We start from the raw sequence: 101,228 nt of genomic DNA, 5'->3' as shown, positions 1-101,228 counted from the left end.
GGCGGGGGCCTCGCTAGCCTGGGCTCATGACCTCCGCCACACCCGCTCGCCCCGCGCCCGCTGCCAGCCCGACGACGTCGCCCCGGGACGGTGCGCGACCGCGGCTGGTCGTGGGGCTCGCGCTGCTCGACGATGTGGCCGCGCCGACCCGCCTGCTGGCGGCCCGTCGCAGCGCGCCTGCCCCGCTGCGGGGGCTCTGGGAGTTCCCCGGGGGCAAGGTCGAGCCGGGGGAGGGCGTCCAGGAGGCGCTGCTGCGGGAGTGCCGGGAGGAGCTCGGGGTCGCCGTGCGGCTCGGCCCCGAGGTGGCGGCGCCGGAGCCGGACGGGTGGGAGCTGGCCAACGGCGCCCGGATGCGGGTGTTCTGGGGCGTCCTGGCGGAGGAGGGGACGACACCCCGAGCCCTCCAGGACCACGACCTGCTGGCGTGGCTGCCGCTCACCGGGCCGGGCGTGCGGCACCTGGACTGGATCCCGGCGGACCGGCCGATCGTGGCCGAGGTGCTCCGTGGCGCCGCCACGGCGTTCTCCGCGGGGCGCTGAGTCGACACGCGGCCGGCCGCGCCCCGCGGACCGGTCAGAACAGCGCGGGCTGCGCCGCCGGAGCGGAGGGCCGGGACGCCGGCCGGCGCCGGGCCGGGGGACCGTCCTCGCGCCGGATGCCGTGGGCGCCGCCGCGGGCCAGGCCGTGCCGTGCGGCGGCCTCCCCGGCCATCCGGGTGAGCATGCGGCGGTACGACTCGGGCGCGTAGGCGGACCGGGCGTACATCTGCTCGTAGCCGGCCAGCAGATCCGGGTGCTCGCGGCGGATCCAGTCCAGGTACCACTCCTTCGCGCCCGGCCGCAGGTGCAGGGCGCCCGGCATGACGCGCGCGGCTCCGGCGTCCGCCAGCGCGCGCATGAGGGCGTCGATCTCGCGGTCCCCGTCCGTGAGCCACGGCAGCAGGGGCATGGCCATGACGGTGACGTCCGCACCCGCGGCGGCGAGCCGCTCGATCAGGCGCAGGCGTGCGGTCGGCGACGGCGTGCCCGGCTCGACCGCGGCGGCGATGGCGGGGTCGAGCATCGCCAGGGACAGCGAGACCTGCACCGGCACCTGGCGCGAGGCCGCCTGCAGCAGGGGCACATCCCGCGCGAGCAGGGTCCCCTTGGTCAGCACGGAGAACGGGGTGCCGGAATCGGCCAGGGCCCGGATGATCCCGGGCATCAGCGCGTAGCGGCCCTCGGCCCGCTGATACGGGTCCGTGTTCGTCCCCAACGCCACCGCCTCGCGGCCCCACGTGGGGCGGGCGAGTTCGGCGCGCAGCACCTCGGCGACGTTGACCTTCACGACGATCTGCCGGTCGAAGTCGGCCCCGGCGTCGAGCTCGAGGAAGGTGTGGGTGCTGCGGGCGTAGCAGTACCGGCAGGCGTGGGTGCAGCCGCGGTACGGGTTCACGGTCCAGCGGAACGGCATGGCCGAGGCGGACGGCACCGAGTTCAGTGCGGTCTTGGCGAGCACCTCATGGAAGGTGACCCCCGCGAACTCCGGGGTGGTGACACTCCGCTGCAGGTCCGAGAGCGGCAGCAGGGCGGCGGAGCCGGCCGGTGTGCCGGCCGTCGCCCGCTGGGCTCCGCCCTCGGACCGCAGGGTCTGCGCTTCCCATCGCATGGCCAGAAGTAGAACACATGTTCGAATCGACCCGCAAGCGTGTTCGAGTCCGGGCGTGGCGCGGGCGCCGAGACGCGCCTACCGTGGTCGCCATGACCTCCCGTGCACCCGCCCCGGCCGCCCGCGTCCTGCTCACGGGCTTCGAGCCCTTCGGCGGCGATGTCCACAACCCGTCGATCGCCGCCGCGCGGGACGCCGTGGGCATCCTGGCGGACCGGGGTGTGACGGCCGAGGCGGTCGAGCTGCCGTGCGCGTTCGGCGCGGCCGGGCCGGCCCTGACCGCGGCCCTCGACCGGGTCCGGCCGGAGGTGGCGATCGCCGTCGGGCTGGCCGGCGGCACGGCGACGGTCCGGGTCGAACGGGTGGCCGTGAACCTGCAGGACGCCCGGATCCCGGACAACGCGGGGGAGCAGCCCGTGGACCGGCCCGTGCGCGCCGACGGTCCCGCGGCCCTGTTCGCCACCCTGCCCGCCAAGCGTGCCGTCGCCGCGATCCGGGAGGCCGGCGTCGCCGCGGAGCCGTCCCTGTCCGCGGGCGCGTTCGTGTGCAACCACGTCATGTACGCCCTCCTCGACGCCCCCGGCACCGCCCGGGCCGCCGGCTTCATCCACGTGCCGTGGGACACCGAGCACCGCCCGACGCCGGACACCCCGGCCCTGCCCGCGGCCGACCTGGCGCGCGCGGTGGCCGAGGCCGCCCTGACGGCGATGGCCGGCGGCCCCGACCTCGACGTCCCCGGCGGCACCCTGCACTGACCTCCCCGGACCCCGGGTCCGTGTCGGCGCGATCGCCCGTGCCCGTCAGCGGCGGCGCCGCAGGCCGCGGACCACGGGCCGCTCGATGTAGCCGCCCAGGGCCAGGCTCGCGCGTCGTTCGAAGACGTTGCGCGAGGCCGGATCCCCGGTCCGCCACATCGACCACGCCGCCGCCAGCGCGTACGCCGGCAGGAAGGGCAGACCCAGCAGGAGGGCGTACTGGTCCGCATGGCCGGCCTCGTGCCGCCACAGCGCGGGCGTCATGCGCAGGCCGGGGCGGGTGAACACGACGTCGCCGACCGTGAACGCGGCCCCGCCCGGGAACCGGTGCGTCCAGCCGTGGGCCTCGATCAGCCCGTGCGGTCCGGGCCGCAGCGCGCAGCCGGCGACGACGGCGCCCACCAGCCCCAGCGGCGTCGCCAGGTTCAGCAGGTTCCACAGCCCGCGCGCCCGCACGTGCGCCGGAGGCGACGGCCGGGAGGGGGCCGCGGTCATGGCTGTGCCGCAGGATCGGCGTCCCCGGCGGGGGACCCGGACGCGGGGACGTCGAAGTAGAGCGGGGCATGGGCGGCGCAGCCCGGGTTGAACGGCGCCCCGCAGGCCGGGCACGCAGGATCAGCGGTGGCCTCGAGGGCGAGGTAGGCGGTCACGCTCAGCTCGGTGCGGCACACCCCGCACAGCACATGCGGCCGGTCGAACTCGCCGGCAGGCACCGGCACGGCCGGGTGGTCGGCGAGCTCCGCGTGGCAGCGGTGGCAGGACCAGTACGCGGGGCAGCAGGCGAAGCGCAGGGCGACGACGTCCCGCGCCGTGGCGTAATGGGCGCAGCGGGTCTGCGCGTCCAGGCCCACGCCCCGCAGCAGCGGGTCGGTGCCGTCGAGGGAGTTCGGGGCGGTCATGCGCCTCAGCCTAGGCCGAGCGGGCCCGGGGCGGACACTAGACTGACGGGCGTCCCACCGTCCCCCATGCGAAGGTCGTTGCCCTGATGACACCCAGCCCCGAGACCGGCGCGGAGCCCACCGCGCCCGTGGCGGAGATCTCCCCCGTGGACGCGGAGGCAGTGGAGGCCGCTGTGCAGGCCGCGCTCGCCGCATATGAGGCCGCGGCCGACCTCGACGAACTCAAGGCCGCCCGCCTGGCCCACACCGGCGACCGGGCCCCCTTGACTCTCGCGAACAAGGCGATCGGCGCTCTGCCCAAGGAGCGCAAGGCGGAGGCCGGCAAGCTCATGGGCGCCGCACGCGGCCGCCTGGGCAAGGCCCTGGCCGCCCGCACCGAGGTGCTCGAGGCGGAGCAGGCCGCGCGGATCCTGCGCGAGGAGACGGTGGACGTGACCACCGCGGTCCGTCGCCGCCGCGTCGGCGCCCGTCACCCGCTCTCGCTGACGATGGACCGTGTCTCGGAGATCTTCGTCGGCATGGGCTGGGAGATCGCGGAGGGCCCCGAGCTCGAGTCCGAGTGGTTCAACTTCGACTCCCTCAACTTCGCGCCGGATCATCCGGCCCGCGAGATGCAGGACACCTTCTTCGTGGACCCGGCCGAGGCCCACCTGCTGCTGCGCACCCACACCTCTCCGGTGCAGATGCGCTCCCTGCTCGAGCGGGGCGCCCCCACCTACGTGCTGTGCCCGGGCCGCACGTTCCGCACGGACGAGCTGGACGCCACGCACACCCCGGTGTTCCACCAGTTCGAGGGCCTGGCCGTGGACAAGGGCCTGACCATGGCCCACCTGCGCGGCACCCTCGAGTACTTCGCCCGCCAGATGTTCGGGGCGGAGGCGGCCATCCGCCTGCGCCCGAACTTCTTCCCGTTCACCGAGCCCAGCGCCGAGCTGGACATCTGGCACCCCGGCGCCAAGGGCGGGCCCCGCTGGATCGAGTGGGGCGGCTGCGGCATGGTGCACCCGAACGTGCTGCGCGCCGCGGGCCTGGACCCGGAGGAGTACTCCGGGTTCGCGTTCGGCATGGGCGTGGAGCGCACGCTCATGTTCCGCAACGAGGTCCCGGACATGCACGACATGATCGAGGGCGACGTCCGCTTCTCCCAGCACTTCGGAATGGAGGTCTGATCCATGCGCATCCCCCTGGACTGGCTGCGGGAGTTCGTCCCCGTGCCCGCGGAGCACCGTGCCGAGGACGTGATGGCCGACCTCGTCCGCGTCGGCCTCGAGGAGGAGGACGTCCACCGTCCGGCTGCCGAGCTGCAGGGCCCGATCGTCGTCGGGCAGGTGCTCTCCAAGGAGCCCGAGCCGCAGAAGAACGGCAAGACCATCAACTGGTGCTCCGTGCGCGTGGTGCCCGAGGGCGCCGCACAGCCGCTCACCGGCGAGGGGATCGAGCCCTCCGGCGTGCAGGGCATCGTGTGCGGCGCCCACAACTTCGAGGTCGGGGACAAGGTCGTCGTGGCCCTGCCCGGCGCGGTGCTGCCCGGCGACTTCCGCATCAGCCCCCGCAAGACCTACGGCCACGTCTCGGCCGGCATGATCGCCTCCAGCACGGAGCTGGGCATGGGCGACGACGGCACGGACGGGATCGTCGTGCTCGGCGACCTCGGGCTCGACCCCGAGCCGGGCACCGACGCCCGGGACGTCCTGGACCTGCACGGCGAGGCCGCCGAGATCAACGTGACGCCCGACCGCGGCTACGCGTTCTCGATGCGCGGCGTCGCGCGCGAGTACGCGCACGCCACCGGCGTGCCCTTCACGGACCCGGCCGCCGCCGTCCACCCGCCCGCGGCCGACGACGCCGGCCCGGCCGTCCGCATCGACGACGACGCGCCGATCCACGGCGAGCCCGGGGCCACCCGCTTCGTGGCCCGCACGGTCTCCGGCGTGGACGCGACCCGCCCGACCCCGCCGTGGCTGGCCGCGCGCCTGCGCCTGGCCGGCATCCGCACCATCTCCCTGCCGGTGGACATCTCCAACTACGTCATGTGGGAGCTGGGCCAGCCCCTGCACTTCTACGACGCGGACACGCTCTCCGGCGAGATCGTGGTGCGCCGCGCGCGGGCCGGAGAGACTCTGACCACCCTCGACGGCAAGGAGCGCGAGCTCGACGCGGAGGACCTGCTCATCACGGACGACTCCGGCCCCATCGGCCTGGCGGGCGTCATGGGCGGGGCCGCCACCGAGGTCACGGACGCCACCACCACGATCGTGGTCGAGTCCGCGAACTTCGACCCCGTGTCGATCGCGCGTACGCGGCGCCGGCACCGCCTGCCCTCGGAGGCGTCGAAGCGCAACGAGCGCGGCGTCGACTGGGAGATCGCCGACGAGGCGGCCGAGCGGGCCGTCCAGATGCTCGTCGAGCTCGCCGGCGGCACCGCCGAGCCCGGGGTCACCGACGTCGGGACGCGGCCGCAGCCGGCCGTCGTCGAGATGGCCGCCGACTTCCCCTCCGCCCTGGTGGGCGTGGCGTACACGACCGACGAGGTCGTGGTGACGCTGCGGGCCCTGGGGGCCGAGGTGACCGTCGCCGAGGCCGCCGCCGACGTCGCCCCGCGGCTGACCGTGACCGCGCCGTCGTGGCGCACGGACCTGCGCATCCCCGAGGACCTCGCCGAGGAGGTCGCGCGCCTGCGCGGCTACGACGCGATCCCCTCCGTGGTGCCCGTGGCCCCGCCGGGCCGCGGCTTCACCCGCCGCCAGGCCCAGCGTCGCCGCGTGTCGGCCGCGCTCGCGGCCGCGGGACTCACCGAGGTGCTGGCCTACCCGTTCGTCTCCGAGGAGCAGAACCGGCGTTTCGGGGCGGACTCGGACGCGCAGGGCCAGGCCCTGGCGATGGTGGCCCTGGCCAATCCGATCGCCTCCCAGTACCGGTACCTGCGCCTGTCGCTGCTGCCGGGCCTCGTCGAGACCGCGCGCCGCAACCTCGGACGCGGCTTCCGCGATCTGGCGCTGTACGAGATGGGGCTGGTCTTCCTGCCCGGCGCGCAGCTGGGCTCGGCGACGATCCCCCCGCGCGCGGTCCACCCCTCCGCCGAGGTCCTCGCCGACCTCGAGGCCGGCATCCCCGCTCAGCCGTGGCACGTGGCCGGTCTGTACGCCGGGCACGACTCGGCGCCCGGGCCGGACCACGACCCCCGCCCGGTGGACTGGCAGGACGCGATCGCCGGGGCCCTCGACGTGGCCGACGTCCTCGGCGTCGAGCTGACCGTCCGGCAGGGCCGGCACCACGCGTTCCACCCGGGCCGGGTGGCCGAGCTCGTCGTCGTGACCGAGCACGGGGACCGGGTGGTGGGCGTCGCCGGCGAGCTGCACCCGCAGTGGCTCGAGGCCGAGGACCTGCCCGCCCGCACGAGCGTGTGGGAGCTGGACCTGGACGCGCTGTGCGCCGCGGCCCCCGAGATCGTGGTCGCCGCACCGCTGTCCACGTTCCCCGTGAGCACGCAGGACGTGGCGCTCGTGGTGGACGAGGCCGTCGTGGCCGGGGACGTGCGCGCGACCCTCGCCGAGGGTGCCGGGGAGCTGCTCGAGGCCGTCGAGCTGTTCGACGTCTACCGGGGCGCGGGCGTGCCGGAGGGGCGGAAGTCCCTCGCGTTCTCCCTGCGCTTCCGCGCCCCTGACCGCACGCTCACCGCGGAGGAGGTCTCCGAGGCCCGCGCCGCGGCCACCGCGCTCGCGGCGCAGCGGCACGGGGCGGTCCAGCGCTGACCGTGTCCGTCGCGACCGGCCCGTGGGGCCTGACCTCGGCCGTCCCCGCCTCGGCGGGGGCGGCCGACGCCGTCTCCGCGCTGCTCGGTCAGGTGCGCACCGCCCTGACGGCGGCCTGGGGCGTGCCGGTGGGGCCGCTCGGGCTCCGGCACGCCTGCCCGCGCTGCGGCTCGGCCGCGCACGGCGTCCCCGCGCTGACCGGCCTGCCCCCCGGCCGGGTCGCCCTCGTCTCGTTCACGCGCGTCCGGATGCCCGGCACTGAGGACCGGGCTCGGATCGGGGCGTGGTGGGCGCCGGCACGGCCCGCCGACGGGCTCGGCCTCGGGGTGGACGTCGAGCGGGCGGACGCCGCGGCCTTCGCGGACGAGGACGGCCTGGGCGGGGTGGGCTTCTCGACGGCGGAGCGCGCCCGGGTGCGGGAGCTTCCCGCCCCCGAGAGGCCCGCCGCGCGGGCCCGGCTGTGGACGCGGAAGGAGGCGCTCGTGAAGGCCGCCGGCACCGGCTTCACGGGCGACCCCGCCGCCGTCGACGCACTGACCGTGCCGGCCGACGTCGTGCTGGTGGACCTCACCGACCGGCTGCCGGGCGGTCTCCTCGGGGCGCTGGCGCTGCGGGGCCGCTGAGTCGACCGCGCGGGCGCCTCAGCCCGGGAACGGCGGCAGCTCGGGCCGCAGCGTCCACGCGTCGAAGAGCTCGTCCACCTGCGCTCGGCTCACCCCGGCGTGCGGGGCCCACGCGTGCACGTGCGTGCGCAGCCCCAGGGAGTCGACGGTGCCGAACCGGTGCTCCCGCACCCAGGCGCGCAGCATGGAGCCGAAGAGGTCCGTGCCCAGCAGGTGCCGCAGCGCCTCCACAGTGAGCGCGCCGCGCTTGTACACCCAGTCCTCGAACATCTCCTCCGGCCCGGGCTCGGCCAGCGCCTGCTCCACCGGGTGCGCGGCCAGCTTCTGCCAGGCCCGCCGCGCCATCGAGGTGATGCTGGACCGCCCCGAGGCCTCGGCCCACAGCCACTCGGACCAGCAGGCGAAGCCCTCGTGCAGCCACAGGTCGGACCAGCGGCCCAGGGTCACGGCGTTGCCGAACCACTGGTGGGACATCTCGTGGGCGATCAGCCGCTCGGACTCCCACGAGCCGTCCAGGTGGTTGGTGCCGAACAGCGACATGCTCGCGGCCTCGAGCGGGATCTCGAGCTCCTCGTCGGCCACGACCGCGGTGTAGTCCTCGAATGGGTATGGCCCGTAGGCGTCGATGAACGTGGCCATCATGGCCGGCTGGGGGGCAAGGGCCCGGAGGGCCCGCTGCTCGGTCCGCGGGGAGACCACGAGGCGCAGCGGCGGCAGGCCCTCGGCGGGAGGGGCGGCGTCCACGAGCCGGTAGCGGCCGATCTGCACGCTGAGCAGGTAGGCGGGCACGGGCTGGTCGAGCCGCCACCGCCACGTGACCCGCGAGCCGCGCGTGCGCACGGGCGCGCCCACGCCGTTGGCGACGGGCAGGTAGCCCGCGTCGCAGGTGAGGGTGATCTCCGCCGTCGAGCGGGAGGTGGGGGAGTCCACGCACGGCAGCCACGTGGAGGCGCCGTGGGGCTGCCCGGCCACGAGCACGCCGTCCGTGAGCTCCTCCCAGCCGATCGTGCCCCACGGGCTGCGCCGCAGCGTGGGCGTGCCCGCGTAGACCACGGTCAGCTCCACGAGCGTGCCCTCCGGCCGGCTCTCGTCCAGGTCGACGACGAGGCGGCTCGGGGCGCGGCCCGGCTGGGTGAACGAGGAGGCGACGGCGCGGCCGTCGACGACGGCGTCCACCCGGGACACGCGCAGCCGGTACAGGTCCAGCTCGATGCGGCGGCTCTGCTTCGTCAGGCGCACGCGCAGGACGGCGGTGCCGGAGACCCGGTTCGCGGCCAGGCGCACGTCGAGGTCCAGTGCGATGTGCTCGACGGTGGCGGCGTCGGTGCCGACGCCCGGGACGTAGGGATCGGTGCTCATGCTTCCTCTCGGGAGGGGGTGGCCGCGGCGGCGGGGTCGCCGTCGGGACGACGCCACGGGGAGACCGGGTTGCCGAGCCACCACGTGCCGGCGGGCAGCTCCTCGCCGCGCATCACGAGGGACCCGGCACCGACGGTGGTGCCGCGGCCCAGGCGGGCGGCGGGCAGCACCACGGAGTGGGGGCCGAGGGTGGCGCCGTCCTCCAGGACGACGGCGTCCAGGGACATCACGCGGTCGTGGAACAGGTGGGTCTGGACGACGCAGCCGCGGTTCACGGTGGCGCCGTCGCCGAGCTCCACGAGGTCGGCCTCGGGCAGCCAGTAGGACTCGACCCAGGCGCCGTGGCCGATGCGGGCGCCCATCGCGCGCAGGAACCAGACCAGGGCGGGGGTGCCGGCCGCGGCCCGGCTGAACCACGGGGCGGCGAGGAACTCGGTGAAGGTGTCCGCGACCTCGTTGCGCCAGATGAACGAGGACCACAGCGGGTGCTCGCCCGCGCGGATCCGGCCGACGAAGACCCGCTTGGCGAGCACGGTCAGGCTCGCCGCGACCGCGCCGGCCGCGAGCAGGACGACGCCGCCCAGGACGAAGGCCAGCGCCCACGTGCCGACCGCGATGAGGGCGGCCAGCGTCGCGCCGACGGCGAGGGACAGGGCCACGTGCAGCCACACCGGGATCGCGCGCAGCAGCTCCCAGGCGGTGCGGGCGGCCTTGAGTCGGGCCGGCGGGTCGTAGGTGAGGGCGGCGTCTGCGGTGACCTCGTTGCGGCGCAGGCGCACGGGCGGGGAGCCCATCCAGGACGTGCCCGCCTTGGTCTTGGCCGGGGTGGTGGACAGCACCGCCACGAGCGAGTCGCGGCGCAGGGTGCGGCCGCCGGGCACCATGCCGGAGTTGCCCACGAACGAGCGCTTGCCGACCTTCGCGGGGGCCACGTGCATCCACCCGCCGTCGAGGGAGTAGGAGGAGACCATCGTGTCGTCGGCGAGGAACGCGCCGTCGCCCACGCGGGTCATGCAGGGCAGGAGCACCACGGTGGAGGCCTCGACGCCGCGGCCCACCTCGGCGCCCAGCAGGCGCAGCCACGTCGGCGTGAAGCGGGAGGCGTAGATCGGGAACAGCTGGTCGCGGGCGGCGTCGAGGACGCGCTCGGTGGCCCACACCTGCCAGCCGACCCGGGAGCGCACGGGGTGGTGCCCCTCCGTGATGCCGAGCGCGAGCAGGCGCACGGTGACGAGCACGAGCAGCATCTGGGTCAGGAACCAGACGCCGGCCACCAGGGGGCTTGCGGCCAGCAGGCGCGCCGCGGTGGTCCCGACGGCGGCCAGCGGCCCCGCCTCCGGGGCCGGCGGCCACCAGGTCAGCGACCACGCGGCCACCGCGGCCGCCGCGGCGGCGGAGACGAGCGGAAGGAGGGAGATGAGGGTCGAGAGGACGGTCGCCATCAGGCGCCAGCCCGGGGTCTCCCGCGGCGCCTCGGCGGGGCCGCGGGACTTCACCTTGCCCACGTTGACGGCGGGGGAGCCGGCGTGGCGCTGGCCGCCGCGCACCCGCCCGGCGACGGTGGACCCGGCCTCGACGTGCGCCCCGGCGCCGACCTGGGCGCCCGGCAGGAGCGTGGAGCGGGCGCCCACGACGGCGTCCGCGCCGATGCGCACCTCGCCGAGCCGGACGACGTCGCCGTCGACCCAGTAGCCGGACAGGTCCACCTCAGGCTCGATCGCGGCGCCCTCCTCGACCGTGAGCATGCCGGTGACCGGTGGCACGGTGTGCATGTCCACGTCCTTGCCGATCCGGTTGCCCAGCAGTCGCGCGTAGGCGGGCACCCACGTGGCGCCGGCCAGCGAGTAGGGGTCCACGAGGTCGCTGATCTGCTGGGCGAGCCACAGGCGCAGGTGGACGCGGCCACCGCGCGGGTAGGACCCGGGGCTCACGCCGCGCAGCAGCAGCCGGGCCGTCGCGGCGGTGAGCAGCATGCGGCCGGGCACGGTCACCACCAGCAGACCGGCCACGATCAGCACCCACCACGGCACGGTGGGCAGCCCGGGCGCGAGCCCGGAGAGCGTCAGCAGGTTCAGGGCCAGGCCGGTCCACACGCCCAGGCGCAGGGCGGGCAGGACGAACACGGGCAGTCCCACGAGGGTCTGGACCCACTGGGTGCGGTGGCGGGTGCGGTCGACGTGCCGGTCGTGCACCTCGATGCCGCGGGGGCCGTCGTCGCCCACGACGGCGGCCACGAGGGCCCCGGCGGTGGGGTTGCGGTAGACGTCCTGGACGGTCACGGCCGGGTGGCGCAGGCGCAGGCGGGCCACGAGCTGGGCAGCGGCGAGCGAGCCGCCGCCGGCCTCGAAGAAGTCGGTGTCGGCGTCCTTGGGGGGCGCGCCGAGCACGTCCGCCCACTGGCGCAGCACCCAGCCGTCGGCGGTGTCCTCGTTCGGCTGGGGCGCGTCCTCGTCCACCTCGGCGCCGGGCAGGGGCCACGGCAGCGCGTGGCGGTCCACCTTGCCGGAGGTCTTCGTGGGCAGGGAGTCCACGACGGCCAGCCGGGGCACGAGTGCGGCCGGCAGCTCCGCCGCGAGGTGCTCGCGGGCCATGTGCAGGTCGAGCTCGGCCTCGGGGTCCGCGGGGACGAGGTAGCCGACGAGGATCTGGTGGCCCGCCGGGGTGGTCTGCACGGCCGCGGCGCCGCCGTGGACGCCGGGCAGGGCCTGGAGGGCCGCGTCCACCTCGCCGAGCTCGATGCGGCGGCCGCCGAGCTTCACCTGGTCGTCGGCGCGGCCGACGAACAGCAGGCCCTCCGGCTCGAAGACCACGAGGTCACCGGAGCGGTAGGCACGCTCCCAGCCGAGGGAGGGCATGGGGGCGTACTTCTCGGCGTCCTTGGCCGGGTCGAGGTAGCGGGCCAGGCCGACGCCGCCGATGATCAGCTCGCCCGTCTCGCCCTCGGCCACGGGCAGCGTGGTCTGCGGGTCGACGACGGCCAGGTCCCAGCCGTCCAGGGGCAGGCCGATGCGGACCGGGCCGAGACCCGTGAGCGGGGCCGCGCACGCGACGACGGTGGCCTCCGTGGGGCCGTAGGTGTTCCAGACCTCGCGGCCGTCCTCCGCCAGGCGCGCGGCGAGCTCGGGCGGGCAGGCCTCGCCGCCGAAGATCAGCAGCCGGACGTTGTCCATGGCCTCGGTGGGCCACATCGCGGCGAGGGTCGGCACGGTGGACACGGCGGTGATGCGCCGCTCGGCGAGCCACGGGCCGAGGTCCATGCCGGAGCGCACGAGCGAGCGGGGGGCCGGGACCAGGCACGCACCGTGACGCCAGGCGAGCCACATCTCCTCGCACGAGGCGTCGAACGCGACGGACAGTCCCGCCAGCACGCGGTCGCCCGGGGCGAGCGGATCGTCCGCCAGGAAGATCCGCGCCTCGGCGTCCACGAAGGCCGCGGCCGAGCGGTGGCTCACCGCCACGCCCTTGGGGGTGCCCGTCGAGCCAGAGGTGAAGATGATCCACGCGTCGTCCTCGAGCCCGGGGGCGCGGGCCTCCGCGGCCGGGTCCGCGGTGTGCTCGGGGTGCGGGGCGTAGACCCGCTCGTCGGTGAGGACGCCGGCCACCTTCGCCTCGCCGAACACGAGGCGGGCGCGCTCCTCCGGATCGTCCGCGTCCACGGGGACGTAGGCCGCGCCGGCGGCGAGCACGCCGAGGATCGAGACGTACAGCGCGGCCGTGCCCGAGGCGATCCGCACGCCGACCCGGTCTCCCGCCCGCACGCCGGCGGCCCACAGGTGGCGGGCGGTCTCGTCGACGCGCTCCCGCAGCTCCGCGTACGTCAGCGGCTCGACGCCGTCGTCCAGGGCGGTCGCGTCCGGGTGCTCGCGCGCCGTGGCGTCGAAGAGCTCCACGAGCGTCCGGGCGGGCGGGGTGCGCTCGGAGCCGGGCAGCTGCGGCCGATGCGGCGCGCCCGCGGGGTCGAGGGGGACGGAGCTCCTGCTCACCCAGCTCGCGACGGCCCGCGGCGCCCGCGTGGTCACCACGGCGTCCACGGAGGAGAAGCGGGAGCTGTCCCGGGGCGCGGCGGACGAAAGGGACACAGGGGCCTCCGGGGGTGTGAGCGGCAAACCGAGGGTCGGACGCGGACCAGGCCGCAGCGGGACATTCTATGCCCCGCCCGCGGCCGCGCGGGGCGCCTGGAAGGCACCGGGCGGGTCCGGCTCAGGACAGGGTGAGCAGCACCTTGCCCGTCGTCGACCGGGACTCGAGTGCGGCGTGCGCGGCGGCCGCGTCCGCCAGCGGGAAGCGCTCGCCGATCCGTACGTCGAGCTCGCCGGAGGCCCACGCCCCGAACACCTCTCCACCACGCCAGCGGGTCTCCTCGCCCGTGCGCGTGTAGTGCACCAGCGAGGGCCGGGTGACGTACAGCGAGCCGGCCGCGTTGAGCCGCTGCAGGTCGAAGGGGGGCACCTGCCCGGAGGCCCCGCCGAAGAGCACGAGTGTGCCGCGCACGCGCAGCACCTCGAGCGAGGTGTCGAAGGTGTCCTTCCCCACGCCGTCGTACACGACGTGCGCGCCCTCGCCGTCGGTCAGCTCGGCCACCGTGGCGGCGAGGTCCGGGTAGTCCACCGCGGCGACGGCGCCCGCGCCCCGGGACAGCTCCCGCTTCTCCTCCGTGGACGCCGTGGTGACCACGCGGGCGCCGCGGGCCGTCGCGAGCTGGGTGAGCAGGAGCCCCACGCCGCCGGCACCGGCCGTCACGACCACCGTGTGGCCCTCCTCCACCGGGAAGGTGGACCGGCAGAGGTAGTGGGCCGTCATGCCCTGCAGCGGAAGGGCGGCGGCCTCGGCCAGGTCGATGCCCTCCGGGACGGCGAGGAGACGATCCGCGGGGGCGGTGAAGTGCTCGGCGTACGCACCGGTGGCCGTCGCGGTGGCGACACGGGCCCCCAGGAGCGCGGCGTCCACGCCCTCGCCGAGCGCGACGACCTCGCCGGAGCCCTCCGTGCCGGGGGTGAAGGGCAGGTCCATCGCGTAGGTCCCGGAGCGCTGGTACGTCTCGATGAAGTTCAGGCCCGCCGCGGCGGTCCGCACCAGCACGTGCCCCGGTGCGGGAGAGGGCACCTCCGTCTCGGTCCACTGCAGGACCTCGGGGCCGCCCGTGGCGGACACGACGACGGCGTGGTGGGTGCGGGGGACGGCGGGGGTGTTCGCAGTGGTCATGGCCCCACTCTAGGAGCGGGCCCGGACATCCGGCCCGTCCCGGGGGACCCGAGGCACCGCATAGATATTCCGTGCAACGCATATCTACGCTAGGATGGGGCCATGACCCACACCGTCGCCGTCTCCGGAGCCAGCGGCTACGCCGGGGGAGAGGCCCTGCGCCTGCTCGCCGGCCACCCGTCCGTCACCGTCGGAGCCATCACGGCCCACTCGAACGCGGGGGAGCGCCTCGGCGCCCTCCAGCCGCACCTGCACGCCCTGGCGGACCGCGTCCTCGCCGAGACCACCGCGGACGTCCTCGCCGGTCACGACGTCGTGATCCTCGCGCTGCCCCACGGGGCCTCCGGGGCGCTCGCGGCCGAGATCGCCGAGCGCTCCCCGGACACCCTGGTGATCGACGCGGGCGCCGACCACCGCCTCGAGTCCGCCGCGGACTGGGAGGCCTTCTACGGCACCGCGCACGCCGGGACCTGGCCCTACGGCCTTCCCGAGCTGCCCGGTCAGCGCGAGCGACTCGCCGGCACCCGCCGCATCGCCGTCCCCGGGTGCTACCCGACCACCTCGATCCTCGCCCTCGCGCCCGGCTTCGCCGCGGGGCTGCTCGAGCCGCAGGACGTGGTGATCGTCGCCGCCTCGGGCACCTCCGGGGCGGGCAAGGCGCTGAAGCCGCACCTGCTCGGCGCCGAGGTCATGGGCGGGATGAGCCCGTACGGCGTCGGCGGCGGGCACCGGCACACCCCGGAGATCGAGCAGGGCCTGGCCCAGGCGGCCGGCGAGCCGGTCCGCGTCTCCTTCACGCCCACGCTCGCGCCGATGTCGCGCGGCATCCTCGCGACAGCCACGGCGCGCCTGCGTCCCGGCGTCGCCTCCGCGGACGTACGCGCGGCGTGGGCCGCGGCCTACGGCGGCGAACGCTTCGTGCACCTGCTCCCCGAGGGACAGTGGCCCACCACGAAGGCGGTCCTCGGCTCCAACCACGTGCAGCTGCAGCTCGCCGTGGACGAGCGGGCCGGCCGCGTGATCGTCTGCGCGGCGCTCGACAACCTCACCAAGGGCACGGCCGGCGGCGCCGTGCAGTCCATGAACATCGCCCTGGGCCTGCCGGAGCAGGCGGGGCTCGAGCAGCAGGGGGTCGCGCCGTGAGCGTCACCGCAGCACAGGGGTTCCGGGCGGCCGGCGTCACCGCGGGGCTGAAGGCCTCGGGCACGCCCGACGTCGCCGTCGTCGTCAACGAGGGCCCGCGCGACGCGGCCGCCGCCGTCCTCACCGAGAACCGGGTGGCGGCCGCCCCCGTGGTCTGGACCCGCCGCGCCGTGCGGGACGGTCGCGCGACCGCGGTCGTCCTGAACTCCGGCGGGGCCAACGCGGCCACCGGCACCGAGGGCCTCGAGGACGCCCGTCGCACCGCCGAGCACGCGGCCGCGGCCCTCGGGACCTCCGCCGACGACGTGCTCGTCTGCTCGACCGGCCTCATCGGCGAACGCCTGCCGATGGACACGCTCACCGCGGGCGTGTCCGAGGCGGTCGCCGCCCTGAGTCCGGACGGCGGCGAGGACGCCGCCGTCGCGATCAAGACCACGGACACCGTGGCCAAGACCGCCGTGGCCCGCGGCGAGGGCTTCATCGTGGGCGGCATGGCCAAGGGTGCGGGCATGCTGGCGCCCGGCATGGCCACCATGCTCAGCGTCATCACCACGGACGCCGACGTCCCCGCACCCGCCCTCGACGCGGCCCTGCGCGAGGCCGTGCGCGCCACCTTCAACCGGGTCGACTCGGACGGGTGCATGTCCACCAACGACACCGTGATCCTGCTGGCCTCGGGCGCGTCCGGGACCGCGCCCGAGCCCGAGGCGTTCGCCGCGGCCCTCCACGAGGTCTGCGCGGACCTGTCCCGCCAGCTCGTCGCCGACGCCGAGGGCGCCCGGCACGACATCGCCGTGCGCGTGGTCCACGCCGAGACCGAGGAGGCGGCCGAGGCCGTCGCGCGCGCCGTCGGCCGCTCCAACCTGTTCAAGACCGCGATCTTCGGCCAGGACCCGAACTGGGGACGCGTGATCGCCGCCGTCGGCACGGTCCCGGAGTCGGTCGCCGCCTTCGACCCGTACGCCCTCGACGTGCGCTTCAACGGCGTCCAGGTGTGCCGTGCCTCCGGTGTGGGGGAGGACCGCTCCCGCGTGGACCTGACGGCCCGCGAGGTGCTCGTCGAGGTCGACCTGCACGCCGGCGACGCCGAGGCCACGGTCTGGACCAACGACCTGACGCACGACTACGTCCACGAGAACTCCGCCTACTCCACGTGAGGACCCCCCGCATGAGCCCGCACACCGACCCGGCCACGGCGGCCGCACCCGTCCTGTCCACCGCGGACCGGCTCGACCGCGCCGAGTCCAAGGCGGAGGTCCTCGTCGAGGCCCTGCCCTGGATCCGGCGGTTCGCCGGAACCGTCATGGTCGTCAAGTACGGCGGCAACGCCATGGTGTCGGAGGAGCTGCGCCGGGCGTTCGCCGAGGACATCGTGTTCCTGCACCACGTGGGGGTCCACCCCGTGGTGGTGCACGGCGGCGGCCCGCAGATCAACGCGATGCTCGACCGCCTCGGCATCGCGTCCGAGTTCCGCGGCGGCCTGCGCGTGACCACCGAGGAGGCCATGGACGTGGTCCGCATGGTGCTCACGGGACAGGTGGGCCGCGAGCTGGTCGGCCTCGTGAACTCCCACGGCCCGTACGCCGTCGGCTTCTCCGGCGAGGACGCGGGGCTGCTGCGCGCCCGCCGCACGGGCGCCGTCGTGGACGGGCAGGAGGTGGACCTCGGCCTCGTGGGGGAGGTCACCGGCGTCGACCCGACCGCGATCCTCGACGTGATCGAGTCCGGGCGGATTCCCGTGGTCTCGTCGGTCGCCCCCGAGATCGACGACGACGGCGAGCCCACCGGGCAGGTCCTCAACGTCAATGCGGACACCGCCGCCGCGGCCCTGGCCGCCGCCCTCGGCGCCGCGAAGCTCGTGCTGCTCACCGACGTCGAGGGCCTCTACGCCGACTGGCCGGACCGGGACTCCCTCATCAGCTCGCTCACCGCCGCCCAGCTGCGTGCACTGCTGCCCTCCCTGGCCTCCGGGATGATCCCGAAGATGGCCGCGTGCCTGGCGGCCGTGGACGCCGGCGTGCAGCGCGCCCACGTCGTGGACGGCCGCCGCCCCCACTCGATGCTGCTGGAGGTCTTCACCTCCGCGGGCGTCGGCACCCAGGTGGTGCCCGACGCCGAACCCACCGCCCCGACCACCCCCGAGGAGGACGCATGAGCACCGACCAGTCCGCGCTGCTGGAGCGCTACCACGCCGCCCTGACCGGCGTCTTCGGCCGCCCCACCCGCGTGCTCGTGCGCGGCGAGGGGGTCCACGTGTGGGACGCCGACGGCCGGCGCTACACGGACCTGCTGGCCGGCATCGCCGTGAATGCGCTCGGCCACGGCCACCCGGCGCTGGTGCGGGCCGTGTCCGAGCAGATCGCCACGCTCGGCCACGTGTCCAACCTCTTCACCTCCGAGCCGCAGATCCGCCTGGCCGAGCGCCTGCTGGAACTGGCCGGCGTGCCCGCGGGCTCCACCGTGTTCTTCGCGAACTCCGGCACGGAGGCCAACGAGGCCGCGTTCAAGCTCGCCCGCCGCCACGGTGCGGACGACCCGTCCGGCCGCCGGACGCGGGTGATCGCGCTCGAGCGGGCCTTCCACGGCCGCACGATGGGCGCCCTCGCGCTCACGCACAAGGAGGCCTACCGGGCGCCCTTCGAGCCGCTGCCCGGCGGCGTGGAGCACGTGCCGGGCGGGGACGCCGCAGCCCTGCGGGCGGCCCTGGCCCCGGACGACGACGGCGCCACCGTCGCCGCCGTCATCCTCGAGCCGGTCCAGGGCGAGGCCGGCGTGCACGGCTGGCCGGCCGGCTACCTGGCCGAGGTGCGGGCCGCGACCCGCGAGGCCGGCGCCCTGATGATCCTCGACGAGGTGCAGTCCGGCGTGGGCCGCACCGGCACGTGGTTCGGCTTCCAGAACCCGGCCGTCACCGGGGCGGCAGAGCCGGTGGTGCCCGACGCCTTCACCCTGGCGAAGGGACTGGGCGGCGGCGTGCCGATCGGGGCGCTCGTGTGCGTCGGCCCCGCCGTCTCCGGGCTGCTCACCGCCGGCCAGCACGGCACCACGTTCGGCGGCAACCCCCTGGCCACCGCCGCGGGCCTGGCCGTGCTCCAGACCGTCGAGGACGAGGGCCTGCTCGGCCACGTCCGCGCCGCGGGTGAGGCCGTGGCCGCCCTGCTGGAGGACCTGCACGAGGTGGCCGCGGTGCGCGGTCACGGCCTGTGGATCGGCGTCGATCTGGCCGACCCCGCGGGACCGGCCCCGGCCGGCGGGCTGGCCCCCGCCGTCGTCGCCGCCGGCCTCCAGGCGGGCTGGATCCTCAACGCCACCGGCCCCTCCACCCTGCGCCTGGCCCCGCCGCTCACCGTGCCCGTGGCCGAGCTCGAGCGCTTCGCCGCAGCCCTGCCCGGGCTCGTGACCGCCGCCCTGACCCCCGCCGAAGGAGACCGCCCATGACCCCCGCTGCCGCCGTCCGCCACTTCCTGGTGGACACGGACCTCGCCCCGGCCGAGCAGGCCGAGGTGCTCGACCTCGCCGCGCAGATGAAGGCCGACCGGTTCCGGCACCGCCCGCTGGCCGGGCCCCGGACCGGCATCGTGTTCTTCGACAAGACCTCCACGCGCACCCGCGTCTCGTTCGCGGCCGGCATCGCCGAGCTCGGCGGGACGCCGCTGATCGTGAACCCGGGGGAGTCGCAGCTGGGCCACAAGGAGTCCGTGGCGGACACGGCCCGCGTGCTGGAGCGGATGGTCGGCGTCATCGTCTGGCGCACGTTCGCGCAGGCCGGTCTCGAGGAGATGGCCGCCCATTCCTCGGTGCCCGTAGTCAATGCGCTCAGCGACGACTACCACCCCTGTCAGATCCTCGCCGACCTGCTGACGGTGCGCGAGCACCTCGGCGGCACGGCGGGCCGCACTCTTACGTATCTGGGGGACGCGGCGAACAACATGGCCCACTCGTATCTGCTCGGGTGCGCGACGGCCGGCATGCACGTGCGGGTCGCCGGCCCCGAGGGGCACCTGCCTGCCGAGGACGTCGTGGCCGCCGCTCGACAGCGGGCGGCGGAGACGGGCGGTTCCGTCCTCGTCACGACGGACGCGGCCGAGGCCCTGGCGGGCGCGGACGTCGTCGTGACCGACACGTGGGTGTCCATGGGCCAGGAGGAGGAGAAGGAGGCCCGCCTGGCGCTGTTCCGGGACTACCAGGTGGACGCCGCCGCGATGGCGCGGGCGGCCGACGACGCGATCTTCCTGCACTGCCTGCCCGCGTACCGGGGCTACGAGGTCACGGCCGAGGTGATCGACGGGCCGCGGTCCGTGGTGTTCGACGAGGCCGAGAACCGGCTGCACGCGCAGAAGGCGCTCATCGCCTGGCTGCTGTACCGCTCCGGCCTGGCCGAGGAGCCGCGCTGATGGCCGCCCCCACGACGAAGATCGCCCGTCAGGCCGCGATCCGGGAGATCCTGGCCACCCGGGGCATCCGCTCCCAGGCCGAACTCTCGGACGCCCTGGGCGATCGCGGGCTGTCCGTCACCCAGGGCACGCTCTCGCGGGACCTGGTGGACCTCGGCGCGGTGCGGACGCGCGGGCCGGCCGGCATGGTCTACGCCCTTCCGGCGGAGGGCGACGACGCCGCCGTGCCGGGCCGCGGCTCGGACGCGCAGCTGAATCGCCTTGCGAGCATGGCCCGCGAGCTGCTCGTCTCCGCCGAGCCCACCGCGAACCTCGTGGTCCTGCGCACGCCCCCGGGCGCGGCGCAGTTCCTGGCCAGCGTGATCGACCAGGCGCGCGTGGAGCACGTGATGGGCACGATCGCCGGCGACGACACCATCCTCCTCATCACCACGGGGACCACGTCCGCCCCGGCCGTCGCGGCCCACCTGCTGGGTCTGGCGGGCTAACCGACCCGTCCGGCCCCGCCCGCGCGGGTGACGGGCACCAGGCACGAGGAAGGCCCCCGCCGACGGCGGGGGCCTTCCTCGTGTCGTACCGGTCCGGGGGACCGGTCAGGCGTCTCAAGCCTGCGGCAGGACGAGCTCCTGGCCGACGTAGATCACGGCGGCGTCGGAGACGGCGCCCTTGTTGGCCTCGTAGAGGGCGGTCCAGCCACCCTCCACCTCGTACTCGTTGGCGAGCTTCCAGAGGGAGTCACCGGACTTGACGACGATGGTCTCGGCCTCGGCCTCGGCGACGACGGCCTGCTCCGCGGCAGCGGCCTGCTCAGCGGCGGCAGCCTTCTGAGCGGCGGCCTTCTCCGCGGCGGCAGCCTTCTGAGCGGCAGCCTTCTCCGCGGCGGCGGCACGCTGGGCAGCGGCCTTGTCGGCGGCGGCCTGCTCGGCAGCAGCCTGCTCGGCGGCCCAGCGCTCGGCGGCGGCCTGGTCGGCGGCGGCCTGGTCGGCAGCAGCCTGCTCGGCGGCCCAGCGCTCGGCGGCGGCCTGCTCGGCAGCAGCCTGCTCGGCGGCCCAGCGCTCGGCGGCGGCCTGCTCGGCAGCAGCCTCGGCGGCAGCGGCCTGCTCGGCGGCCCAGCGCTCGGCGGCGGCCTCGTCCGCGGCGGACTGGCGCTGCACGGTGGCGGTGCGCTCCACGGCGACCGGGGCGGCCTCGGTGGCGTCCACGTCACCGGCGTCCGCGTCAGCCTGGGTCAGGCCCAGCTTCTGCGAGCACAGCGGCCAGGCGCCCCAGCCCTGCAGGTCCTGGAGGATCTCGGCGCGCTTGATCTGCTCGGCCTTGGAGGCCTGGTGCGGGTAGCCCTCGCCGCCGACGGCCTGCCAGGAGGACAGGGTGAACTGCACGCCGCCGTAGAAGCCGTTGCCGGTGTTGATGTCCCAGGTGCCGTTGGACTCGCACTCGGCGAGGCGGTCCCAGGTGTCCACGGTGGCGGCCTGGGCCGGAGCGGAGAAGCCCACGGCGGCGGCGCCGGCGAGGGTCATGCCCGCAACGATCGAGGCGGTGGCACGGCGGGAGCGGGTGGCGGAAGTGGTGAAGAGAGTCATGGTGTCCATGGCGAGTCCTCGCTGATCGGTGGCCGAGGCACACCGGGGTCGTCCTTCTCCTTGGTCGGGTCATGCCCTCCGTCGGTTCGAGACGACCCAGCAGCGGGCGACCGTCGGAGGGGGTTCGATGTCGTGGCCTCCCCGTCCCCGACCTCTCGGTCAGATAACGGTTCGATCACGAATCGGCTACGGAAGAGTCAACGACGGGAGCCCCCCTCGCGTCAAATCATGGGTCGACGAATTCTTGCCCGTCCGTCTCACATTTGAGATCAGGTGACGAATCGCTCCCTGAGGCGGGAGTACGTGGACGAAATGCACGCCACTGCCCGCATTGGATCTCAGGGCGTCTGATTGGACAGTGTGGACAACCTCCGTCACAGGGGCGTGGGCGAAGGTCACGATCGACGGTCGAAGCCGTTACCGGCGTCGCGTTCGACCCGAACTTCGAGCGCGGGGCCATGGTTGCGGGTGGCCGCCGCGGTGGGCGCAGAGGGGCTGCGCAGGATCCATCGGGAGCTGATATTCCGTCAGTTGCATATTTATTCAAGACCCGGGTAGGATCGTCGCCGAGCACGCCTTCGACGGCCACGTGCCGCGCTCGGAGACGCCCCCCTATATAAAGGAGAAAACGTGAAGGAACGCATCATCCTTGCCTACTCGGGCGGCCTGGACACCTCGGTGGCCATCGGCTGGATCGCCGAGGCCACGGGCGCCGAGGTCGTCGCCGTCGCGGTCGACGTGGGCCAGGGGGGCGAGTCCCTCGAGACGATCCGCCAGCGCGCCCTGGACTGCGGCGCCGTCGAGGCCTACGTGGCCGACGCGCGTGAGGAGTTCGCCGAGCAGTACTGCATGCCCACGCTCAAGGCCAACGCCCTCTACATGGGCGCCTACCCGCTGGTCTCCGCGATCTCGCGTCCGGTCATCTCCCGCCACCTGGTCGCGGCGGCCCGCCAGTTCGGCGCCTCGACGGTGGCGCACGGCTGCACCGGCAAGGGCAACGACCAGGTCCGCTTCGAGGTCTCCATCCAGACCCTCGGCCCCGACCTGAAGTGCATCGCCCCGGTGCGCGACCTCGCCCTGACCCGCGAGAAGGCCATCGAGTACGCCGAGCGCAACGACCTGCCGATCGTCACCACGAAGAAGAACCCGTTCTCGATCGACCAGAACGTGTGGGGCCGCGCCGTCGAGACCGGCTTCCTCGAGGACATCTGGAACGGCCCCACGAAGGACGTCTACGACTACACGGACGACCCCGCCTTCCCGCCGGCGCCGGACGTGGTCACGATCGCCTTCGAGCGCGGCGTCCCCACGGCCCTCGACGGCCGTGCGCTGAGCCCGCTGGAGATCATCGAGGAGCTCAACCGCCGGGCCGGCGCCCAGGGCGTGGGCCGGATCGACATCGTCGAGGACCGCCTCGTGGGCATCAAGTCCCGCGAGATCTACGAGGCCCCGGGCGCCATGGCGCTGATCGCGGCCCACCGTGAGCTCGAGAACGTCACCCTGGAGCGGGAACAGGCGCGCTTCAAGAAGCAGGTGGACCAGCGCTGGACCGAGCTGGTCTACGACGGCCAGTGGTACTCCCCGCTGAAGCGCAACCTGGACACGTTCATCGACGCGACCCAGGAGCACGTCAACGGTGAGATCCGCCTGGAGCTCCACGGCGGCCGCGCGACGGTGCAGGGTCGCCGGTCCGAGACCGGCCTGTACGACTTCAACCTCGCCACGTACGACGAGGGCGACTCGTTCGACCAGTCCTCGGCCCGCGGGTTCATCGACATCTTCGGCCTGTCCGCGAAGACGGCCTCGGAGCGCGAGCAGCGCCTGCGCGGCGGCGACGACCTCCAGGACGTCGCCCGCCTGTCCAACGACTGACCCCGCACGCCCCGCGCACGACGGCGGCCCGCCCGCGCCCGGGCCGGCCGCCGTCGGCCTGTCACCGACCTCGAGGAGACCTTCGATGACCGAGAACACCGACGCCCGCCACGGGACCAACGAGGGCGCCCTGTGGGGCGGCCGCTTCGCCGGCGGCCCTTCCGAGGCGCTCGCCGCGCTCAGCAAGTCCACGCACTTCGACTGGCGCCTGGCGCCCTATGACATCGCCGGCTCCCGTGCCCACGCCCGGGTGCTGCACACCGCCGGTCTGCTCAGTGCGGACGACCTGGACGGGATGATCGCGGCCCTCGACCGGCTCGAGGCGGACGTGCGTTCCGGTGCCTACACCCCGGCGGCGTCCGATGAGGACGTGCACGGCTCGCTCGAGCGCGGCCTCATCGAGCGGGCCGGTCCCGAGCTCGGCGGCCGCCTGCGGGCCGGCCGATCCCGCAACGACCAGGTCGCCACCCTCGGCCGGATGTTCCTGCGCGACCACGCCCGCATCATCGCGCGGGGCGTGATCGCCACGGTGGACGCGCTGCTCGATCAGGCGCGGGCGCACCCGTACGCGCCGATGCCGGGCCGCACCCACCTGCAGCACGCGCAGCCCGTCCTGCTCTCGCACCACCTGCTCGCGCACGCCTGGGCGTTCGCGCGGGACCTGCAGCGGCTCGTGGACTGGGACGCGCGCGCGGCCGTCTCGCCGTACGGCTCCGGGGCCCTGGCCGGCTCCTCCCTGGGTCTGGACCCGAACGCCGTGGCCACCGAGCTCGGCTTCGAGTCGGCCGTGTGGAACTCGATCGACGGCACCGCCGCCCGCGACGTGTACGCGGAGTTCGCGTGGGTCGCCGCGATGGTCGGCGTCGACCTGTCCCGCATCTCGGAGGAGGTCATCTTCTGGGCCACCAAGGAGGCGGGCTTCGTGACGCTGCACGACGCGTACTCCACGGGGTCCTCGATCATGCCGCAGAAGAAGAACCCGGACGTCGCCGAGCTGGCCCGCGGCAAGTCCGGCCGCCTCATCGGCGACCTCACGGGGCTGCTGGCCACGCTCAAGGGCATGCCGCTGGCCTACAACCGCGACCTGCAGGAGGACAAGGAGCCCGTCTTCGACGCCGCGGACACCCTCGAGCTGCTGCTGCCCGCCGTCTCCGGGATGATCGCCACCCTCGAGTTCCAGACGGAGCGCATGGCGGAGCTGGCCCCGCAGGGCTTCGCGCTGGCCACCGACGTCGCCGAGTGGCTCGTCCGCCAGGGGGTCCCGTTCCGCGAGGCCCACGAGCTGTCGGGCGAGGCCGTGAAGGCGGCCGAGGCCCGGGGCGTGGAGCTGTGGGACCTCACGGACGACGAGTACGCGGCCATCTCGCCGGCGCTGACCCCGCAGGTCCGCGAGGTGCTCAGCACGGAGGGCTCGCTCGCCTCTCGCGACGCCCAGGGCGGGACCGCGCCGACGGCCGTCGCGGCGCAGATCGGGGCGCTCGAGGACGCCCTGGCGCCGCTGCGCCGCTGGGCCGACACGCCGGGCTCCGTCGTCGACGCCCGCTGACGCGGTCGCCCGGCCGAGGCGGCGCCGACCGGGCCGGACGCGGCGGCGCCCCCAGGGCACCGCCGCGTCACCCGCCGTTCACCGCGGTCGGCGTAGCATGGGTGGTCACTTTTCCGCCGGGCGGGCCGCAGCGTGGTCCGCCCCTCACCGCACCGCGAGGGCCCCCGATGACCGATACCGTGTCCGTCCGCCAGTCCGAGCTCGACCTCGAGCGGGGTCGGGTCGCCGAGCGGTACGCCCGCCTCGACGCCCTGCGTGAGGAGAAGGAGCGCCAGCTCGCGGCCGTGCGCCGGACCGGCCCGCAGGGGTCGCTGCAGAACCACTCCGAGCGCGACGCCTTCGCCAGCCTCTACGAGGACCGACTCGCCCAGCTCTACGCCGTGGACGACCGCCTCGTCTTCGGCCGGCTCGACCTCGACGCCGAGCGGGAGGGTGGGGCCGACGAGCAGCGGTACATCGGGCGCATCGGCCTCACCACCGAGGACCACGAGCGCCTCCTCGTCGACTGGCGCGCGGCCGAGGCCGGCGCCTTCTACCAGGCGACGGCGGCCCACCGGGGCCGCGTGCGCCGTCGTCGTCACCTGATGCTGCGGGGGCGCGAGGTGCGCGACCTCGAGGACGACATCCTGGACCCGACGCTGCTGGGCGAGGACGGCGTGCGCGCCGATGCCCAGGGTGCGCTGCTGGCCGCCGTCACCGCCCGACGCACGGGACGGATGGGGGACATCGTCGCCACGATCCAGGCGGAGCAGGACGAGGTGATCCGCGCGCCCCTGCCCGGGGCGGTCGTGGTGCAGGGCGGGCCCGGCACGGGGAAGACCGCCGTCGCCCTGCACCGTGCGGCCTACCTGCTGTACACCCACCGGGAGCGCCTCGCGCGCTCGGGCGTGCTGATCGTCGGCCCGTCGACCGCGTTCATGCGGTACATCGAGCGGGTGCTGCCCTCGCTGGGCGAGACCGGTGTCGTGATGTCCTCGCTGGGGACGCTGATGCCGGGTGTGCGGGCCGTCCCGGAGCGGGACCTCGACGCGGCGGCGGTGAAGGGCCGGCTGGACATGGTGGACGCCGTCGCCCACGCGGTCGCGCAGCGCCAGCGCCTGCTCGTCGAGCCGCGGCGCCTGATGATCGACGGCACGGCCGTCAAGCTCAAGCCGGCCATGGTCCGGCGCGCCCGGGACAAGGCACGGGCCACCCGCAAGCCCCACAACGAGGCCCGGGTGACGTTCGTGAAGATCCTCGTCCGCGAGCTCGCGGAGAAGCTGCGCAAGAAGCTGGAGAAGTCCTCGGGCGCCCCGGTGCAGCGTGACCTCCTGCTCGAGGACGTGCGCACCTCGCGCGACGTGCGCATCGCGCTCAACCTCTGCTGGATGCCGCTGACGCCGGAGAAGCTCATCGGCGACCTCCTCACCCGGGAGGACCTGCTCCGGGCGGCGGCCCCGTGGCTCTCCGACGCCGAGGTCGGCGCGCTCCTTCGGCCGGCCGACGCCCCCTGGACCGAGGCCGACGTGCCCCTGCTGGACGAGGCGGCCGAGCTGCTCGGACGCCTCGACACCCCGGGCCGGGGCGGCGAGTCCGCGGCCCAGCACGAGCGCAACCTCGAGAACGCCCGGGCGTCCCTGGAGAACATGCACCAGACGCTCGCGGACCTGGGCGTCGACGGCGTCGTGGACGCCGAGCAGCTGGCCGCGGCCAATGAGGCGCGCGGCGTGCGACGGACCACCGCCGAGACCGCGGCCCACGACCGCACCTGGACGTACGGGCACGTGGTGGTGGACGAGGCCCAGGAGCTCTCTCCGATGCAGTGGCGCCTGCTGGCGCGCCGCTGCCCGATGAAGTCGTTCACCATCGTGGGCGACATCGCGCAGTCCTCCCGTCGCGACGCGGCGGGCTCGTGGGCGTCCGTCCTCGCCCCGGAGTTCGGGGACCGCTGGCGCCTGGAAGAGCTGACCGTGAACTACCGCTCGCCGGCGCGCGTGATGCGCTGGGCCGCGCAGGTCGCACGGGCGGCCGGGCTCGAGGTCTCCCATCCGCGCGCCGTGCGCGAGGGCGACCACCGCCCGCGTCTGGTGACGGAGCCGGGCGGTGACGTCGCCGCCCTGGCCCTCGAGGCGGTCGAAGTTGAAAAGGACCGCGTGCCCGAGGCCCTGACCGCCGTGATCGCCCCCGCCGGGCGGACGGGGGAGCTGCTCACGGTCCTCCGGGAGCGGTGGGGGGAGGCGGCCGTGGACACCGCGCCGCTGCCCGGCGTCGAGATCGTCGTCGCCACCCCGTGGGAGACCAAGGGACTGGAGTTCGACACCGTCGTCCTCGTCTCGCCCGAGCGGATCGTGGCCGACGCGCGCGGGGTGGTGGGCGATCTGTACGTGGCGATGACCCGCGCCACCCAGTCGCTGTCCGTCGTCGCCGGGACGGACGCGGCCGCGCTGCCGGCCGGGCTGGCGGACGTCCCGGAGTGAGCCCCGCGGGCGACGTCGCACGTGCGCGGCGTCGCGGAGGCGCGCGGGCGCGTCGCTAGGCTGGGGGCTATGGCACCCCAGAACGAGGAGCGCGCGGCCCGACTGCGCGCACAGGCGAACGACCCGAGCTTCGAGAACGTCTGGCAGGAGCTGCGCTGGCGCGGGCTCGTGCACGTCTCGACGGACGAGGCCGCGCTGGAGCAGGCGCTGGCCGGGGAGCCCGTCTCGTATTACTGCGGCTTCGACCCGACCGCTCCGTCCCTCCACCTGGGACACCTGGTCCAGCTGCTCACCCTGCGCCGCCTGCAGCTCGCCGGCCACCGCCCGTACGCCCTCGTGGGCGGCGCCACCGGGCTCATCGGCGACCCGCGGCAGACCTCGGAGCGCGTTCTGAACTCGCAGGAGACCGTGGCGGCGTGGGTGGAGTCCCTGCGCGCGCAGATCGAGCCGTACCTCTCCTTCGAGGGGGAGAACGCGGCGACCATGGTCAACAACCTGGACTGGACCGCGGGCATGAGCGCGCTGGACTTCCTGCGGGACGTCGGCAAGAACTTCCGCGTCGGCACCATGGTGAAGAAGGAGATCGTGGCCAAGCGCCTGAACTCTGATGAGGGCATCTCCTACACGGAGTTCTCCTACCAGGTGCTGCAGGGCAACGACTTCCTCGAGCTGCACCGCCGGCACGGCGTGACCCTCCAGACCGGCGGCTCCGACCAGTGGGGCAACCTCACCGCCGGCACCGAGCTGATCCGCAAGGTGGAGGGGACCCACGCCCATGCGCTGGGCACGCCGCTGATCACGAACGCGGACGGCACCAAGTTCGGCAAGTCCGAGGGCAACGCCGTCTGGCTCGACGCGAAGATGTGCTCCCCGTACGCCTTCTACCAGTTCTGGCTCAACACGGCGGACGCGGACGTCGTCGACCGGCTCAAGGTCTTCACGTTCCTGACCCGCGCGGAGATCGAGGAGTACGCGCAGAAGGTGGCCGACGAGCCGTTCCGCCGGGAGGCCCAGAAGCGCCTGGCGTGGGAGGTCACCGCGCTGGCCCATGGAGAGGAGACGGCGACGAAGGTCATCGAGGCCTCCCAGGCCGTGTTCGGAGGCGGCGACCTCACCACCGTGGATCCGGACACGCTGACCGCCGTGCTGGCCGAGCTGCCGCAGGCCGACCGGACCCAGTGGGAGGGGGAGCCGGGCACCGTGACCGCGGTCGAGCTGCTGGTCTCCACCGGGCTGGTCGCCTCGCGCTCAGAGGCGCGTCGGACGGTGCGCGACGGCGGCGCGTCGGTGAACAACGTGCGGGTGACGGATGCCGACCAGGTGTTCACCCGAGACGACGCCTTCGCCGGCCGGCACCTGCTGGTGCGCCGGGGCAAGAAGAACATGGCGGGTGCGGACCTGGGGGAGGCCTGACCACGGCCGCAGACCACCGGTGTCCACCGGGTCGCCAGAAGTGACCGAGGACACGACGGGCGGCGACGGCGGAGGAACCGCCCACGGGAGGAGCACAGGGCCCCGTTCTCCGCAGGATTCTGCGGAGAACGGGGCCCTTTTTCATGCGTGGCCGCCGGGTGTCACCCCTGATTTTGTGTTCGGTGGGGTTCGTGTGTAGAGTTCCATCTCGTGCTCAAGACGCCGACCGGGTGACCGGGAGGCGGGGTGAAGAACACAGAATCCGCGGATTCATGCCGAGAATGGCAGGTCCAGGGCGGGTGGTGCTCACCGGGTGCGCGGCCGGCAGTGATGTGGGTCGGGATTCNGGTCCACCGCCACCTGCACGACGGGATCCCGCAGGCGCACGTGGCCGCCGAGTTCCGGGTGAGCCGGCCCACGGTGGCCACCTGGGTCGCCCGCTACCGCGCCCAGGGAGAAGCCGGCCTTCAGGACCTGCCCAGCCGGCCGCACCGTTCACCTGCCCAGCTCGATCCGGTCTTGGTCGCCCAGATCCACGCCCTGCGGCGGGAGCGCATGGGTCGCCCGCTACCGCGCCCAGGGAGAAGCCGGCCTTCAGGACCTGCCCAGCCGGCCGCACCGTTCACCTGCCCAGCTCGATCCGGTCTTGGTCGCCCAGATCCACGCCCTGCGGCGGGAGCGCAAGTGGTNTTTTGAGTTGAATAGTGTCACTGTTGTGTGACCCGTAGGTTTCCCTGCTGTTGCCCGTGTTGAGGGTGGTGGTGTGGGGTTAGGGTTACGGCGGTCATAGCGTGGGGGAAACGCCCGGTTCCATTCCGAACCCGGAAGCTAAGGCCCACAGCGCCGATGGTACTGCAGCCGGGAGGTTGTGGGAGAGTAGGTCGCCGCCGGACATTCTTTGAGGGAGGGCCTCGCACCGTTGGGTGCGAGGCCCTTCCCGCATTTCTGGACTGCTTTCCCCGCAAGGACGGTCTGCCACAGGCTCCGGGCACTAGCCTGGTCCCCTGAGGACCCGGCCGCGAGGCCGGCACATGAGGAACAGAGACCGCGTTCCCGCGGACCGTCGCGGCGTGACGCCCAGGAAGGACACCATGGCTGAGGACACCCCCCGAGAGCGCCGCGAGGACCGCGGATCCGAGGGCCGCGGGCCCCGTGGTGGCGGTGATGGTCGGCGTCGTGGCGGTGACCGCGACGGACGTCCTCGCAGCGGTGCCGGTGACCGGCGCCGCTCCGGCGGGCCTCACGAGGACCGGCGGCGCGGCCCGGGCCAGGGGGGCGGACGCCCCGAGCGCCGCGGTGCGCCGACGGGCCCTCGTCGCGAGGACCGCGCCGAACGACCCGCGCACAATCCCGGTGACCTCCGAGCGGCGAATCGTGCGGACCAGGAGCGCTCTCCGGACATCGACCCGGACGTGACGGGCCAGGAGCTCGACCGCGGCACGCTCAAGGAGATCAACGGCCTTGACGAGCGTCCTGCCAGCTGGGTCGCCAAGCATCTCGTGATGGCCGGCCGCTACCTGGACGTCGACCCGGCGCTGGCGTTCCAGCACGCCCTCGCCGCGTCCCGCAAGGGCGGCCGCCTCTCACGCGTGCGCGAGGCAGTCGCGCTCACCGCCTACGCGGCGGGGGAGTACGCCGACGCGCTGCGCGAGTTCCGCACCTACCGGCGCATGACGGGCGACGACACCCACATCGCCGCGCAGGTGGACAGCGAGCGTGCCCTCGGCCGCACGGAGAAGGCCCTGCAGCTGGCCGCCGAGGTGGATGCCTCGCGTCTGGACCGGGCGGCGCGGGCCGAGCTGGCCATGGTCGTCTCCGGCATCCGCGAGGACGCCGGCGACCTTCAGGGTGCCCATGAGGCCCTGCAGATCCCGGAACTGGACCGGCGGCGCGGCTACCCCTTCTCTCCCCGGCTGTTCCAGCGCCAGGCCGACGTGCTGCTCGCCCTGGGGCGCCGCGACGAGGCTCGGCTCTGGGCGCGTGCCGTGCGCGTCGCGGAGAAGGCCCTCGGCGTGGGAGGGTTCGCGGACCCGGAGATCATCGACGTGGACACCGAGCCGGTCGAGGACCCCCGGGACCGCCGCCCGTCCCCCCGCGAACGGCGCCACGAGCGGTATGCGGCCGAGGCCGGTGCGGAGCCGACGGCGGACGGATCCCCGGCCGAGGAGCCGGAGGCCGCCACGGAGCCGACCGAGGCGCCCCGTCCGGAGACCGTCACGGAGCCGCCGGCCGCCGTCGACGCGCCGGACGAGGTCGGCCCGAACCAGCTGTCGCTGTTCGACGCCCTCGAGGCCCCGGAGGCAGACGAGCGGTGAGCGCCACGTTCTTCGACGGTCACGACGGGCTGCTCTGCGACCTGGACGGCGTCGTCTACGCCGGAGGCGGCGCGATCGCCGGGGCGGTCGAGACGCTGTCGACGCTGCAGGAACGGGGTGTGCCGGTCGGGTTCGTGACGAACAACGCCTCCCGCGCGCCGGAGTCCGTGGCCGAGCATCTCCGCACGCTCGGGGTGCCCGCGCAGGCGGGGCAGGTCTTCGGCTCCGCACCGGCGGGCGTCGATCTGCTCGAGGAGACGCTCGGCCGCCGCACCGGTCGGGTGCTCGTGGTCGGCTCGGCGTACCTGCGCGCCGTGGTCGAGGAGCGGGGCTACGAGGTGGTCGCGTCCGCGGCGCAGCGTCCCGACGCGGTGATCCAGGGCTTCGACCCCGGTCTCGGCTGGGCCGATCTGGCGGAGGCCGCGTACGCCGTGCGCGCCGGGGCCACCTGGGTCGCCACCAACCTGGACACCTCGATCCCGCGCGCGGAGGGGATCGCCCCCGGCAACGGGGCCCTCGTCGAGGCGGTGGGCCGGGCCACCGGCACCGCGCCCGTCGCGGCGGGCAAGCCCGAGCCACGACTGTTCCGGACGGCGGCCGAGGCCCTCGGCCTGGCCCGTCCCCTCGTGGTCGGCGACCGCCTGGACACGGACATCCGCGGCGGCAACGCGGCGGGTTTCGACACGGTGCTCGTCCTGACCGGCATCGACACGCGCGAGACCGCGGCCGCCGCCCCCGGGCCGGACCGGCCCACGTGGGTCCGTGCGCACCTGCCCGCTCTGCTCGCCGGCGGGGCCGAGGGTTCCGCGGACCCACGGCGTGGCTGAGACCGCACGCGCCGACGTCGCCCTGGCCGCCCGGGGCCTGGCCCGCTCCCGCACGGAGGGCGCGGCGCTCATCCGTGCGGGGCAGGTCCTCCTCGACGGCCGCCCGGTGCGCCGGCCCTCCGACCGCGTGGCCGCCGACGCCACGCTGCGCCTGCGCGACCCGGGCCCGCGGTACGTCTCCCGTGCGGCCCACAAGCTCGTCAGCGCGCTCGAGGCATTCCCGGACGTCGCCGTGGCCGGCCGCCGGGCGCTCGACGCCGGGGCCTCCACCGGCGGATTCACCCAGGTCCTCCTCGAGCGGGGCGCCGAACGGGTGGCCGCCGTCGACGTGGGCCACGACCAGCTGGCCCCGCCCGTCCGGGCCGACCCCCGCGTCCTCGTGCGCGAGGGGCTCAACGTCCGCGACCTCACGGCCGAGGACATCGACGGGCCGGTGGACCTGGTGGTCTCCGACCTGTCCTTCATCTCGCTGCGCCTCGTCCTCGCCCCGCTCGCGGGCGTGTGCCGACCCGGCGCGGAGCTGCTGCTCATGGTCAAGCCCCAGTTCGAGGTCGGGCGGCGCGCCCTGCCGCGCTCCGGCGTCGTCACCGATCCGGACGCCCGCCGCGACGCCGTCGCCGGGGTGGCCGCGGCCGCGCTGGGCGCCGGCCTCGCCCCCCGCGGCCTCACCCGATCCGGCCTGGCCGGCCAGGACGGGAACGCCGAGTTCTTCCTGCGGCTCCACCGCCCCGACGCCACCGCGGCCGACGACCCGGCCGGCAGGACGAGCCCGGCCACGCCCGCCGACGAGCGCGCCGCCGGGTGGGTCCGGGGCGCCCACATCGACTGGTCCTGACCCGCGTCCGGGGGGGGCGCCGCCCGTCCACGGGCGCGGGGCCACCGGTTCGCGTGTCCGATCTCGTGGCTATCCTGGAGCGCAGTGCCCGGCACCCCGGCTCGCGGAAGGAACCATGCCCTACACCCCCGGACGTCGTGTCCTCGTCCTGACCCACACGGGCCGCGAGGACGCCATCAGCGCGGCGCTGCAGGCCACCCGCATGTTCGCGGAGGAGGGCCTGGTCAGCGTCATGCTCGAACAGGACGTGGCCGCCATCCGCGCGGCCGCGGGGGACCCCCCGGAGTTCGCGCCGGAGGCCCTCGGGGTCGACTGCGAGCTCGAGGACATCACCCTCGGCCTCGTCCTCGGCGGCGACGGCTCGGTGCTGCGGGCGGCCGACTTCGTCCGCGGCCACAACGTGCCACTGCTGGCGGTGAACCTGGGCCACGTCGGCTTCCTCGCCGAGTCCGAGCGCACCGACCTGCACCGCACCGTCCAGGCGATCGCCTCGGAGTCCTACGTGGTGATCGAGCGCATGGCCCTGGACGTCGTCGTGCTCGTGGAGGGCCGCGAGGTGGCCCGCACGTGGGCCCTCAACGAGGCCTCCGTGGAGAAGTCCCACCGGGAGCGGATGCTCGAGGTGGTCGTCTCCGTGGACAACTCGCCGCTGACGGCCTTCGGCTGCGACGGCGTCGTCCTGGCCACCCCCACCGGCTCCACCGCCTACGCCTTCTCCGGCGGGGGCCCCGTCGTGTGGCCCTCCGTGGAGGCCCTGCTGTGCGTGCCCATCAGCGCCCACGCCCTGTTCACCCGCCCCCTCGTGGTGGGTCCGCGCTCCACGATCGGCGTGGACGTGCTCACCCGCACCCGCGAGACCGGTGTGCTGTGGTGTGACGGCCGGCGCACCGTCGAACTGCCGCCGCAGGCCCGGATCGAGGTGTCCCGGTCGGCGGAGCCGGTGCGCCTGGCCCGTCTCAACCCGACGCCCTTCGCGGAACGGCTCGTGCGCAAGTTCCGGCTGCCCACGGACGGCTGGCGCGGCCCCGTCACCGCCCAGGAGCGGGCGGGCGTGCTCCACGCGGTGGAGACCGTCGAGCCGCGGCACGCGGGGCCGCGTCCCGACGTCGTCGAACCGGCCACCATGCCGCTGTCGGTGCTCTCGCCCGCGGACATCCAGCGCCACCGCGACCGCGGGGCGCGTCACCCCGGGGAGGACGCATGATCGACCATCTGAGGATCTCGGGGCTCGGCGTGATCGGCGAGGCCACCGTGGACCTGGACCCCGGCTTCACCGTCGTCACCGGCGAGACCGGCGCCGGCAAGACCATGGTGGTCACCGCCCTGGGCCTGCTGCTCGGCGCTCGCGCCGACGCGGGCGCGGTCCGCCGGGGCTCGTCCCGTGCCGTCGTGGACGCCGGCGTCCGCCTGCCCGAGGCGCACGCCGCGCTCGCCCTCGCCGAGGACGCCGGGGCCGTGCTGGACGAGGCCGACGAGGGCGTCCGGGAGCTCGTCCTGAGCCGCAGCGTCACGGCGTCCGGGGAGGGGACCCGCTCGCGCGCCGCCGCCGGCGGGCGGACCGTGCCCGTCGGCCTGCTCGCCGAGATCGGGGCGACCCTCGTGGCCGTGCACGGCCAGAACGACCAGGTCCGCCTCCAGGGCGCCGACGCCCAGCGGCACGCCCTCGATGCGTTCGGCGGCGCCGAGCTCGCCGCGGCCCTGCGCGCCTACCGCGCGGACCACGCCGCCTGGACCGCCGCGCGTCGGGAGCGCGAGGAGCTCACCGCCCACCGCCAAGAGCGGGCCCGCGAAGCCGAGGCGCTCCAGCGCTCGCTCGAGGAGATCGACCTCGCCGAGCCGCAGGAGGGCGAGGACGAGGAGCTGCGGGCTCTCATCCGCCGGCTCGAGGACGTCGAGGAGCTGCGCGCCGCCTCCGGGGAGGCACACGCCCGACTGGCCGGCCCCGACGTGGACACGATGGACGAGACCCCCGGCGCCGTCAGCCTCGTGGAGGCGGCGCAGCAGGCCGTGCTCGCCGCCCCCGGCGACGACCCCGAGCTCGCCGCCGCGGCCGCGCGCCTGGCCGAGGCCGCCGTCGTGCTCACGGACATCGCCGGCGACCTGGCCCGCTACACCGCTGACCTGGACGCCGACGCGGCCTCCGACCTCGACGCGGCCCAGTCGCGGCTGGCCGAGCTCACACGACTGCAGCGGCTCTACGGACCGGAGCTCGCCGACGTGATCGACTGGGCCCGGACCCAGCGTCCGCGCCTGGACGAGCTGCAGGGCGACTCCGGCCGCCTCGAGGAGCTCGAGGCGGAGGTCGACCGGCTCGACGCCGCGCTGCGCGAACGGGCCGCGACCCTCACCGCCCTGCGCACCGCGGCCGCCGAGCGGCTCGAGACCGCGGTGACCGAGGAGCTGCACGCCCTGTTCATGCCGGACGCCTCCTTCCACGTGGGACTGACGCCGGTCGCCGGGGACGGTCTCGGCCCGTACGGCGCTGAGGACGTCACGCTCGCCCTGCGCCCCCACGCGGGCGTCGAGCCCCGGCCCCTGGGCCGCGGCGCCTCCGGCGGCGAGCTCTCCCGCGTGATGCTCGCCCTCGAGGTGGTCCTGGCCGCCACGGACCCGGTGCCCACCTTCGTGTTCGACGAGGTCGACGCCGGCGTGGGCGGTGAGGCCGCCGTGCGGATCGGGGCCCGCCTGGCCCGGCTCGCCCGCCACGTGCAGGTCATCGCCGTGACGCACCTGCCCCAGGTCGCCGCCTACGCGGACCGGCACGTGCGGGTGGAGAAGAACTCGGACCCGGCCGCGGGTGTGACCACCTCCGACGTCGTGACGCTGACGGCCGACGAACGGGTCGAGGAGCTCGCCCGCATGCTCGCCGGGCACGGGGACTCCGCGGCGGCCCGCGAGCACGCCCGGGAGCTGCTCGAGTCCTCCGCCCGCGAACGCGGCTGACCCGGTCCGCGGACGCCGCCCCGACATGAAAGGATCGCCCCATGCCTGAGATCCCCGCGTCCGCGGGACGCTCGCCCCTGCGCGACCTGCACGTCCCCCGCCCGGTGAAGAAGTCGAAGACCGTCTACGAAGGCCGAGTGTGGGACATCGCCCGGGAGTCGTTCCGCCTGGACCCGGCGGACAAGTCCCAGGATCCCCTGACCCGGGAGCTGATGGTGCACCCGGGCGCCGTGGCGATCCTCGCGGTCCGCACCAAGCTCACCACCACCGGCCCCCGCGAGCAGGTGGCCCTCGTCCGCCAGTACCGCCACCCCGTGGGCATGGAGCTGTGGGAGATCCCGGCGGGACTGCGGGACGTGGACGGGGAGGACCTCCACCAGGTCGCCGTCCGTGAGCTGGCCGAGGAGGCCGACCTGCGCGCCCGCGAGTGGCACACCCTCGTCGACTACTACACGACCCCGGGCGGCTCCAGCGAGGCGATCCGCGTGTTCCTGGCCCGTCAGATCGAAGAGATCCCCGACGGCGAGCGGCACACCCGGCAGGACGAGGAGGCGGCCATGCCGCTCGTGTGGGTCGGCCTCGACGAGGTGACCGACGCCGTCCTGGATGGGCGCGTGCACAACCCCTCCACGGTCGTGGCGATCCTCGCCCTGTGCGCCCACCGCGCCCAGGGGTGGCGGCGCCTGCGCCCCGTGGACGCCCCCTTCGTCCCGGACCGCCACGGCCCCGGGGCGGACTGGCCCGCGTGAGCACCGACCCGGCCGCCCGGGGGAGCGGCGAGGCCGAGGCCCGTGGGAGCCGTGGGGGCCGGGGCGCGGAGTCCGCGCTCGCGGCCCCGTTCCGCCGCCACCTGGAGCACCTGGCCGTCGAGCGGGGCCTCGCCGCGAACACGCTGGCCGCCTACCGCCGCGACCTCGAGCGCTACCGCCGCTGGCTCGAGGCCCAGGGGGTGCGCGCCCCCGCCGACGTCGACCCGGGCCACGTCTCGGGCTTCCTGCGGGCGCTGGGCACCGGCGAGGACGGCGGGCGGCCCCTCGCGGTCCGCTCGGCGGCCCGCGTGCTCGCGGCCGTGCGCGGCCTGCACCGGTTCTGGGCCCTCGAGGGCCTCACGCCCGCCGACCCCGCCCTCGACGTCCACCCGCCGAAGCCGGGCGACCGCCTGCCGAAGGCGCTCCCCGTGGAGCAGGTGACGGCGCTGCTGGAGGCCGTGCCCGTCGACACCCCGGCCGGCCTGCGGGACCGCGCGCTGCTCGAGTTCCTCTACGGCACCGGCGCCCGCATCTCCGAGGTGGTCGGCCTCGACGTCGACGACGTGGTGGGGCTCGCGCAGACCGGGGACGACGGCGGCCAGCCTGTGGTCCGCCTGTTCGGCAAGGGGTCCAAGGAGCGCGTGGTGCCGATCGGCTCCTACGCGGCCGCCGCGCTCGACGCGTGGCTGGTGCGGGGACGGCCCACGATCATGGCGGGAGCCGCACGCTCCACGCCCGCCCTGTTCGTCAACGCCTGCGGCGGCCGGCTCTCCCGGCAGTCCGCGTGGGCCGTGCTGAAGCGGGCGGCCGAGCGCGCCGGCCTCGAGGCGGACGTCTCGCCCCACACCCTGCGCCACTGCTTCGCCACGCACCTGCTGGCCGGCGGCGCGGACGTCCGCGTGGTCCAGGAGCTGCTCGGGCACGCGTCCGTGACCACCACGCAGGTGTACACCCTCGTCACCGTGGACTCCCTGCGCGAGGTCTACTCCGCCGCGCATCCGCGCGCGCGCTGAGCCCCGCACCTGATACGCTCAAGATCCGTGGTGAAACGAACTTCTCGTACTCAGACGTCCACGCGCGTCACCCGTCACGTGTTCGTGACCGGCGGTGTCGCCTCCTCCCTCGGCAAGGGGCTCACGGCCTCCTCGCTCGGCCACCTGCTCAAGGCGCGCGGGCTCAGGGTGGTGATGCAGAAGCTCGACCCCTACCTCAACGTGGACCCGGGCACCATGAACCCGTTCCAGCACGGCGAGGTGTTCGTCACCGAGGACGGCGCCGAGACGGACCTGGACATCGGCCACTACGAGCGCTTCCTCGACGAGGACCTCGACGGCCTGGACAACGTGACCACCGGCCAGGTGTACTCCACCGTGATCGCCCGCGAGCGCCGCGGCGAGTACCTCGGGGACACCGTCCAGGTCATCCCGCACATCACCGACGAGATCTGCCGCCGGATGCGCCTGCCCGCGGAGCCCCGCGGCGACCGCCCCGCCCCGGACGTGATCATCACGGAGATCGGCGGCACCGTCGGCGACATCGAGTCGCAGCCCTTCCTCGAGGCCGCCCGCCAGGTCCGCCAGGACGTCGGCCGCGACGACGTCTTCTTCCTGCACGTCTCCCTCGTGCCGTACATCGGCCCCTCGCAGGAGCTCAAGACCAAGCCCACCCAGCACTCCGTGGCCGCCCTGCGCTCGATCGGCATCCAGCCGGACGCGATCGTGCTGCGCTCGGACCGGGCCGTCCCCGACGACGTCCGCGGCAAGATCGCCCGCATGTGCGACGTCCCGCAGGACGCCGTCGTCAACTGCGCCGACGCCCCCTCCATCTACGACATCCCCCGCGTCATCCACGACCAGGGCCTCGACGCCCACGTGGTGCAGTCCCTGGACCTGAAGTTCAAGGACGTGGACTGGACCGCGTGGGATGCCCTCATGGACGCCGTGCACCACCCGGAGCATGAGCTCACCGTGGCGCTCGTGGGCAAGTACGTGGACCTGCCGGACGCCTACCTGTCCGTCACCGAGGCGCTGCGCGCCGGTGGCTTCGCCCACCGGGCCAAGGTGGGCATCCGCTGGGTGGCCGCGGACGAGTGCGCCACCCCCGAGGGCGCGGCGGTGGCGCTCGCGGACGTCGACGCCGTGTGTGTGCCCGGCGGCTTCGGCGTGCGCGGGCTCGAGGGCAAGCTCGGCGCGCTGCGGCACGCCCGCGAGCAGCGGATCCCGACGCTGGGTCTGTGCCTGGGCCTGCAGTCCATGGTCATCGAGTACGCCCGCAACGTCCTCGGCCTGGAGGACGCGGACTCCACCGAGTTCGACCCGGAGACCGCCTCGCCCGTGATCGCCACCATGGCCGAGCAGGAGCAGATCGTGGCCGGCGAGGGGGACCTCGGCGGCACCATGCGCCTGGGCGCCTTCCCCGCGACCCTGCGCCCGGGCTCCGTGGTGGCCGAGGCCTACGGCACCACCGAGGTGACCGAGCGCCACCGCCACCGCTACGAGGTGAACAACGCCTACCGCGACCGCCTCGAGGAGGCCGGTCTCGCGATCTGCGGCACCTCCCCGGACGGCGCCCTCGTGGAGTTCGTGGAGCTGCCCCGGGACGTGCACCCGTACTACGTGTCCACGCAGGCCCACCCGGAGTTCTCCTCCCGGCCGACCCGCCCGCACCCGCTGTTCGCCGGCCTCGTCGCCGCCGGCCTGGCCCGCCGCGCCGACGCGGCGGCCCGGCGCTGAGGGGCCGACGACCGGCCCGACACAGTGGTCACGACACGCCGTCGCCGCGCCCGGCACGCGGCGTGTCGTGACCACTCTGCGAGGGCGTCGCACCGATGACGACACGACGACGGCGGGCCGCCCCACCCGGGGCGACCCGCCGTCGTCGTGCACGCGGCACCGCGCCGCGAGCGAATGGGGCGACGTGTCGGAGGTGATCTGCGTCTACACCTCCGACAAGTCGCCCCGACCGCCCCTCACGAGGCTCAGCCCGCCGGCAGCTCCCGCTGCTCGGGGCCGTCGTAGGCCGAGAGCGGGCGGATCAGCGCGTTCGCGGCGCGCTGCTCCATGATGTGGGCGGTCCAGCCCGTGATGCGCGAGGCGATGAACAGCGGGGTGAACATCTCCGTGTCGAAGCCCATCAGGTGGTAGGTCGGGCCGGCGGGGTAGTCGAGGTTCGGCTTGATCTGCTTGGCCTCGTCCATGGCCTGCTGCAGACCGTCGTACAGGCCGAGCAACTCCTCGCGGCCGTAGTGCTCGATCATCCGGTCGAGCGCGGCCTTCATGGTCGGCACACGGGAGTCGCCGTTCTTGTAGACGCGGTGGCCGAAGCCCATGACCTTCTTCTTCTGGGCCAGGGCGTCCTCCATCCACGCCTTCGCTCGGGCGGCGGCGTCCTCACGGGACTCCTCCTTCCGGATGCCGATCTCGTCGAAGGTGTGCATCACGGCCTCGTTGGCGCCGCCGTGCAGCGGACCCTTGAGCGCGCCGATCGCACCGGTCACGGCCGAGTGCAGGTCGGAGAGCGTCGAGGTGATCACGCGCGCGGTGAAGGTCGAGGCGTTGAACGAGTGCTCGGCGTACAGCACCATCGAGACGCGGAACGCGTCCACGACCTCCGGGGCGGCCTCCTCGCCGAACGTCATCCACAGGAAGTTCTGCGAGTAGTCCAGGTCCTCACGCGGCTCCACCACCTCCTGGCCGCGGCGACGGCGCTGGTCGTAGGCGACGACGGCTGGGAACGCCGCGAACAGCGCCTGGGCCTTCTCCAGCTCGGCCTCGGGGGAGGAGTCCTCCGCCTTCGGGTGGTTCGCGCCGAGCACGGACACGGCGGTGCGGCCGACGTCCATGGGGTGGCAGTCGGTGGGCAGCAGGTCGATGGCCTGCTTCACCTTCGGGTCGAGGGCACGGTGGGTGCGCTCGAAGCGCTCGAACGCGGTCAGCTCCTCGTCCGTGGGCAGCTCGCCCGTCCAGAGCAGCAGCGCGACGGCCTCGAACGGCAGCTGCGCGGCCAGGTCCTGCACGGGGTAGCCGCGATACAGCAGGGAGTTCGTCTCCGGATTGACCTTGGAGATCGCCGTGGTGTCCACGACGACGCCGGCCAGGCCCTTCTTGATCTCGGTCTCGGTCATGGTGTCCCTCCTCGGGGAGTGGGGCCCGCCCGCGCACGGGCGGGCCCGGTGACGGGTCAGAGGTCGGCGTGGTTGGCGCCGATGTCGAGCGTGGGCACGTCGAAGTTGAAGATGCCCGTGTCGAAGGCGTTGTAGCCCTCGTAGTCCACCAGCTCGTACAGGCGGGCGCGGGTGAGCATCTGCTCCACCTGCGACTGCTGGGTGCCCTCCTCCTTGATGGCGTCGAGCACGCGCTCGGCGGCGCCCATCGCGGAGCGCAGCAGGGTGACCGGGTAGATCACCATCGCGACGCCGGCGTCGGCCAGCTGCCGGCGGGTGAACAGCTCGGACTTGCCGAACTCGGTCATGTTCGCCAGGACCGGGACCCCGAGGGGCTCCAGCTCGCGACACACGGTCTCGAACTCGCCGATGTCCTTCAGGGCCTCCGGGAAGATCGCGTCCGCACCGGCCTCCACGAGCGCCTTCATGCGGGCGATCGCGGCGTCCAGGCCCTCCACGGCACGCAGGTCGGTGCGCGCCATGATGAGGAAGTTCGGGTCCCGGCGGGCGTCGACGGCGGCGGCGATGCGCTTGACCGCGGTGTCGAGGTCCACCATGTTCTTGCCGTCGAGGTGGCCGCACCGCTTGGGGTTGAACTGGTCCTCGATGTGGCAGCCGGCCAGGCCGGCGTTCTCGAACTCCTGCACCGTGCGGGCCACGTTCATCGGCTCGCCGAAGCCGGTGTCCGCGTCGATGAGGCACGGCAGGTCCGTGAGGCGGGCGATCTGCCCGCCGCGCACGGCCACCTCGGTGAGCGTGGTCAGCCCGACGTCGGGCAGGCCCAGCTCGTTCGCGAGCACGCCGCCGGAGATGTACACCCCGGGGAAGCCCTTCTCCTGGATCAGCTTGGCGGACAGCGGCGTGAACGCGCCCGGGAACTGCTGGGCGCCGCCCTGCTTCAGGGCCTGCCGCAGGTCGATCCGCTTCTGTTCGGCCGTCTTCGTCGAGTACAGCATCAGAACAGGCCCTTCGGGGCGGCGGCGAGGTCGGCCTCGGACAGGAACGCCGGGTCCGCCAGGACGTTCAGCTGGTCCAGCTCGCCGGGCTGCAGCTCGGCCACGCGCTCGGCGGCGGCCAGGAAGCGGTCCTGCTCCTCCTTCGAGACGATGCCCTCGGCCAGGGTGCGGAACTTCTGGATGTACTGCTCGCGGGCGAACGGCCGGGCGCCGAGCGGGTGGGCGTCGGCCACGGCGATCTCGTCGGTGATGACGGTGCCGTCCTTGAGGGTGATCTCCACCGCGCCGCCGAACGCCTTCTCCGCGAGGTCCAGCGAGTGGTAGCGGCGGGTCCACTCCGGGTCCTCCACGGTGGTCACCCGGTGCCACAGGGCCACGGTGTCCTCGCGCTGGGCGCGCTCGGGGGCGTAGGAGTCCACGTGGTGCCAGGAGCCGTCCTGCAGGGCCACGGTGAAGATGTAGGGGATCGAGTGGTCGAGGGTCTCGCGCGAGGCCGTCGGATCGTACTTCTGCGGGTCGTTGGCGCCCGAGCCGATCACGTAGTGGGTGTGGTGCGAGGTCTTGATCAGCACCGACTCGACGTTCGCCGGGTCGGTGGCCTCCGGGTGCTCCCTGTGGAGCTTGCGGGCCAGATCGATCCAGGCCTGGGCCTGGTACTCGGCCGAGTGCTCCTTGGTGTAGGTGTCCAGGATGCCGCGCTTGGGCTCGCCCTGCTCGGGCAGCGGCACCTCGTAGGAGGCATCCGGGCCGTCCAGCAGCCAGGCGATCACGCCGTCCTCGCCCTCGTAGATCGGGACGGGCGAGGTCTGGCCGCGCATGGCGCGGTCCACGGCCTCGACGGCCATCTTGCCCGCGAACGCCGGGGCGTGGGCCTTCCACGTGGAGATCTCGCCCTTGCGGGACTGTCGGGTGGCGGTGGTGGTGTGCAGGCCCTGGCCGATGGCCTGGAAGATGGTCTCGGTGTCCAGGCCGAGCAGGGTGCCGATGCCGGCGGAGGCGGAGGGGCCGATGTGGGCCACGTGGTCGATCTTGTGGCCGTACAGGTTGATGGACTTCACGAGGTCCACCTGGATCTCGTAGCCGGTGGCGATGCCGCGGATCAGGTCCTTGCCGGAGCGGCCGGTGTGCTGGGCGACGGCGAGGATCGGCGGGATGTTGTCGCCCGGGTGGGAGTACTCGGCGGCCAGGAACGTGTCGTGGTAGTCCAGCTCGCGGACGGCCACGCCGTTGGCCCATGCGGCCCACTCGGGGGAGACCTTCTGCTCCACACCGAACACGGAGGCGCCCGCACCGCCGGTGGAGACCGGGTGGGACAGGGCCTGGGCGCGGGCGGCGACGATCGGGCCGCGCTTCAGCGAGGCGACCGCGACGGAGGCGTTGTCGATGATCCGGTTGATGATCATCTCCTCGACCTCGGGCAGCACCTCGACGTCGTCGACGGCCACCTCGGCCAGCTTCCAGGCCAGCTGGTCCTTGCGCTCGAGGTTCTCCTCGGAGCGGTGCACGCGCACGTGATGGTTCTTCATGGTCGGTCTCCTTCGGTGGGGGTCAGCAGGGTCGGGGTCTCCTCGGCGCGGCCGCGCCGGGTCAGATGGTGGAAGGCGTGGTGCAGGTGGACCCGCGTGGTCGCCTCCGCGAGGTCTGCGGCGCCCGAGCCGACGGCGTCGGCGATGTCCGCGTGCTCCGCGGCGGAGGCCGCGAGGCGGGCCGGGTCGTCGGCGGCCAGTCGGCGCAGGCGCGCCAGGTGCAGGCGCAGGGTGCGCAGGGTGGAGACGAGGTAGGGGTTCGCGGCGGCCTCGTCCAGCCGGCTGTCCAGCTCGGCCGTCATCGCGTAGTAGTCCGCGGGGTCGGTCCCGCCGCGCAGGGCCGCCTCGGCCTCCTGGAAACGGCCCGCGAGGACCGTGAACCGCTCGGCCGCCTCCGGGGTGGCCCGCTGCGCGGCCCGGCGCGCCAGGAGGGACTCGAGGGCGATGCGCAGGTCGAACAGCTGGTCCGCCTGCTCGAGGGACAGGTCGGCGACGACGATGCCCCGGCCCGGTGCCTGCTCGGCCAGGCCGTCGGCCACCAGGCGGGAGAGCGCCTCGCGCAGAGGGGTGCGCGAGATGCCCAGGCGTTCGGCCTGCTCCACCTCGCCCAGGCCCGCGCCCGGAGGGAGGGACCAGTCGAGGATCTCCGCCCTCAGGGCCTGGTACGCCCGCTCACTCGCTCGCATGCCGCCAGTGTATACACAACAGTCCCGCCGAGGGCAGGGACGTGTCCGGTGCGCGCGTCGGACGGCGCCGTCGAAGGGGAGCGTCGTCCGGCGTGCGGGGGCTGGGTGGTGCGTCCCCGGCGCGGGTCTCGCGCGTGCCGCCACGCCTCACTGACGGGGCACGAAATGTATACAGATCCCTTGCCCCCTGTGATCCACGGCACTACCCTGGGCGCATGGCGACCCACGATGCCCCCGCCGAAGACCGCCCCTCCGGCGCGTACGCCGACGCCCACGCCCGCTCCCTCCGCGACCCCGAGGGGTTCTGGCTCGACGCGGCGCGCGCCATCGACTGGACCGTCGCGCCCACGCGCGCCCTCGACGACTCCGCCGCGCCTCTGTACCGCTGGTTCCCGGACGGCGAGCTGAACACCGCCTTCAACTGCCTGGACCGGCACGTCGAGGCGGGCCGCGGGGACGCCGTCGCGCTGATCCACGACTCCGCGATGACCGGTGAGGTCACCCGCTACACGTACGCCGAGCTCACGGACGCGGTGGCCCGCCTGGCCGGCGCCCTGGCCGCGCGCGGCGTCGGCAAGGGCGACCGCGTCCTCGTGTACCTGCCGATGATCCCGCAGGCCCACATCGCGATGCTGGCGTGCGCGCGGCTCGGCGCGGTGCACTCCGTGGTCTTCGGCGGCTTCGCCCCGCGCGAGCTCGCCTCCCGCATCGACGACGCGGCCCCCGACGTCGTGCTCACCTGCTCCGGCGGCATCGAGCCCAAGCGCCGGGTCGAATACCTGCCCGCCGTGGCCGAGGCGCTCGAGACCGCCGCGCACCCCGTGCGCACGGTGCTGGTCCACCACCGCGAGGGCTTCGAGACCGCGCTCGCGGACGCCGACGGGCGCGGTGGCGCGAGCTGGGAGGACTGGGGCGAGGCCGTCGCGGCCGCCGAGCCGGCCGACTGCGTCCCGGTGCAGGCCACCGACCCGCTGTACGTGCTCTACACCTCGGGCACCACGGGCAAGCCGAAGGGCGTCGTCCGGGACAACGGGGGCCACGCCGTCGCCCTGCGCTGGACCATGGAGCACATCTACGACGTCGGCCCGGGGCAGGCGATGTGCACGGCCTCGGACGTGGGCTGGGTCGTGGGGCACTCCTACATCGTCTACGGCCCGCTGCTGGCCGGGGCCACCACGGTCATGTACGAGGGTAAGCCCGTGGGCACGCCCGACGCCGGCGCGTTCTGGCGGCTGATCGAGGACCACGGCGTGCGCTCCTTCTTCACGGCCCCCACGGCACTGCGCGCGATCCGCCGCGCCGACCCCGAGGGTGAGCTGCTCCAGGCCCACGACCTGTCCTCCCTGCGGCACTTCTTCGCCGCGGGCGAGCGCCTGGACCCGGAGACGCAGCGGTGGATCGAGGGCCTGCTGGGCATGCCGGTGATCGACCACTGGTGGCAGACCGAGACCGGGTGGGCCATCGCGGCGAACCCGGTGGGCCTGGAGCAGCTGCCGGTGAAGATCGGCTCGTCCTCGGTGCCCTCGCCGGGCGTCGATCTCGTGGTCCTGGACGGCCTGGGCGAGCCCGTGCCCGCCGGGACCGAGGGCAACATCGCCCTGCGGCTGCCGCTGCCCCCGGGCACCCTGCCCACCCTGTGGGGCGACGACCAGCGCTACATCGACTCCTACCTCAGCGCGTTCCCCGGCCATTACGCGACCGGTGACTCCGGCGTCGTGGACGAGGACGGCTACGTGTTCGTGCTCGGCCGCACCGACGACGTCATCAACGTCTCCGGGCACCGGCTGTCCACGGGCGTCCTCGAGGCCGCCCTGGCCTCCCACCCGGCGGTGGCCGAGTGCGCCGTGATCGGCGTCGCGGACCCGCTCAAGGGCCAGCGGCCCTCGGGCTACGTGGTCCTCAAGTCCGGCGTCGAGACGCCCGAGCCCGGCTCCGAGGCCGAGGCCGCGCTCCTGGACGAGCTGCGTCAGGCGGTGCGCCGCGAGGTGGGCCCGGTGGCGGACTTCCGCGACGTCGTCGTGGTGGACGCGCTGCCCAAGACCCGCTCGGGCAAGATCCTGCGCAAGACCATGCGGCAGATGGCCGACGGCGAGGAGTACGCGGTGCCCTCGACCATCGAGGACCCCGCCGTGCTCGAGGCCCTGGCCGGGGTGCTGCGCCCGGCCCGCTGAGCCCCGCTCACGCGCGGCCGGCCCAGCGGTACTCCTGCTCGGGCCGGCCGCGGCCGCCGTGCCGGGCCGAGCGCCGCACCCGGCGGATCCGCTCGAGGTGCTCGAGGTAGCGCCGGGCCGTCACGCGGGAGATGCCCAGGCGCTCGCCCACCTCGGCCGCGCTCAGGGCGGTCTCCGGGTCCGCCCCCAGCAGCTCCACCACCTCGCGCAGGGTGCCCTCGGTCAGCCCCTTGGGCAGGGCCTCGGCGCGCCGCTCACGGGAGACGCGGAAGACGGCGTCCACCTGCTCCTGGCCGTCGAGGGCGCCGTCGCCGGCCAGCATCGCCGAGGCGGCGCGGAACCCGCCCAGCCGATCCGCGAACTCGTCGAACCCGAACGGCTTCACGAGGTACTGCGTCACGCCGTACGCGACGGCCCGGCGCACCACCGGCAGGTCGGTGGCCGCGGTGAGCGCCAGCACCCCGCCGTGGAAGCCCGCCGCGCGCAGTTGGTGCAGGAAGTCCAGGCCGTGCCCGTCCGGCAGGTTCATGTCCAGCAGCACGACGTCGAACGGGAAGCGCCCGTCCGCGTGCAGGCCCGCCGCGGCGACCTGCCGCGCGGCCAACAGGGAGCCGGCCACCGCGGCCACCTCGAAGCCCGGCAGCCGGTCCAGGTGCGCCACGTAGGTCTCGGCCGTCAGCTGCTCGTCCTCGACGACGAGCACCCGGTACGGGCGGGCGGTCATATCTCCTCCTGGGGTCGGGGGGTGCGGGGCACCTCGACGGTGAACACGGTGCCCGAGTCGGTCGCGACGTCCGCGACCCCGCCGGCCTCCTCCGCGATCCGCCGCGTCAGCCACAGCCCCATGCCGCGTCCGGCGGCGCCGACGGGCTTCGTCGACCAGCCCCGGTCGAAGAGTCGGCCGCGGTCCGCGTCGGAGGGTCCGGGGCCGCCGTCGGCCAGCTTGCACGAGCAGGCCCGCGGCGTCCGAGACCACCTCGACGTCGACCCACCGGTCTGCCGCGGACAGGTCGGGTGCGGCGGCCGCGTCGAGGGCGTTGTCCACGAGGTTGCCCAGCACGGTCAGCAGGTCGAGCGGGCGCAGCGGGGCGGGCGCGGTCAGCTCGGCGGACCAGGTCAGCGCCACGCCCCGCTCACGCGCCTGGGCGGCCTTCGCGTCGAGCAGGGCGGCGAGGACGTCGTCGGAGGCCTCCTCGTCCGGGGCGCGGCGGGACAGCACGGCCCGGGCGGCCTCCAGCCGGCCCGACTCCACGAGGGCGAGGGCGGTGTGCAGCTGGTTGGCGTGCTCATGCGTCTGCGCGCGCAGCGCCGTGGTCAGTGTGTGGGCCACGGTGAGCTCGTCGCCGAGCCGCTGCAGGTCGGTGCGGTCGTGCAGGACGAGCACGCGCGATCCCGCCGGGGCGGTGGTCACGCCCTCGCGGGCGGCCGCGGCGAGGGCCGTCGGCGGGACCGACCCGCCGGGGTCGGAACGGCCGGGCGACCGCACGACACGCTGCTGCACCACGAGGACCCGCCCGCCGGCGGCGAGGCTCGCCTCGCCGCCGACCGCGCCCGGCAGGGCCGCGGAGAGCTCGGTGGGCAGTCGAGGCTCGCCCGCGCCCTCCCAGCCGAGCAGGCGCGCGGCGGGGTCGTTGTGCAGGCGGGCCCGCCCGTCCGGGGCGAGGACCACGACGCCGGCCTCGAGCGAGTCCATGGCCGTCTCCGCCAGCAGGAACTGCTCGGCGATCTGCTCGGGGCCGCGTCCGAGCGTCACCCGGTTCAGATACCGGCCCACGAGCCAGGCGACGAGCAGGCCGACGGCGGCCACGGCGGCCGAGCCGAGCAGGATGCCGGGGATCTGGGCCTGGGCCATGATGGCGACATCGGAGATCTGCACGCCCGTCGTGACCACGCCCAGGACGGTGCCGTCCTCCGGGTCCACGACCGGTGCGAGCGCGCGCACCGAACGGCCCGCCGCACCGGTGCTCGAGAGCTCCACGACGGTGTCCCCGGCGACGACGGCGTCCACCGGCTTCGGGTAGCGGACACCGACCTGCTCGGGGCGCCAGCTCGCCAACCGCATCCCGTCCGGGTCCATCACGGTCAGCCACGAGACCTGTGCCTCGGCGATCCAGCCGTCGATCCCGGCCTGCAAGGCGGGGGCGTCGCCGGCCCGCAGGGCCGAGACGAGCGCGGGGTCGCGCGCCACGAGGGTGGTGACGCCCTGGACGTGGCGCTCCTCGACGCGCTGGGCCACCTCGCGGGCCTGGAGGTAGGCGCTTCACACGCTGAACAGGGCGATGGCCGCCACGAGCGCCACGTGGACCACGGCGATCCGCCGGGCGATCGACCACGGGTGGCGCATGCCTCTCCTCCCTCGGGCCGGCGACGCGCCGGTCCACCCCCACGATCCTGCAGTCCGTCGGCCGCCGTGACCACTATGACCGCAATCGTGACCGACACCACCCGGGGCCGCGAGAGTGGTCACATCCCTCCCGCGCCGTTGCGGACCGCTCGGCGGCGCCCCACCACCGCACAGAACGGAACGCCCGATGGCGCACACCCCACCGGCCGAGACCTCGGCCCCGCCGGCCCCGGCGACGAAGAAGGACCGCACCCACTGGCTGTACATCGCCGTGATCGCCTCGGTGGTGCTGGGCGCCGCCGTCGGCCTGTTCTTCCCCGAGTTCGGCAAGTCCCTCAAGCCGCTGGGCGACGGCTTCGTCTCCCTCATCAAGATGATGATCGGCCCGGTCATCTTCTGCACGATCGTCCTCGGCGTCGGCTCGATCGCCAAGGCCGCGACCGTCGGCCGCGTGGGCGGCATCGCCCTGGTCTACTTCATGGCGATGTCCACGTTCGCGCTGGCCATCGGCCTCGTCGTCGGCAACCTCATCCACCCCGGCGAGGGCCTCAAGCTGACGCCCTACGACCCGAACAAGCCCCAGGCCGCGGCGGACGGCACCGTCCAGTTCCTGCTGGACATCATCCCCGGCTCCCTGCCGGTGCTGCCCACCCTGTTCATCGCCCTGCTCGTGGGCTTCGCCCTGCAGCAGATGGGCCCGGCCGGCGCCCCGCTGCTGCGCGGTCTCACCCTGATCCAGGGTGTCGTGTTCCGCCTCCTCATGATGGTGATGTGGGTCGCCCCGATCGGCGCCTTCGGTGCGATCGCCGCCGTCGTCGGCTCCACAGGCTGGTCCGCGATCGGCGCCATGGCGCTGCTCATGGGCGCCTTCTACCTGACCTGCATCGTTTTCATCGTGGTGGTGCTCGGCACGATCCTGAAGGTCGTGACCGGCCTGAGCATCCTGGCCCTCATGAAGTACCTGGGCCGGGAGTACCTGCTCATCTTCGCCACCAGCTCCTCCGAGACCGCCCTGCCCCGCCTGATCGCCAAGATGGAGCACGCCGGCGTGGACAAGTCCGTCGTGGGCGTGACCGTGCCCACCGGCTACTCCTTCAACCTGGACGGCACCGCCATCTACCTGACCATGGCCGCGCTCTTCGTCTCCAACGCGATGGGCGCGGAGATGAACCTCGGCGAGCAGATCGGCCTGCTGGTCTTCATGATCATCGCCTCGAAGGGCGCGGCCGGCGTCACCGGCGCGGGCATGGCCACGCTCGCCGCCGGCCTGCAGGCGCACCGACCCGAGCTGCTCGGCGGCATGGGCGTGATCGTGGGCATCGACAAGTTCATGTCCGAGGCCCGCGCCCTGACCAACTTCACCGGCAACGCCGTGGCCACGCTCCTCGTCGGCCGCTGGGTGGGCGAGCTCGACGGCGAGCGTGCCCGGCGCGTCCTCAGCGGCGAGCTGCAGTTCGACGAGGCGACCGTGGCCGGCCACGACGGCGCCGCGCACGACCCGCAGCAGTCCCCGACGATCGCCGAGCAGGCCTACGAGGGTCACCCCGACTCCAGCCTGAACTTCGCCATGGCCGCCGACGGCGACCGGAACCCCGCCCGCTGACGGAGGCGGCGGGCCCGCGCGGCACGCCGCACCGTCGACCACCGGCGACGCCGGGGACGAGCCTGGACACCGGCCCGTCCCCGGCGCCGCCGTCGTCCCGGGAACGCCAGGCACTAGGGTGGGGGAAGATCCGGACACGCCGACGACGGCGGCCGCGGCGCGCCGCGGCCCGCGGCCGGGCGTGCAGACCACCGTGGAAGGAGCCGGCGCCGCCGTGACCTCGAGAGAACCGATCCCCGTGATGACCATCCACGGCGAGCCCGTGCTCGGGCCCACCGGCCGGCCCAAGCACGACTTCCCCGAGCCCGCGCCCCTGACCTCGCACGGCCCGGCGCGGATCATCTCGATGGTGAACCAGAAGGGCGGCGTCGGGAAGACGACCTCCACCATCAACCTGGGCGCCGCGCTCGCGGGCTACGGCCGCAGGGTGCTCATGGTGGACTTCGACCCGCAGGGCGCCCTCTCGGCCGGCCTGGGCGCGAACCCGCACGAGCTCGACACCACGGTGTACAACGTGCTCATGGAACGGTCCGTGACCGCGAAGGACGCGATCCTGTCCACGGACTTCGAGAACATGGACCTGCTGCCGGCCAACATCGACCTGTCCGCGGCCGAGGTGCAGCTCGTCAACGAGGTGGCCCGCGAGCAGGTCCTCGAGCGCGCGCTGCGCCAGGTCCGCGACGACTACGACGTGGTCCTCATCGACTGCCAGCCCTCGCTGGGCCTGCTGACCGTCAACGCGCTGACCGCCTCGCACGGCGTGATCATCCCGCTGACCGCCGAGTTCTTCGCGCTGCGCGCGGTCGCCCTGCTCGTCGAGACGATCGAGAAGGTGCAGGACCGGCTCAACCCGGACCTGGAGATCGACGGCGTGCTGGCCACGATGTTCGACCAGCGAACCCTGCACTCCAAGGAGGTCGTGGGCTCGCTGGTGGCCGGCTTCGGGGACCGCGTGTTCGAGACCGTCATCAAGCGGTCCATCAAGTTCGCCGACGCCACGGTGGCGGCCACGCCCATCACCCTGTTCGCCGAGAACCACGACGGCGCCAAGGCCTACCGGCAGCTCGCCCGCGAGCTGATCTGCCGCGGCGGCGCGCCGTGACCGTCCGCTGAGCGCCGACGACGCCGGCCCGGTCCCGTCGCGGGACCGGGCCGGTTCTCTGCGCGCTCGCGGCCGGGGGAGCGGTGGCCGGGAGACGCGACGCCGTCGATCTGCGAGAATGGAGCCGGGCGTGTCCGTCTCCGGGCCGTCCCTCACCCCCTGACCCGTCCGCCGCCGGCCCGACCGGCGCCGTTGACGCGCACCCGAAAGGACGCCCTCCCCATGAACTCCCGCAAGCCGCGAGGCTCCGGACGCACCCCCGCCGTCGGTCGACGGGGCGGCCCGTTCCAGGAGCGCGATTTCCAGCGACAGATCGGTGCCCGCCGCGGCGCCGCCGCCCCCCGTGAGGAGGCCCCCTTCGACGAGGACGCCGTGCCGCGCACCCGCGGCCGCCGCGGCCGCGGCGCCGGCGCCGCCCGGGCCAAGGCCGCCCACCTCGACCGCATCCACGACGAGTCGGGCGAGCGCCTGCAGAAGGTGCTGGCCGCGGCGGGTGTGGCGTCCCGGCGCGTGAGCGAGGACCTCATCGCGGAGGGCCGTGTGGAGGTGGACGGCGTCGTCGTCACCGAGCCCGGCGTGCGCGTGGACCCGGCCCGGGCCGTGATCCGGGTGGACGGCATCTCCGTGCAGACGGACGTGACCAAGCAGTACTTCGTCTTCAACAAGCCCCGCGGCGTGATCTCCACGATGGTGGACCCGGAGGGCCGGCCCTCGATCGCCACCTACCTCAAGCCCGGGCAGGAGCACCTGTTCCACGTGGGCCGTCTGGACAACGAGACCGAGGGCCTGCTCATCCTCACCAACGACGGTGAGCTGGCCAACCGCCTCACCCACCCCAGCTACGAGGTCCCCAAGACCTACGTCGTGCAGACCCGCGGCCCGCTGGCCAAGGGCGTCTCCAACCGGCTGCGCGAGGGCGTGGAACTGGAGGACGGCGTGGCGCAGGTCGACTCGTTCAAGCTCGTCGACTCGACGCCGGGCCACGTGCTCGTCGAGGTCGTGCTGCACTCGGGCAAGAACCGCATCGTGCGTCGCATGTTCCAGGAGATCGGCCACCCGGTCGAGCGGCTCGTCCGCGTCAAGGTGGGCCCCATCCTGCTGGGCGACCAGAAGCAGGGCACCGTCCGCGCACTCAACGCGCAGGAGCTGGGCCACCTCAAGGCCCTGGTCGGCCTGTGAGCGCGCCCGCCGAGTCCGCCGCCAAGCTCGGTGACGGCCCGGCCGGGATCCCGCAGCCCGTGCTCGTCCGGGGGACCGGTCTGCTGGGCGCCTCGATCGGCATCGGGCTGAGCGCGGCCGGTGTGGACGTGCGCCTGCACGACCCCTCGCCCGCCGCCCTGGCCGTGGCCGCGGACATCCGCGCCGGACGCCCCGCCCGCCTGGACGCCGAGGGCGACGACCTCGACGTCGCCCCAGGACTCGTCGTCGTGGCCGCGCCGCCGGACGTGACCGCCGACGTCGTGGTCGACTCGCTGCGCCGCTGGCCCGCGGCCGTGGTGGTGGACATCGCCTCGGTGAAGGAGGCGGTCGCCGCGGGCGTGCGCGCTGCCGTCGACGACGGCCGCCTGGCCCCGCAGGACGCCGACCGGTACCTCGGGACGCACCCGATGGCCGGCTCCGAGCGGTCCGGTCCCGTGGCGGCCCGCGGCACCCTGTTCACGCAGGCGCCGTGGGTGCTGTGCCCGACGGACACGACGCACCCGGGCGCCCTCGCGGCCGGTCGGGCGCTCGCGCTGACGCTGCAGGCCACCCCGTACCGGATGGCGGCCCGCGCCCACGACGAATCGGTCGCGCTGATCTCGCACCTGCCGCAGATCGCCGCCTCGCTCGTGGCCTCCCGCCTGCAGGACACCCCGGACCAGGCGCTCGCCCTGGCCGGCAACGGGCTGCGGGACACCACCCGGATCGCAGCGTCGGACCCGCAGCTGTGGGTGCAGATCCTCTCCGGCAACGCCGGGCGGATCGTGCCGGCGCTGCACGGGCTGCGGGCGGACCTGGACCGGCTGATCCGCACCCTGGAGGACCCCTCCGCCCCCGGGGCGCGGCTGGACATGGCGCAGCTGATCGCCGAGGGCAACGCCGGTCGGGCACGGGTGCCCGGCAAGCACGGGGCGCCGCCGCAGGCGTTCGCGGTGGTCACGGTGATCGTGGACGACGCCCCCGGGCAGATCGCGGCCCTCCTCGACGAGGTCGGCCGCACGGACGTGAACGTGGAGGACCTGCGGCTCGAGCACGCCTCGGGCCACCGGGTCGGCATGGTGGAGATCTCCGTGCTGCCCGGCCGCAGGGACGAACTCGTGGCGGCGCTGACCGCCGCCGGATGGAAGGTGGTCTGAGATGACCGAGCACACCCGCGACGACGTCGCACCCGCGCCGCTCGTGGTGGCGGTGGACGGCCCCTCGGGCTCGGGCAAGTCGTCCGTGTCCAAGGCCGTGGCCCGGCGTCTCGGCGCCGCGTACCTGGACACCGGCGCCATGTACCGCGCCGTGGCGTGGCACTGCCTGAACGAGGGCGTCGACCTGGCCGATGCGGAGGCCGTGGCGGCGGCCGCCGTCGCCATGGACCTGGACCAGTCCACCGACCCGGACGTCGAGGCCGTGCGGGTCGGCGGCACGGACGTCACCGAGGCGATCCGCGGCCCCGAGGTCACGGACACGGTCTCCACCGTCGCCGTGGTGATCCCGGTGCGCGAGGAGCTGCACCGTCGCCAGCGGGCGGCGATCGCCGCCGCGGGCCGGATGGTCGCCGAGGGCCGCGACATCACCACGGTGGTGGCCCCGGACGCCCACGCGCGCGTGCTGCTCACGGCGTCCGAGGCCGTGCGCACCGCCCGCCGCTCGGGCCAGCTGGCCGCGGCGGGGGAGACCGGCGTCGACGCTGGCACGCTGCACCGCCAGGTGGCCGGGCGCGACGCCCGCGACGCCACCGTGTCCACGTTCGACCGCCCCGCCGACGGGGTGGCGCTCGTGGACTCCACCGAGCTCGACTTCGAGCAGACCGTGGCGGCCGTCCTGGCCGCCGTCGAGGACCAGGCCGGCATCCCGGCCGTGAAGGGAGGCCGACGATGACCGAGAACCCCCAGCACCGCTCCGGTGAGGACGAGTTCGTCCCCGCCGGCGACGATCAGGTGGCCGAGCGGCTCGCCGCCATGACCGAGGAGGAGGCCGAGGCGCGTGCCGCGTCGTTGCGCGCCGGCCTGGCCGACTACGAGCTCGAGGAGGACGACGCCGCCCTCCTCGACGCGTGGCAGCTCGGGCCCGACGAGGACGTCGACGCGCCCGTGCCGCCCGTGCTGGCCGTCGTGGGCCGGCCGAACGTCGGCAAGTCCACGCTCGTCAACCGCATCATCGGCCGTCGTGAGGCCGTCGTGGAGGACGTGCCCGGCGTGACGCGCGACCGCGTCTCCTACGACGCCGAGTGGAACGGCCGCGAGTTCACCGTGGTGGACACCGGCGGCTGGGAGCACGACGCCAAGGGCATCCACCGTCGCGTGGCCGAGCAGGCCGAGCTGGCCGTGGACGTGGCGGACGCCGTCGTGTTCGTGGTGGACGCCACCGTCGGCATGACGGCCACGGACGAGGCCGTGGTCTCGATGCTGCGCCGCAAGGACCGCCCCGTGATCGTGGCCGCCAACAAGGTGGACGACATGGTCCAGGAGGCCGACGCCGCCACCCTGTGGTCGCTCGGCTTCGGCTACCCGTACCCGGTGTCCGCGGTGCACGGCCGCGGCGTCGCGGATCTGTTGGACGCCGCGCTCGAGGCGCTGCCGGAGGAGTCCGCCCACGGCGGTCTCGTGCCGCGCGGCGGCCCGCGCCGGATCGCCCTCGTGGGCCGGCCGAACGTGGGCAAGTCCTCGCTGCTGAACAAGCTGGCCGGCTCGGACCGCGTGGTGGTGGACGACCTGGCCGGCACCACGCGCGACCCCGTGGACGAGCTCGTGGAGCTCGGCGGACGACTGTGGCGCTTCGTGGACACCGCCGGCATCCGTCGACGGCAGCACATGGCCCACGGCGCCGACTACTACGCGTCGCTGCGCACTGCCTCGGCCCTGGACCGCGCCGAGGTGGCCGTGGTGCTGCTCGAGGCGCCGCAGGTGATCTCGGAGCAGGATGTGCGCATCCTCCAGATGGTGCTGGACTCCGGACGCGCCCTCGTGATCGCGTTCAACAAGTGGGACCAGGTGGATGAGGACCGCCGGTACCAGCTGGCCAAGGAGATCGAGCGGGACCTGGCGCACGTCGCGTGGGCGCCGCGCGTGAACATCTCCGCGAAGACCGGCTGGCACAAGGACCGTCTCGTCCCCGCGCTGGACCTCGCCCTGGACTCGTGGGACACCCGCATCCCCACGGGCAAGCTCAACGCGTTCCTCGGCGAGCTCGTGGCGGCCCACCCGCACCCGCTGCGCGGCGGCAAGCAGCCCCGCATCCTGTTCGCGACCCAGGTCTCGAGCCGGCCGCCCAAGTTCGTGCTGTTCACCACGGGGTTCCTGGACCCCGGCTACCGCCGGTTCATCGTGCGCCGCCTGCGCGAGACGTTCGGGTTCGAGGGCACGCCCCTCGAGATCGGGATGCGCGTGCGCGAGAAGCGCGGTCGCGGCCGCTGATCCGGCCCCGCCACCGACGACGTCCCTCGGCCTCCCGCGCCGGGGGACGTCGTCGTCCCGGCAAGCTCCCACAGTTCTTCCACCTTCGCCTCGTAGCCTGTGGGCATGAGCCTCATCCGACGTCGCCCCGCCGCCCTGTCCCTGGCCACCCTGGCCGCGCTCGCGCTGGCCGCATCCGGCTGCGCGGTCGACGACGGCGAGACCCGGGCCGCGCTGCAGAGCGCGGAGGACCGGCTCGCCCAGGCCGAGGACCGGATCAGCGAGCTGGAGGCGGACGCCTCGGACCGCGTGGACCTGGGGCAGCTGCGCCAGGAGGCGGAGGGCGCCCTCGAGGAGGCGGACCAGCGCGCCGCCGAGGTCGTCGAGGACCTGACGCGATCCCTGCCCTCCGGTTCGGACATCGTCGACGTCGAGGCCCTCCGGGAGGACGGGAAGGTGGTCATCGAGTTCGGCCAGTCCCTGCTCGAGGCCGATCCCCAGGTTCTCGAGGACACGATGCGGGAGGCGGCGGACCGGGCGCGCGACGCCATCCCGGACCTGGAGGACGTCGAATTCCGCGTGGGGGACCGGACCTTCACCTACTGATCCTGAGACGGCGCTCCGTGAGCCCCCGACACGCCTCTTCGACCCGCCCGGAACGGCGGATCGAAGCGGCCTGGCGTGTTACGCTTCACCCGTGCACGACTGCACCCTCAGTCATGAGAGGGTTCGTGCAGACCGCCAGGCCCACCGGTACGCCAGGGCCGCGGTCGCTGGGGGACTCTCGGTCGGGTGGCCCTCGGTCAAGGGATGAGGGGTTCACGTCTGTGAAGAGGACGTGGGCCCCTTGTTCACGTTCCGGGGTGTCACGCGTTTTGCCCCTGACGACGACGCCCCGGCATACCCGCTCCCGATTCGCGTCCGGCGGTGCGGGTGGGGTATGCTCGTCGGGTGCTGAAGCGCGGATGACCGCGATTCGCCACGGGCTATGGCGCAGCTTGGTAGCGCGCTTGACTGGGGGTCAAGAGGTCGTGGGTTCAAATCCCGCTAGCCCGACCACATTCCCACGGGTCAGAGTCCGCATCTGCCTGGGAATACGGAATGAGGCCCAGGTGCTCCGTCGAGGGGAGCGCCTGGGCCTCTTTCTGTGCCTGGCATATTCCTTAGCGCAAACCGATCGAGACAAACCCTACGGTTCGGCGTTCGGCTCGACTTATATCCCCGGGAATTCAGAACTTCCTCAGTGGCCGAGCGGCTCGATCCAAAATCGATCTCGTCGGTGACCAGAGCGTTGGCCCTGAAGCCCCCTGGGTCTGATGGAGACTCGCGCTATTTGATTCCGACCAGCTGTTCGCGGCCGGCTTCGACAGCATAGAACGTGTCCTCGAACTCGGCGGGTGGGACGTCGCCGAGGTAGCCGTGGAGGCGTTGCGTGTTGTGCCAGGACACCCACCCGAGGGTCGCGAGCTCGAGGTCCTCGACCGTCCGCCAGGGACCTGGCCGTGCGGGTCCGCGGACGTGCTCGGCCTTGTAATAGCCGTTCACGGTCTCGGCCAGGGCGTTGTCATAGCTGTCCCCGACGGTCCCGATCGACGGTGTCGCTCCGATCTCGGCGAGGCGTTCGCCGTAGCGAATGGAGGTGAATTGAGACCCCGCGTCGCTGTGGCAGCGCAGGTCCTCGTGGCGAGCGCCGCGGGACCAGCGGGCCATCTCGATCGCGTCGAGGACCATCTCGGTGCGCATGTGTGACGCGCACCGCCACCCGACGATCATCCGGGAGAACGCGTCGACGATGAAGCAGACGTACGCGACGCCGGCCCACGTCGGCACGAACGCCAGGTCGGTGACCCAGAGCCGGTTCGGGGCAGGCGCGGTGAACTCCCGCTTCACGAGGTCCGGGTGCCGCGCCGCGGTCGGATCTGGCCGGGTCGTCTTCACCCGCTTCGACCTGGTCGCGCCGTTAATCCCTGCGGCGCGCATGAGCCGGCCCGTCTGATCTCGGCCGATGTCGATCCCGGCGCGACGCGCGGTCTTCCAGAGCTTTCTGACCCCGTAGACGCGGTAGTTCGTCTCCTAGAGCTCGACCAGCTGCGGGATCAGCTCCTCGTCCCGCACCGCGCGAGCCGAGGGGGCGCGGGTCTTGGCGGCGTAGTAGCTGCTCGGAGCCACCTGCAGCAGCCTGCAGATGAGCTCGACTCCGAGCCGGCGAGCGTCGACCAGGTCATCCTTGTTCGCGTCGATGAACGCGACTACTTCCGGTAGTGGCGGTCGAGCTCCGCCCCGAAGAAAGACGCAGCACGCTTGAGGACCTCGTTGGCCCGCCGCAACTCCCGGACTTCCTGCTCCAGTTCACGCACCCGCCGCGCCTCAGCGCTGCTCACGCCAGAGGTGACGCCGTCGTCGATGTCGGCTTGCTTGACCCACATCCGCACGGACTCGACCCCGTACCCGAGCTGCGTCGCGACCCGATTGACGGTCCCATGCTCGGTCCCCAGCTCGGCACGCAGCGTCCTCACCATCCGGACCGCCGCGGCCTTCTCCTCCGGCGAATACCGACGCGTCGTCGGCTTCCCCGCTGTCTGCTCTTTCGGCATAACTCCATCCTCGTTTCCAAGGTCAGGAGTCTCCAACAAACCCAGGGCGCTTCAATCGGTCAGGAAGGCAGCAGGAGCACCTTGATGTCGTAGTCGAGCTTGCAGAGATAGAAGATCAACTCGACGACGGGACGGTGACTATCCCAGCGGGGCTGTGAGGGGCCGATCTCGCAGAACCTTGCGGCAAACTCAACCTTCTCGCGCGCGGCCGGGATCGATGCGCGGAAGGCCGCTTCATCCCATTGCTCTTCGCTCATACTCCCGACCGTAGCGGTGAGTACCGACACGGCCGTGGGAGCTCTCAGCCCCAGAAGATCGGATCCTGGTGGCTGCCGATGTAGTCGAGCAGACTCTGGACGTTCTTCGTCGGGCGCCTCTTCGTGTACTCGTGGAACTTCATGTGCCGGTCACGCCAGTAGATGCTCCACTGGCCGGTCTTGACGGTGTATCGCAGGCGCGCGACCGGGAACCGCGTCCAGTCGCCCTGCCCGTCCCACGGCGGCCGCGTCTCGATGATCGTGACGTGCCGGTCGGCGATCTCGGCTTCTACTCTCACCTGATCCCACAGGTGCTCGGGCACGCGTTCACGGCACCAGCGGCCGATGCGCAGCAGGTCGGTCTCGGGCATAGCCATGGTCAAGTCCTTTTGAGTGGTGTATCGAGGCTTTGTCGGGTTCCTCGTGGTCGGGTGGGTTGTCAGGCGGCGAGTGCCGCGTGGCCGGGGTCGTCGGTCATGGTGTCGCTGACCTGTAGGGCGGCTTGTTCAGCCGCGGCTTTCGCGGCTGCTTCGGCGAGCATCGTGTCGGTCGCGGTCAGCAATTCCAGGCTCATGTAGCGCCGTGATTCGGTCCATTCGTCGTGCTGCTCGGCCAGCACCGCGCCGAGGAGTCTAATCACCGCGACTCGGCTGGGGAAGATGCCGACGACGTCGGTGCGTCTCCGGATCTCCTTGTTGAGCCGTTCGTTCGGGTTGTTCGACCAGATCTTCTTCCACACCTCCTTCGGGAACTTCGTGAACGTGAGCACCTCATCGCGGGCGCCCTCGAGGTGCTCGGCAGCGGCCGGCAGATGGGTGGCCAGGCTGTCGATCATGTGCTCGTACTGGGCGATCACCGCCTCGACGTCGGGCTGGGTGTAGACGCTGTGCAGCAGCGCTTTCACCGCGGGCCACTGCGACTTCGGGCACACCGCCATCAGGTTGGCCGCGTAGTGGGTGCGGCAGCGCTGCCACTGCGCCGTCCCGAACACCGCCCCGGCCGCTTCGACCAGCCCGGCATGGGCATCGGAGGTGATCAGCTCCACCCCCGACAGGCCGCGGGCAGCCAGATCACGGAAGAACCCGAGCCACCCCTCCCTGGTCTCCGCGGTGCCCAGTTGCAGGCCGAGGATCTCGCGGTAGCCGTCGTTGTTGATGCCGGTGGCGACCATGGCGGCGACCTTGACGACCCGGCCGTGTTCACGCACTTTGAGCACGAGCGCGTCGGCGGCGACAAACCGATACGGCCCAGCATCGAGCGGCCGGGTGCGGAACGCTTCGACCTGCGCATCCAGGTCTTTACTCATCTCTGAGACCTGCGATTTCGACAGGCCCGTGATGCCGAGAGTCTGCACCAGTTTGTCCATCCGGCGGGTGGAGACGCCGAGCAGGTAGCAGGTGGCGACCACCGTGGTCAGCGCTGCCTCGGCGCGGCGGCGCCGCTCCAGGAGCCAGTCGGGAAAGTAGGTGCCTTCGCGCAGTTTCGGGATCGCGACGTCGATGGTGCCGGCGCGGGTGTCCAGGTCCCGGTGCCGGTAGCCGTTACGCCGGTTGGTGCGCTCATCCGAGCGGGCGCCGTAGGCGGCGCCGCACACGCTGTCAGCCTCGGCCGACAGCAGGGCATTGATGAAGGTGGTGAGCATCTGACGCATCAAGTCCGGCGAGGCCTGGGTGAGCAGATCGGACAGAAACGCCTGGGGGTCGATATCGTGGGGAGCGGTCATCGCGGGTGTCCCTTTCGAGTGGGATGTGAGAGTTTCCTCGAAAGCCTCCCGCGGTGACCGCTTCTACTTCGCGGTCGACACGCCAACCGGAGTCAACGTGCTGCGGGATTCGTACACCACTCTGCCGGACGCAACTGCGCCGCACCCTCCACACCGGGATGAGCCTGCTGACCGACCGCCAAAAAGAACACCTCAGCGTCCTCTTCGCCCACGAGAAGCACGCCGCGGTCGAAGCGGCCTGGGAGATCTACCAGGCCATGGTCGCCGCGTATCGAGAATTCGACCGCGCAAAGGCTAAGGCCAAGATGGAGAAGGTGATCGCGGCGCTGAGCAAGAAGGTCCCCGACACCCTCGAGGAACTGGGCAAGCTCGGCCGGACACTGACCAAACGCGCCGCCGACGTGCTGGCGTTCTTCGAGCGACTGGGCACCAGCAACGGTCCGACGGAGGCGATCAACGGCCGGCTCGAACACCTGCGCGGCTCCGCCCTCGGCTTCCGCAACCTCACCAACTACATCGCCCGCAGCCTCCTCGAATCAGGCGGCTTCAGACCCTTGCTACACCCTCAAATGCGATGAGCCTCGAATGCAGGATCTTGTGCCGACAGCGGCGCACGATGGTCGCGGGGATCTCGAACAACCGTGCGCGAAACCGTTTGGGCTCCCAGCGACGTGCATCATGGCCGGCCAGCGCGATGGCCTGGATCCAGGCGACGATGACGCCGGCGAGCTGGACGATCTGGCACCAGACCTGGTTCTGCGCGAATCCCTGCAGCGGGAACTTCATCAGGCCCATGTCCTTGGCGTTGCGGATCCGGTCCTCGCAGCGCGCGCGGCGGCGGTGACGCAGCTCCAGCACTGGAAGCTGGCCGCGTGGGGCGTTGGTCGCGAACGCAGTGATCCGCATCCCTTTGTGATCGGTGATCCGTAGCTGCACTCCGGGGTGGGGGCGTTCCTTCCTTACGGTTACCCGCATTCCGGGGGCCACCCGGGCAGGTCCAGTAGTCCGGTCAGTTCCGCGACCCATGCCCCATCGCGGATCCCTTCGGTGTCGGTGTCGTAGGCAGGAGTCCACGCCTTCGCCTCATCAATACGTTCCAACAGGTCAGGAGTGTTCGCGGGGAGGGTGAACCCGACTGAGTAGGCCAGACGCTGCCGCTCCAGCCAGCCCGCGAAGTCCTTGGGGCCGCCGGCCCCGTCGGTGCGAATCAGGACCTTTTTCGATCCCCGCCCGCCCCGGCCCAGCAGGGCCGGTGGGAGCTGCGCAAGGGCCAGACGGGTGACGGCGATGTGATCGCTGGCGGTGTTCGAGCCCGCGTTGCCGGGGCGAAGGTGGATCGCGAGCGGTTCCCCGGTTCCTTCGCTGCCGTGGTCCAGGAACGCGTACAGAGGGTGGTAGCCGAAGCCGCGTTTGAACGTCGGGGCGGCTTGCTCCTTCTCACTGTGGACGTTGATCAGGGTGGCGTCGAGGTCGATGACCAGCGGGGTCTTCGCGCTCGTCCCCTCGGCCGGGGAATGCTCGCCGGCCAGGGCCCAGGCCTGCTCGCGCGCGGTCCTGCGAGCCCTGGCGATCGCGGTCATCACGGCGGGCGCGTCCTCAGCGAGGGTGGTGAGCGTGCGGGAGATCGTTGGGGCCGAGGCGACGTCACCGAACAGACCCGGCTCGCACCGCAGCAGGTCGGTGTCACGGGCGACCTCCCCGCCCACCGCGAGAGTCATCGCGAGGTCCAGCAGGACCTTGGAGGCGTGATGCTCGGCCAGCGGTTTCGTCCATGAACCCAACGCTTCACGCAGCGAAGAGGCGAGGCCGGTGGCGTGGATCGTGTCGGTCAGCAGCACCGCGCCCGCATGCGAGGCCGCCGGGACCTCAGCGACGTCCACACGCGGGCGGGGGTAGAAGAACACGGTAGGGTGGGACACCTGAAAGGTGCTCCTTCCGGCCAGGGATTACGAGACTCGACACCCCGTATCATCCCAGGCCAGGAGCACCTTTCTCTATGACGCCCACCCGTCGAGACCACACCCCAGTGAAATCTCGAGGTCAGCGGGTGCTCGTGGCAGGGCCTGAACTGTGGTCCGTACACTCCTACTCATGGATGCGCTTGATATTGGACGGATCGTGGCCGGACTGGTGCTGCTGGTCTTGGGTGGGGAATTTTTGGTGCGTGGGGCGTCAGCACTGGCCGGACGTTTCGGGATTTCGTCATTGGTGATCGGTCTCACCGTAGTGTCAGCGGCGACGTCGGCACCCGAGTTCGCAGTGAGCGTCGGTGCTGTACTGCGTGATGAACCGGGGCTTGCCGTGGGCAATGCGGTTGGCAGCAACATCATTAATGTCCTGCTCATCCTGGGACTGTCCGCGCTGGTCGTTCCCCTCGCTGTAAAGCGGAGGCTGATCCGCTTTGACCTGCCCCTGATGGTCGTCTTGTCAGTTCTACTGCTCCTTGTGTCCCTGGATGGGAGGATCAGTGCGGTGGACGGGCTGATACTATTTTTCGGTGTGGTGGTCCACACCATAATGTCCGTGGTGATTAGTCGGCGGGACGCCAAGACCGCGGTGAATGCCCGGGAAGGGACAGGAGATTCGGCAACCGTCGATCCAGCCGACGAGGAACGGGCTGCGCTAGGCGCCTCGGTCAGCAGGTCGCTCTTCTTTGTGCTGCTGGGGGTCGCGTTGCTGGTCGCCGGTGCCACGCTGCTCGTGGAAGGAGCAGTGAACATAGCCACCACGTTGGGCGTAAGCAGCCTCGTGGTCGGACTGACCGTTGTGGCTGTCGGGACATCGCTGCCCGAGCTGGCGACGTCCATCATTGCCGTGCGTCGCGGTGAACGCGACCTAGCGGTGGGCAACGTGGTCGGCAGCAATATCTTCAACATAGGGGTAGTGCTAGGACTAACCGCGCTCATCTCTCTTGAGGGCATTCCCGTATCCGGCGCCGCAGTGGCCTTCGATATCCCAGTAATGCTGGCGGCCGCAGTGGCACTACTGCCGATCGCGTTCACGGGCTTCGCGGTGGCGCGTTGGGAGGGCGGCTTGTTCGTGGTTTTGTACGCCGCCTACACCGGATACCTTGTGCTGGCTGCCACAGCGCACGATGCACTGGAGGGATTCACCGTAGCCATGGCGTGGTTCGTGCTGCCGTTAATCGCACTGACGCTCATTTCCTTTACAGCCTACGAAATCGGGCTCCGCAAGGGACGCCGAGACCTGGACCAGACCACGACTTCGACGTAGACCGTCGAGTGCATTCGGCTGCTGGCTTCATTCAGGTCGTCGGCTGAATGTAAATCGGCAAGAGATGACTGTCGGTTGGTGGTGTCATAGCGTCGTAGCAACACTCCCGGTCGGTGGGGGCTCGAGGCGAGGAGGCCTGGGATGGTGCGGCGGCGGCTCACGTTCACGGAGCGGATGGAGATCTCGACGGGATCGAAGGCCGGGTGGGGAGTCCGGAAGATCGCGTCTCACCTGGGTAGATGCCCTTCGGTGGTCTCCAGAGAGCTTCGACCGAACTCGACGAAGACGCGCGGCTATCAAGCCGTGACCGCGGACGTGAAAGCGCAACGCCAGCGCTCTCGCCCACAGGTCCGGAAAGTGGCAAAGGACCCGGTACTCGAGGCCCGCGTCAACGCCGACCTCGCAGCGTCATGGATGCCGAACGAGATCGCGGGTCGCTTGCGTCTGGAGGCCGCAGACCCGACCGTTGAACGCATGGCGAACTCTCCCGACGCTCAGGGCCGCACCGTCAGCGGAGAAGCGATCTACCAGTACATCTACGCGATCCCCCGCGGAGAACTCGCCAAGCGTGGGATCTTCTTGCAGTCCAAACGGACCAAGCGCCGGCCCCGCACGCACGGCCGCTCCCGAGGCGGGCCGATCGTGGGGATGGTCCCGATCGCGGAGCGTGGCGAGGACGCGGCGAAGCGGCGGGTACCCGGGCACTGGGAGGGCGACCTGATCATCGGGAAGAACGGGTCCTCGTGCGCGGCGACGCTGGTGGAGCGGATGAGCGGGTTCACCGGCCCGCTCGCCCTGCCCTCGAAACACGCCGAGGGCCCCCGCGGACGCGGTGATCGAGTACTTCACCGAGCTGCCCCGGATGATGCAGACCTCGCTGGTAAGGGACCAGGGCAGCGAGATGGCGCACCACGCAAAGGTCTCCCCTGGGCTGACCCCGTTTCGTAGGTCCAGTCGTTATGAGAGTCGTCCTGTTGCCCGCGGTCGCGGGCAGGGAGACTGGTCAGATCATGACGAACAGCAGGAAGCGTCACACCCCCGAGCAGGTCGTCCGACCGGCCGGTGGGCTCGGCTAAGGACAGCGGGGTCATCCCGCCAGCGTGACGGAACCAGCGCGCCCCGACGGGCCAGGACACGCCCACAGTCAGGGATGCCTCGACCGTGGTGACACCGGTGGCGATTACACGCCAGAACTGGCGTTGGACCTCCCGTGAGGGCTGCGGCCTGCCAGGAGAGCGCATCGGGGCCCGCAAGGCCCGATCCGCTCTCCACTGCCGACGTGTCCCCTCGGGCACGTCACTGATCTTCCTCGCCCAGTCCTTGCTTGCCATCGCCCATACCTCCAGTGATTCCGAGAGGGTGTTGCGACGACCGATTGAATCCACCTTGCGATCCTCGGTCCGAATGCACCCGGCAACCCTGCACCGGCGGCCTCGACGCCCCTGGTCGGATCGCATAAGCGCTCTTCCCGACACCGACCGTCCGGTCCGACAGGATCCACGTTGAGGCGAGCCCTGCTGGTCCTCCCCGTCGGCGTGGTCCTCAGGGCCGTCGGCCGGGCTGAGGGGCGGCTGGTCACACCTGCGTCATCCCTGCCCGTAAAGGAGTCCGCGGGCCTCCGTGGCCGGCGATCTTCACGGAACCTTCAAGGTTGAGCCCTTCACCCGCGTCGGCGGGGCGGTCTACAGTCGATGAAAGGGCGGGCCGGCGAAGGCCGGTGCGTCGGATCAGATCGACGAAGGAGCACATCATGACCCATCACGTGAGCGCCATGCTGGAGACCTACCCGAAGGAGGTGGGGAACATCGATCGGCAGAAACTGGCCGAATGCATCCAGGCCTGCTTCGAGTGCGCCCAGACGTGCACCGCCTGCGCGGACGCCTGCCTGGCCGAGGACATGGTCGCCGACCTGAGGCAGTGCATCCGGTTGAACCTGGACTGCGCCGATGTGTGCGCCGCCACAGGCCGGATGCTGTCCCGGCAGACCGGCACCAACGTCGAGACCACCCGCGCCCTGCTCGAGGCCTGCCGGGCCGCCTGCAAGACGTGCGGGGACGAATGCGAGAGCCACGCCCAGATGCACGAGCACTGCAAGGTGTGTGCCGAGGCCTGCCGCCGGTGTGAACAGGCCTGCGCGGACCTGCTCGTCACCCTGGGTTGAGCCTGCTGATGACCGTTCCCCCTTGAGGGCGGCCAGTCGTCCATGACGTGCGCAGGGAACCCGGACCACCGTGCTCCCTCGCCGCGGAAGGCTCCCATGGACTCGGAGAAGTATCAGAGGGTCAGGAACGGTGCCGGATTCGTCGCGGCGCTGGACCAGAGCGGGGGCAGCACCCCGGCGGCCTTGCACCTCTACGGGATCGACAAGGATGCCTACTCCGGCCCAGAGGAGATGTTCGACCTGGTACACCAGGTGCGCACACGTATCATCACCAGCCCCAGCTTCGACGGTGAGCGCGTCATGGGGGCCATCCTGTTCGAGAACACAATGAACCGCCAGGTGGAGGGTTCCCCCACGGGCGACTACCTGTGGAACAGCAAAGGCATCGTGCCCTTCCTCAAAATCGACCAGGGCTTGGCCCCGGAACAGCAAGGCGCCCAGCTCATGAAACCCATCCCGCACCTGGATGACTTACTGTCTCGAGCCGTCGAAAAGCACATGTTCGGGACGAAGATGCGCTCGGTCATCAAGCTGCCCGGGGACGGGGTGGGCTCCGTCGTGGAGCAGCAGTTCGGGCTCGCCCGTCAGATCCTCGTTACCGGGCTGGTGCCCATCATCGAGCCCGAGGTGGATATCCGCAGCCCCCGCAAGGCCGAGGTGGAGGACCAGCTCAAGGCGGCAATCCTCGCCCAACTGGACAAGCTCGGAGACGACTAGGGCGTGTCTGAGAATAGATGCACGAGTCAGCTGAGACCCTGGGGACATGTCCCGGTTCCAGATGCTCTCTGACACCCAATGGGAGTTGATCGCCCCGATGCTCCCGACCCGGACCGGCCGCGCCGGCAGGCCGTTCGCCGACGCCCGCACCATGGTGGAGGCGATCATCTACCGGTACCGGTGCGGAATCGCTTGGAGGGATCTGCCCGAGGTCTACGGGCCCNTGAGCCGCCCCCTTCATTCGGTCCGGACGTTCTGTGAGTCGCCGGTTTCCATTTGATGGGTGCACTGCCGAGCGTACTCGGCTGGGGTTAGGTAGCCGAGCGAGGAGTGCCGGCGGTGGTGGTTGTACTCGTCCTTCCAGTCGCCGATGATGACCTGTGCGTGCAGCAGCGAGTAGAAGCTGTTGATGTTGAGGCACTCGTCGCGGATCCGGCTGTTGAACGACTCGACGTACCCGTTGCGCCACGGCGAGCCCGGAGGGATGTAGGACAGGCCGGTGCGGGTGCCGGCCCAGTCGGCCATCGCCTCGCTGATGAACTCCGGCCCGTTGTCCGACCTGAGCACCGCCGGGGCGCCCCGGGCGGCGACGAGGTCCTCGAGGTGGGCGGTGAGTCGGTCGGCGGTAATCGAGCGCTCCACGAGCCCGCCGATGCACTCCCGGGTGTGTTCGTCGACGATCGAGCAGATCTTGATCGGCCGTCCGTGCTCGTCGACGTCGAACTGGAAGTCCACCGCCCACACCACGTTCGGCGCGTCCGCCGTCGGCGCGTCGACGGTCGAGGACCCGACGCGCTTGCGTCGACGCCGCTGCGGGACCCGGAGCCCTTCGTCACGCCACAGGCGTTGGATCTTCTTGTGGTTCACCACCCACCCCTCGGCGCGGGCGTCGTGATACGCCCGCCGATACCCGTAGCGGGGATGGTCCTTCGCCCAGGCGCGCAGCCACTCCCTGAGCGCCCGATCCGGGTCCGCGACCGTGTCGCCCTTGAGCGGTCGCCGGTACGCGGAGCGGCTCAGCCCGACCAGACGGCACGCCATCCGTTCGCTCACCCGCAACTTGCGCTTGAGGTGATCGACGGCGGCGCGGCGCCTGTCCGGGCTTAGAAGTTTCCCTCAGCCAGCTCCTTGAGCGCGGCCTTCTCCAGCTCCGCTTCCGCGAGCAGACGCTTCAGGGTCGCGTTCTGCTTCTCCAGCTCCTTCAGGCGCTTTGCGTCGTCGGCCTTGAGGCCGCCGTACTGGTTCCGCCACCGGTAGTACGTCTGCTCGGACACCCCGAGCTCCCGGCACACCGCCGCGACGTCCTGACCATCGGCGAGCATCCTGTCGGCCTGCCCGAGCTTACGGACGACCTGCTCGGGGGTGTGACGCTTCCTGCTGTTCGTCATGATCTGACCAGTCTCCCTGCCCGCGACCGCGGGCAACAGGACGACTCTCATAACGACTGGACCTACGAAACGGGGTCAGCCCANCGGCATCCTTCATTCAGGGCCTCTTCCTCGCTGGATTCGATTCGACACCGATATCCAACCCGGGGAGGAGGCCCCCGCCGGCTCACGACGCGGCGGGCAACGAGCAACGCGGGCAAACCAGATGGCCAGCACCGGGCAGTTCCCGTGGCCATCACTGGGCAGTCCTCATGGCCGTCAGCGGGTCATTCCCTGGCCACCTATGGGCAGCTTTTCATGGCCGCTTACACGCATGCTGCCCACCTCTTCGAGGCCGATAGAGGAGCGGGAACGGACTGAGGGTGTCATCAACACCCGCACCATTCCCATCCCTTGATCAGCGCGCTCGAGAGAGCCTCAGCGTCCTAGACGCATGCCGTCATGCTCCAGGGCCGCCAGCGCACGCTCGATGAAGACGGGAGCAAGAGTCTCTACATACGTTGGGGTGAGGTGGTTGTCGTCCCAGTACACATGGACGTTGCCCACCGTGGGCTGGCACTGACGGCCCGGGCAGATCATGTCGTTCAGCTGCACCTGCGCGATGCGGGGATGAGCATCGGCCAGTCCGGTCAGGGGGCTGGTGTTCGGATCGAGCACGGTATGCGTCCAGCGGCATGTCGCCGCATCGATCCCGTGTGTCCTTCCGCAGGTTGTGGGTGATCCGGCCGCGAACCGGGGGTTGTCCCGGAGTGCGAGGACATGGGCACCCGTCCCCGCAATCTCCTCCATCCGCCCGACCATCCCCGGGGTGAGCATCTCCTCGTCCTCATAGGTGCTGCGTGTGCCCTGCATGAAGACGACGTCCGGGCGTACATGCTCCACGACCAGGTTGAGGTCCGCGAGGAAGTCCGGGCACTTCGGGGAGTCGTCCACCTGCTCCTCCATCGGCGCTACCAGGCAGCTGCCCCGCGTATAGCTGACGACCTCCAGCCGTCTTTCCTCACCGAGGCGCCGGAGAGCGGGGGACCACTGCATCACGTGGCTGTTGCCGGCCATCAGCACGACGCCGGCCGGATCTGCTTGTGGGACGAGGACATGGCACGACTCGGCTCCGACCTCGGTCAACTGTGCTTCCAGGGCGGGGTCGCACTCCTCGGGGTACTCGGGGAAGGGGTACCGTCCCTCCACCACGGGCAGAACGGGGGCACCGGGGTCTCCAGCTGGCTCGTAGTCGGGGCGCAGGACGGCGGCGCCCGGGTTGTTCCGGTCGGCCGCCTCGAGGACTCGTGCGGACTCCGCTGCCTCGGCGCCGCGCCACAGGGTCACCGGCGCCACAACGAGAGCGGCGCAGGTCCCCAGTACGACGGCGGACCGCCAGGCGGCCGTCTGGGGCCAGCCCCACGCTCGTAGCGGACGCTCCACGCGCACCGAGAGGAGGAGGGCCGCGCCGAGGGAGACGACGACGAGAACGACGCCTGCGGCCGCGCCGGGTTTCTGTGACCCCGTGAGGACGGAATAGGTGATGAGCAGCGGCCAGTGAATGAGGTAGAGAGCGTAGGCGGAGTCACCCAAGCGGGTGAGCGGGCGGGAAGCCAGTACCCGGTCCACACCGAAATGGGAGCCGCTGGTGCCCGCGACGATCACAGCAGTGGCCGACATCAGCGGCCACAGCGCGATCCAGCCGGGGAAGGCGCCCTGGACGTCCACCACGACGCCGACGGCGATCATGCTCGCGAGCCCTGCCCAGCCGAGGAACACCCGTGTGCGCCGTCCCAGGTGAATGAATGGAAGGACGAGCGCCAGGAGGGAACCGAGGGCGAACTCCCATAGGCGAGCCCGAGTGTCGAAGTACGTGAACGCCTGGTTCTGGGAGGTCTGGGTCACCGACCACAGCAGGGACACGACGAACACCGAGGCGAACGCAGTCGTGAGGACGGCTCGGGGCCGCGCCCCGGTGCGGCGGGCCACCAGGGCTGAGACAAGGAAGAGGAGCGGCCACAGGATGAACACCTGCCCCTGGACCGACAGCGACCAGAAATGCTGGAAGGGGGACAGCGAGGTGTTGTCGGCGGCGTAGTAGTCGACGGCATTGAACGCCAGGGCCCAGTTTTCCACGTAGAGGGCCGACGCCAGCGCCTCCGTCCGCCACGAAGCACGGTCGGCCAGCGGATACACCGTGGCAACGGCAACCAAGGTAAGCAAGATCGTCAGCACCGCCATGGGCATGAGGCGCGTGAAGACGTGAAGCCAGTAGCGCCCCACCGCGAGGGGCCTTCCAGCCTCCATCTTGCGGGTGAAGGAGCCTGTCAGGAAGAAAGCCGAGATGAACAGGAAGATGTCGACGCCGCCCGACACCCTGTCCGTGAAGATGTGGAACACCACCACCAGAAGGACGGCTACCGCGCGCAAACCCTGGATCTCCGGTCGCCAGTCCGCCTGCCTTCGGGCCACCACAGGAGTCGAATCGGGCCCATCAGCCGCGTGTCGGGGGCGGTAGCCGCGGGGATAGACGGACGGATTGGTCATGGTGGCCTCAGCAGTGTCAGAGGGATGGGAAGGCAAACGGCAACATCATGCCTGAGGGTGATTCTTTCGAACGGGAAGCTGACCAGCGGATTAAGGCTCGTGGCCCAGCCCTCACGTCGCACAACGGCGCCCGCACCCTCGCGCGGTAGGGCGCGGGCGCCGTCGTGGAGGTGAAAGGGAACGCCTCAGGCGCAGGCGTCGTCGGCCTCCCCGGACTACTGCTCACTGAAGCGCCCTGGGTTCCGTTCCGAGGTCAGGATGCAACGGGCGCTGAATCCTGATCGTGAGTGTAAGCCGCCTCAACCTCTGCGGGAGTGTGATAGCCAAGGGCCTCATGCAGGCGGGTGGTGTTCCACCAGTGCACCCACCCCATGGTGGCCAGCTCGACCGCCTCGGTCGACTCCCACACCCGCTTGGCGTGGATGAGCTCGGCCTTGTAGAGCCCGTTCACGGTCTCCTTGAAGCGTCCCGGGTTTCGTGCCGCTCCTATGTGGGTGTGAGCCGCCCCCTTCATTCGGTCCGGACGTTCTGTGAGTCGTCGGTTTCCATTTGATGGGTGCACTGCCGAGCGTACTCGGCTGGGGTTAGGTAGCCGAGCGAGGAGTGAGCCGCCCCCTTCATTCGGTCCGGACGTTCTGTGAGTCGCCGGTTTCCATTTGATGGGTGCACTGCCGAGCGTACTCGGCTGGGGTTAGGTAGCCGAGCGAGGAGTGCCGGCGGTGGTGGTTGTATACAACCACCACCGCCGGCACTCCTCGCTCGGCTACCTAACCCCAGCCGAGTACGCTCGGCAGTGCACCCATCAAATGGAAACCGGCGACTCACAGAACGTCCGGACCGAATGAAGGGGGCGGCTCAGAACCTGATGGCCGAGGCCGCCCGGCAGACCACCGGCTACAGGTTCGCCTCCACCGAAGACCGGGAAGCGATCGTCGGCCTCGTGGTCGACGCCGCCGAGTCCGTGTCGCTGCGGCTGACCCCGCCCGAGCTCGCTTCGAGCCCCGCGGCGTTCCGCCGCCCGGATGGCACATCAGTGTTCCGGCCGAAGCACTCGGCCGTGTTCTCCTCCGAGGTTCTGCTGGCGGCCGAAGACCGCCTCCTCGAGCGCGCCCGCACCACTACCGGCCCGACCGTGCCGTTGGCGACGGTAGAGCGGATCACGGCCCGGCCCGACCGGGAGGGCCGCACCCTCGGCCCGGACCAGGCGGACGCGTTGGCGAGGATCGCGCTGTCAGGCCGGATGATCGACGTGCTCGTAGGGCCGGCCGGGGCTGGGAAGACGACGGCGATGAACGCGCTGCGCCGAGCGTGGGAGCACGAGCACGGCCGAGGCTCTGTCGTCGGCCTCGCTCCGTCCGCGGTCGCGGCGCACGTCCTCGCCGACGACCTCGGGATTGCCGCCGAGAACACGGCGAAGTGGCTGGACACCCACGACCGCACCGGGGCCACGTTCCGCCGGGGGCAGCTCGTCATCGTCGATGAGGCGTCGATGTCCGTCACCCTCGCCCTCGACCGCATCACCGCCCTCGCCACCGCGGCCGGGGCGAAGACGTTGGTCGTCGGGGACTACGCTCAGCTCCAGTTGCCGACCGCGGCCGGCGCCTACGCGATGCTCGTCCACGACCGGGATGACGCCCCCGAGCTCACCGCCGTGCACCGCCTCGCCCACGCCTGGGAGAAGACTGCCTTCCTCGGCCTGCGCCACGGCGACACCAGCGTCATCAACGCCTACGCGGACCACGGCCGCATCGCCGAAGGCGACAGCGAGGCGATGGTCGAAGTCGCCTACCGGGCGTGGCGCGCCGACACGCTGGCCGGGCGGGCGGCGGTGCTCGTGGCCGACTCCAACGAAGCCGTGCTCGCCCTCAACCGGCGAGCCCGCGCCGAGCTGATCCTTGACGGCATCGTGAACGCCCTCCGCGAAGTCGAACTGCACGACGGCACCCGCGCCGCCGCCGGGGACACCGTCATCACCCGACACAACGACCGGCGCCTGCGCTCCGGGCGTGGCTGGGTCAGCAACAGCAACAGGTGGACGGTCACCGACGTCCGCGACGACGACTCCCTCGCCCTCCGCCGTGCTGGCCGGAAGCGAGGTGGCTCCGTCGTGATCCCGGCCGACTACGCGGCCGAGCATCTGGAGCTCGGCTACGCCGTCACGTCGCATTTTCGGAGAAGTATGAACGGTCTGGACGCCTGGGGGTCAAGAGGTCGTGGGTTCAAATCCCGCTAGCTGTAGGAGGGCATGACGTTGTTGACTCGGGCCGGTGCCAACGAGGCCGGAGGAGCGTCTCCGCAGGAGGTATGAGGCCGATGATAGTTGTAGTGGTTCACCCACACCGCCAGGGCCTCACGCCGAGCTTGCTCTGAGGAGTACGGGCGGGCGTAGAGGACCTCGTCCACCATCAGCCGGTTGTACCGCTCGACCTTCCCGTTATGGCGCGGGGTGTAGGGGCGGATCCGGTGATGCCGGCCCCCGAGCGAGACCACCTTCGCGGTGAAGTCCACGGCCCGGTAGTTGTTCCCGTTGTCCGTGATCACCCTGTCGATCCGGATGCCGTGGGCGGCGAAGAACGCCCGCGCCCGGCAGAAGAACCCGATCGTGGTCACCGTCCGCTCATCCTCCAACGCCTCGGTGTAGGCCAGGCGGGTGAACCCGTCGATCGCCGAGTGCAGGTAGGTGTAGCCGACCCGTCGGCCAGGCCCGCGCTTGGCTGCTCGCGCGTTCTCGGAGTCCCGTCCGTGAGCACGCCAGCCGCCCCCGTCAGGGATGCGCCCGATCTTCTTCACGTCCAGGTGCACCATGTGCCCCGGGCCGCGGGCGGTGATCTTCTGTGGTCGTTGGCGCAGGTCCTCACCCGTGGGCGCGAGGTCTGGCAACCGGGAGATGCCCAGCCGGTGCAGCCACCTGCCCACCGTTCGGAGGCACACCCGGTGGCCTTCAGAGACGAGGTGGTGATGGATGCGCCGTGCGGACCACTTGCGCTCCCGGCGCAGGGTGAGGATCTGGGCGACCAGGACCGGATCGAGCTGGGCAGGTGAACGGTGCGGCCGGCTGGGCAGGTCCTGAAGGCCGGCTTCTCCCTGGGCGCGGTAGCGGGCGACCCAGGTGGCCACCGTGGGCCGGCTCACCCGGAACTCGGCGGCCACGTGTGCCTGCGGGATCCCGTCGTGCAGGTGGCGGTGGACCATCCTGAGACGGCCGGTCGGGGTCAGGGGTGCGTTAGCGTGAGTCATGAGTGGGTCTTCTCGGGCAGGTCGGTGGTGTAGGAACTTCCATCCTGCGGGAGAGGCCCACTCGTCTCATCTCAGCCCGGTACCCATGTCAAGAACCTCATGACCCACAACAGCTAGCCCGACCACGTCGACGAAGCCGGAGTTCAGCAGTTCGGGGCTCCGGCTTCGTCGTACCCGGCGCGGAGCAGCCTGGTCCGCCACTCTCCGTCGGTCGGGCGGGGCGGTTCAGGACGCGAACAGCACGTGCGTGTCCGGCACGACGGCCCGGCCGCCAAGGGCCGTGAGCTCCAGCAGGCAGGCCGCGCCCACCACCTCCGCGCCCCGCGCCTCGATGAGCCGTCGGCCGGCGGCGAGGGTGCCGCCCGTGGCGAGGACGTCGTCGAGCAGGAGCACCCGTGACCCGGCCCGCAGGTCTTCCGACACCTCGATGCTCGCGTTCCCGTACTCCAGCGTGTAGTCCGCACGGGCCGCGGGAGCCGGGAGGCGCCCGGCCTTGCGCAGCGGCACGAGGCCGGTGCCGGTCAGGACGGCGGCCGCCCCGGCGAGCAGGAACCCGCGGGCCTCGAGGCCGGCCACGAGGTCGAACCGCCCCTCGAACGGCGCCACCAGGGCTTCGACGCACGCCCTCAGGGCGCGGGCGTCCGCGAGCAGGGGCGTGATGTCCTGGAAGGCCACGCCCGGGCTGGGATGGTCGGGGACCACGCGGATGAGGGAGCGGGCACGGGCGATCTCGGAGGTGACGGACACGGCCTCCACTCTAGGACGGACGCCGCCCGGGCCGCGGATGTGATCGGCGTCATCGGGCGGGGAGTTTGCTCTGGCTCCCTCAGGGGAGGACAGTAGATCGGTGGAAAATCCCCAGAATCCTCTCGCGGGCCGCGTGCCCGACGTCGAGCCGTCCGCCCGCGTGGCGGCGTCGACGGCCACCCGTCCCGACGACGCCACCCCCGACTGGCTCGGCCGCCCGTTCCTCGGCCAGCCCGGCCCGCTGGCGAACCTGTTCTCCGTGGAGCTGTGGGAGCGCTTCTCCTTCTACGGCATGCAGGCCATGCTCGTGTACTACATGTCCTGGACCGCCGCGGAGGGCGGCCTCGGGATCGACCCGGCCGTGGCCACGGGCATCGTCGGCGCCTACGGCGGCATGGTGTACGTGTTCTGCATCCTCGGCGGCTGGGTCGCCGACCGCCTGCTCGGCTCCGAACGCACCATGTTCATCAGCGCCGTCGGGATCATGTTGGGCCACATCGCGCTGGCCCTCGTCCCGGGGGTCCCGGGCCTGACCCTCGGCCTCGTGCTCGTCGCCGTCGGTTCGGGCGGCCTCAAGGCCAACGCCACGAACCTCGTCGGCTCCCTGTACTCCCGCGAGGACCCCAAGCGCGACGCCGGCTTCTCCATCTTCTACATGGGCGTGAACATCGGCGCCCTCTTCGGCCCGCTGCTCACCGGCCTGGCGCGCGACACGATGGGCTTCCACGTGGGCTTCGGCCTCGCCGCCGCCGGCATGGCCATCGGCCTGGCGCAGTACGCCCTGACCCGCAAGAACCTGCCGAGCACCGTGCACCGGGTCCCGGATCCGCTGCCGCGGTCGCAGTACGGCCGCTGGGGCCTGATCGGCCTGGGCATGGTCGCCGTCGTCGTGGCCCTGTTCCTCACGGACGTCATCACCCTGGACAACCTCTCCGACGCCGTCGTCGTGCTCGCCGCCGTCGCGGCCATCGCGATCTTCGCGGTCCTGCTGACCTCGACGAAGGTCTCGGAGGAGGAGCGCTCGCGCGTGAAGGCGTTCATCCCGCTGTTCATCGGCACGTCCGTGTTCTTCGCCCTCTTCCAGCAGCAGTTCACCGTGATCGCGCTGTACTCCGAGCACCGCCTCGACCGGAACCTGTTCGGCTGGCTCATGCCCATGGAGTGGGTCAACTCCATCAACCCGATCTTCATCATCGTGTTCGCCCCGGTGTTCGCCGCGCTGTGGACCAAGCTGGGCGCCCGCCAGCCCGCCACGCCGGTGAAGTTCGGCATCGGCATCGTCCTGATCGGCATCGCCTTCCTGCTGTTCATCCCGGTGGCCGACGTCGTCGCCGTGCCGCTGCTGTGGCTGACGCTGATCCTCTTCGTCTGCACCATGGGCGAGCTTCTCGTCTCCCCGGTGGGCCTCTCCCTGGCCACCAAGGTCGCCCCGCGCAGCTTCCCGGTGATGATGGTGTCGCTGTACAACCTGTCCGTCGCCCTGGGCACGGCCCTGGCGGGCTCCCTGGCCGGCTCCTACTCGGAACAGAACGAGGTGGGCTACTTCGGCGTGATCGGCGCGGTCACCCTGGGCGTGGGCCTGCTCGTGCTGGCCATCGCCAAGCCGGTGCGTCGCGGCATGCGCGGCGTGCTCTGAGCGCGCCAGTGGCGCGAATCACGCGCCGCTCGGTAGTCTGCGAGACGACGTCATCACTCCCGACCACGCAAAGGACGCGCACTCCATGAGCTCCATCCCCGAAGGCCTGAAGTACTCCGCCGAGCACGAGTGGATCGCCGAGGCCGGTGCCGCCGGCACGGTCCGCGTGGGCATCACCGACTTCGCCCAGGATGCGCTGGGTGACGTCGTGTACGTGGACCTGCCGGAGGTCGGCACCGAGGTCACCGCGGGCACCGCGGTGGGCGAGGTCGAGTCCACGAAGTCCGTCTCGGACATCTACGCCCCGGTCTCCGGCACCGTGGCCGCCGTCAACGACGAGCTCGACGGCGAGCCCGGCCTGGTCAACTCCGCCCCCTACGAGGGCGGCTGGCTGTTCGAGATCACCCTCGCGGACGAGGCCCAGCTCGAGGGCCTCATGGACGCCGAGGGCTACGCCTCGCACACCAGCTGAGCCCCGTCCGCCCTCGCCCCGCCGCTGGCCGGCGGGGCGACGGCGTCCCCTTCGTCTCTCCCTCCGGCGCCGCGGCGCCGGCCCTCGCACAGGAGCACCCCATGAACCAGCCCGGACGTGAACCGGACCTGTCCACCTCCGCCATCAACCTCACCGAGCTGGCGCCGCTGGTCTCGGCGGACCTCACCCGCGAGGAGTCGGACGCGATCCGCGCCCTCCCGGCCGGTTCCGCGCTGCTGCTCGCCCACGAAGGCCCGGACCAGTCCGCCCGCTTCCTGCTGGACGAGGACGTGGTCTCCGTGGGGCGCCACCCGGACGCGGACATCTTCCTCGACGACGTCACCGTCTCCCGTCGTCACGCGGAGTTCCGGGCCGAGGACGGCGGCCATCGGCTCGTGGACCTGAACTCCCTCAACGGCACCTTCGTGAACCACGACCGCGTGGACGAGATCCTGCTGCGCTCCGGGATGCACGTGCAGATCGGCAAGTACCGGCTCACGTACTACGCCGGACCGGCGCGGGGCTGAGCCGCCATCCCCGTGACCGATCCGCGCCCGCGCCCCGACGCCGTCCCCACCGCCCGCCCTGCGGGCCGGCTGGGCATCGGCGAGGTGGTGGCCGCCCTCGAAGCCGAATTCCCCGGCGTCTCCGCGTCCAAGGTGCGCTTCCTGGAGGAGCGTGGCCTCGTCCTGCCCGAGCGGACCCCCGCCGGCTACCGGCGCTTCCGGCCCGAGGACGTGGACCGGCTCCGGTTCGTCCTCGCCCTGCAGCGCGACCACTTCCTGCCGCTCAAGGTGATCGCCGAACACCTGGCCGCGCTGGACCGCGGTGAACGCCCCACCGGCCTGCCCGGAACCGCGGCGGTCCCGGCGTCCTCGGACGCGGATCGGCTCGGCCGCGAGGTCGCCGGGGGCCGCCGGTCGTGGACACGCGCCGAGCTCGCCGCCGAATCCGGTGCGGGCGAGGAGCTGCTGGCCGAGCTGGACCAGTACTCACTCCTGCCCGTCGATCCCGACGGCGGCTACCCGAGCCACGCGATGGACGTGGCCCGGGCCGCCGTCGTGCTCGCGGGCCACGGCCTGGAGCCGCGGCACCTGCGCCCGCTGCGGGCCGCCGCCGACCGCGAGCTGGGCCTGGTGGAGCGCGCCGTCGCCCCGCTGCAGGCCCGCCGCGATGCCGGCACCCGCCCCCGCGTGGCCCGCTCGGCACGGGAGATCGCGCAGGCCAGCCTGCGGCTGCACGCGGCCCTCGTGGCCGAGGGGCTGGAGCAGTGGGATGACTGAGCCGCGCCCCGTGCCCGCCGACGACGTCGGCGACGTGCCGCTCTCCGTGCTCGGCGTGCGCGTCGAGCTGCCCGAGCAGCACCATGTGATCCTGCTGGTGGATCCGCCCGGCCGCACGATGGTCCCGCTGTGGGTGGGCGCGCCCGAGGCCGCCGCCGCCGCGCTCGCACTCGAGGGCGTCCGCGCGCCCCGGCCCCTCACCCATGAGCTGCTCCTGGCCGCCGTCGACGCCCTGGGCGCCGAGGTCGTGCGGGTGCGGCTCACCGAGGTCCGGGACGAGGTCGTGCACGCCGAGCTCGTGCTCTCCACGGGCGCCCGGGTCGACGCCCGCGCGTCGGACGCCGTCGTGGTCGCCCTGCGCGCCGACGCCCCCGTGCTCGGCAGCCCCGCCGTGCTCGCGGACGCCGGCATGCCGGCGCGGACGGGGGAGGAGGACGCCGGCCAGGAGCGCGCCGTCGAGGACTTCCGCGACTTCCTGGACACGGTGCGCCCCGAGGACTTCGCCTGAGCGGAGCCGGGGCGACACGGCGCGGCCGCGCCGCCGGCTTCGTTGACCGCCCCCGGACCCGCGCGTACCTTCGAGGGGAAGAGGGCCCCGCCACCCGGGGCGCCTCCGTCGTCCTCCCCACGGTCACCGGGGAGCGCCGCCACGGTCACCGGCGGCACATGACGGTCGCGTCCCCTTCCCGCACCGGGGGCCCCGCACCAGGAGGTTCCCCGTGACACCCACTGCAGGTCCTGGCCGGCCCCCCGCGCTCGGCACCCAGGGCACGCTCTTCGACGAGGGCGCGACCCGGGGCGACGACGTCGGCTTCCGCGGTCCCACCGCGTGCAAGGCCGCCGGCATCACCTATCGCCAGCTCGACTACTGGGCCCGCACGGACCTCGTGGTCCCCACGGTCCGCAGCGCCTCCGGCTCCGGCTCCCAGCGGCTCTACTCGTTCCGCGACATCCTCGTCCTCAAGGTGGTCAAGCGCCTCCTGGACACCGGCGTCTCGCTCCAGCAGATCCGCGCCGCCGTGGGCCACCTGCGCGAGCGGGGTGTCGAGGATCTGGCGCAGATCACCCTGATGAGCGACGGCGCCTCGGTGTACGAGTGCACCTCGGCGGACGAGGTCGTGGACCTCGTCCAGGGCGGCCAGGGCGTCTTCGGGATCGCCGTCGGCCGCGTGTGGCGCGAGGTCGAGGGCAGCCTCGCCGAGCTGCCCCGCGAGAGCGTGGTCGGCGCCCCCGAGCCGGGGGACGAGCTGGCCGGGCGGCGTCGGGCCCGCCGCTCCGCCTGACCCTCCACCCCGGGGCGCCCCGGAGGGCCGAGTCAGTCATCTTTCGTCTCGCAGCGGTGACTGTGCGCGACATGAGGCGGAACTCCGGCGCGGTGTGACACACTCCCAACCATGACCGCACCTGTCGAGAACTTCACCCCTCCAGAGGACGCGGCCGGGTCGACCGGAGCCGGCGCCGTCTTCTCCAAGGTCTTGGTGGCCAACCGCGGCGAGATCGCCGTCCGCGCCTTCCGCGCCTGCTACGAGCTGGGCGCCCGCACCGTCGCCGTCTTCCCCTACGAGGACCGCAATTCGATCCACCGCCAGAAGGCGGACGAGGCCTACCGCATCGGCGAGGAGGGCCACCCCGTGCGCGCCTACCTCGACGTGGACGAGATCATCCGCGTGGCGAAGGACGCCGGGGCCGACGCGATCTACCCGGGCTACGGCTTCCTGTCGGAGAACGCCGGCCTGGCCCGTGCCGCGGCTGAGAACGGGATCACCTTCGTCGGCCCGCCCGCCGACGTCCTCGAGCTGACCGGCAACAAGGTCGAGGCCCTGCGCGCGGCCAAGCGTGCGGGCATCCCCACCCTGGCCTCCTCGGACCCGAGCGCCGACGTCGAGTGGCTCCTGGAGCAGGCCGAGGAGATCGGCTTCCCCATCTTCGTCAAGGCCGTCGCCGGCGGCGGCGGCCGCGGCATGCGCCGCGTCGAGCGCCGCGAGGACCTGCGCGGCTCACTCGAGGCCGCGATGCGCGAGGCGGACACCGCCTTCGGCGACCCCACCGTGTTCCTCGAGCAGGCCGTCCTGCGGCCGCGGCACATCGAGGTGCAGATCCTCGCCGACGGCGAGGGCAACGTCGTGCACCTCTTCGAGCGGGACTGCTCGCTCCAGCGCCGCCACCAGAAGGTCATCGAGATGGCCCCGGCCCCGAACCTGGACGAGGAGATCCGGCAGGCCCTGCACCGGGACGCCGTCGCCTTCGCCAAGGAGATGGGGTACGTCAACGCGGGCACCGTCGAGTTCCTCGTGGACACGGCGGGCGAGCGTGCGGGCCAGCACGTGTTCATCGAGATGAACCCCCGCATCCAGGTGGAGCACACCGTGACCGAGGAGGTCACGGACGTGGACCTGGTGGGCGCGCAGCTGCGCATCGCCGCCGGCGCCACCCTGCCCGAGCTGGGCATCACGCAGGACGCCCTCCAGGTCCGCGGCTTCGCCATCCAGTGCCGCATCACCACCGAGGACCCGGCCAACGGCTTCCGCCCGGACATCGGCACCATCACCGCCTACCGCTCGGCCGGCGGCTCCGGTGTGCGCCTCGACGGCGGCACCATCTACGCCGGTGCGGAGATCAGCCCGCACTTCGACTCCATGCTGGTCAAGCTCACCTGCCGCGGACGCGACTACGCCACGGCCGTGCGCCGCGTGCGCCGCGCCCTGGCCGAGTTCCGCGTGCGCGGCGTGGCCACCAACATCCCGTTCCTGATGAACGTGATGGACGACCCGCAGTTCGTCAGCGGCGACGTCGCCACGGACTTCATCGACAAGCACCCCGAGCTGGCCACGGTGAACCGCTCCCAGGACCGCGGCTCCAAGGCCCTGCAGTACCTCGTGGACGTCACGGTCAACCAGCCGCACGGCCCGCGCATCGAGGGCATCGACCCCCGCGACCGCCTCCCGGAGCACCCGGGCGACAAGCACCAGGAGCCGGACCGCTCGCCCTTCGACGGCCCGAGCCGGAACGAGGACGCGGCGCCCCCGCACGGCTGGCGTCAGGTGCTGCTGGAGCAGGGCCCCGAGGGCTTCGCCCGCACCCTGCGCGAACAGACCGCGCTGGCCGTCACGGACACCACGTTCCGCGACGCCCACCAGTCCCTGCTGGCCACCCGCGTCCGCACGCGCGACCTGCTGGCCGCCGCCCCCGCCGTCGCGCACACCCTGCCGGGGCTGCTCTCGGTGGAGGCCTGGGGCGGGGCGACGTACGACGTCGCGCTGCGCTTCCTCCACGAGGACCCGTGGCAGCGCCTCGAGCTGCTGCGCGCGGAGCTGCCGAACATCCCGATCCAGATGCTGCTGCGCGGCCGCAACACGGTGGGCTACACGCCGTACCCCACCGAGGTGACGGACGCGTTCGTGGCCGAGGCCGCGGCGTCCGGCGTCGACGTGTTCCGCATCTTCGATGCGCTCAACGACGTCGAGCAGATCACCCCGGCCATCGAGGCGGTGCGTGCCACGGGCACCGCCGTGGCCGAGGCGGCGCTGTGCTACACGGGCAACATGACGGACCCGAAGGAGACGCTCTACACGCTCGACTACTACCTGGGCCTCGCCCGCCGGATGGTCGACGCCGGCGCCCACGTCCTGGCGATCAAGGACATGGCGGGCCTGCTGCGGCCCGCCGCGGCGCGCGAGCTGGTCACCGCCCTGCGCGCCGAGTTCGACCTGCCCGTGCACCTGCACACGCACGACACCGCCGGCGGTCAGCTGGCCACCCTGCTCGCAGCGGCGGAGGCCGGCGTGGACGCCGTCGACGCGGCCACCGCGTCCATGGCGGGCACCACCAGCCAGGTGCCGCTGTCCGCCCTGGTGGCGGCGCTCGAGCACACGGAGCGGGACACCGGTCTCGGCCTCGAGGCCGCCACCGCGATGGAGCCCTACTGGGAGTCCGTCCGCTCGGCGTACGCGCCCTTCGAGGCGGGGCTGCCCGCCCCGACCGGCCGCGTGTACCACCACGAGATCCCGGGCGGCCAGCTGTCCAACCTGCGCACGCAGGCGATCGCGCTCGGCCTGGGGGAGCGGTTCGAGGCCATCGAGTCGATGTACGCCGCGGCCGACGACCTGCTCGGCCACCTCGTCAAGGTCACCCCGTCCTCCAAGGTGGTGGGCGACCTGGCGCTCCAGCTGGTCGGTTCCGGCGTGGACCCGAAGGAGTTCGCGGAGCGTCCGCAGGAGTTCGACATCCCGGACTCCGTGATCGGCTTCCTGCGCGGCGAGCTCGGCGACCCGCCCGGCGGCTGGCCGGAGCCCTTCCGGACCAAGGCCCTCCAGGGTCGCCGCGAGGGCGCGGGCATGGTGGAGATCTCCGCGGAGGACTCGACCGCCCTCGCCGAGGCCGGACAGACCCGCCGCGCGGTGCTGAACCGCCTGCTCTTCCCCGGCCCCACGAAGGAGTTCGAGGCGCACCGCGAGGAGTTCGGGGACACCGTCACCCTGCACACCCGCGACTTCCTCTACGGCCTCGTCCCCGGGCGTGAGCACGTCATCTCGCTCGGACGCGGTGTCCGGCTGCTCGCCACCCTCATGTCCGTCTCCGAGCCGGACGAGAAGGGCATGCGCACGGTGATGGTCACCCTGAACGGCCAGCTGCGCCAGATGACCGTCCGGGACCGCTCGATCGAGTCCACCGTGCGGACCGCGGAGAAGGCGGACCCCGGCACCCCCGGCCACGTCGCCGCCCCGTTCGCGGGCTCGGTCACCGTCCAGGTGGCCGAGGGCGACGCCGTCGAGGTCGGCCAGGCGGTGGCCACGATCGAGGCGATGAAGATGGAGGCCACGATCACGGCCCAGGCCGCGGGCACCGTGCGCCGCGTGGTCACGGAGGGCGTCACGCCCGTCAACGGCGGAGACCTGCTGCTCGTGATCGAGTGAGCCCCGCGTGAGCCCGCCGCCGGCGGGCCGCCCCACGGGCCCGGACGCCACCGCGTCCGGGCCCGTGCCTATCCTGGGAGGCATGGCCACCTCTGCGGAACACCACGACCTGCTCATCATCGGCTCCGGATCGGGGAACTCCCTGATCAGCGAACACTGGAAGGGCCGGAGCGTCGTGATCGCCGACTCCGGCACGTTCGGCGGCACCTGCCTGAACGTCGGCTGCATCCCCACCAAGATGTACGCCTACCCGGCCGGCCTGGCCGCGCTGCCCCCCGAGGCCCGGAGCCTCGGGGTGGGGCTGGAGTTCACGGGCGCCGACTTCCCGGCCATCCGGGACCGCATCTTCACGCGCATCGACGGCATCAGCCGGGACGGGCTGCGCTACCGCCGGGACGATCTGGACTACACGAGCGTGATCCAGGAGGAGGTGCGCTTCGTCGGTCCCCGCCGCGTGCGCACCGCCTCGGGCCGGGAGATCACGGCGGACCAGGTGGTGGTCGCCGCGGGGTCGCGGCCCACCCTCCCGGAGATCCCGGGCCTGGACCTGCCGTCGGTGCACACCTCGGACACCGTGATGCGACTGGATCGGCTGCCGCGGCGGCTGCTCGTGGTGGGCGGCGGGTTCATCGCCTGCGAGTTCGCCTCCGTCTTCGCCGGGCTGGGGACCGAGGTCGTCCAGGTCAACCGCGGCCACCGGCTGCTCAAGCAGCACGACATGTCCGTGTCCACGACGTTCACGAAGATCGCTGCCCGACGGTGGGACCTGCGCACGGGGTGGACCCCGGCCGGGATCGAACCGGTCGAGGACGCCGAGCGGGCCGCGGACGGCTGGGTCCGGGTGCGCCTGGATCGCGCAGGGGGCCAGGAGCAGACCGGCATCGTGGAGGAGGCCATCGAGGCGGACACGGTGCTGATCGCGGTCGGCCGGACGCCGAACACGGACCGCCTCGACCCCGCCGCCGCGGGACTGGACGTCACCGACGACGGCGTCCTGGCCAGCGACGAGCATCAGCGCGCACTCTCCGACGGTGCTCCGGTGGAGGGGGTCTACGTGCTCGGGGACGTCGCCAACACGTGGCAGCTCAAGCACGTAGCCAATCACGAGGCCCGCGTCGTCGCGCACAACCTGGAGCATCCGGACGATCTCCGCGCCAACACGCTCGGCCCCGTGCCGGCGGCCGTGTTCACCCATCCGCAGGTGGCCTCCGTCGGTCTCACGGTGGAGCAGGCGCTCGCCGACTACGGCGCGGACGCGATCACGGTGAAGACCCAGTCCTTCGGGGACGTCGCCTACGGCTGGGCCATGGAGGACACCGAGGGCGTGTGCACCGTCGTCGCGGAGAAGGCCACGGGACGGATCCTGGGCGGGCACATCCTGGGGCACGAGGCCGCGAACCTCATCCAGCCGCTCGTGACCGGCATGGCGTTCGGCATCGACGCCCACCGGCTCGCGCGGGGCCAGTACTGGCCCCACCCGGCCCTCACCGAGGTCGTCGAGAACGCGCTGCTGGGCCTGGACGTGCCGGACTCCGGTCTGCTCTGACCGGAACCGCGGGGACGACGACGCCCGGCCGCGGGGCCGGGCGCCGTCGTCGAGGGGGCGTTCAGTTGTGCGGGGCGGGCTCCCCGTAGATGTCCGCGATCTGCGCGGCGAAGTCCTTCATGATCGCCGACCGGCGCATCTTCAGGGACGGGGTCACATGGCCCTCCTCCAGGGAGAAGTCGCGGTCGAGGATGCGGAACTCCCGGATCCCCTCGGCGCGCGAGACCAGGCTGTTGGCCTTGTCCACGGCCTCCTGGATGTGGCGGCGCACCGCGTCCTCGCGTGCGGCCGCAGCGACGTCGAGGTCCTTCGGCAGCCCGTTCGCGGCGAGCCACGCGGGCAGGGTGTCGGTGTCGAGGGTGACGATCGCCGCGATGAAGGGCTTGCCGTCGCCGACCACCATCACCTGGGAGACGAGCGCGTCGCTGCGGATCGCGTCCTCGAGCATCGCCGGTGCCACGTTCTTGCCGCCGGCCGTCACCAGCAGCTCCTTCTTGCGGCCGGTGATCGTGAGGAAGCCGTCGTCGTCCAGGGCCCCGAGGTCGCCGGTGCGGAACCAGCCGTCTTCGAAGGCCTCCTCGTTCGCCTCCGGCCGGTTGTGGTAGCCGCGCATCAGCGACGTGCCGCGCGTGAGGATCTCGCCGTCCTCGGCGATCCGCACCTGGTTGCCGCCGAGGGGGTGTCCGACCGTGCCGATCTTCAGCCGGTCCGGCCGGCCCACGGTGATGGGGGCCGTCGTCTCGGTGAGGCCGTAGCCCTCGAGGATGGTCACGCCCACGCCGCGGAAGAAGTGCGCCAGGTCGGTGGAGAGGGGGCCGCCGCCGGAGACCGCGTACGCGAGCCGGCCGCCCATGGCCGTCCGGATCCGGCGGTAGACCAGCGCGGAGTAGAACGCGCGCTGCAGCCGCAGGGGCGCCGTCATCTGGCCCGAGTCCAGCGCCCGGGACCAGCGGATCGCCACGTCCGCGCCACGGCGGAAGATCTTCTCCTTGCCGCCGCTCTGCGCGTTGAGCAGCGCCGCGTTGTAGATCTTCTCGAACACGCGCGGCACGGCCAGCACGAAGCTCGGCTGGAAGGTCTGCAGCGAGACCGAGAGCCGCTTGATGTCCGAGACGTGCCCGCAGCGTGCGCCCGCGGCGACGGTGAGCACCGAGACGAAGCGCGCGAACACGTGCGCCAGGGGGATGAACAGCACGGTGGAGGTGTCCTGGCGGACGACGTCGCCGAGCGAGGAGGACAGGGTCTGGTTGACGAGCTCCGCGAAGTTCTCGTGCGTGAGCTCGCAGCCCTTGGGCCGGCCCGTGGTGCCGGAGGTGTAGATGATGGTCGCCAGGTCGGCCAGGCCGGCGGAGGACCGGCGCGTCTCGAGCTCCTCATCGGTGACGTCCGTGCCCAGGGCGACGAGCGCCTCGAGGCCGGAGCCGGGGGCGCCGTCGGCCGGGTCCATCGTCCACAGGCCGATCAGCTCCGGCAGGCCCTCGCGCTGCACCGCGTCCCGCACCGTCTTGGCGAGGTTCTCGTTCCCGGTCACGACGGCGCGCACGTTCGCGTCCTCGATGATCCAGGACACCTGGCTGACGGAGGAGGTCTCGTACACGGGCACGGTGACCGCGCCTGCATACCAGATGGCGAAGTCGACCAGGGTCCACTCCAGGCGGGTGGAGGCCAGGAGCCCGACCGTCTCCCCGGGCTGGATCCCGGCGGCGATGAGCCCCTTGGCCAGGGCCCGCACGCGCTCGCGGGCGTCCCGGGCGGAGACGTCCGTCCACTGATCCTGCGCGTCCGCCACCGCGAAGAGGCCGTGGTCGGGACGCTCCGTGGCCTGGCGTTCCAGGAAGTCCGTGATGTTCGCCTCCGGGGACAGGCGGGGCTGGTACGGCTCGCTGATCTCGTGCATGGGACTCCTCGGGCGTTGGGTCGGTTCCGCCGACCGGTGGGCGGCACAACGGAAGTAAGTGTGAGTCGTGTCACGCACACTGTACAACCGGGAGCGGTGGGGTCCGGGGCGCGACTCAGTGCGTCGTCATGGCGGCGACCGCGCTCCGGCCGTGGTCGATCAGCAGCGGCAGGTCGTAGTCGAGCGTGGCGACGTGGCGGCTGCGGGGCAGTCCCACCACCTCCACGGGGGCGTGGCGCAGGCCCCGCACCAGGGCCCGGTGGCTCGAGACGGGCACGACGGCGTCGCGGGCGGACCGGTAGACCGTCACGGGAGCGGTGATCCGCGGCAGGGCGCGGCGGGCGGCCCGCTGGATGCGGCCGAGGGCGGCGACGCCGGCCATCGGCGTGCGGGGGTAGGCGCGCTCGCGCGCCGTCGGGTCCGCGATGTCGTCCGCGATCGGGGCGACCGTGGGGACGAACGGGGCCAGCAGCGGCGAAGGGGGCGAGGGGGCTGGCGAAGCGCAGCGCGGGGTTCACCACGAGCACGCCGGCCACGGGTCGGTGGGCCGCGGCGTCGAGCGCGAGGGCGCCGCCCATCGAGATGCCCGCCATGACCACGCGGCCGTGTCGGGCGAGCTCGAGGTCCACGACGGCCCGGACGGCGGCGCGGATCTCGTCCGCACCCGTGGCGGCGAGGTCCTCCCACCGGGTGCCGTGCCCCGGCAGCAGGGGCACGCTCACGGGGGAGCCGCCTGCCGCGAGCCCCTCGGCCCAGGCGCGGACGGAGGCCGGAGTCGAGGTGAACCCGTGCAGGAGCACGACGCAGTGGTCGCGCCGGGCGGGAGCGGCGGGCATGAGGCGCAGGGGCAGGTCTTCGGGGGCGACGGCGACGGGGCGGGGCATGCTCCCAGGGTAAGGCAGGCGGACCATACGATGGGCAGGCACCCGACCGCCCCGACCGGAAGGCCCTCGTGTCCACGTTCTACTGGTCCGCCAAGACGTTCGCCGTGGCTCCGGCCACCCGCCTGCTGTTCCGCCCCTGGGTGAAGGGCCTCGCGAACGTGCCGGCCGAGGGCCCGGCGATCCTGGCCAGCAACCACCTGTCCGTCTCGGATTCGGTGTTCATGCCGGCCATGCTCGACCGCCAGGTGCACTTCCTGGCCAAGCACGAGTACTTCACCGGCCCGGGCGTGAAGGGGTGGGTCACCCGCCGGTTCTTCGAGGCCGCGAACCAGCTGCCCATGGACCGCTCCGGCGGAGAGGCGTCCCTGCGCTCGCTGAACGCGGGCCTCGCGGCGCTGCGGGAGGGCCGGCTGCTCGGGATCTACCCGGAGGGCACCCGCAGCCCGGACGGGCGGCTGCATCGCGGCAAGATCGGCGTGGCCAAGCTCGCGCTGGCCTCGGGCGCGCCCGTGGTGCCCATCGCGATGATCGGCACGGACCGGGTCCAGCCGATCGGCCACGTGCTGCCGCGGATCCGGCGCCTGGGCATGATCTTCGGCGAGCCGCTGGACTTCTCCGGCCGTGCCGCGGCAGCCGACGACCGCCGGGTGCTGCGGGAGGTGACGGACGAGATCATGGAGGCCATCCGGCGCCTGTCGGGCCAGGAGTACGTGGACACCTACGCGGCGGACGTGAAGGCGGGCCGTACGGCCGCTCCGCCACGCGCCCGCGACTGAGCGGGGCCCGCGCGTCGTCATCCGGGGACGCTCAGACCGGGGCGCGGCACGCGGCCCCTAGCCTGGTGCACATGACTGAAGACCCCCGCGAGAAGATCCTGGCCTTCGGCACCGCCATCTCGGAGGGCGCCGCCGACATCCCCGGCCTGGACCACTGGCGCTCGCTGCCGATCGCGCAGGCGCCGTCCTGGGCGGACGAGGCCGATCACCGCGCCGCCGTCGCCGAGCTGAGCGCCCTGCCCCCGCTCGTCTTCGCGGGCGAGGTCGACCTGCTGGGCGCCCGTCTGGCCGACGTCGCCCAGGGCCGCGCGTTCCTCCTGCAGGGCGGCGACTGCGCCGAGACGTTCGCCGGGTCCACCGCCAACCGGATCAGCGCCCGGGTGAAGACCATCCTGCAGATGGCCGCGGTGCTGACCTACGGCGCCTCCATGCCCGTCGTGAAGATGGGCCGGATCGCCGGCCAGTTCGCCAAGCCGCGGTCCTCGGACACGGAGACCCGCGGCGGCGTCACCCTGCCCAGCTTCCGCGGCGAGATCGTGAACGGCTACGAGTTCACCGAGCAGGCACGCCGGCACGACGCCCGACGGATGGTGCAGGCGTACCACACCTCCGCCTCCACCCTGAATCTGGTCCGCGCCTTCACCCAGGGCGGCTTCGCCGATCTGCGCAGCGTGCACCAGTGGAACCAGGGCTTCATGGCCAACCCGGCCTACGCCCAGTACGAGGAGATGGCCGCCGAGATCGACCGCGCGGTCCGCTTCATGAACGCCGCGGGCGTGGACTTCGAGGCCATGCGCCGCACCGAGTTCTACTCGGCCCACGAGGCGCTCCTGCTCGACTACGAACGCGCCCTGACCCGCGTGGACTCGCGCAGCGGCGACCCCTACGCCACGAGCGCCCACTTCCTGTGGATCGGCGAGCGCACCCGCCAGGTGGACGGCGCCCACGTCGACTTCCTCTCCCGGGTCCGCAACCCGATCGGCGTGAAGCTCGGCCCGACCACCACGGTCGCGGACGCGCTCGAGCTCGCCGAGCGGCTGGACCCGGAGCGCGAGCCGGGCCGCCTGACCTTCATCACCCGCATGGGTGCGGAGCGGATCCGGGACGTGCTCCCCGGCATCGTCGAGGGCGTCCGGGACGCGGGGCTGGAGCCGGTGTGGGTCACCGACCCCATGCACGGCAACACCGTGACCGCGGCCAACGGCTACAAGACCCGCCGGTTCGAGGACGTGATGGACGAGGTCAGCGGCTTCTTCGAGGTGCACCGCGAGCTCGGCACGCACCCGGGCGGCATGCACGTCGAGCTGACCGGCGACGACGTCGCCGAGTGCCTGGGCGGCTCCGACCCGATCAACGAGGCCGACTTCGACGCCCGCTACGAGACGCTGTGCGACCCGCGGCTGAACCACCAGCAGTCCCTGGAGATGGCGTTCAAGGTCACCGAGGCCCTCTCCCACCCCGAGCGCCGCGCGCCGCGGGCCTGACCGCGCGGCCGGGCACGCCCCGGCTCAGCCGACCCAGACGTGGACCGCGGTGCCCTCGGGCAGGGCGGTCCCGGCGGCGGGGGACTGGTGCAGGACCCGGGACTCGCCCCGGCCGGAGAGCGGCAGCGGCAGGCGATGCACGCGGGCGTCCCAGCCGTCGTCCGCCAGCGTCGTGCCCGCCATCTCCGGATCCTGCCCGGTCACGTCCGGCACCGGGCGCACGGCGCGGCCTTCGGAGAGCACCACGCGGACCGCGGTGCCCGGCGTCGCCTGCTCGCCGGGGGCCGGGTGCTGCTCGATCACGGCCCCGGCCGGCACTGCGGGATCGGTGCGGCGCTCCGCGACCTCCACGGTGAATCGGGCGTCCCGGGCCACGCCGTGGGCCCGCCGGATCACGACGCCGGTCAGGTCCGGCACCGGCACCGGCGCGGGGCCGGCGGAGACGGTGAGCTCGACGGGGGTGCCGCGCCCCGCCGGCTCCCCGGCCGCGGGCGAGCTGGCGACGACCGTGCCCTCCGTGCGGAGTTCGTCGTGCCGGGCCGTGACCGCCGCGGTGAAGCCCGCGGCGGTCAGCCGTTCCTCCGCCGCCTCCCGGGCCAGCCCGTCGAGGTCGGGGACCACCGCCACGCCGCCGACTCCGAGGCCGCCGGAGCCCAGCGTCCAGCCCAGCAGCAGGGCGACGCCGGTGAGCAGCAGGGTCACGGCCGCGCCGATCGCGGCGGCCCGGCCGGTGCCCTGGCCGAGGTCGAGCGCGGGACGGCGGGCCGCCCGACGCAGCCGCCGCTGGGAGCTGCGCCCCGGATGCCGGTCCGCCGGAGCGGGGTCGAGCCCGAGCGGGCCGATCGGCTCCGCCGGGTGCGCGGCGGGCCGCGGGTCGCCCCCGTGCGTCGCCACACGGGTGTCGATGACGTCGGTCATGTCCTCGTCGAGGTCGGACTCGGCCAGGGCGGGGAGCAGGCGCGTCGCGTGGTGGTCGCCGGCGTCGAGGGCCCGGGTCTCCAGGTTCCCGTCCGGGGCTGCGTCCTCGGGGCCATCGGCGGCGGGGGCGCCCACCGCCGGCTCCGCATCCGGGCCCTCGGCGGGGTGGCGGTCCGGTTCGTCGGCGTCCAGGCCCGCCGCCACGGCGTCGATGCGGTGCAGGAGCTCGCCGGCACCGGCGGGCCGGTCGGCCGGGTCCGGCTCGGTGCACCACAGCACGAGGTCGTCGAGGTCCTCGGGGAGCCCGGGGTGCAGCGTGGACGGCACGGGGACCCGCTCGTGGACGTGTCGGTAGGCGACCTGCAGCGCGGTCGCCGCGGTGTACGGCTGGCGGCCCGTGAGCAGCTCGAACAGGATGATGCCCACGGCGTACACGTCGGAGCGGGCGTCGGCGGGCGCCCCGGCGATGTGCTCGGGGGCGAGGTAGGCGGGCGTGCCCACGACGGCCTGCCCGGCCAGGGTGTGGGCCGTGGCGGCGCGGGACAGGCCGAAGTCCGCGACCGTCACCCGGCCGTCGTCGCGGACGAGCACGTTCTCGGGCTTCACGTCCCGGTGCACCAGCCCGGCGCGGTGCGCGGCGGCCAGGCCGTCGACGAGCGGACGCAGGAACCGCAGCGCCTCCCGGGGCGAGAGCGGGGCCCGGTCCCGGATGACGGTGCGCAGCGTGCGGCCGGGCACGTGCTCCATCACGAGGTAGGCCAGCACGTCGCCGTCCTCGGCCTCGGTGTGGCCCTGGTCCAGGACCGCGACGACGTGCGGATGGGACAGCCGCGCCGCCGTCTTGGCCTCCTGCTCGAACCGGCCGACGAGGACGGGGTCCTCCGCCAGGTGCGGGTGCATGACCTTGAGCGCCACCTGGCGGTCGAGACGCTCGTCCACGGCCAGGTAGACGGTGGACATGCCGCCCCGGGCCAGCCGCTCGACGACCCGGTAGCGGCCGTCGACGATGTCCCCCACGAGGGGGTCCCGGCGTGCGCTGCTCATCGTCCCAGGGTAGGACAGGCGGCGGACCCCCTCGGGGCGGTCCGCCGCCGGCGGATCAGAACATCGCCATCGCGGCGCGCACCTTGGCCACGTAGTCCCGTGCCTCCGGGTTCAGGCCGCTGTCCAGCACTCCGCCGAGGCCCTGGTAGTAGGCCCCGATGCCCTCATCGAGCGTGGGGGTGCGGTCCTGCACGTACTTGATGAACGCGACGCCGGCCACCGCGTTGTCGTAGGGGTCCAGCAGGTTCAGCTCGCGACCCACCAGCTCCGAGGCGAACTCGCCCGTGATCGGGATGACCTGCATCGCCCCCACGGCGTTGCCGGGGGAGACCGAGGCCATGCGGAAGCGGGACTCGGTGTACGCGTGGCCCAGGGCCAGACGGGGGTCCACGCCCATCCGCTCGGCGGTCTCGCGGACGATCTGCTGCATCTGCTCGGGGGTGGGCTGCGGGACGGAGCGCAGCAGGCGCAGGTTCTCGTTCGCCGAGGCCGTGACGTGCGGCGCGTAGGTGCGCCCGAGGAAGGTGTCGCCGACCAGCTGGACGGCGGAAACCGGCTCCACCTCGAGGGTGCCGTCGGAGATCACGAGCACGTCGCCGGGGTGCAGCGTCGAGGCCCGCGTCAGGCCGTTGAGCTCGCGCAGACGGGGGATGGAGACCTCGAACCGCTGGGAGATCCCCCAGAGGGAGTCGCCGGAGACCACGGTGTACCGGACCGTCCCGCCGGCCGCCGCCGGGGCCGTCGACGCCGGCGCGGAGGCCGGGGTCGTGGCCGGGGTGGTCGACGTGGGGGCCTTCGGCGCGGGGGCCGTGCGCTGCGTGGTGAGGACCATGCCCGGGTGGAGCATGCTCGACGCGCTCATGCCGTTGAGGCGCTGCAGCTGCTCGGCGGAGACGCCGGTGCGGCGGGCGATGATCCACCACCCGTCGTTCGGCTGCACCGTGTAGGTCCCGGCGGCCGGGGCCGGGGCCGCCTCGCCGGTCAGGCGGAGCTCGTCACCCGGGTAGAGCACGGTCTCCAGGCCCAGGCCGTTGAACCGCAGCAGGTCGGCGACGGAGACGCCGCGGGCGGCCGAGATCCGGGTGAGGGTGTCGCCCGGGCGCACGGTGTGCAGCGCCGCCTCCTGGGCGTGGGCCTGGGCGGGCAGACCGGTGAGCAGCAGCAGGGGCACCGCACCGCCGGTCAGGGCGGAGCGCAGGCGGCGGGAGCGGACGGGGGTGTGGGACACGGCAGACCTCGGCATCGGATCGGACGGATGGAACACGACGGGGAAGTGACGGGTGGGACCCGTGGCCCCCGCGGTCGACCGACGACGTCGGCGCCCGGCCGTGGAGCCTCGGCGATGTTATCGGAATGTGATCTTCGTGACCATACCGAGATCCATGCCGTCCGGGGCGCGGTGGGCCGGGCCCGTCGGCGGCCACGTAGGCTGGCGCCCGTGAGCACCACTTCCTCCGACACCCCGGTCCCCGCTGACGCGATCCCCGCCGAGCTCGACGCCCTCGTGGGCGAGTGGCTCTCCGTGCCCGACGTGGCGGAGCGCCTCGACCAGCGCGTGACCCGCGTCCACAACCTCGTGCATGATCGCCGCCTGCTGGCCGTGCGTCGTCCCGAGCCCGCGGTGCGGTCCGTGCCGGCCCTGTTCCTCACCGAGACCGGCGTGCTCGACTCCCTGCAGGGCACGCTCGTGCTGCTGGCCGACGCCGGCTTCTCCGACGAGGAGGCCCTCCGTTGGCTGTTCACCGAGGACGAGTCGTTGCCCGGCCGGCCCATCGACGCACTCCGGGACGGCCGGAAGACCGAGATCCGGCGCCGCGCCCAGGCCCTGGCCTGGTGAGCCGGCCCCGCGGGCGGTCATCCGCCCGCGGGGTCCGTGCCGCTCAGTGGCGGCGCGACGTGTAGGCGTCGATCAGCCGCGTGAGCTCGGCGCTCACGTCCTCGGGGACGCCGTGCGCGAGCAGGCCCGCCACGGCCCCGGCCGCCTCGTGCGAGAGCGCCGCGACCCGCTCTTCGACGGCCCGGCGTGCGCCGCACGCCTCGAGGACGGCCTGCCAGTGGGCCACCCGGTCCGCGCCGAGGTCCGGGTCGCCGAGGTCCGCGTCGAGCGCGGCGGCCTCGTCCGGGGCGAGCAGCTCGACGGCGCGGGCGATGAGCACGGTCTGCTTGCCCTCCCGCAGGTCGTCGCCCGCGGGCTTGCCCGTGGTCGCCGGGTCGCCGAACACGCCGAGCAGATCGTCCCGGTACTGGAAGGCCATGCCGAACGGCAGCGACACCCGGGCGAACGCGGTCACCAGCCCGTCGTCCGCCCCCGCCAGCAGCCCCCCGAGGGCGAGCGGGTGCACCGCCGAATAGCGCGCCGACTTGTGCTCCACCACCGCCTCGGCGGCCGCCTCGGCCTCGCGGGCGTCGCGCGCCGCCGGGGCCATCTCGGCCACCACGTCGAGGTACTGACCCGCCATCACGCCGAAGCGCATCCGCTCGAGCTCGACCCGCGCCCGGTCCTCCCGGGGCGTGCCGGCGAGCACGCGCGCGAAGGCCGTCTCGCTCATCCCCAGCGCGACGTCGCCGGCGAGGATCGCGGCGGAGACGCCGAAGTGCTCCGCGGCGTGCCGCCAGCCCGCCTCCCGGTGGAGGGACTCGAAGCGGCGGTGCACGCTGGGCATCCCGCGGCGGGTGTCCGAGCGGTCCAGGATGTCGTCGTGGATCAGCGCCGCGGCCTGGAACAGCTCGAACGCCGCCCCCGCCTCGGCGATGCGGGGGTCCTCCGCCTCGCCACCGGCCGCCCGCCAGCCGAGCCAGGCCAGGACGGCGCGCAGGCGCTTGCCGCCCGCGGTCAGGTCCGCGATCGCGTCCACGAGGGGCGCGGTCAGCGGGTGGACGTCCCGGGCGAGGTCCCGGTGCTCCGCCAGCAGGCGGTCGAGGGCGTCGGCGACGGCGGCGCGGAAGCGGTCCTGGTCGGCGGGACGGGGGCGGGGGACGGCGACGTCGGCGGGCATGGCCCCACCCTAGCTGTTGTGGGTCATGAGGTTCTTGACATGGGTACCGGGCTGAGATGAGACGAGTGGGCCTCTCCCGCAGGATGGAAGTTCCTACACCACCGACCTGCCCGAGAAGACCCACTCATGACTCACGCTAACGCACCCCTGACCCCGACCGGCCGTCTCAGGATGGTCCACCGCCACCTGCACGACGGGATCCCGCAGGCGCACGTGGCCGCCGAGTTCCGGGTGAGCCGGCCCACGGTGGCCACTTGGGTCGCCCGCTACCGCGCCCAGGGAGAAGCCGGCCTTCAGGACCTGCCCAGCCGGCCGCACCGTTCACCTGCCCAGCTCGATCCGGTCTTGGTCGCCCAGATCCACGCCCTGCGGCGGGAGCGCAAGTGGTCCGCACGGCGCATCCATCACCACCTCGTCTCCGAGGGCCACCGGGTGTGTCTTCGTACCGTGGGACGGTGGCTGCACCGACTCGGGATCTCCCGCCTACGGGACCTGACCCCGGCCGGAGAAGACCTGCGCCAACGACCCCAGAAGATCACCGCGAGAGGGCCGGGGCACATGGTGCACCTGGATGTGAAGAAGATCGGGAAGATCCCAGACGGGGGCGGCTGGCGCACCCACGGACGTGAAAGTGAAGCAGGCCGTGCTTCCAAGCGCGGGCCTGGCCGGCGGGTCGGCTACACCTACCTGCACTCGGCGATCGACGGGTACACCCGCCTGGCCTACACCGAGGCGTTGGAGGACGAGCGGGCGGCCACGACCGTGAGCTTCTACTGCCGGGCGCGGGCGTTCTTCGCCGCCCACGGCATCACCGTGGACCGGGTGATCACGGACAACGGGAACAACTATCGGGCTGCGGACTTCACCGCGAAGGTGGTCTCGCTCGGGGGCCGGCATCACCGGATCCGCCCCTACACCCCGCGCCATAACGGAAAGGTCGAGCGGTACAACCGGCTGATGGTCGATGAGGTCCTCTACGCCCGCCCGTACTCCTCAGAGCAAGCTCGGCGTGAGGCCCTGGCGGTGTGGGTGAACCACTACAACTATCATCGGCCTCATACCTCCTGCGGAGACGCTCCTCCGGCCTCGTTGGCACCGGCCCGAGTCAACAACGTCATGCCCTCCTACACCTAGCCGCGCCGCGCGACGGATCGCCGGTCCCGGATAGGCTCGGTCCATGTCCGAGACCGCGCCCGCTGCACCCCGCGAGGAGGCGACGATCCTCCACGTGGACATGGACGCGTTCTTCCTGTCCGTCGAGCTGCGCGAACAGCCCGACCTCGAGGGGCGTCCCGCCGCCGTCGCCGCCCCGAGCGGCCGGTCCGTGGTGCTCTCCGCCTCGTACGCGGCGCGGGCCTACGGGGTCCGCTCGGCGATGCCCTTGGCGCACGCCCGCGCCCTGTGCCCGCCCCTCGTGGTCATCCCGCCGCGCCAGCAGCTCTACCGGGCCGTCTCCGCCGAGGTGATGGCCGTGCTCGCGGACGTGACCCCCGTGATGGAGCAGCTCAGCGTGGACGAGGCGTTCCTCGACGTCGCCGGCGCCCGCCGCCGGCTCGGCCCGCCCGAGCACATCGGCCACCTGATCCGGGAGCGCGTCCGCTCCGCGCTGGGGCTGCCGTGCACCGTGGGCGGCTCGGCCGTGAAGTTCGTGGCCAAGACGGCGTCCACCGCGGCCAAGCCCGACGGCCTGCTGATCGTGCCGCCGCAGCGCACCCTGGACTTCCTCCATCCGCTGCCCGTGGGCCGGCTGTGGGGCGTGGGCCCCAAGGCGGCCGAGCGGCTCGCCCGGCGGGGGGTGGCGACCATCGGTGACCTCGCCCGGGTGGACCCCGCGCGGCTGGAGGCGTCGTTCGGGGCCGCCGGCCGGGAGTGGGCGTCGCTCGCCCGGGGCATCGACCCGCGCCCCGTCGCCCCGCGCCCGGCGGCCCGCAGCATCGGCGCGGACCACACCTTCGACGTCGACCCCGTCGACGTCGCGGGCGTCGACCCGGAGGTCCTGCGCCTGTGTCACCGGGTCGCGGCCCGGCTGCGCGCGGAGGGGGTCACCGCCGGCGCGGTCACGGTCCGCCTCAAGGCGCCGGACGGGTCGGTCCGCAGCCGCACCGCCCGCCTCGCCCGGCCGACCGCCACGGGCCACGACCTCCTCGGCCCGGCGCGGCGGCTCGTCCGCGAGCTGCACGCCGAACGGCCGCATCCGATCCGGCTCGTGGGCGTGCGCGCCGAGCGCCTCGGGGGCGAGGCCGATCAGCCTCCGGCCCAGGAGGCGCTCTTCGGCGGTCCCGCCTGGGGGACGGAGGACGAGGCGTCGGAGGAGGGCGACTGGGCCGGTGCCGAGGCCGCCTTGGACGCCGTCGCCCGGCGCTTCCCGACGGCGGCCGTGCGGCCGGCGTCGCTGCTGGGACGACGCGAGGCCCGCGCCGACGCCCGCCGGGACGCGCCGCGGCCGGGCCCCGGAGGCCCGGATCGGGAGTGAGGGGTTCCGGGGCCGGCGACGTCGCCACCTGGCTAGGGTGGGGCGGCAGGTCCTATCCTGGAGGGCAAGTCGGACGCGCGGGCGTCCCCTCCCGGTCCCGGAGGTGTCGGAGGCCGCGTTCGAAGGAGTCGCCATGCCCCTCTCAGAGCATGAGCAGCGGATGCTGGACCAGCTGGAGCAGCAGCTGCGCACCGAGGACCCCCGGCTGGCCACCCAGATGGCGGACACGGGGCGGCATCGGCTGCCCGTGGGTCGCGTCGTGGCCGGGGCCGTCCTCGCCGTGGTCGGGCTGCTCGTCGTGGTCCTCGGGGTCGCCAACCACGCGATCCTCCTGGGCGTGCTCGGCGTCGTCGTCATCGGGGCCGGCATCTTCCTGCTGACCACGCGGCCGCGCGCTGTCGCCTCCGGGGCCTCGGGCCCGGAGGCCCGCCGGTCGGGCGCACCGCGACGGCAGGGAGGCGGCGACTTCATGGGCCGCCTCGAGCGGCGCTGGGACGAGCGGCGCGCCGGAGGCGACTGAGCGCCTGGCCCGCCGGGCCCCCACTATCCTCCACTCCAGGCCCCGATCCGCTCCGGATCGGGGCCTTTCCGCTGCCCGAGGCTCCGTCGTCGCCGCGGCCCTCCACCGGGGCCCACCGGTCCTCCACGTCCCTCCACGGCGACACCGGTCCCGGGACCCGCGGGATGGCGCGCCGGACTCGGGGGGCCTCGACACGCCCGTGGCGCCGGGACCCGCGTCCGGGGTTGAGGGTGGAGGGAAGTGGGGTAATGTGGAGGGAAGGAGAGAGCATGGGTCCCGACCTTGGTCGGGAGGGACCGCTTGACGAGCCAGGGGGTGTGCCGTGTTCTTGGGCACGTACACCCCCCGGCTCGACGAGAAGTCCCGGCTGATCCTCCCCGCCAAGTTCCGCGAGGAGCTGGCGGAGGGGCTGGTCCTGACCCGGGGTCAGGAGCGCTGCGTCTACGTGTTCAGCGCTCGTGAGTTCGAGCGGGTCCACGAGCAGATGAGGTCGGCTCCACTGTCCTCCCGCCAGGCCCGTGACTACATCCGCGTCTTCCTCTCGGGGGCGTCGGACGAGGTCCCGGACAAGCAGGGTCGGGTGACCGTGCCGGCGCCGCTGCGGCAGTACGCGGGGCTGGACCGGGACGTGACCGTGATCGGCGCGGGGACGCGGGTGGAGATCTGGGACTCGGAGTCCTGGAACACCTACCTCGCCGAGCAGGAAGCCGCCTTCTCCGAGACCGACGAGGACGTCCTGCCCGGCGTCTTCTGACCGTGACCACCCGACCTCGAGCGCGACCTCCAGCCGACGCCGCCGCACCTGACCCGTCTTCCCCTGGGCCAGGCGCGGCGGCGGACGGATGGGGATCCCGCCCGAGGTCCGCCAGGACCGCGATGTGAGCAGGAGGTCGAGAGTGGACGCAGGCCAGCCGCGCCCCGAGGACCGCCACCTGCCCGTGATGCGGGACCGCGTCGTCGACCTCCTCGCCCCCGCCGTCCAGGCCGCGCTCGAGGCCGGCCGCACGCCCGTCGCCGTCGACGGCACGCTGGGCATGGGCGGGCACACCGAGGCCCTGCTGACCCGGTTCCCCCACCTGCGCGTCATCGGCATCGACCGCGACGTCCACGCCCAGGCCATGGCCGCCGAGCGCCTCGGCCCCCTCGCCGACCGTCTGATTCCCTTCCACGGCACCTACGACCGGGTGCCCGAGGCCATGGCCGCCGCGGGCGTCACGAAGGTCGACGCCGCGCTCTACGACCTCGGCGTGTCCTCCTACCAGCTGGACGACCGGGAGCGTGGCTTCGCCTACTCCTACGACGCTCCGCTGGACATGCGCATGGACGACACCGCCGAGCGCTCCGCCGCGACGCTCGTGGCGGAGCTGGACGAGCAGGAGCTGCGCCGGATCATCCGTCGCGACGGTGAGGAGCGCTTCGCCGGCCCCATCGCACGGGCCATCGTCCGGGCCCGCGCCGAGGCCCCCATCGAGACCACCGGCCGCCTCGTCGAGGTGATCCGCTCGGCCGTCCCCGTCGCCGCGGGGGCCACCGGCGGGCACCCGGCCAAGCGCACCTTCCAGGCCCTGCGCATCGCCGTGAACGAGGAGCTCGACATCCTCGACGCCGCCGTGCCCGCCATCCTCGACGCCCTCCACGTGGGCGGCCGCCTCGTGGTGATGAGCTACCACTCCCTCGAGGACCGGATCACGAAGCGGCACCTGAGCGCGTGGGCCACGTCCACGGCGCCCCCGGGGTTCCCGGTGGTGCTGGAGGAGCACGAACCCGTGGTGCGGGTGCTCACCCGCGGCACCGAGAAGCCCACCGAAGAAGAAATCTCAGAGAACCGTCGCGCCTCCTCCGCGAAAGTGCGTGCGGTTGAGAAGATCAGGACGTCCAGGACCACGGCATGACGCTGCACGAGGAGATGAGCATGGCCGCACACGCACGGATCGCAGAGTCGCTGCGCCCCGGGTCGACCCCCGTCGCCCCCGCGCGGCCGGCTCCGCAGGAGCGCACGCCGCTCTCGGTGGTGCCCGCCCCGCTGCCCCGATCCCGCTCCGGCGTGACCGTGCTGTGCGTCCTCGTGGTGCTCGCCGCGCTCGCGGCGGTCCTCGTCATGAACATCACCATGTCCAACCGGCAGTACGCCCTCCTGGACCTGCGCCAGGAGCAGCAGGCCGTCACCGAGACCAATGAGCGGCTGGCCGAGCAGGTGGGCCACCTCGAGGCGCCGCAGAACCTGGCCGCGCGCGCCGACGCCCTCGGGATGGTCGCCCCCGCCGGCACCGCCTCCGTGGACGCGGGCACGGGCCAGTTCGGCGGCGAGGCCCAGGCGGCCCAGGACGGCGACATCTCCGCCACCTACGTCGCGCCGCCGGCGGACGCGGACGCGGTCCGCCAGGGGGCGTCCGACGACGGCCAGGACGAGATCGAGGGACCGCGCACCTTCAGCGGCGCGGACGCCTCCGCCGCCGCCGACCAGGACGCCGCCGACCGTTGATCGACCGTCCCGCCTCGCACCTTCCCCGCGGCGGATCGACGGTCGGGCCCGCTCCCGGGCACCCCGCCGTGCGCACCCGCATCCTGCTGCTGCTCGTCTTCGTCCTGCTCGGCGGGCTCGCGCTGCGGCTCGTCTACGTGCAGGGCATCGACCCCACGGGGCAGGCCGCGGCGGCCATGGATCAGCGCCTGACCCACCAGGAGACCCTGCCGCAACGCGGGTCCATCCTGGACCGTGACGGCGACGTGCTGGCCGCCAGCGTGCGCCGATACGACATCGTCGTGGACCAGCGCCTCGTCAAGGACTTCAACGAATGGGACCGCGAGGCCCGGGAGACCGTGCTCGTGGACGTGGACTCCCGCCTGGCCAGCCTGGCCGAGGTGCTCGGCATGACGGAGGAGGAGGTGCGCGAGGCCACCATCGGCTCCCGCCCGTACGCCGTGGTGCGTCGCTCCGTGACCCCGGAGGTCCGGGACAAGGCCATGGCGCTCAACGTGCCGGGCCTGCTCTCCGAGGCGGTGGACCGCCGCACCTACCCGAACGGGTCGGTCGCCGGCAGCATCATCGGCTTCATGGGCGGTGACGGCACCGCCCTCGAGGGCCTCGAGCTCAGCCAGGACGACGTCATGACCGGCACCCCGGGCACCCGCACGTTCGAGGTGGGCGCGGACGGCATCCGCATCCCCAACGCCCCGCTCGAGGAGGTTCCGGCCGTGGACGGCGCCGACCTGCGCCTGACCGTGGACAAGGACGCCCAGTGGTTCGCGCAGGAGACCCTCGGCGCCCTCGCCGCCGAGTACGACGCGGAGTGGGCGAACGCCGTCGTGATGGACGTGAAGACGGGCGACGTGATCGTCATGGCGGACTCCACCACGGTGGACCCCGCCGACCCCGACGCCACCGAGGGGAACTTCCGCACCTCCACCGTGATGAGCACCCCGTACGAGCCGGGCTCCACGGGCAAGGCGCTGCCGATCGCGGCCGCCGTCGACGCCGGGAAGGTCACCGCCACGGACGGCTTCACCGTCCCCAGCAGCCAGGACTTCGACGGGCAGACCATCCGGGACTTCTCCCCGCACCCGACGTTCGACATGACCGCGGCAGGCATCTACGCGCGCTCCTACAACACGGGCACGGTGCAGATCGCCGAGAAGATCACGGACGAGCAGCGCTACGAGTACATGCGCTCCTTCGGGGTCGGCCAGCCCATCGACCTCGGCCTGCCGCAGCAGGCGGGCAGCGTCCTCGTCCCGCCCGAGCAGTGGGACGGCCGCCAGCGCCTGACCACGGCCTTCGGCCAGGGCTACACCCAGACCACCCTGCACACCGCCCAGATGTACCAGGCCCTCGCCAACGGCGGCGTGCTGATCCCGGCCCGGCTGATCGACGCCACGGTGGACGGCGACGCCGCGGAGAAGCGCTGGGAGTCGTCCGCGGAGCCCCACCGCGTGGTCTCCGAGGAGACGGCGGCGCAGATGCTCCGCATGATGGAGACCGTCGTGACGCAGGGCACCAGCAAGGCCGCCGCGATCCCCGGGTATCGCGTGGGCGGCAAGTCCTCCACCGCCGAGGCCGCGAGCGACACCGGCACGTACGACGGCTACAACCTCGGCTTCACCGCCGTCGCCCCGCTCGACGACCCCCGCTTCGTGGTGTCCGTGTCCCTGCATCGGCCGCCGTCGAAGCAGGGCTCCCGGGACGTGTCCGTCGCGGCCGCCACGATCATGGAGTACATGCTCCGCCAGGCGGACGTGCCCGCCACCGGAGCCGAGCCGAACGACTACCGCGTCTTCGTGGACGATCCACAGGACCGGCCGTGGTGACCCACGCCGCCGGCCCCGAGCACCCCAGGAGCACCCCCATGACCACCCCGAGCG

77 protein-coding genes, 1 tRNA gene, 1 rRNA gene, 12 pseudogenes and 1 other annotated feature are annotated in these 101,228 nt (G+C 72.9%); of the genes and pseudogenes, 60 read left to right on the top strand and 31 right to left on the bottom strand.

The window, feature by feature from the left end; genetic code table 11:
- Positions 1-26 precede the first annotated feature (26 nt).
- Positions 27-539: a (deoxy)nucleoside triphosphate pyrophosphohydrolase gene (locus CITRIK5_RS05935; RefSeq protein WP_159833273.1), complete on the top strand. Its 513-nt coding sequence runs from the start codon at positions 27-29 to the stop codon at positions 537-539.
- 34 nt (positions 540-573) lie between these two features.
- Here the strand turns inward: CITRIK5_RS05935 and CITRIK5_RS05930 are convergent, their stop codons facing one another.
- Positions 574-1,647 carry an Rv2578c family radical SAM protein gene (locus tag CITRIK5_RS05930; RefSeq protein ID WP_020624690.1) on the bottom strand — a complete coding sequence of 358 codons (1,074 nt, stop codon included), beginning with the start codon at positions 1,645-1,647 and terminating at the stop codon, positions 574-576.
- 92 nt (positions 1,648-1,739) lie between these two features.
- Here CITRIK5_RS05930 and CITRIK5_RS05925 point away from each other — a divergent pair, with 92 nt between their 5' ends.
- Positions 1,740-2,402 (top strand): pyroglutamyl-peptidase I, encoded by a 663-nt coding sequence (locus CITRIK5_RS05925; protein WP_254184113.1) that lies wholly within the window; start codon positions 1,740-1,742, stop codon positions 2,400-2,402.
- A 45-nt stretch (positions 2,403-2,447) separates the two neighbouring features.
- Here CITRIK5_RS05925 and CITRIK5_RS05920 read toward each other — a convergent pair whose 3' ends face one another.
- Both CITRIK5_RS05920 and CITRIK5_RS05915 read right to left on the bottom strand, forming a co-directional pair.
- Positions 2,448-2,897: a hypothetical protein gene (locus CITRIK5_RS05920; RefSeq protein WP_049147952.1), complete on the bottom strand. Its 450-nt coding sequence runs from the start codon at positions 2,895-2,897 to the stop codon at positions 2,448-2,450.
- Positions 2,894-3,301 (bottom strand): CHY zinc finger protein, encoded by a 408-nt coding sequence (locus CITRIK5_RS05915; protein WP_101967792.1) that lies wholly within the window; start codon positions 3,299-3,301, stop codon positions 2,894-2,896. The genes CITRIK5_RS05920 and CITRIK5_RS05915 overlap by 4 nt, the downstream gene beginning before the upstream one ends.
- Positions 3,302-3,387: 86 nt before the next feature.
- On the opposite strand from CITRIK5_RS05915, the gene pheS reads away from it, so the two are divergent.
- The 3 genes from pheS to CITRIK5_RS05900 are packed head-to-tail and all read left to right on the top strand — an operon-like array spanning position 3,388 to position 7,676.
- The gene (gene pheS, locus CITRIK5_RS05910; RefSeq protein ID WP_049147954.1) at positions 3,388-4,470 is read left to right on the top strand and encodes a phenylalanine--tRNA ligase subunit alpha; all 1,083 of its coding nucleotides are present in this window, start codon (positions 3,388-3,390) and stop codon (positions 4,468-4,470) included.
- Between the two features lie 3 nt (positions 4,471-4,473).
- Positions 4,474-7,053 (top strand): phenylalanine--tRNA ligase subunit beta, encoded by a 2,580-nt coding sequence (pheT, locus tag CITRIK5_RS05905; RefSeq protein WP_159833269.1) that lies wholly within the window; start codon positions 4,474-4,476, stop codon positions 7,051-7,053.
- A gap of 2 nt (positions 7,054-7,055) precedes the next feature.
- Positions 7,056-7,676: a 4'-phosphopantetheinyl transferase superfamily protein gene (locus tag CITRIK5_RS05900; RefSeq protein WP_036337488.1), complete on the top strand. Its 621-nt coding sequence runs from the start codon at positions 7,056-7,058 to the stop codon at positions 7,674-7,676.
- Between the two features lie 18 nt (positions 7,677-7,694).
- Here CITRIK5_RS05900 and CITRIK5_RS05895 read toward each other — a convergent pair whose 3' ends face one another.
- From CITRIK5_RS05895 to CITRIK5_RS05885, 3 genes are all read right to left on the bottom strand, one after another.
- Positions 7,695-9,035: a M1 family metallopeptidase gene (locus tag CITRIK5_RS05895; RefSeq protein ID WP_036337490.1), complete on the bottom strand. Its 1,341-nt coding sequence runs from the start codon at positions 9,033-9,035 to the stop codon at positions 7,695-7,697.
- Positions 9,032-13,018, bottom strand: a complete 3,987-nt coding sequence (locus CITRIK5_RS05890; RefSeq protein WP_201294462.1) for a Pls/PosA family non-ribosomal peptide synthetase — start codon at positions 13,016-13,018, stop codon at positions 9,032-9,034. Before CITRIK5_RS05890 ends, CITRIK5_RS05895 begins: the two co-directional genes overlap by 4 nt.
- A 217-nt stretch (positions 13,019-13,235) precedes the next feature.
- Positions 13,236-14,237, bottom strand: a complete 1,002-nt coding sequence (locus tag CITRIK5_RS05885; RefSeq protein WP_036315656.1) for a quinone oxidoreductase — start codon at positions 14,235-14,237, stop codon at positions 13,236-13,238.
- Between the two features lie 102 nt (positions 14,238-14,339).
- Between CITRIK5_RS05885 and argC the strand changes: the two genes are divergently transcribed.
- The 6 genes from argC to argR are packed head-to-tail and all read left to right on the top strand — an operon-like array spanning position 14,340 to position 20,262.
- Entirely contained in the window at positions 14,340-15,380 is a 1,041-nt protein-coding gene (gene argC, locus CITRIK5_RS05880) for an N-acetyl-gamma-glutamyl-phosphate reductase (protein ID WP_159833267.1), read from the top strand.
- Positions 15,377-16,537: a bifunctional glutamate N-acetyltransferase/amino-acid acetyltransferase ArgJ gene (gene argJ / locus CITRIK5_RS05875; protein ID WP_159833265.1), complete on the top strand. Its 1,161-nt coding sequence runs from the start codon at positions 15,377-15,379 to the stop codon at positions 16,535-16,537. Before argC ends, argJ begins: the two co-directional genes overlap by 4 nt.
- A gap of 11 nt (positions 16,538-16,548) precedes the next feature.
- The gene (argB, locus tag CITRIK5_RS05870) at positions 16,549-17,535 is read left to right on the top strand and encodes an acetylglutamate kinase (RefSeq protein ID WP_169577793.1); all 987 of its coding nucleotides are present in this window, start codon (positions 16,549-16,551) and stop codon (positions 17,533-17,535) included.
- Positions 17,532-18,818: an acetylornithine transaminase gene (locus CITRIK5_RS05865; RefSeq protein ID WP_159833263.1), complete on the top strand. Its 1,287-nt coding sequence runs from the start codon at positions 17,532-17,534 to the stop codon at positions 18,816-18,818. Before argB ends, CITRIK5_RS05865 begins: the two co-directional genes overlap by 4 nt.
- Positions 18,815-19,774 (top strand): ornithine carbamoyltransferase, encoded by a 960-nt coding sequence (gene argF, locus CITRIK5_RS05860; protein ID WP_159833261.1) that lies wholly within the window; start codon positions 18,815-18,817, stop codon positions 19,772-19,774. Before CITRIK5_RS05865 ends, argF begins: the two co-directional genes overlap by 4 nt.
- On the top strand, positions 19,774-20,262 hold the full coding sequence (argR, locus tag CITRIK5_RS05855) for an arginine repressor (RefSeq protein WP_036337506.1): 489 nt from the start codon (positions 19,774-19,776) through the stop codon (positions 20,260-20,262). Before argF ends, argR begins: the two co-directional genes overlap by 1 nt.
- 114 nt (positions 20,263-20,376) lie before the next feature.
- Here the strand turns inward: argR and rpf are convergent, their stop codons facing one another.
- Positions 20,377-21,363 (bottom strand): resuscitation-promoting factor Rpf, encoded by a 987-nt coding sequence (gene rpf / locus CITRIK5_RS05850; RefSeq protein ID WP_159833259.1) that lies wholly within the window; start codon positions 21,361-21,363, stop codon positions 20,377-20,379.
- Positions 21,364-21,984: 621 nt separating this feature from the next.
- On the opposite strand from rpf, the gene CITRIK5_RS05845 reads away from it, so the two are divergent.
- The 15 genes and pseudogenes from CITRIK5_RS05845 (at position 21,985) to CITRIK5_RS05775 (ending at position 39,042) form a co-directional block, all read left to right on the top strand.
- A complete protein-coding gene (locus tag CITRIK5_RS05845) occupies positions 21,985-23,226 on the top strand; it encodes an argininosuccinate synthase (RefSeq protein ID WP_020625386.1) in 1,242 nt (413 codons plus the stop codon).
- An 85-nt stretch (positions 23,227-23,311) separates the two neighbouring features.
- Positions 23,312-24,772, top strand: coding sequence for an argininosuccinate lyase (gene argH, locus CITRIK5_RS05840; protein ID WP_044659914.1), 1,461 nt, complete (start codon positions 23,312-23,314; stop codon positions 24,770-24,772).
- Positions 24,773-24,939: 167 nt separating this feature from the next.
- Positions 24,940-27,228 carry a UvrD-helicase domain-containing protein gene (locus CITRIK5_RS05835; protein ID WP_159833257.1) on the top strand — a complete coding sequence of 763 codons (2,289 nt, stop codon included), beginning with the start codon at positions 24,940-24,942 and terminating at the stop codon, positions 27,226-27,228.
- 69 nt (positions 27,229-27,297) lie between these two features.
- Positions 27,298-28,641, top strand: a complete 1,344-nt coding sequence (tyrS, locus tag CITRIK5_RS05830) for a tyrosine--tRNA ligase (RefSeq protein ID WP_159833255.1) — start codon at positions 27,298-27,300, stop codon at positions 28,639-28,641.
- A gap of 347 nt (positions 28,642-28,988) precedes the next feature.
- Positions 28,989-29,196 (top strand): annotated as a pseudogene (locus CITRIK5_RS05825) (helix-turn-helix domain-containing protein); the annotation flags it as partial.
- A pseudogene (locus CITRIK5_RS12440) lies at positions 29,141-29,330 on the top strand (helix-turn-helix domain-containing protein); the annotation flags it as partial. The pseudogenes CITRIK5_RS05825 and CITRIK5_RS12440, both read left to right, overlap by 56 nt.
- 87 nt (positions 29,331-29,417) lie before the next feature.
- A 5S ribosomal RNA gene (gene rrf, locus CITRIK5_RS05815) occupies positions 29,418-29,534 on the top strand.
- A 519-nt stretch (positions 29,535-30,053) separates the two neighbouring features.
- Complete coding sequence (locus CITRIK5_RS05810) at positions 30,054-30,956, top strand: hypothetical protein (RefSeq protein ID WP_236557150.1); 903 nt, start codon at positions 30,054-30,056, stop codon at positions 30,954-30,956.
- Complete coding sequence (locus tag CITRIK5_RS05805) at positions 30,953-31,783, top strand: HAD-IIA family hydrolase (protein ID WP_159833251.1); 831 nt, start codon at positions 30,953-30,955, stop codon at positions 31,781-31,783. The genes CITRIK5_RS05810 and CITRIK5_RS05805 overlap by 4 nt, the downstream gene beginning before the upstream one ends.
- Positions 31,776-32,618 carry a TlyA family RNA methyltransferase gene (locus CITRIK5_RS05800; RefSeq protein ID WP_159833249.1) on the top strand — a complete coding sequence of 281 codons (843 nt, stop codon included), beginning with the start codon at positions 31,776-31,778 and terminating at the stop codon, positions 32,616-32,618. The genes CITRIK5_RS05805 and CITRIK5_RS05800 overlap by 8 nt, the downstream gene beginning before the upstream one ends.
- A 115-nt stretch (positions 32,619-32,733) precedes the next feature.
- Entirely contained in the window at positions 32,734-33,822 is a 1,089-nt protein-coding gene (locus tag CITRIK5_RS05795) for an NAD kinase (RefSeq protein WP_036383271.1), read from the top strand.
- Positions 33,819-35,561 (top strand): DNA repair protein RecN, encoded by a 1,743-nt coding sequence (recN, locus tag CITRIK5_RS05790; protein ID WP_036383274.1) that lies wholly within the window; start codon positions 33,819-33,821, stop codon positions 35,559-35,561. The genes CITRIK5_RS05795 and recN overlap by 4 nt, the downstream gene beginning before the upstream one ends.
- 41 nt (positions 35,562-35,602) lie before the next feature.
- Complete coding sequence (locus tag CITRIK5_RS05785; protein ID WP_144879712.1) at positions 35,603-36,310, top strand: NUDIX hydrolase; 708 nt, start codon at positions 35,603-35,605, stop codon at positions 36,308-36,310.
- Entirely contained in the window at positions 36,307-37,323 is a 1,017-nt protein-coding gene (gene xerD / locus CITRIK5_RS05780; protein ID WP_159833247.1) for a site-specific tyrosine recombinase XerD, read from the top strand. The genes CITRIK5_RS05785 and xerD overlap by 4 nt, the downstream gene beginning before the upstream one ends.
- 9 nt (positions 37,324-37,332) lie before the next feature.
- Entirely contained in the window at positions 37,333-39,042 is a 1,710-nt protein-coding gene (locus tag CITRIK5_RS05775) for a CTP synthase (RefSeq protein ID WP_078025592.1), read from the top strand.
- A gap of 245 nt (positions 39,043-39,287) precedes the next feature.
- Here the strand turns inward: CITRIK5_RS05775 and CITRIK5_RS05770 are convergent, their stop codons facing one another.
- Genes CITRIK5_RS05770 through CITRIK5_RS05755 form a run of 4 tightly spaced genes read right to left on the bottom strand, consistent with a single transcriptional unit; the run spans position 39,288 to position 43,640 of the window.
- On the bottom strand, positions 39,288-40,433 hold the full coding sequence (locus CITRIK5_RS05770) for a bifunctional 2-methylcitrate synthase/citrate synthase (protein WP_144879706.1): 1,146 nt from the start codon (positions 40,431-40,433) through the stop codon (positions 39,288-39,290).
- A gap of 56 nt (positions 40,434-40,489) precedes the next feature.
- Positions 40,490-41,428, bottom strand: a complete 939-nt coding sequence (gene prpB / locus CITRIK5_RS05765) for a methylisocitrate lyase (protein ID WP_159833245.1) — start codon at positions 41,426-41,428, stop codon at positions 40,490-40,492.
- Complete coding sequence (locus CITRIK5_RS05760; protein WP_159833243.1) at positions 41,428-42,954, bottom strand: MmgE/PrpD family protein; 1,527 nt, start codon at positions 42,952-42,954, stop codon at positions 41,428-41,430. The genes prpB and CITRIK5_RS05760 overlap by 1 nt, the downstream gene beginning before the upstream one ends.
- A complete protein-coding gene (locus CITRIK5_RS05755) occupies positions 42,951-43,640 on the bottom strand; it encodes a GntR family transcriptional regulator (protein WP_020628108.1) in 690 nt (229 codons plus the stop codon). Before CITRIK5_RS05755 ends, CITRIK5_RS05760 begins: the two co-directional genes overlap by 4 nt.
- Before the next feature lie 215 nt (positions 43,641-43,855).
- Here CITRIK5_RS05755 and CITRIK5_RS05750 point away from each other — a divergent pair, with 215 nt between their 5' ends.
- Positions 43,856-45,811: an AMP-binding protein gene (locus tag CITRIK5_RS05750; protein WP_159833241.1), complete on the top strand. Its 1,956-nt coding sequence runs from the start codon at positions 43,856-43,858 to the stop codon at positions 45,809-45,811.
- A gap of 7 nt (positions 45,812-45,818) precedes the next feature.
- Here CITRIK5_RS05750 and CITRIK5_RS12435 read toward each other — a convergent pair.
- From CITRIK5_RS12435 to CITRIK5_RS12425, 3 genes and pseudogenes are all read right to left on the bottom strand, one after another.
- A pseudogene (locus tag CITRIK5_RS12435) lies at positions 45,819-46,502 on the bottom strand (response regulator); the annotation flags it as partial.
- A 29-nt stretch (positions 46,503-46,531) separates the two neighbouring features.
- On the bottom strand, positions 46,532-46,753 hold the full coding sequence (locus CITRIK5_RS12430) for an ATP-binding protein (protein ID WP_080694963.1): 222 nt from the start codon (positions 46,751-46,753) through the stop codon (positions 46,532-46,534).
- 955 nt (positions 46,754-47,708) lie between these two features.
- Positions 47,709-47,999: pseudogene (locus CITRIK5_RS12425) on the bottom strand (histidine kinase); the annotation flags it as partial.
- 343 nt (positions 48,000-48,342) lie between these two features.
- Between CITRIK5_RS12425 and CITRIK5_RS05735 the strand changes: the two are divergent.
- From CITRIK5_RS05735 to CITRIK5_RS05700, 8 genes are all read left to right on the top strand, one after another.
- A complete protein-coding gene (locus tag CITRIK5_RS05735) occupies positions 48,343-49,758 on the top strand; it encodes a cation:dicarboxylate symporter family transporter (RefSeq protein ID WP_102708774.1) in 1,416 nt (471 codons plus the stop codon).
- A 241-nt stretch (positions 49,759-49,999) separates the two neighbouring features.
- Positions 50,000-50,860 (top strand): ParA family protein, encoded by an 861-nt coding sequence (locus CITRIK5_RS05730; protein WP_036315755.1) that lies wholly within the window; start codon positions 50,000-50,002, stop codon positions 50,858-50,860.
- A 222-nt stretch (positions 50,861-51,082) separates the two neighbouring features.
- Positions 51,083-52,039 (top strand): pseudouridine synthase, encoded by a 957-nt coding sequence (locus CITRIK5_RS05725; protein WP_041102683.1) that lies wholly within the window; start codon positions 51,083-51,085, stop codon positions 52,037-52,039.
- Positions 52,036-53,196 (top strand): prephenate dehydrogenase, encoded by a 1,161-nt coding sequence (locus CITRIK5_RS05720; RefSeq protein ID WP_063189213.1) that lies wholly within the window; start codon positions 52,036-52,038, stop codon positions 53,194-53,196. Before CITRIK5_RS05725 ends, CITRIK5_RS05720 begins: the two co-directional genes overlap by 4 nt.
- Position 53,197: 1 nt before the next feature.
- Positions 53,198-53,929 carry a (d)CMP kinase gene (gene cmk, locus CITRIK5_RS05715; RefSeq protein ID WP_041102682.1) on the top strand — a complete coding sequence of 244 codons (732 nt, stop codon included), beginning with the start codon at positions 53,198-53,200 and terminating at the stop codon, positions 53,927-53,929.
- On the top strand, positions 53,926-55,464 hold the full coding sequence (der, locus tag CITRIK5_RS05710; RefSeq protein WP_159833239.1) for a ribosome biogenesis GTPase Der: 1,539 nt from the start codon (positions 53,926-53,928) through the stop codon (positions 55,462-55,464). Before cmk ends, der begins: the two co-directional genes overlap by 4 nt.
- A gap of 105 nt (positions 55,465-55,569) precedes the next feature.
- The gene (locus CITRIK5_RS05705) at positions 55,570-56,049 is read left to right on the top strand and encodes a hypothetical protein (protein ID WP_061866970.1); all 480 of its coding nucleotides are present in this window, start codon (positions 55,570-55,572) and stop codon (positions 56,047-56,049) included.
- Between the two features lie 376 nt (positions 56,050-56,425).
- Positions 56,426-56,502 (top strand) — tRNA-Pro (locus CITRIK5_RS05700).
- A 270-nt stretch (positions 56,503-56,772) separates the two neighbouring features.
- On the opposite strand, the pseudogene CITRIK5_RS05695 reads toward CITRIK5_RS05700, so the two are convergent.
- From CITRIK5_RS05695 to CITRIK5_RS05680, 4 genes and pseudogenes are all read right to left on the bottom strand, one after another.
- A pseudogene (locus CITRIK5_RS05695) lies at positions 56,773-58,037 on the bottom strand (IS3 family transposase).
- Positions 57,604-57,738: a sequence feature (AL1L pseudoknot), on the bottom strand. (Overlaps the previous pseudogene by 135 nt.)
- A gap of 59 nt (positions 58,038-58,096) precedes the next feature.
- Complete coding sequence (locus CITRIK5_RS05690) at positions 58,097-58,294, bottom strand: hypothetical protein (RefSeq protein WP_010078466.1); 198 nt, start codon at positions 58,292-58,294, stop codon at positions 58,097-58,099.
- A gap of 44 nt (positions 58,295-58,338) precedes the next feature.
- Positions 58,339-58,671, bottom strand: a complete 333-nt coding sequence (locus CITRIK5_RS05685) for a DUF3024 domain-containing protein (RefSeq protein ID WP_036315702.1) — start codon at positions 58,669-58,671, stop codon at positions 58,339-58,341.
- Positions 58,672-58,733: 62 nt separating this feature from the next.
- Complete coding sequence (locus CITRIK5_RS05680; protein WP_036337267.1) at positions 58,734-60,017, bottom strand: IS256 family transposase; 1,284 nt, start codon at positions 60,015-60,017, stop codon at positions 58,734-58,736.
- Positions 60,018-60,154: 137 nt separating this feature from the next.
- Here CITRIK5_RS05680 and CITRIK5_RS05675 point away from each other — a divergent pair.
- Positions 60,155-60,595: pseudogene (locus CITRIK5_RS05675) on the top strand (ISL3 family transposase); the annotation flags it as partial.
- Here the strand turns inward: CITRIK5_RS05675 and CITRIK5_RS05670 are convergent.
- Positions 60,564-61,936 (bottom strand): annotated as a pseudogene (locus CITRIK5_RS05670) (IS1380 family transposase). The pseudogenes CITRIK5_RS05675 and CITRIK5_RS05670 overlap by 32 nt on opposite strands.
- A 172-nt stretch (positions 61,937-62,108) precedes the next feature.
- On the opposite strand from CITRIK5_RS05670, the gene CITRIK5_RS05665 reads away from it, so the two are divergent.
- Together CITRIK5_RS05665 and CITRIK5_RS05660 are read left to right on the top strand one after the other, a co-directional pair.
- Positions 62,109-63,251, top strand: coding sequence for a calcium/sodium antiporter (locus tag CITRIK5_RS05665; RefSeq protein ID WP_159833237.1), 1,143 nt, complete (start codon positions 62,109-62,111; stop codon positions 63,249-63,251).
- 141 nt (positions 63,252-63,392) lie between these two features.
- Entirely contained in the window at positions 63,393-64,199 is an 807-nt protein-coding gene (locus tag CITRIK5_RS05660) for an IS30 family transposase (RefSeq protein WP_228070745.1), read from the top strand.
- A gap of 107 nt (positions 64,200-64,306) precedes the next feature.
- On the opposite strand, the pseudogene CITRIK5_RS05655 reads toward CITRIK5_RS05660, so the two are convergent.
- Positions 64,307-64,582, bottom strand: a pseudogene (locus tag CITRIK5_RS05655) (IS30 family transposase); the annotation flags it as partial.
- 419 nt (positions 64,583-65,001) lie between these two features.
- On the opposite strand from CITRIK5_RS05655, the gene CITRIK5_RS05650 reads away from it, so the two are divergent.
- The 3 genes and pseudogenes from CITRIK5_RS05650 to CITRIK5_RS05640 all read left to right on the top strand — a co-directional run.
- Positions 65,002-65,412: a four-helix bundle copper-binding protein gene (locus CITRIK5_RS05650; RefSeq protein ID WP_044659891.1), complete on the top strand. Its 411-nt coding sequence runs from the start codon at positions 65,002-65,004 to the stop codon at positions 65,410-65,412.
- A 96-nt stretch (positions 65,413-65,508) separates the two neighbouring features.
- Positions 65,509-66,129 carry a class I fructose-bisphosphate aldolase gene (locus CITRIK5_RS05645; RefSeq protein ID WP_225348377.1) on the top strand — a complete coding sequence of 207 codons (621 nt, stop codon included), beginning with the start codon at positions 65,509-65,511 and terminating at the stop codon, positions 66,127-66,129.
- A 46-nt stretch (positions 66,130-66,175) separates the two neighbouring features.
- Positions 66,176-66,352, top strand: a pseudogene (locus CITRIK5_RS05640) (transposase); the annotation flags it as partial.
- 14 nt (positions 66,353-66,366) lie between these two features.
- Here CITRIK5_RS05640 and CITRIK5_RS05635 read toward each other — a convergent pair.
- The 3 genes and pseudogenes from CITRIK5_RS05635 to CITRIK5_RS05625 all read right to left on the bottom strand — a co-directional run.
- Positions 66,367-67,517 (bottom strand): IS3 family transposase gene (locus CITRIK5_RS05635; RefSeq protein ID WP_159833235.1). Its coding sequence is split into 2 segments (ribosomal slippage): positions 66,367-67,247 and positions 67,247-67,517, totalling 1,152 coding nucleotides; the frame shifts between segments, so codons are not numbered across the junction.
- A 417-nt stretch (positions 67,518-67,934) separates the two neighbouring features.
- Positions 67,935-70,043: an acyltransferase family protein gene (locus CITRIK5_RS05630; protein ID WP_081097732.1), complete on the bottom strand. Its 2,109-nt coding sequence runs from the start codon at positions 70,041-70,043 to the stop codon at positions 67,935-67,937.
- A gap of 253 nt (positions 70,044-70,296) precedes the next feature.
- Positions 70,297-70,500, bottom strand: a pseudogene (locus CITRIK5_RS05625) (integrase core domain-containing protein); the annotation flags it as partial.
- A 402-nt stretch (positions 70,501-70,902) separates the two neighbouring features.
- On the opposite strand from CITRIK5_RS05625, the pseudogene CITRIK5_RS05620 reads away from it, so the two are divergent.
- A pseudogene (locus CITRIK5_RS05620) lies at positions 70,903-72,210 on the top strand (AAA family ATPase); the annotation flags it as partial.
- Between the two features lie 62 nt (positions 72,211-72,272).
- Here CITRIK5_RS05620 and CITRIK5_RS05615 read toward each other — a convergent pair.
- Positions 72,273-73,280: an IS481 family transposase gene (locus tag CITRIK5_RS05615; protein WP_159833231.1), complete on the bottom strand. Its 1,008-nt coding sequence runs from the start codon at positions 73,278-73,280 to the stop codon at positions 72,273-72,275.
- A 225-nt stretch (positions 73,281-73,505) separates the two neighbouring features.
- Complete coding sequence (locus CITRIK5_RS05610) at positions 73,506-74,027, bottom strand: adenine phosphoribosyltransferase (protein ID WP_036316668.1); 522 nt, start codon at positions 74,025-74,027, stop codon at positions 73,506-73,508.
- A 100-nt stretch (positions 74,028-74,127) separates the two neighbouring features.
- Between CITRIK5_RS05610 and CITRIK5_RS05605 the strand changes: the two genes are divergently transcribed.
- From CITRIK5_RS05605 to CITRIK5_RS05570, 8 genes are all read left to right on the top strand, one after another.
- The gene (locus tag CITRIK5_RS05605) at positions 74,128-75,663 is read left to right on the top strand and encodes a peptide MFS transporter (protein WP_159833229.1); all 1,536 of its coding nucleotides are present in this window, start codon (positions 74,128-74,130) and stop codon (positions 75,661-75,663) included.
- An 85-nt stretch (positions 75,664-75,748) separates the two neighbouring features.
- Positions 75,749-76,135, top strand: a complete 387-nt coding sequence (gene gcvH, locus CITRIK5_RS05600; RefSeq protein ID WP_002854607.1) for a glycine cleavage system protein GcvH — start codon at positions 75,749-75,751, stop codon at positions 76,133-76,135.
- A gap of 101 nt (positions 76,136-76,236) precedes the next feature.
- Positions 76,237-76,662, top strand: a complete 426-nt coding sequence (locus CITRIK5_RS05595; protein WP_002854606.1) for an FHA domain-containing protein — start codon at positions 76,237-76,239, stop codon at positions 76,660-76,662.
- 12 nt (positions 76,663-76,674) lie between these two features.
- Positions 76,675-77,418, top strand: a complete 744-nt coding sequence (locus CITRIK5_RS05590; RefSeq protein ID WP_044659482.1) for a MerR family transcriptional regulator — start codon at positions 76,675-76,677, stop codon at positions 77,416-77,418.
- Positions 77,411-77,926 carry a bifunctional nuclease family protein gene (locus CITRIK5_RS05585; RefSeq protein WP_002854604.1) on the top strand — a complete coding sequence of 172 codons (516 nt, stop codon included), beginning with the start codon at positions 77,411-77,413 and terminating at the stop codon, positions 77,924-77,926. The genes CITRIK5_RS05590 and CITRIK5_RS05585 overlap by 8 nt, the downstream gene beginning before the upstream one ends.
- A gap of 211 nt (positions 77,927-78,137) precedes the next feature.
- Complete coding sequence (locus CITRIK5_RS05580; RefSeq protein WP_135019669.1) at positions 78,138-78,701, top strand: MerR family transcriptional regulator; 564 nt, start codon at positions 78,138-78,140, stop codon at positions 78,699-78,701.
- Between the two features lie 111 nt (positions 78,702-78,812).
- Positions 78,813-82,331 (top strand): pyruvate carboxylase, encoded by a 3,519-nt coding sequence (locus tag CITRIK5_RS05575; RefSeq protein WP_122054388.1) that lies wholly within the window; start codon positions 78,813-78,815, stop codon positions 82,329-82,331.
- Positions 82,332-82,413: 82 nt separating this feature from the next.
- Positions 82,414-83,877, top strand: coding sequence for a mycothione reductase (locus tag CITRIK5_RS05570; RefSeq protein WP_036384583.1), 1,464 nt, complete (start codon positions 82,414-82,416; stop codon positions 83,875-83,877).
- Positions 83,878-83,938: 61 nt separating this feature from the next.
- On the opposite strand, the gene CITRIK5_RS05565 is transcribed toward CITRIK5_RS05570, so the two are convergent.
- From CITRIK5_RS05565 to CITRIK5_RS12165, 3 genes and pseudogenes are all read right to left on the bottom strand, one after another.
- Entirely contained in the window at positions 83,939-85,774 is a 1,836-nt protein-coding gene (locus tag CITRIK5_RS05565; RefSeq protein ID WP_159833227.1) for a long-chain fatty acid--CoA ligase, read from the bottom strand.
- Between the two features lie 115 nt (positions 85,775-85,889).
- Positions 85,890-86,156 (bottom strand): carboxylesterase, encoded by a 267-nt coding sequence (locus CITRIK5_RS12170; RefSeq protein ID WP_236557148.1) that lies wholly within the window; start codon positions 86,154-86,156, stop codon positions 85,890-85,892.
- 151 nt (positions 86,157-86,307) lie between these two features.
- Positions 86,308-86,610: pseudogene (locus CITRIK5_RS12165) on the bottom strand (alpha/beta hydrolase); the annotation flags it as partial.
- 116 nt (positions 86,611-86,726) lie between these two features.
- Here CITRIK5_RS12165 and CITRIK5_RS05555 point away from each other — a divergent pair.
- Both CITRIK5_RS05555 and CITRIK5_RS05550 read left to right on the top strand, forming a co-directional pair.
- The gene (locus tag CITRIK5_RS05555; RefSeq protein WP_159833225.1) at positions 86,727-87,434 is read left to right on the top strand and encodes a 1-acyl-sn-glycerol-3-phosphate acyltransferase; all 708 of its coding nucleotides are present in this window, start codon (positions 86,727-86,729) and stop codon (positions 87,432-87,434) included.
- Between the two features lie 71 nt (positions 87,435-87,505).
- Complete coding sequence (locus CITRIK5_RS05550; protein WP_159833223.1) at positions 87,506-88,918, top strand: class II 3-deoxy-7-phosphoheptulonate synthase; 1,413 nt, start codon at positions 87,506-87,508, stop codon at positions 88,916-88,918.
- 24 nt (positions 88,919-88,942) lie between these two features.
- On the opposite strand, the gene pknB is transcribed toward CITRIK5_RS05550, so the two are convergent.
- Both pknB and CITRIK5_RS05540 read right to left on the bottom strand, forming a co-directional pair.
- Positions 88,943-90,880, bottom strand: coding sequence for a Stk1 family PASTA domain-containing Ser/Thr kinase (gene pknB / locus CITRIK5_RS05545; RefSeq protein ID WP_236557147.1), 1,938 nt, complete (start codon positions 90,878-90,880; stop codon positions 88,943-88,945).
- Positions 90,881-90,935: 55 nt separating this feature from the next.
- Entirely contained in the window at positions 90,936-92,108 is a 1,173-nt protein-coding gene (locus CITRIK5_RS05540; RefSeq protein WP_060974299.1) for a LysM peptidoglycan-binding domain-containing protein, read from the bottom strand.
- Between the two features lie 210 nt (positions 92,109-92,318).
- On the opposite strand from CITRIK5_RS05540, the gene CITRIK5_RS05535 reads away from it, so the two are divergent.
- Entirely contained in the window at positions 92,319-92,717 is a 399-nt protein-coding gene (locus CITRIK5_RS05535) for an Rv2175c family DNA-binding protein (protein WP_049158988.1), read from the top strand.
- A 43-nt stretch (positions 92,718-92,760) separates the two neighbouring features.
- Here CITRIK5_RS05535 and CITRIK5_RS05530 read toward each other — a convergent pair whose 3' ends face one another.
- Complete coding sequence (locus tag CITRIK5_RS05530) at positions 92,761-93,876, bottom strand: polyprenyl synthetase family protein (RefSeq protein ID WP_095694691.1); 1,116 nt, start codon at positions 93,874-93,876, stop codon at positions 92,761-92,763.
- 126 nt (positions 93,877-94,002) lie between these two features.
- On the opposite strand from CITRIK5_RS05530, the gene CITRIK5_RS05525 reads away from it, so the two are divergent.
- The 7 genes from CITRIK5_RS05525 (at position 94,003) to CITRIK5_RS05495 (ending at position 101,174) form a co-directional block, all read left to right on the top strand.
- Positions 94,003-95,010 (top strand): IS481 family transposase, encoded by a 1,008-nt coding sequence (locus CITRIK5_RS05525; protein WP_159833221.1) that lies wholly within the window; start codon positions 94,003-94,005, stop codon positions 95,008-95,010.
- A gap of 43 nt (positions 95,011-95,053) precedes the next feature.
- Positions 95,054-96,349 (top strand): DNA polymerase IV, encoded by a 1,296-nt coding sequence (gene dinB / locus CITRIK5_RS05520; RefSeq protein WP_095694690.1) that lies wholly within the window; start codon positions 95,054-95,056, stop codon positions 96,347-96,349.
- A 133-nt stretch (positions 96,350-96,482) separates the two neighbouring features.
- Positions 96,483-96,869 carry a DUF3040 domain-containing protein gene (locus tag CITRIK5_RS05515; RefSeq protein ID WP_012750919.1) on the top strand — a complete coding sequence of 129 codons (387 nt, stop codon included), beginning with the start codon at positions 96,483-96,485 and terminating at the stop codon, positions 96,867-96,869.
- Between the two features lie 322 nt (positions 96,870-97,191).
- A complete protein-coding gene (mraZ, locus tag CITRIK5_RS05510; protein WP_044659496.1) occupies positions 97,192-97,623 on the top strand; it encodes a division/cell wall cluster transcriptional repressor MraZ in 432 nt (143 codons plus the stop codon).
- Positions 97,624-97,765: 142 nt separating this feature from the next.
- Positions 97,766-98,761, top strand: coding sequence for a 16S rRNA (cytosine(1402)-N(4))-methyltransferase RsmH (gene rsmH / locus CITRIK5_RS05505; protein WP_095694689.1), 996 nt, complete (start codon positions 97,766-97,768; stop codon positions 98,759-98,761).
- Positions 98,758-99,351: a hypothetical protein gene (locus CITRIK5_RS05500; protein ID WP_065573179.1), complete on the top strand. Its 594-nt coding sequence runs from the start codon at positions 98,758-98,760 to the stop codon at positions 99,349-99,351. Before rsmH ends, CITRIK5_RS05500 begins: the two co-directional genes overlap by 4 nt.
- A 68-nt stretch (positions 99,352-99,419) precedes the next feature.
- Positions 99,420-101,174 carry a penicillin-binding protein 2 gene (locus tag CITRIK5_RS05495; RefSeq protein ID WP_236557146.1) on the top strand — a complete coding sequence of 585 codons (1,755 nt, stop codon included), beginning with the start codon at positions 99,420-99,422 and terminating at the stop codon, positions 101,172-101,174.
- Positions 101,175-101,228: the final 54 nt, after the last annotated feature.

The sequence above is a fragment of the Micrococcus sp. 116 genome (assembly GCF_902506395.1).
GTDB classification, from domain to species: domain Bacteria; phylum Actinomycetota; class Actinomycetes; order Actinomycetales; family Micrococcaceae; genus Micrococcus; species Micrococcus luteus.
The sequence above is the reverse complement of the archived record's forward strand: the minus strand, read 5'-3'. Positions and strand labels throughout refer to the sequence as shown.

Coding starts and splice junctions, on each gene's coding strand:
- CITRIK5_RS05865 (WP_159833263.1), top strand. CDS start 17,532: ATGAGCACCGACCAGTCCGCGCTGCTGGAGCGCTACCACGCCGCCCTG.
- CITRIK5_RS05895 (WP_036337490.1), bottom strand. CDS start 9,035: ATGAGCACCGATCCCTACGTCCCGGGCGTCGGCACCGACGCCGCCACC.
- CITRIK5_RS05935 (WP_159833273.1), top strand. CDS start 27: ATGACCTCCGCCACACCCGCTCGCCCCGCGCCCGCTGCCAGCCCGACG.
- CITRIK5_RS05550 (WP_159833223.1), top strand. CDS start 87,506: ATGACTGAAGACCCCCGCGAGAAGATCCTGGCCTTCGGCACCGCCATC.
- gcvH (WP_002854607.1), top strand. CDS start 75,749: ATGAGCTCCATCCCCGAAGGCCTGAAGTACTCCGCCGAGCACGAGTGG.
- pheS (WP_049147954.1), top strand. CDS start 3,388: ATGACACCCAGCCCCGAGACCGGCGCGGAGCCCACCGCGCCCGTGGCG.
- CITRIK5_RS05835 (WP_159833257.1), top strand. CDS start 24,940: ATGACCGATACCGTGTCCGTCCGCCAGTCCGAGCTCGACCTCGAGCGG.
- CITRIK5_RS05760 (WP_159833243.1), bottom strand. CDS start 42,954: ATGAAGAACCATCACGTGCGCGTGCACCGCTCCGAGGAGAACCTCGAG.
- argH (WP_044659914.1), top strand. CDS start 23,312: ATGACCGAGAACACCGACGCCCGCCACGGGACCAACGAGGGCGCCCTG.
- pknB (WP_236557147.1), bottom strand. CDS start 90,880: ATGAGCAGCGCACGCCGGGACCCCCTCGTGGGGGACATCGTCGACGGC.
- CITRIK5_RS05735 (WP_102708774.1), top strand. CDS start 48,343: ATGGCGCACACCCCACCGGCCGAGACCTCGGCCCCGCCGGCCCCGGCG.
- CITRIK5_RS05575 (WP_122054388.1), top strand. CDS start 78,813: ATGACCGCACCTGTCGAGAACTTCACCCCTCCAGAGGACGCGGCCGGG.
- CITRIK5_RS05500 (WP_065573179.1), top strand. CDS start 98,758: ATGACGCTGCACGAGGAGATGAGCATGGCCGCACACGCACGGATCGCA.
- CITRIK5_RS05595 (WP_002854606.1), top strand. CDS start 76,237: ATGAACCAGCCCGGACGTGAACCGGACCTGTCCACCTCCGCCATCAAC.
- CITRIK5_RS05750 (WP_159833241.1), top strand. CDS start 43,856: ATGGCGACCCACGATGCCCCCGCCGAAGACCGCCCCTCCGGCGCGTAC.
- pheT (WP_159833269.1), top strand. CDS start 4,474: ATGCGCATCCCCCTGGACTGGCTGCGGGAGTTCGTCCCCGTGCCCGCG.
- argR (WP_036337506.1), top strand. CDS start 19,774: ATGGCCGCCCCCACGACGAAGATCGCCCGTCAGGCCGCGATCCGGGAG.
- CITRIK5_RS05925 (WP_254184113.1), top strand. CDS start 1,740: ATGACCTCCCGTGCACCCGCCCCGGCCGCCCGCGTCCTGCTCACGGGC.
- CITRIK5_RS05680 (WP_036337267.1), bottom strand. CDS start 60,017: ATGACCGCTCCCCACGATATCGACCCCCAGGCGTTTCTGTCCGATCTG.
- CITRIK5_RS05920 (WP_049147952.1), bottom strand. CDS start 2,897: ATGACCGCGGCCCCCTCCCGGCCGTCGCCTCCGGCGCACGTGCGGGCG.
- argC (WP_159833267.1), top strand. CDS start 14,340: ATGACCCACACCGTCGCCGTCTCCGGAGCCAGCGGCTACGCCGGGGGA.
- CITRIK5_RS05930 (WP_020624690.1), bottom strand. CDS start 1,647: ATGCGATGGGAAGCGCAGACCCTGCGGTCCGAGGGCGGAGCCCAGCGG.
- CITRIK5_RS05660 (WP_228070745.1), top strand. CDS start 63,393: ATGGTGCGGCGGCGGCTCACGTTCACGGAGCGGATGGAGATCTCGACG.
- CITRIK5_RS05525 (WP_159833221.1), top strand. CDS start 94,003: ATGACTCACGCTAACGCACCCCTGACCCCGACCGGCCGTCTCAGGATG.
- CITRIK5_RS05570 (WP_036384583.1), top strand. CDS start 82,414: ATGGCCACCTCTGCGGAACACCACGACCTGCTCATCATCGGCTCCGGA.
- CITRIK5_RS05585 (WP_002854604.1), top strand. CDS start 77,411: ATGACTGAGCCGCGCCCCGTGCCCGCCGACGACGTCGGCGACGTGCCG.
- CITRIK5_RS05755 (WP_020628108.1), bottom strand. CDS start 43,640: ATGCGAGCGAGTGAGCGGGCGTACCAGGCCCTGAGGGCGGAGATCCTC.
- CITRIK5_RS12170 (WP_236557148.1), bottom strand. CDS start 86,156: ATGGCCGGCGTCGCCGCCCTCGGCCGCATCCAGCGGGCCGCCCGCCGC.
- CITRIK5_RS05915 (WP_101967792.1), bottom strand. CDS start 3,301: ATGACCGCCCCGAACTCCCTCGACGGCACCGACCCGCTGCTGCGGGGC.
- CITRIK5_RS05725 (WP_041102683.1), top strand. CDS start 51,083: ATGAACTCCCGCAAGCCGCGAGGCTCCGGACGCACCCCCGCCGTCGGT.
- CITRIK5_RS05615 (WP_159833231.1), bottom strand. CDS start 73,280: ATGACTCACGCTAACGCACCCCTGACCCCGACCGGCCGTCTCAGGATG.
- prpB (WP_159833245.1), bottom strand. CDS start 41,428: ATGCTGTACTCGACGAAGACGGCCGAACAGAAGCGGATCGACCTGCGG.
- cmk (WP_041102682.1), top strand. CDS start 53,198: ATGACCGAGCACACCCGCGACGACGTCGCACCCGCGCCGCTCGTGGTG.
- CITRIK5_RS05770 (WP_144879706.1), bottom strand. CDS start 40,433: ATGACCGAGACCGAGATCAAGAAGGGCCTGGCCGGCGTCGTCGTGGAC.
- rpf (WP_159833259.1), bottom strand. CDS start 21,363: ATGGACACCATGACTCTCTTCACCACTTCCGCCACCCGCTCCCGCCGT.
- CITRIK5_RS05685 (WP_036315702.1), bottom strand. CDS start 58,671: ATGGCTATGCCCGAGACCGACCTGCTGCGCATCGGCCGCTGGTGCCGT.
- CITRIK5_RS05565 (WP_159833227.1), bottom strand. CDS start 85,774: ATGCACGAGATCAGCGAGCCGTACCAGCCCCGCCTGTCCCCGGAGGCG.
- argF (WP_159833261.1), top strand. CDS start 18,815: ATGACCCCCGCTGCCGCCGTCCGCCACTTCCTGGTGGACACGGACCTC.
- CITRIK5_RS05730 (WP_036315755.1), top strand. CDS start 50,000: ATGACCATCCACGGCGAGCCCGTGCTCGGGCCCACCGGCCGGCCCAAG.
- CITRIK5_RS05650 (WP_044659891.1), top strand. CDS start 65,002: ATGACCCATCACGTGAGCGCCATGCTGGAGACCTACCCGAAGGAGGTG.
- argB (WP_169577793.1), top strand. CDS start 16,549: ATGAGCCCGCACACCGACCCGGCCACGGCGGCCGCACCCGTCCTGTCC.
- CITRIK5_RS05690 (WP_010078466.1), bottom strand. CDS start 58,294: ATGAGCGAAGAGCAATGGGATGAAGCGGCCTTCCGCGCATCGATCCCG.
- CITRIK5_RS05645 (WP_225348377.1), top strand. CDS start 65,509: ATGGACTCGGAGAAGTATCAGAGGGTCAGGAACGGTGCCGGATTCGTC.
- recN (WP_036383274.1), top strand. CDS start 33,819: ATGATCGACCATCTGAGGATCTCGGGGCTCGGCGTGATCGGCGAGGCC.
- CITRIK5_RS05530 (WP_095694691.1), bottom strand. CDS start 93,876: ATGCCCGCCGACGTCGCCGTCCCCCGCCCCCGTCCCGCCGACCAGGAC.
- CITRIK5_RS05705 (WP_061866970.1), top strand. CDS start 55,570: ATGAGCCTCATCCGACGTCGCCCCGCCGCCCTGTCCCTGGCCACCCTG.
- CITRIK5_RS05515 (WP_012750919.1), top strand. CDS start 96,483: ATGCCCCTCTCAGAGCATGAGCAGCGGATGCTGGACCAGCTGGAGCAG.
- CITRIK5_RS05795 (WP_036383271.1), top strand. CDS start 32,734: ATGCCCTACACCCCCGGACGTCGTGTCCTCGTCCTGACCCACACGGGC.
- CITRIK5_RS05630 (WP_081097732.1), bottom strand. CDS start 70,043: ATGACCAATCCGTCCGTCTATCCCCGCGGCTACCGCCCCCGACACGCG.
- der (WP_159833239.1), top strand. CDS start 53,926: ATGACCGAGAACCCCCAGCACCGCTCCGGTGAGGACGAGTTCGTCCCC.
- dinB (WP_095694690.1), top strand. CDS start 95,054: ATGTCCGAGACCGCGCCCGCTGCACCCCGCGAGGAGGCGACGATCCTC.
- CITRIK5_RS05665 (WP_159833237.1), top strand. CDS start 62,109: ATGGATGCGCTTGATATTGGACGGATCGTGGCCGGACTGGTGCTGCTG.
- tyrS (WP_159833255.1), top strand. CDS start 27,298: ATGGCACCCCAGAACGAGGAGCGCGCGGCCCGACTGCGCGCACAGGCG.
- CITRIK5_RS05885 (WP_036315656.1), bottom strand. CDS start 14,237: ATGACCACTGCGAACACCCCCGCCGTCCCCCGCACCCACCACGCCGTC.
- CITRIK5_RS05785 (WP_144879712.1), top strand. CDS start 35,603: ATGCCTGAGATCCCCGCGTCCGCGGGACGCTCGCCCCTGCGCGACCTG.